We start from the raw sequence: 114,070 nt of genomic DNA on the forward strand, positions 1-114,070 counted from the left end.
CAGCACCCGGCGGAGGTTGATCACCGACCCAGTGCAAAGTGACGCCCGGTTCCCACACAACACCGTCGAGGCCGTCATCAAACAACGGCTGCACCCGCGCCACTTGCACGCTATCGCGCAGCAATAAATGCCCGTCCTGCACGCAAGCAACGGTGCCCGGCAGCACCGGCAAACAATACGGCGCCGGGTAGAGACCGCGCAGGTTCAGCCCAGCACTTTTCAGCAACTGACCAAAACGCAACAAGTGCTGTCGAGGCGCCCAAGCGATCTGCACCTGCCCTGCCTCGTCCCGCGAACTGTGCGCGATGTGCATCTCACTACTGTCGCCCAGCATCAACGCCTGCGCCGCACACTGCACCGCCGCGACAATCTTGTTCGCAGGCAACGGCGGTAAATCGAGACTCGCCAACAGGCTGTCAGCCGGGTGCAGAAAACACACCAGCGGCGGCAGTTTCGACTGCTGGCTCAACTGGCTCAGACTGAGGCGTTCTTCGCGCGTGACCTGGCCCTGTCGATCCAGCCAAGCACAGTGCAATTCACTGTGCAGATCCAGCTCCGCCAAGGGCGGCAACGCCACCTTCAACTGGCTCATACGCCCACCCGCGACCAGATCACCTGCGGCAAGCGGTCCTGGCTGCGATGCAACAATGCCTCAAGACTGACCCGCCGCTGATCGCGCCGCGCCTCACCGCGCAGGCGAAACCAGTCACTGGTGATGCCGACCTTGACGCTGGTCAGCTCCAGTTGCGGCATGCGCAAGCGGTTAACGAAGTCGCCACGGTTGATAAACCAGCGCCCGGCATCGCGCTCGGCGATCAGCGCATTCGCGCGCTCCAGAGACAGCCCCGGCACATACGCGGCCAAGACCGGCGCGGTGGCGGTGTTGCCATTGAGCCAGGTCGTCGCGGGGATCACCGTCAGGTACGGCGCCAGTTTGCCGATCAGCGCGTCATTGACGCCCTCGACACTGCGCAAATCATCGATGCTGCGCAGCATCGGCAACGTCGGGTTCTGCGGTTTGTGTGACGCATTTGGCGAGGTGGCGCGGCCACTGTCGAAACCACTTTTCGGCGCCTCGGCAATCTGCGCATTCAGCAGTCGCGGGTAGGACGCGATCACCCGCTGACTGATGCGCTGACTCAACCCGGCACTGACCCCGATCAACTCACACAAGCGCTGAAACGCCGCCACCTGCGCCTCATCAACCCGCTCGTTGGCCACCAGATTGCGCAGGTTGAATTTGCCCTGCTCATCCTCCAGTCGCCCCTCAAAACCTTGCGCGGAGAGACGCTGCGCCCACGGCTGATCGAGCCGGGTCAACGGGTCGCGCTGACGTGCATCCCAGAGCAATTGACGGCTGATCTCCAACCCGCCCTGCACCAGCCAACGGCCCTGCACACGCTGCTGATCCGCCTCCAGCGCCCGGGTCGCCACGCTCTGACGCGTCAACATGCCCGCCGCAATCACCGCCACCACGGCCGCAATCAGCAACGCGCTGATAATCGCCATGCCCTGTTGCTTCGCCCCCTCAGGCGAGCGGCTGTTCATGGCCGGCCTTACAACTGCCAGGAACCGATATCGGCATTCACGCCGTCGCCGTCAGGCTGACCGTCGGCACCGAGGGAAAAGATGTCGATCTCGCCATTCGCGCCAGGGTTGAGGTACTGATAAGGACGCCCCCACGGATCGTTCGGCAAACGCTCCAGGTACGAGCGCCAATTGCTGTTCTTCGCATCCGCCGGCCGCTCCACCAGCACTTTCAGGCCCTGGTTCATGCTCGGGTAAGTGCCGTGATCGAGGCGATACAACTTCAACGCCTGCATCAACCCACCAATATCCTGCTTCGCCGCCGTCGCCCGCGCCTGATCCGGCCGGTCGAGCACTTTCGGCACCACCATCGCCGCCAAAATCCCCAGAATCACCACGACCACCATGATCTCGATCAGGGTAAAACCCTGCTGACCACGCGGCGTGCGCAACGGTTGCTGAAGCGATTTGAAAGGTGCGATATCCATCTCGACATACCCTGGCTTGATTCGATTCGACGCGCAGTGTTGCAAGAAGATATGTCAGTGATGTTGAAAATCCTCGGGTGTTTTCGTCGTCAAGCCGTCAAGGACGGGGGTTAGCGTCGAGGGCTGGGTTTTGGTTTTGGGCCACTTATGCGTGCGCGTTCGCGGGAAGAGGGTTTCACGTTGATTGAGGTGCTGGTGGCGCTGGCGATTATTGCCGTGGCGATGTCGGCGGCTGTGCGGGTGGCGGGGTTGATGACGCAGAGTAGCGGGGTTTTAAGGGATCGGTCGGTGGCGATGATTGCGGCGCAGAGTCGGATGGCGGAGTTGCGGTTGGAAGGGAAGTTGCCGATGGGGATGAAGTCGCAGGAATGTGATCAGGGGCGGTTGTTGCTGCGGTGTGAACAGTTGATCAGCGCAGCCGAAAATGGCCGCTTACTCAAGATTGGTATTCAGGTATTCGACCGCAACCAGGATGCGCCGCCGTTGGCCAGGCTTGAGACCTTGTTGTCACGAACGGAAAGCCCCTCACCCTAGCCCTCTCCCCGAGGTAGAGGGAACCGATTCGGGGATATTCGAGAGCTACACCGACTTGAACGTCTTTCACTGAATCCAAATTCGCCAAAGCTCACCAAAGCTCACCAAAGCCATAATCGCTAAGGTCCTTCAGGTCGATGTACCCCGCAAGACACCTCGGTCGGCCCCCTCTCCCTCCGGGAGAGGGCTGGGGTGAGGGCCGCTTCGACTCGCAACCCCCAGAATCAACAAAGCCATAACCCCCAAGGCCCTTCACCAAAACCATAATCACCAAAATCTTCCAGGTCGACGTACCCCGCAAGACACCTCGGTCGGCCCCCTCTCCCTCCGGGAGAGGGCTGGGGTGAGGGCCGCTTCTACTCGCCCCCCCCCAGAATCACCAAAACCATAACCCCCAAGGCCCTTCACCAAAACCATAATCGCCAAAATCTTCCAGGTCGACGTACCTCGCAAGACAACTCGGTCGGCCCCCTCTCCCTCCGGGAGAGGGCTGGGGTGAGGGCCGCTTCGACTCGCAACCCCCAGAATCAACAAAGCCATAACCCCCAAGGCCCTTCACCAAAACCATAATCACCAAAATCTTCCAGGTCGACGTACCCCGCAAGACACCTCGGTCGGCCCCCTCTCCCTCCGGGAGAGGGCTGGGGTGAGGGTAGCTTCTAATCGAGAAGCCCAGAATCACCAAAACCATAATCGCCAAAATCTTTCAGGTCGGCGTACCCCGCAAGACACCTCGGTCGGCCCCCTCTCCCTCCGGGAGAGGGCTGGGGTGAGGGCCGCTTCTACTCGCAAGCCCCCCAAAACCGGCAACAGACTGGCAACGTACCAGGCAATGGCCTGAACCAAAGCGACCATTCAATCGGCCCCATCCAAATCAATCAGCCCCACCACCGGAACCTGCCAAGCAGGTTTTTTCCCGCTCTGACCATCAAACACCCGGCGCGCCTCGCGAAAATCATCGACGTGCTCCACAACCCAAGTCCAAATCGGCGACATGCGAACCAACAACTCCATCCCCAACGCCGTCAGCTCATACTCAACATGGGGCGGCACTTGATCCAACTCCCGCCGTATCAGCAAACCATCGCGCTCCAGCGCACGCAGCGTCTTGGTCAACATGCGCTGAGTCACGCCGGTCATTTGCCGTTTGATCTCGGCATGACGCATCGTGCCGTACACACCCAGGGCATGCAGGATACCCAGTGACCAGCGGCTACCAGCGTGAGCCAGGACTTCGCGCCGCACGCCATCCTCGTCTCGTCTTAGCGTCTGGCAGATCGCTTCTGCCTGGCTAAGGATTTCCTCATCGGTCATGTGTCCTCCTGGTATCACGCGTGTGCCTTCTTCTGAGCGCTGCGCAATCGTGCCAGCATCGACAAATCATACAGACGACGAATCTCAGGAAACATCATGACCGCCGCGACCCACCCTTCCCCGCAATCCATTCTCGTACTCGGCGCCGGCGAACTTGGCCTGCCGGTGCTGCGCAATCTTGCGCGGGTAGCAAAACGCTCGCCCGGCAGCACCATCAGCGTCCTGCTCAGGGATTCGACCATCAACACGCAAGCCCCCGAGAAAAAACTGGAAATCGATGAACTGCGCAGTCTGGGCATCCAACTGGTCGCTGCAGATCTGGTTAACGACTCCATCGATCAACTGGCCGAAGTGTTCGCAGCATTCGACACCGTCATAGGCTGCGCCGGCATGGTCGCGGGCCGTGAAACGCCGATGAAACTGGCGACAGCCGCGCTCAGGTCCGGCGTGAAGCGCTATATCCCGTGGCAGTTTGGCGTCGATTTCGAAGTAATTGGCCGGGGCAGCCCGCAGGATTTGTTCGATGCACAACTCGACGTGCGCGAGTTGCTCCGCGCCCAGGATCAAACCGAATGGGTGATCATCTCGACCGGCATGTTCACCAGTTTTCTGTTCGAGCCGGTCTTTGAGGTCGTCGATTTTGAGAGCGATACCGTCAACGCCTTGGGCAGCCTGGAAACCAGCGTGACGCTCACAACACCCGAGGACATCGGCAAGCTGACAGCGGACATTGTTTTCTTCGAACCGCGATTTCGCAATGAGATCGTGTACCTGTCTGGCGACACGGTGACGTATGGGCAGGTGGCGAGCCTGCTTGAACGTGTGCTGGGGCGGCCCTTCAAGCGTAACGTCTGGACGGTTCCGTACCTGATGCAGGAACTGGAAAAAGACCCCACTCACCACATCAAAAAATACCGCGCCGTATTTGCTCAAGGCAGAGGCGTGTCGTGGCCGAAAGCGGGGACTTTCAACGAACAGCAGTCGATTCAGGTCACTACGGCTGAACAGTGGGCTCGAGACAACCTGGCAGTCGATTGACGCAAAGAAAGCCCCCCCAATCGCAGGTACAGAAACGCGTAGGTCTCTCGATATTTATCGCGGCTAAAGAGCCAGCCCGCTCCCACCTTGGAACACACTCAAAGGTGGGAGCGAGCCTGCTCGCGAAGGCGCGAGAGTTCACACCTGATCAATCACCAAGTGCCCCCGACACCCGTATCACTCCGGCAATTGCAAATTATCCAGCGCCCGATTCACCGCCAATTCCCCGAGCATGATCAACTGCGCAATCCCCGCCAGCGCATGGCGCTGCGATGCCGGCAACAGGCTGGAGACGTTCTGGGCGATGGTTTTGGCCGAAGCGAGTGTTGCACTGGCATCGACCAGCAGTTCTTCGGTTTTGTTGTCCGCCGTCACGGCATACATCCCACGGTTTTTACGTGGGGGCGGCGTGGAACCGGGTGGACAGAGGTAATGGTCGAGCGCGCGGTCGGCGGCTTCGTGGAGTTTTTTGGAATCGATGGATTCGTAGGGGGAAACCGAGGCGGTTTCGGGCGGGTTGGGTGTTGGTTTGATCATGAGTGAAGCTCCAAATTTATACCTGGTGGAACCACCAACACCTGTCGCTAAACAAGTAAGGGTGGCAGCTGTACGCGGGTTAGCGAACCGAGAGGTATAAGACCCGGCAGACCCGAAGGTCTCCCACGCACAGCCACCATATCGTCGTCGCAAACGTCTGCGACAAACTGGAGCGTCGTTGTACTTATACCTGGTCAGGTCGCTAAACCCGGTCGCTGGGTTGCCAGCGACACGTAGACGATAAAGACCAGGTACAAAGCGCACAAGCCGGCGGATTCTGGCGTAGCTGTAGGCAAAGGCGCAAGGGTGTGTAGCCTGAGAGAGTGTCTGGAGATGTCTTTTTAAACGTTGGTGTTTATCGAGACCGAATTCCGTCACGCCGCCCTGAATAGATCCGTCCTCTTAACCCGAGTCCCCCACTCCCAGCAAACGAAAAAATGGCCGAGGTTGCCAGCCGTAACTGGCAACCTCAGTAAGTAAAAATAGCTGTTGCTTCCAGCACATATCGACTTCAGCCTAGGTCTTCAGGACTGTATCGATGCCCAACCAGTACTTGTGAAAGGAGACGGACTTATTTAATAAAAACAAATCATTCCCTATTCAGTCCCTATTTGCCTGCTTCTTTCTCAACTAATTTCCAGACCAGAAACCCAACGAACAAAAAACTTCGATTCACAAATCCTACTGAAGAACGTTTTTTAGCAGTCGTTGGTTCACCTCTCGCGAGAGTTATCGCTCCAAAATGACTATTATTGAATCCAGTCATCAATAGTTCGCCGTTTGGTTTTTTTCCCCGTTAAAAGTACAGGTTTACCCCAGTCAAAAATAGAGACAGATATCCTATATTTCTGCCCCTTCAAAACTGTGCGCAACATACCTTTGATATTTTCCAATAGAGGAGGCTCAAGATCAGCATATAAAGGGTAACCTTCAGGGTATTTCTTACGCTCGACCCAATACATGATGCGTGAAAACACGAACATTGCAGTGATCATTGCGCCCATAGAAAACGGCATCATAAGATAGACTGGTATGGTATCAGGATTATGGAGCAGTACACTTACCCCATAGTCATGGAAGATGTAGCCACCAGCTATCAGTAGACCAGGAAGTGTATTCATAAATATTAGGAGCAGTACGAGCACCGAAAGGCGCTCGAGAAACGGTGCTCTTACCTCTGCTGCCGTATGATCAACTGGATTCTCCTGCCCGATTATTCTTCCTGTGACTTTTACCTCGGTCATCGGATTACCAGTGCAAAAAATCGGAATCACCAGATACTCATTTTGATTTATGCAATCGAAATTTATTTGCAATGTTTTTGCATCTACAACTGTCACAGAACAATCAGTTTGTTCTTCAACAGGAACAATCTTGGCACTCACAAGCGCCGCATCATCACCCAGTACAACCTGTAGCTTTGACGAAGGCAGAATGTCGGCTTGAGTTATTGGTTGATCCCCCTTATTCCAGACAACTAGCCCAATAACGTAAACACCTCTGTGTCGGCTTCCTTCTTCATTACATAGATAAAAAGGAAGCTCTTCTGGTATCTCCGCTACAATACCTCGGAGTAACAGGCTAGCCTCAAGACGCTTTTTAGGTTCCTCTCTTCGTCTACCCAAAAAGGTGGCGATCAATCGAAAAAAAGCGACGACTGGCGAAAGTAGCTCTCCAAAAGTCATAATAGCGCCCCCATTCAAAATAAAAAAACATACACCACTCGAAGCGCACTTATTAATGCTAAAAAATCACTCCCCTCTAATCACAACCTGGTCAAAATCCCAGTAACGAAATTAGGGACGAATTTATTTTTCACAGCCACACCGACCAAAAAAGACCTTCACCCAAGAAAAAAGCTGGGAATATCTTTATCGTTTCTAAAAGGCAGCAACTTTAGTTGACTGCCTATTTGAAACGACCTTCAATATCAATGAAACAGGCCATTAATAGAGAGCAGCTTTTTCCCCTCAGCTAAAATGGTCGAGGAGTTTTCTCTCGTATAACAATGCTCACCAACAAAGGAAATTGATTTCTGACGAGGTATGCGCACCCTCAGAACAGACAGTCCCTTATATTCGACAAAATCTATCTGGGAGAGAACCTGAGACTTTAAAGGCTCGGACAGCTCTGATTTTCGGATGTATCCTAAAAACTTCTCCAAATATTGTTCTGTATTGTAATTCATTATCTCCATTTCACGTTCCAGCCCTACAACGTAACGCGCCCCTACGACTACTGCTTTAACACCATCTAGCGTGAAGATTTTTTCGGAGTCAGCTTTTTTATCCGCAACACCAATGAAGATATAGCCATCAGCATCAGGCCCCACATTAGCAATACCACAAATCGTTTCAATGATCTTTGGTGGTAGTTTCTCGTCGAAATATCGCTTGGGTGATAAATTTATTAAACCTTGCTTACACTCATATCTTGACGTTTCAATTCTAGATCTTCTAAGGGAGTTCTCCATGTCGAGTGCTAAACCAGCCCCATGCCTAAACATGGGTGGATCTTTTTTGACAAAGAAGCGTTGAATGAGCCCGGTAGTCTTATCTACGTTTGTTATCCGATCCGCAGTGGTAGAGTAATTAGCACTTTGAATCATAGACCGTTGCAAGCCTTTCAAGGCAAGCATTATTTTTGAGTAATCATCAGCTGTCATTTCATTAACTATAACTAATTGATGAAATGCCATAAATATTGAAAAGAAAGAACCTTTGATGGGGTTGCTCGACGAAGGATTCACTACTGATCGCAGTGCATAGGGGCTCGTGCTATAGCCATCAATAACTTCGGTCAGAACCGACATTGTCACTTTAACTTCTTCTTTTAATCGCTCACTACCATAGCTATGGAATTCCCTGCGAACCTTTGAGTACTCAGATTCCGCTTCATCATATATCTTATCAAAGAGCTCCTTACTTCTCGCAATTGGCTCCCCCCTTATAATAGAGACACATATATCAGTGATCATCTCTTCATCTTCGCTATCGCGAAGTTGTTGGGATTTTAATATTCCTTGCCGACACCAAAAAATTTCTTCTGCCTTTAAGGCGTAACCCATACCGGACCGATATGAGTCAATACTTATCTCTGGCATGCTAGAAAGCGGAAGCTTCTCTCTTGATGAGTCTCCTCTTATCTCAGATGAAAGTTCCCTGATCAAAAGTGAGAATTCATCTACTCGACCTGCTTGGCGCTTTTCTTGAGCACTTAACTGACGACCTCCGGAGTTTATTCTACCGAACACATCCGTTATCTGCTCTTCGCTTTCGATAGGAAAAATAGTTACCGCTAACTGATAGTCCAATATATTTGCGCAAATATTTGACGGAAGAAAATTTGTCTCTTCACGCGGAGCAGGTATGAATGATCCTGCGTCGGCTGCTAATTTGGCTCGAGAAAACTCCTTGATATCAAAGAAGGCATCATTAACCGCAAAAGAGTTTTCAATAAAAGAAAAAACTGCATTGAGACGTTGCATTCCGTCCATTATCTCATATATCACTCCCTCCCCATTTGAAGCGTCTGCGAGCATAATTAGAGGGATTGGATAGTCGGAAATCAAACTATCTATTAACTTCTGCTTTTCCGCCAAAGTCCAAACAAGTTTCCTCTGATATTTCCTGTTAACTATTAGTCGATCTTCACGATAAAGGCGATAAGCCTCTTGAACACTCATGCCGCGCGGGGTAATACTCATGACTTATATTCCTTTAAACAATCATATGGCCAGCTTTACGAGGTCTTCGAGGTCATGCTAGTAAATCTCAAAGGCTGATAAGGCTCATGCCATAATGCCATTATCGACGTATTTACAGAACCCTAAAATTCTCTGCTCTCTATTTCTAGGAAATTTTCTTCTCGACGTACCGATTTGAGGCGGCGGCGTACAGAGTTTTTTATCACTCAATGCAGCGCTGGCTGCGAGTTTGGCCCCTTTGCCGAAAACTATAACCGTCCGCTCTTGGCGCGGATCTTTTCGACGAAGTTTTTGGACGCTGGCGATTTCTCGCGAATGGATGCTATGGACTGAACACCGACCAAGAAAATTTTTTTGCGCCCCCCACGACATTCTCCATTTCTTCGTTCGTTGCTCGTCAAGGCACTTGAACCGGCTGTTCAGAAAACGTAATACCTCGACTGAAACAGCAGGATGATCGACTTCAACCCTAAAATCACGGCCTCACCAACCCAGGCAAAACCACCCCCTCCGCCAACCTCTCCACCCCCAACCTTACCCTCTCCCCACCCTGCTCAATCACCACCCCATCCCCCTCCACCGCCACCAACTTCACCCCAGGCCCCACCTTCTCCCCCTGCAAAAAACTCCTCGGCGGCCCATCGTTCAGGCTCAATATCGCCACCGCCCCCCGACTCCCCGCCATCACCCCGCTCACCTTGATGTCCATCGGCGCCGTTTGATTGGAAAACCACTGCAATGCCGGGCTATCACTGCGCGCCGCCAGCAATTGCGGGGCCGCTGCCGAGGTGTGTGATTCGGCGGAGGTCAGCAGCAGCGACGACCATGTCGCCACGCCGACCAGCGCGGCGAGCAGCGCGAAGGCCTGGACCATTTGGGGTGGCGAAAAGCGTGCGGTGAAGGTCATGGGTTGAATCTCCTTTTTATCCCTGCTGTCAGCCTACGCGGCAATTCTCTCCGTTTTATTTCACACGCCTTACATGTTGGCCGTGCACGATGGCGCAGGACGCAAAGGAGCGCGCGCGCGATGAACAGGCAAGAGGGTTTTACGCTGATCGAGTTGATGGTGGTGCTGGTGATCATCGGCATCGCCAGTGCGGCGATCAGCCTGAGTATCAAGCCGGATCCGTTGCAGTTGCTGCGCAAGGATGCCGAGCGTGTGGCGCAGTTGCTGCAGGTCGCGCAGGCGGAGGCGCGCGCGGATGGCCGGCCGATTGTGTGGGTGAGTGATGCCAAGGGGTTTCGCTTTAGTCGGCGCAGTGACAGTGGCAAGGGGTTTGATCATTTCGCGCAGGATCCGCAGTTGCGGCCGCGTGCCTGGCAGAGTCCGAAGATGGAGGTGCGGGTGGAGCCGAAACAGAGGGTTGTGCTGAATGCTGAGTGGATTAATCCGCCGCTGCAGTTGACGTTGTCGGATGGGTTGAATCGCTTGAGTGTGCTGCGTGATGGCAGCGGAAGGATCAGCCTGCAATGAAGCGCCAGCAAGGGTTTACATTGATTGAGGTGATGGTCGCGATTTTGTTGATGGCAGTGGTGAGTCTGATTGCCTGGCGGGGGCTGGACAGTGTGACGCGGGCGGACAGTCATTTGCAGGCGAGCAGTGAGCAGAGTGACGGTTTGTTGCGGGCGCTGAATCAGTTGCAGCGGGATGTGGAGATGCGGGCGGGGATTGAGTTGACCGAGCCGAAGAAGGTTGGGGTGGATGATGAGCCGCCGAGCGCCCCGCCCGCTCTGACTGTGCGCAGTAGCGACACTAAGGGTTTTCGGCTGGACATTATTCGTACGGCGGCGGATCAGCCGGGGGCGTTGCAGCGGGTGCGGTGGTGGGTCAAGGGCGACACGTTGTATCGGGCGGTGGCTGAGGCGCGGAGTCGGTATCCATTGCCGGCGCCTGGGAATGGGGTTGCTGTTTTGAGTGATGTCAGTGATGTGCAGGTGCGGGTTTGGGAGGTGGATAAGGGCTGGCGGCAGTTGAGCGGGAATCGGCGGGAGGATCCGTTGGGGTTGGAGATTCGGTTGAGTCGGGGGACGGCGCAGGGGGTGGAGAAGTATCGGCAGGTGATTGGGCCGTTGGATTGATGCGTATCCCTGCAAAGCTCCTACATTGGGATTGGTTGAAATCAGTTGGAAATTGGTCGGCTTTTAGGCCGCCATCGCTGGCAAGCCAGACTCCCACAGGGATTGAGTACAACCGGTAGATATTGGTTGGCTGGCAGGCCGTCATCGCTGGCAAGCCAGCTCCCACAGGAATTGGGTGAGGTCAGTGGGGATTGGTTGGCTGTGAGGCCGCCATCGCGAGCAGGCTCACTCCTACAGTTGGATCGGGTACATCAGCAAGAGAGTGGTCGGCTGGCAGGCCGCCTTCGCGAGCAGGCTCGCTCCCACAGTTCTTAATTTGCGTACAACCCAAGCGGCAAAGCCGCCCCACTCAACAAGATGAGCGTTAGCTCGGCTGCAGCTCTTGATCTTGATTTTGATCCACGGGCGACGTCGGAAGGCTGAGTGGAGGGATTCATCCGGGCGTGGGAGCGCAGCGACCGTTTGGCGCAGCCAAATACATCGAGAGGAGGTGCAGCGAAGCAAACCGTAGGCGATGCGCCCGGATGGATCCCGCAGCGAAGGTACCCCGAGCTTTAGCGAGCGGGCCGTACGTAGGAGCAAGCGTTTTTTTTGCTTACTTTTTTTAGGCGTTTGTAAAAAAAGTGAGTCGCCGTAAGGGCGAAACCCTAAGCCGCCGTTACCGCAGCAACGGATATGTACCCAATCAAACCCACTAGCTCAAAACGACAACGCCACCCGGCAGCTCAGTGCATTTGACGCCATAGGCATCCCGAATCAGCAATGCAACGCCGGCGAGCTGATCAAGGCTAAAGCGCGCCTGGACGCGGCGTTGGCCGAGTTCGCGGTTGAGCAGCAGCAACATCCCGGGGCGGTAGCGGTTGATTTCGTCGATCATTTGGCTGAGGGTTGCGCCGTTGAACACCAACACTTGCTGACGCCAATTCATCACCGCCGCCGTGTCGACACTCTGCACACTGCCAACCTGCCGCGCGTCATAGGTCACCTGCTGGCCCGGTTCGAGGCGCAGGCTGCGGCCTTCTACGTCGACTTCAACCGCACCATCAAGACAAGTCACGCAAACTTGCTGATCAGTGTTACGCAAATTGAACCGCCCCTGACTCGCGCGCAACCACCCTCCCCCAGCCTGCATCGCCAACGGCAACCGCGCGGTCTGCACCTCAACTTCACCACTGACCAGTTCAAACCCCTGCACACCGTCAGACACCGCACGCTGATTGATCCGCGTCTGCGTGTTCAGCTCCAGACTCACACCCTGCACAGGTTCAAAACGCCGCTGCTGACCAACTTCAGTAATGTAGTCCGCACCCAGCCCTTCAAAACCACCGGGAATCGTCCCGCGCACCAGCAAAAACGCCGCCGACGCAGCAATCGCCCCACCGAGAAAAACACGTCGACCAAACCCACGCGGCGCCTGCATCTGCTCCACGGCCGGTTGCAGTTGCTGCCACAACCGCTTGGCCTCTTCGAACGCGCGGGCATGCTCGGCGCTCTGCGCGCACCATTCGCGCAAGGCGCGGGCGTCGGCCACGGTGGCGCGGCCGGAGGTCAGCAGGACCAGCCAGTCGCGGGCTTCGCTGTGCAGATTGTCGGCCGCCGATGGCTCGGCAGATGTCAGTCGAAAGATGTTCAAACGCGCAGATTCTCAACGAATTGATCGGGCACTATTCAGAAGACGGTTTTCCGGCCCCGCGACCGAACCGCTGAAACACTTTTCTTTCCAGTTTCGCGGCGCAGAAGCCCAACGCGGCTTTGATTTCCTTCTCGACCATGCGCGTGGAAATACCGAAGCGCTGCGAGATTTCCAGATGCGGCGCCTCTTCCAAACGCGCGGCGATGAAGATCTTCCGGCGCCGTGCCGGCAGCTCGTACAACGCACTGAGCAGCGACTGGATTTCCTTCTGCCCGCCCACCACCCGCGCCGGATCAAGGGCTTCGTCGCCGATTTGCAGCAGCTCTTCGACTTCCTCGCCGGTAAGCAGGCGCGCGTCGGCCTGGCGGCGGTCGGCTGCGATGTTCAGGGCCATGCGATAGAGGTAGGCGTTGGGCCGCAGAACGTTCGGCGGCGTCTCCATGCGGTCGACCCGCAGGTAGGTTTCGTGCAGCACGTCGTTGGCCAGATCTTCCGAACCGAGACGCCTGCGCAGGCGCACCCGAAAGTCCTCGTAGGACGTCAGGAACAGTTGGACCATCGAACCTTGTCCGGTGTCTTTCATCCCCCGGAAACTCCTTCCCATTTGGTGCATTCCATGCGTTTCCCTGACGACTCCGGTAACAACAGCAACGTGACCGGCTGACGCAAGGCGCTGGGCGTCGGCCGGTCGATTTTGAGATTGCGAAAACTTTCCACCAGCGCGTTGTCGCGCCGTACATCACCGGTCGAAGTGACCAACCGGTTGTGCTGCACCAAGCCGTCGCGGCCAACCCAGACCTGTAACACCGCGCGATAACTGCCCGGTCGGGTCAGCGGCGAACGGCACAGGTTGCGCTCGATCGCCGCTTGCACCGCCGTGGCGTAGTTGCGGTTGACCGCGACACTTTCCGGCGTCTGTTTTTGTGCCGGCGCCGGCACGTCTTCGACCTGCGCCACTTGCAAGGTAAACGCATCGTCGCGGGCATAACGCGCCATCAAACCACTGCCGCCGAGCAATCGACGCAGGGCATCGGCGGCGGTGTATTCACCGTCCACCGCGAGCGAGCGACGACCGCGACTCAACTGACTGTCGACCAGCACCGCAACGCCAGTGGCGTGGCTGTACTGATCCAGCGCGTGCGCCAGATCCTGTGCCGGAATGTGCAGCGTCATGCGCAGGTCCGCCGGCACCGCGTCGGCCATGGCGTGGCCCGCCGCACAGCCAAGCAGCCACCCCAGACACATCCGGCGCACAAGCCTCGTTGAACGCTGAAAACCGTCCGTGGAATTGCCTCGCTGCACGGCTGACGAATCCTTGGAAATCGTCATCCTGAGGGCTGTTTATGAATCTGGTGTGACGGGCGGTGCAAAAAAACCATCACGGGAATTGCGCAAGGCTTGCACTAGACTCAAGCCATAGCGCGGCCCCGTCGGGCCGGCCAGGAGGCGAGCATGAACACACTGTGGCGATTGAGCCTTGGCGGGCTGTGGTTGATGGCGCTGTCGAGCGCTTATGCCGAGCAGCCGTTGGGCTGTGTGGAAGTGACGGTTGGCGGTTACAAGGCGCCGAATTACGACTGTTTGAGCCAGCAGATGGGCAACAACCCGGAAGGCGCGGCGGCGGCGGAGAAGAATCAGGAGGCGCTGAATGTGCCGGTGAACAAGCGGCCGCCGAATCAGGTTGGGCTGGCGACGCCGGCGGCGACCAGCACGCGGATGGGCAATACCTTTGGCACGTCGGTAAAACCGCAACGCCCACCGCAATGATTTTGATCGTTCCCACGCTCCGCGTGGGAATGCAGCCCGGGACGCTCCGCGTCCCATCCAGAGCCGAACGCAGAGCGTCCGTTGAGGCATTCCCACGCAGAGCGTGGGAACGATCATGGGGGGCTCAGTCGCTGACCGCTCGTTCCCGTGCTCCGCGTGGGAATGCAGCCCGGGACGCTCTGCGTCCCATCCGGAGCCGAACGCAGAGCGTCCGTTGAGGCATTCCCACGCGGAGCGTGGGAATGATCAGGGCGGGCTCATTCGCTTGGGGTTTGGCGGAAGCTCACCGCGAGGCGATTCCAGCTGTTGATGGTGGTCACGGCCATGGTCAGGTCAACCAGTTCGCCTTCGTTGAATTGCTCGCGCGCCTGCTGATACACCTCATCAGGCACACGGCTCTCCGCCAATAACGTCACCGCCTCGGCCCAGGCCAGCGCCGCACGCTCGCGCGGGTTGAAGAAGTTGCTGTCGCGCCACACCGCGATCGCATACAGCCGCCGATCACTCTCCCCGGCCCGCCGCGCGTCCACCGAATGCATGTCGGTGCAGAACGCGCAGCCATTGAGCTGTGAAGCACGGATGCGGATCAGTTGCAGCAGCGGCTGCTCGATACTGAGGTTGGCGGTCAGCGCCTCCATGGCAATCATCGCTTTCATCGCCTTGGGCGAAGCGTTGTAGTAATCCAGGCGCGGGGACATGGCGGTTCTCGGTGGACGGAATAATGAGTTCACCGTAAACGCCGGCAGCGATGCATTACAGTCCCAATTGCACGGAAAATCGCTACACCACTGAATCCGGACACACACTGACCCTGTGGGAGCTGGCTTGCCAGCGATGGCGGTATATCTGCTGACACTATTGCTGGATCCGAAGGCCTCATCGCTGGCAAGCCAGCTCCCACAAGGTACGTGACCAATTCGAGTTTTTTACTCCACGCAACTACTGCCCCGCAAACAAACGGGAGTAATCTGGCCGGCACACTCAACTGCCCTGGGAGCCTCGTCGGTATGGAACTTCACGTCGTGATCAACGGCCGCAAGGATCTTGCCGGTCAGTTGTATCAGCAGTTGCGCGGGGCCATCGAGTCCGGGCGTCTGGCTGCTGGCACGCAATTGCCGCCCAGCCGTCTGCTCGCCGAGCAATTGGGCATCTCGCGCAAGACCATTTCCGACACCTACGCGCAACTGACTTATGAAAACTTCCTCACCGGGGTGATCGGCAAAGGCACCTACGTCAACGCGCGCCCGGCGCAGGTTCAGCGCAAACAGAGTCACACCGAACTGGCCAGTGCCGAGGTGATCGAGAGCTGGCGCAATCTGCCGGTGTTTCTCCGTCACCCGACGCTGGAAGGCTCGCTGCGCTACGACTTCATCGGGGGCGCGACCAGCAAGGGCCAGTTTCCGCAGGATGACTGGCGCCGATGCGTCGCCCATGCGATGCGCCAGATGAGCCAGTCCAAGGGTTTCTACAGTGTCGCCGAAGGCCTGCCGGCGCTGCGCAATGCGATTGCCCGGCACATCGCGTTTTCTCGCGGGATCAACTGCCAGGATGAAGACATCGTCGTGTGCAATGGCGCGCAACAGGCGCTGGATCTGATCACCCGTGTGTTGATTCGCCCGGGCAGTCTGGTGGCGATGGAAGATCCCGGTTATCCGCCGGCGCGCCTGTTATTCGGCACCCATGGCGCCGAGGTGGTCGGGATTCCAGTGGATGCCGAGGGCATTCAGGTCGAGCTCATTCCCGATGGCACGCGCCTAATCTATGTCACGCCGTCGCACCAGTTCCCGTTGGGCATGCCGATGAGTCAGGCGCGCCGTGAAGCCTTGCTGGCTCGCGCTCATGAGTTGGGTGCGATCATCATCGAGGACGATTACGACAGCGAGTTTCGCTATGAAGGCCGGCCCACTGATTCGCTGTTCAATCTCGACCAGCGCGGCATCGTCGCCTACGTCGGGACATTCTCGAAAACCCTGCTGCCGGAGCTGCGCCTGGGCTATGCGATCCTGCCGCCGGCGATCCTTGAGGCGGTGATCCGCGCCAAGCAGCTCACTGACCTGCACGCTTCGACCCTGCCGCAATGGGCGCTGGCCAAGTTCATCGCCGAGGGTTGCCTGCTCAAGCATATACGCCGCTGTCATGCGATTTATGCGCAGCGCCGCGAGCGGATTCTGGCGCGCATGGCCACCGATCTGGCGCCATGGCTGGAGGCGGTGCCGGCCAGCGCCGGGTTTCATATGGCGGTGTTCTGCAAGGTGCCGATCGACTTGCCGCTGGTGATCGAACTGGCGAAAAAGGTCGAAGTCGGGCTGTACTCGATCAATGGTTTTTATCATCAGCAACCGGCGAAAAACGGTTTGTACTTCGGCTTCGGCGCCATCGAAACCCTGGACATCGATATCGCTCTGGATCGCCTGCGCGACATCCTCCAGCAGGTCGCCTGAGCGATTGGCCTAAAGATTTAACCGCCGATTGGTTATTGGTGTTCCGGGGGTGCAGGCCTATCCTGCACAGGCGTTATCCCTCAATGAGCAGGATTCGTCCGGCCTGATTCAGGAGTGTGAGCAATGTCCAACGAAGTGATCAATACGGTGCAGGTACAGGCTGCGGCCGGCCGCTCGGAGGAGCTGGGCAAGCAACTGCAGAAGATCGTCGAAACCTTGCGCGAAACGCCGGGCTGCGATTCCTACCTGGTCGACCGCTGCCCCGAGGACAGCCACCGCTGGACGGTCAGTGCCCGCTGGCAATCGGAAGCGGCGATGCAGGCGCATTTCAACCGGCCCGAGGCGCAGGGGTTTATTGACCTGATCGATAGCCGGTTGGCCAATAGTGTGGATTTCAACAGCTTTCCTATCGTCTGATCTGACGCTATCGCTGGCAAGCCAGCTCCCACAGGGTTCAGCGTCGTTCGATAATTTAATGAACGACACAAAACCTGTGGGAGCTGGCTTGCCAGCGATGGCTTATTTGGAAGCGATGAAAATCCACAGATTGGTCACCCAATCTTCCCGAATATTGGCCGTTTGAATGCACCGCCCTGCGGACTACTGTGATCAGCAACACCCCGATTATCACAGGTAACCCGCCATGAAAGCCCTGCCCTTCTTCGCTGCCGCCCTCGCCCTGAGCCTTTGCACCTCGGCAGCCTTTGCCCACGACCCGTCGGAAAAAGTCACCGTCCTGCAAGACCAGATGCTGAAAAACGCCCCGGGCAAAAAAGCCATGATGATCGAAGTGGACTACAAACCCGGCCAGTCCTCTATCGCCCATAAACACGACGGCACCGCCATGGCTTACGTGCTCGAAGGTGAAGTGATTTCCCAGGTCAAAGGTGAACAACCGATCACCTACAAGAAGGGCCAGTTCTGGTACGAACCCGCTGGCTCGGAACATCTGGTGTCGAAAAATGCCAGCCAAAGCAAACCGGCCAAGTTGCTGGTGTTCATGGTCCTGGCCCCGGATGAACAAGTGTTGATCCCGCTGAAAAACTGATGGCTGTTTAACCAGCCATAAATAAACGGGCGCAAATCGATGATTGGCGCCTTTTTATTTCCCGGCGCAATTAGTGATTAAGGGTTAAAGCGAATCAGACTATTGCTCAGCTTTTATTACAGCAAATTGTCAGGTTGGCGGGTTTAGTCTGAATTAACTGTCGTCATAAACGACTTTTAAACTTTCCGACTGATGTTGTTTCACGGGAGAAACACCATGAAACTTGCGCTCACCAGTGTACTGGCGATATCGGTTTTAGCTCTGTCAGCCTGTTCGGTACCCACCGCGCCTCAAGCCGTTTCCTCACTGGACACCCTGCTCCCCCATCCCACCGGCCGCAGCAGCGCCACCCAGGTAAAAAGCGGTCCCGGCGTGTCGCTCGGCGTGGTCTACAGCCCAAGCACCCAGACCAACCGTGAATACCTGCGTGACTACCAAGCCAACGCCGGCACCGGTTTCGGCCAGAGCCTGCTGGTGCAGCCGATCCACGACGCCTACGTCGCCAGCTCGAAACCGGACATGGCGGTGGAGTGGGTCAACGCGTCCTTGCAACGTCAGTTCGGCTCGGTGACGGTGTATCCGGACATGCAGAGCCTGCGGGCGGCCAGACCGGATGTGGTGGCGATCGTCGACACCCACAGCCAGTTGATCACTTCGCGCAGTTCCGACATCAAGGCGGATGTCAGTGCCGATTTTTATGATGCGCGGTTGAACTATATCGGTACGGCGAAAGGTTCAGATGCGCGGGAATTGACGCCAGTGTGGGCGGACTTCAAACGGTCGGAAGAGATAGTGGCGGATATTAATCAGCAGCAGGATGTGCAAGTTCGGGCGCTGCAGAAGTTTGACCGGTCGCTCAACAATTTAGTGGCCAGACCGGCGGACAAAGTGTCGATGCTGGATAGTAAACAAGGTCAGAAGTTGTATTGAATGTAAGGGCCTGCTCGCGAAGGGGTCAGACCTAACACTACAAAACCCTCAGACATAAAAAAGCCCCGGCATCTCACGACACCGGGGCTTTTTCATTCAACCACTACTTACGCCAATTCAAGCTCGGCATTCGCAGCAGCCGCAGGCACTACCGCTTGCCCACTCAACGCCAGATCCAGCAGCTCACGGTTGGCCACTGCATACATGGCGTAGTCCGTGCCGCTTGCCGCGCGGATTTCCACCAGCATGGCGCGCCAGCGCGAGATCATGCTTTCGTGCTGTTCCATCCACAGCGCCAGACGTGCTTCCACATCCAGTGTGCCGTCGCCCTGTTGCAGGACGGAGATGGTGATCGCACGTTGCTGCCAGTCGACATCATCACGGAACGCTTCACGGGCCAGGGCCTGCCAGTTGTTTTCAACCGGCAGCGCGCTGATCTGTTGCAGGTACCAGGTGATGTCCAGCGCACTGCCCACGGCGAAGTAGGCCTTGGCCACTTCGGCAGGGTTCTGGCCAGTCACGTCGGACGCTTCGATGATCGGCAGCAGCGTGTACAGGTGCGAGGTGCCCGCAACCATGCGCGCCAGCAATTCCGGTACTCCGGCTTCAACGTACGCCTGATAACGCGCCTGCCAGTTTTCACGGATTTCGCCGCTCAGCAGTTCGTCGAGCTTCAGACCCAGCTCTTTCAGGTGCGGACCGAAGTGCGCGACGTCACGGGCAGCGTTCTGCTCGTTGCGGCGGGCACGCAGGAACCAGCGAGTAGCGCGACGGCCCAGACGCATCAGCTCGTCCATCAGCTCCAGCTGAACGTCAGCGCTGACTTGGTAGTCCAGCGCTTCGATCTGACGGAACCAGTGCGGGAGGTGGAAGATGTCGCGCACGATCACATAAGCGCCGGCCACGTTCGCCGGGCTCATGCCGGTCGACTCTTTGAGTCGTTGAACGAAGGTGATGCCCATGTGGTTGACCAGGTCGTTGGCGATCTGGGTGCTGACGATCTCGCGCTTCAGACGGTGACGACGCATGGCTTCGGAGAACTTGCTGACCAGAGACGGCGGGAACGCCGTTTCCATGTCGCGGGTCAGGTAATCGTCGTCCGGCACCAAGGAGCCCAACAGCTGCTCTTTGAGGTCGATCTTGCTGTACGAAATCAGCACCGACAGCTCAGGACGGGTCAGGCCGTGGCCCTCAGCAATACGCTCGGCCAGTTGCTCTTCGGTCGGCAGGAACTCGATGGCACGGTCCAGCTTGCCACGGCCTTCCAGATCGCCCATCAGACGCTTGTACTCAGCGATGCGCGCATACGCACGACGCGCCGCCAGGGACAGGGCCTGAGTCTGCTTGTAGTTGTTGCCCAGCACCAGATTGCCGACTTCGTCGGTCATGCTCGCCAGCAACTGGTTGCGTTGCTTGTCGGTCATGTCACCGGCCTGAACCACTTCGTTCAGCAGGATCTTGATGTTCACTTCGTGGTCGGAGCAGTCCACGCCACCGGCGTTGTCGATGAAGTCGGTGTTGGAACCGCCGCCATTCAGACCGAATTCGACACGACCCAGTTGGGTCATGCCGAGGTTACCGCCCTCGCCCACCACTTTGCAGCGCAGCTCGTTACCGTTCACGCGCAGTGCATCGTTGGCCTTGTCGCCGACATCGGCGTGGCTCTCGGTGCTCGCTTTCACGTAAGTACCGATACCGCCGTTCCACAGCAGATCCACCGGCGCCTTGAGCAAGGCGTTCAGCAGTTCGGTCGGGGTCAGCTTGTCGGCCTTGATGTCGAAGCGTTCCTGCATCTGCGGGGAGATTGCGATGCTCTTCGCGCTGCGCGAGAAGATACCGCCACCTTCGGACATGATGCTGGTGTCGTAGTCGGTCCAGGCCGAACGCGGCAGGTCGAACATGCGCTGACGCTCGACGAAGCTGGTCGCCGGATTCGGGTTCGGGTCGATGAAGATGTGCATGTGGTTGAAGGCAGCGACCAGTTGCAGCTTGTCGGACATCAACAGGCCGTTACCGAACACGTCACCGGCCATGTCGCCGACGCCGACAACAGTGATGCTGTCTTCCTGAACATTGATGCCGCGCTCGCGGAAGTGACGTTGTACGCCCACCCACGCGCCTTTGGCGGTAATGCCCATTTTCTTGTGGTCATAACCGGCCGAACCACCGGACGCAAACGCGTCACCCAGCCAGAAGCCGTAGTCGATGGCGATGCCGTTGGCGATGTCGGAGAAGGTCGCAGTGCCCTTGTCCGCAGCCACTACCAGGTACGGGTCGTCATCGTCGTGGCGAACCACGTTCAATGGTGGCACCAGTGCGCCGTCTTTCAGGTTGTCGGTGATGTCCAGCAAGCCCGAAATGAAGATGCGGTAGCAGGCGATGCCCTCGGCCGCGATCTCGTCACGGCTGCCGCCCAGTGGCAGGCGACGCGGCAGGAAGCCGCCCTTCGCACCCACTGGCACGATGACCGAGTTCTTCACTTGCTGGGCCTTTACCAGACCGAGGACTTCGGTACGGAAGTCTTCTTCACGGTCGGACCAGCGCAGACCACCACGAGCGACGTTACCGAAGCGCAGGTGCACGCCTTCAACGCGTGGCGAGTAAACGAAGATTTCGAACTTCGGCACTGGCTTCGGCAGTTCAGGGATCGCGTGCGGGTTGAACTTGAAGCTGAAGTACGACTTGTTCTGGCCGTTGGCGTCAGTCTGATAGAAGTTGGTCCGCAGGGTGGCTTTGATCAGGTCGAGGTAACGACGCAGGATACGGTCTTCGTTGAGCACCTGGACGTCGTCCAGTGCGGTCAGAATCGCTTGTTCCAGACGCAGTTGCTTGTCTTCCAGATCGTCGTCGCTGAGTTTGCGCGCCAGATAGAAGCGGGTCTTGAACAACCGGGTCAGCTCGCGAGCGATGTCGGTGTGGTTGTTCAGGGTGCTGGCGATGTAGCCCAGATCGAAGCCCAGACGAATCTGCTTCAGGTAACGCGCGTAAGCACGCAGCAGCGCCACGTCGCGCCAAGGCAGGCCGGCGGTCAGTACCAGACGGTTGAACGCATCGTTTTCGGCGTCGCCGCGAACGATGTGGACGAAGGCGTCCTGCAGGGTGTCGTTGAGTTGCTGGATGTCGAGGTCGAGGCCTTCAGCGGCAGTGAACGCGAAGTCGTGAATCCAGAACTCGCGGCCATTGGTGTGACGCAGACGGTAAGGGAATTCACCCAGCACGCGCAGGCCGAGGTTTTCCAGAATCGGCAACACGTCGGACAGCGCCAGCGGCGTGTCGGCGTGATACAGCTTGCAATGCAGCTCGCGCTGGCCGGAAACCTGACCGAGCGGCTGGTAGAAGCTCATCACCAGCGGATTTTTTTCGTTCAGGCTCAACAAGTGCTGCATGTCGACCACGGCCGAATGCGCGGCAAAACGCTCGCGGTAGCCGGCAGGGAAGCCTTTCGGGAAGTCCGCCAGCACGTTGGTGCCGTGGGCTTCGCCGAAGCTTTCGACGGTCAGTGCAGCGTAGTCGTCCTGCCAGCTGCGGCAGGCTTGCACGACTTCTTTTTCCAGCAGCACCGGGTCGATGTCGAGACGGTTTTTCGGGTCGACACGCAGGATCAACTGCACGCGGGCCAGCACCGATTCGGAGAAGAACGTCCAGAATTCGCAATCGGAAGCCTTCAGGCGCTCCATCAGCACTTGCTGGATCTTCTGGCGAACTTCGGTGGAATAGATGTCGCGCGGCACGTAGGCCAGGCAGTAGCAGAAACGACCGTACGGGTCTTTGCGCAGGAACACGCGGATCTTGTTGCGTTCCTGGATCTGCACGATCGACATCACGGTGGTGAACAGTTCGTCGACCGGGGTCTGGAACAGGTCATCACGCGGCAGGACTTCAAGCACCTGCGCCAGTTCCTTGCCCAGGTGAGCCTTGGACTGGAAGCCGGAGCGCGTTTCGATTTCTTCGACCTTGCGGCGGATGAACGGGATGACCCGCACGCTCTCGCCATACACCGAGGAGGTGTACAGGCCCATGAAGCGGTGTTCTTTGATGACTTTGCCGTCAGCGTCGATTTCACGGATCGACACGTAGTCCGGGTAGGCCGGACGGTGAACACGGCTTGGATGCGCAGCCTTGGCGAACGACAGCAGGGTCGGTTCGCGCAGGTAGTTCACCGCATAGTCTTCGATGCGCAGGTCATCGTAGGTCAGGCCGGTGCGCAGCAGTTTGGTCAGGCCGAGGAAGGAGTTCTGGTCGTATTCGATGTGGCCGCCGTCGGCCTGATCGGTGACCACGAATTCTTCGTAGCCGAGGAAGGTGAAGTGGTTGCCCACCAGCCATTCCAGGAAGCTTTTGATTTCGTTCTTTTCGTCTGCATCGACGGCGAACGCGCTGTTGTCGAGCTGGGTGAGGATGTCCTGCACTTTGGCTTTCATCGGCTCGAAATCGGCGACCGCGACGCGGACTTCACCGAGAACCTGTTCCAGCTCTTTGCTCAGCACATTCAGTTCGGCCGCGTTGGCGCAGCGGTCGATTTCCAGGTACATCAGCGATTCGTGCAGAACGCCTTCGCCGGTGCTGCCCTTCGGCAGGATTTCCAGCAATTCGCCCTTGCTGCCACGACGCACGCTGAGCACGGTGGTTTGCAGGGTATGGATGCTGTAGCCGCGACGGTTCAGCTCGGTACGAACCGAGTCGACCAGGAATGGCAGGTCATGGTGCAGGACTTCGACCGCGGTGTGGGTCGACTGCCAGCCATGACGCTCGTAATCAGGGTTGTAGACGCGCACTTGCGGTTGCGCGTGATCGAAGCGCTCAAGCAGGCGCCACGCGGAAAGAGTACAGCCAGCGAGGTCGGAGAGGCGACGTTGAGTCAGCTCGTCCAGGGAAATGATGCCGAAGAATTGTTCAGCGAACAGCGCCACTTGTGGCAGTGCCTGTTCACTGATGTGCTGCGCCAGTGCCGCTTGCAGTTGGTGCTGGAAGTCGGCTTTGCTGGCTGCGGTGAAGAACGCCATCTGTGGTACTCCGCTTAAGCTTGTTATTGATGGAAAGCGTCGCGTGCAACACCCCTTTCGGGGCTTGTGTCGCCCTGTTCCTGATTCTCGGGCAGAGGAAACAGGGGACAGGTGGGTGAAGCTGGACGGGACACTCAGGTCACATTCACCTTCCATAGAATGAGCATCTGCAAAAGCGACTGCCAGCGGTGCCAACAATGCCTTTACGGGTGCTCATCCGTTGCGCAGCTTAAAGGGTGCGACAATGTGTCTGCTTGCGGTGCTGCGACATATTCGGTCATTGGCACGTAAAACAAGGCTTTGGCAACGATAAACACTAGCACTCGTGGCGCAAAACGGTGGTCTGAATGCCCGTTTTTACGGGACATCCGTCCCAAGTCCAGACCTTTCCCTCTACATATCCAGAAACGAAAACGCCCAAGGCCGTTCTATCGACCTTGAGCGTGGCATCGTGTTCAGCGCGAGCGATTGACGCGCATCAGCCCCGCCACGTAAAAAATCCTACCTTCGCGTCAGCAATTTCATCTCCAACAATAAGAAAATATCGCAGGATATTTCTACCGCAGCTCTTTTTAAATCAAAAAAACACCAAAAATAACGACCATCAAAAAGCTTTTATAAAAACTTACAACCCGACAAGAATTGTCTCACAAAACTAAAAGACCGGACCCTACAGAATATTTCTGCCAGCAGCGCTATTAATATGTGACCGAACCACGGAACAGGTTCTTTATCAGGAAAAGGAGTCAGCGCATGCGACAACTGGAACTTCCGACAACCGTATTTTATGGCGACGGCACATGGGAAATAATCAATCTGAACCCAGGCTCCATTCGCGGTGACATTCTAAAGAATTATCCGCTTGGCAATCCGATGCATGGTTTTACACTGGCCATCGAAAGCGATTATCTAGCGCAAAAACAAAACCTTGAGCATAACTTGCAAATAGAGCTCAACCTGGCAGAAAGCCGACAGCCACCGCTGGCTGACTCAACACCACAAGCATGGCTTGACAGAGCAACCAATACCGTCAACGAATTACTCTTTCAGAAAAATACAACTTTGCAACAAAAGCTGAGAGACGTGCAGACCTCTCGACAGCATGCAAAGTTGCAAGCGACTTATGATGCGATGCTGTTGAATGAGCAAATTTCCAGCCTTCAATCAAGACAAGCACAACTGTATGCCGAGATAGCCCGTCGACAAGCCGAGGCACTTGCACAACAACAGGCCGCCGAAGCGGCGCGACGTGCTGAAGAAGCTCAGAGACACGCGGCAGAACAAGCTCATTTGGCCGCTCTGGCGGAAGCTAAACGCCAGGAGGACGAAAGAAACCGGATAGCGGCCGAAGCAGAAGCCAAACGCATTGATGACTACAAACGCGCGGTGGCTTTCGTCGCCGACGCGAACAAATACATCCTTGAGAAATATGGCGCCAATCTGCACCAGGTAGTCATGGATCTGCAAAAGGATATTTCGGGGAAGAAGATCAGAAGCTATGCGGAGGCGATGCAGACTTTCGAGGCAGTGCGGACCAATCCCAATGCGCGGCTCAGTCCGCAAGATACACGCGCGGTTGTGGACGCGCTCAATGCGCTGGATAAAGCGACCTACATGGACAGTGTCAATAAGCTTGCCAAGGGGTTTGGCGTGACCGGAAAATCGTTCAGGCCCATTCGGTGATCGAAAAGACGGTCATTGGCTTCCGGGACGGTAACTGGAAGCCCTTGATTCTGGAGCTTGAGAGTATCGCGCTCGGCGCGGGTGCTGGCGCGGCGGTGGCGACATTGCTCGCAGTGTTCAGTCCGGGTTTCGCCGCTAGCGCAATAGGTATCGTTGCTGTTGGCGTAGCGATTGCCACAATCGCATCTCTTTTAAATGCCGATAATGTAGAAAAAATAAACGTTTTCATCTCTGACCACTTAGAAACTGCACTGAAAGAGCAGCGCTAAAGTCACTGTCGGGGTCGAGCACGCCTAGCCAGACCCCGATTACCAAAGCGGCATAAACCTCGATTCCAAAGAGTGCAGTTCATGACGAGTAAAAAACCAGATCAACCTTTACCTTTGATTGCATTCGGACTTTTCGCTACGCCCATTTTTCTAATTAACCTGATCCTTCCCGCCCACCCTCAGTCCAGCTTTGACATGGCGATTGATCACTTTCTGGACAATCAGCTATTCGGACTGATTGGTTTCTGGTCATCCTTGTTTCCCTTCAGCTCAAAAGCGACTGCAAATTATATTGCGCTTTTTGCCCCCCTGCTCGCTGCTGTCTCAACCTTTTATGCCTTCACGGAAAAGTTCGACTCAACGCAGTTCGATCAAATCACACTTAGACGATATCTGACCTTGCTTTTCGCAGGAGTAGCTCTCTCAGCACTCTTTATCTGGTGTTTTTATTTGACATCAACAGACCTCGGAACAACCAAAGGCAAATATGGAAATTTGTTCGGACTTAATATCTTTTTCTTTTCCGCCCACAACGTGGCCATGTCTTTATTTCCATTTCTCGTCGTACCATTTATGGTGCAACGCTGCTTGTATTGCATCCCACGTCGCATTCTAAAAAGGTGGTGGAACTCTAGAGAAAAAGCGTGAAGCAATAGCAGCAAAAACTTTTTTGGGGTGGCAAAATTACATTTTGTCCGCGCCGACCAGGAATCCCCCCATGCAAATGACCACCGCCCTACTCATCGTCAACCCGTGCGATGACGAAGAAGACAACATGGCCATGCTCTGCTGCCACAGCGACAAGGGCGATATGTTCCTGATGAGTCGTTATCCGGATGAGGATGAGCTGGAGATCACCCTGGATGGCGAGCCTTCGACGCTGGACGGGGTGAAAGTCACGCTGACCTCGACTCTGCTGAAGATCGAGATTGCGGCGGCGGATGCCGATGCGTTGAATGGGGATGATGTGCTGGAGATCAGCTTTAACCCGGACATGGTGGATATGGATGAGGTGGTCGAGACCTTGACGAATATCCTCGACGGGACTGGCACGTTCATCAACGAAGCTTAATGGTGTCCGTTCTGGCCCCATCGCTGGCAAGCCAGCTCCCACAGGTATCGGCGGTGTGCATGCGATTTGTGCAACACATCAATCACTGTGGGAGCTGGCTTGCCAGCGATGAGGCCGGCACAGGCAACCAATCACTCCCCCACTACAAAAATCCAACAACTTCCACGATCATTTCCCGCACTTTGCGCAAAATGCCGTTAGTCGCCACCCCCCGCGATGGATTAAAGTAACGCCCCCAGCCCCGGCGTTATCCGAACGCTTGTGGCCACCCCTTTCCAGGAACAGTCACCGATGGAACATCGTGAAGCGCTGCTGGCGCTGCGAACCTTTCTTTCAACGCAGATTCTCGGCCAGGAAAAACTCATCGAGCGTTTGCTCATCGCCCTGCTCGCCGACGGCCACATGCTGGTCGAGGGCGCTCCGGGTCTGGCCAAGACCAAAGCGATCAAAGAACTCGCCGAGGGCATCGAAGCCCAGTTCCATCGCATCCAGTTCACTCCTGACCTGCTGCCGGCCGACATCACCGGCACCGAGATCTATCGCCCGGAAACCGGCAGTTTCGTGTTCCAGCAAGGGCCGATCTTCCATAACCTGGTGCTGGCGGACGAAATCAACCGCGCCCCGGCCAAGGTGCAATCGGCGCTGCTCGAAGCCATGGCCGAGCGTCAGGTCAGTGTCGGTCGCAGCACGTATGAGCTGTCGCCGCTGTTTCTGGTGATGGCCACCCAGAACCCGATCGAGCAGGAAGGCACTTACCCGCTGCCGGAAGCGCAGCTCGACCGTTTCCTCATGCACGTGAAAATCGGTTTCCCGGATGCCGCCGTCGAGCGCCGCATCCTCCAGCAGGCCCGTGGCGAAGCGTTGAACGGTGAAACCAAGCCTGAACGCCGCGTCAGCCAGCAGGCGATCTTCGCCGCGCGCAAGGAAATCCTCGGTCTGTACATGGCCGACGCCGTGGAGGAATACCTCGTGCAACTGGTCATGGCCACGCGCAACCCGGCCAAGTTCGACCCGGAAATGGCCGAGTGGATCGCCTACGGCGCCAGCCCGCGTGGCTCGATTGCCCTCGACCGCTGTGCCCGCGCTCACGCCTGGCTGGCCGGTCGCGACTTCGTCAGCCCGGAAGACATCCAAGCGGTGCTGTTCGATGTGTTGCGTCACCGCATCATTTTGTCGTTTGAAGCCGAAGCCGCCGGCATTGATCAGGATCGGGTGGTGCAGCGGATTCTCGACGTCGTAGCCGTCGCTTGACCCCCATGAACGCCCCCCTGCCGTCCGAACCGGGTATCCGCGTCAGTCTCGCCGAGCTGATCGAGATGCGTCACCGCGTGCGTGAAGTGCAGCTGTTTTCCACGCCGAGTCAGCGCAGCCCGCTGATCGGCCTGCATCACTCGAAATTCCGTGGTCGTGGTGTCGACTTCGATCAGGTGCGGGTCTATCAGGCCGGCGACGACGTGCGCACCATCGACTGGCGCGTGACGGCGCGCACGCAAGAGCCGCACACCAAGCTGTTCCATGAAGAACGCGAGCGGCCGATCTTCATCATGGTCGAGCAAAGCACGCGGTTGTTTTTCGGTTCCGGGCTGATGTTCAAATCGGTGCTGGCTGCGCAAGTAGCGGCGCTGATCGGTTGGGCCGCGCTGGGTCATAACGACCGCGTCGGCGGGCTGGTGTTCGGCGACAACGAGCACTACGAAATCAAACCACGGCGCAGCAAGCAGAGCCTGCTGCAATTGCTCAACCGTCTGGTCAAGGTCAATCAGTCGCTGCACAGCGAGCGTGAGCCGGATCGCGATGCGTTCGGCGTGGCCCTGCGCCGTGCCCGTGAAGTGTTGCGCCCCGGCAGCCTGGCCATCGTGATCTGCGACGAACGTGCGCTGTCCGACAGCGCCGAACAACAGCTCAGCCTCTTATCGCGTCATTGCGACCTGTTGATGTTGCCGATTTCCGATCCGCTGGATCACGCCCTCCCCGCTGCCGGCCTGCTCAGATTCGCGCAGCGCGGTGCGCAACTGGAACTCGACACGTTGAACTTTGAGCTGCGCCAGACCTATCGCGCCCAGGCCGAAGCACGCATCGCCCGCTGGGAATTGCTCGCGCAAAAGCTGCGGGTACTGCTGATGCCGCTGAGCACACAGAGTGAAATGGTCGAGCAGATGCGCGAATTCCTCAATCCGCAGCGTCCGGGGAAAGGTCGATGAACGGCCTCGAACAACTGCAACCGCTGATCTCGCCGCCACCGATTGCCTTCTGGCCGCCGGCACCGGGTTGGTGGCTGCTGCTTCTGTTGTTGCCGCTGCTGGGATTCGCCGTGTGGCGCCTGCGCCGTTTTATTCCACTGAAGAAACGCCCGATCGTGCGTGCTGAACAGCCGCTCGATCCGGTGCGCATCGCCGCCCTCGCTGAACTGGCACAAATGCCCAAACCTTACGACGGTGCCCCGGCCGGCGCCTGGTTGCAGCAACTCAACGGCCTGCTCAAACGCCTGTGCCGCAACCACTATCCCTACAGTCAGAGCCACACCCTCAACGGGCGTAAATGGCTGGCCTTTCTCGATAACCGCTGCCCGGCCGCCGGCTTGACGCGCTGGATGGTGTTGGTCGAGGGCGCGTACAAACCAGAATGCAAACTCGACGACAAAGCCATCGCCGGCCTGACCCAGGCTGTCGACACGTGGATTCGAAAACATGTTTGAGTTCGCCTGGCCGTGGATCTTCGTGCTGTTGCCGCTGCCGTGGCTGATGCGCCTCGTGCTGCCAGTGGCGGACAGCGGCGAGCCAGCCTTGAAAGTCAGCTTCCTCGCCGATCTCGAAGGCCTGGCCCGCCGTCGCGCTCGCGCCAACCTGCCCGCGTGGCGTCAACAAGCGCCGTTCATGCTCTTGTGGCTGTTGCTGCTGACCGCCGCCGCCCGCCCGCAATGGCTCGGCGAACCACTGCCAATTGCTGCCAGTGGGCGTGATCTGCTGGTGGCGGTGGATGTGTCCGGCTCGATGGATTTCCCCGATATGCAGTGGCAGGACGAAGAAGTCAGTCGTCTGACGCTGGTGCAGCATCTGCTCGGTGATTTCCTCGAAAGCCGCGATGGCGATCGTGTCGGCCTGATCCTGTTTGGCAGTCAGGCATACCTGCAAGCACCACTGACTTTTGACCGCCACACGGTGCGCGTCTGGCTCGACGAAGCGCGTATCGGCATCGCCGGTAAAAACACTGCGATCGGCGATGCCATCGGTCTGGCGCTGAAACGCCTGCGCATGCGCCCGGCGCAAAGTCGCGTGCTGATTCTGGTCACTGACGGTGCCAACAACGGCGGCGAAATCGATCCGCTGACGGCAGCAAAACTGGCCGCCAGCGAAGGCGTAAAAATCTATCCGATCGGGATTGGCGCCAATCCCGAGGACAGCGGTTCGACTGGCCTGCTCGGCGTCAATCCAAGCCTGGATCTCGACGAACCGGCGCTCAAAGCCATCGCCGAAGTCACCGGCGGCCAGTATTTCCGCGCCCACGACGGCAAAGAACTGCAAGCGATCAAAGACACCCTCGACCAGCTCGAACCAGTGACCCAACAACCAACCCAGGCCCGCCCGGCCCAAGCCTTGTATCACTGGCCGCTGGCGCTGGCGTTGTGGTTGAGCCTGTTGCTGGTCGCGCGCGAATTGTGGCCGGACAACCCGCTGCAACGCCTGTTCACCAAGGAGCTGTATCTGCAAAGTCCGCTGCCTGACTGGCGCGAGCGCCTCAAGCGCCTGCGTCTGCGGAGGCGCCGATGATCGCGCTCTGGCCGCACTGGTTCCGTCCGTGGTGGTTGCTGTTGCTGCCGCTGCTGGGCTGGCTGATCTGGCAACTCTGGCACCGGCAGAAACGCGCGGGGCGCTGGCAGATGATTTTGCCGCCGGCGTTTCATGCCACCCTGCTCAGCGGCGGCAATGGTCGCGACAGCAAACTGCCGTGGATCGCCCTTGGCGTGGCGTGGTTGCTGACCATCCTGGCGCTGCTCGGGCCGAGCTGGGAGCGCGTTGAACAGACCAGCCAGAAACCTGCCGATCCCTTGGTGGTGGTGCTGGAACTGACCCCGGAAATGCTCGCCAGCGACTCGCCGCCGACGCGACTGGAACAGGCGCGGCGCAAGCTGTTCGACCTGTTGCAGGCGCGCAGCGATGCGCAGACCGCCATCGTCGTCTACGCCGGCAGCGCGCACACGCTGGTGCCGCTGTCGGATGACCTGGCGACCAGTCGCAATCTGCTCGATGCGCTCAAACCGTCGTTGATGCCGGAAAGCGGCCATCGTGCCGATCTGGCCGTGAGCAAAGCGCTGGCACTGTTGAAACAGGGTGCGCTCGGTCAAGGCCGAATTCTGTTGATCGGCTCGTCATTGAACGAAGAAGAGCGCCAGGGTATTCGGCGTGCCCTCAACGGTGAGTCGGCACAACTGTTGATGCTCGGCGTCGGCACCGCCGAAGGTGCGCCAATCGCCCAAGAGGACGGCAGTTTCCTCAAGGACGAGCAAGGCGCGATTCGCGTGCCGCAACTCGACAGTCCGGGCCTGAGTGCATTCCTCAACAGTGTTGGTGGCGAATACCACCCTGCCCGCCTCGACGAAGCGGATCTTGGCGCGCTCGGCCTGCTCAACGGTCCACGCAGTCTGCGCGACGACGGCCAGACCGTGCGCCTCGATACCTGGGCCGATCAGGGTTACTGGCTGCTGTTGCCGCTGTTGCTGCTCGCGGCCTGTGCCGGGCGTCGCGGCTGGTTGTTCTGCCTGCCGTTGCTGTTTTGCTTGCCACAGCCCAGCTACGCTTTCGACTTTGAAGATTTGTGGCTGCGCCCCGATCAACAGGGCCTGCACCTGCTCAAACAGAAGCGCCCGGCCGAAGCCGCACAACATTTTGACGATCACCAATGGCAAGGGGTGGCGTTGTACGAGGCCGGCGACTACAGTGGCGCCGCTCAGCGCTTCGCCGAAGGCAGCGACGCCCGCGCCCACTACAATCGTGGCAACGCGCTGGCGAAAAGCGGTGAGCTGGAAGCGGCGATCGACGCCTATGAACAGGCACTGGAACTGCAACCGGATTTGCGCCCGGCGCAGACCAACAAGGCCCTGGTGGAAAACCTGCTCAAGCAGAAAAACCCACCGCCGCCCGCCGAGCCGGACACCAAACCGAGCGAACAGCAAAGTCTGCCGGGCGACGAACCAGCGCCCGCGACCACGCCGCCACCGGCGGTAAAAAGTGAAACCCAGAGCGAAGCGCAACCGAGCGAATCGGCCAGCGAACCGCCACCGACCACGCCGCCGCAGCCAGGCCCCAACGAAGTGCCAGGCAGCACCGAGGAAGAACAAACGGACACCGTGCCGACGCTACGCCCGAGCGAGGACAACCTCGAAGGCGAGCAACGTCAGGCACTGGAACAATGGCTGGGCAAGATCCCGGACGACCCGGGCGAACTGCTGCGCCGCAAATTCTGGTACGAACAGCAACAACATCAGGATCAGGAAAACACTCGATGACCCGCTTCACCGCTCTCTTGCTGCCCCTGCTGCTCTGCACGGCCACCGCCCAGGCGGCCGAGCTGACGGCCGAGCTGACGGCCAGCGTGGATCGCAGTCGCCTGAACTCCGGCGAGACGGTCGAACTCACCCTTGAAACCAGCGACGTCACCCAGTTCGGCAAACCCGATCTGACCGCGCTCGAAGCGTTGTTCGAAGTGCGCGGCACGCGGCAGGTCAACCAGCTCAACACCCTCAACGGTGACAACCGCGCGACCACGCGCTGGATCATCACCCTGCTGCCGAAAGAGAACGGCAGCGTGGTGATCCCGCCGCTGCAACTGGGCGACGCACAGAGCCAGCCGATCACCGTGCAAGTGGTCGAAAGCGACACCCGCGAGAATCAGAACAGCCTTGATCCGGTGTTCATCGAGGCCAGCCTCGATCAGTCCAGCGTCTATGTGCAGGCGCAGGCGATCCTGACGTTACGCATCTACCACTCGGTGTCGCTGTACGACGACAGCAGCCTGACGCCGTTGCAAATTGCCGATGCGCGCATCGAGCAACTGGGCGACACGCGCACCTACGAAAAAGACCTCAACGGTGTGCGCCATGGCGTGATCGAAATGCGCTATGCGATCTACCCGCAGCACAGCGGTTTGCTGACCATTGCGCCGCAGACCTTCAGCGCCACACTGGTCGATACGCAGCCGTCACAGGATGCCAATGCGCAGGGGCCGAAGCCGGGAAAACTGATGCGCGTCAGTTCCGCCGAAATCCCTCTGACGGTCAAACCCAAACCGCTGACCTATCCGGTCGACGCGCCATGGCTACCCGCGCGCAGCCTGAGCCTGAGCGAAAGCTGGAACCCGGAACCGGAACACACGCAGGTCGGCGATTCCCTGACCCGCAGCCTGACGTTGAAAGTCGAAGGCCAGGCTGCCTCGCAACTGCCAGCGCTGCCCGCCACCGACGTCAACGGCCTGCGCCGCTACCCCGATCAACCGGTGCTGAGCAACCAGAGCACCGACCGCGGCATTGTCGGCAGCCGCGAAGAACGCGAAGCCCTGGTGCCGAGCCGCAGCGGCACCATCGACTTGCCAACCGTGGACGTGGTCTGGTGGAACACCTTCGAAGATCACCTGGAGCACAGCAGCCTGCCGGCGCGCACCCTGCAAGTGGCCAACAACCCGAGCCTGCAAGTCGACACCCCGACCGGCAACCTGCAACCGAGCGTCGCCGATAACGACGTGTTGTGGTGGTGGAAACTCAGCACGCTAGTCCTCGCCTGCACCACCCTGCTCGGCTTCGGCCTGTGGTGGCGCGCACGCTGGCAACCGGCGGTGCACCGCGCCGCCCAAACCGGCCCGAGCCCGCGCACGTTGCTGGACGACATCAAGCGTGCGAGCCAGGCGAATGATCCGCAGGCGACGCGGCAGGCGCTGGATGCGTGGGCGCGGCAGCAGCCGGAAACGCTGGCGGACATGGCGGCGCGGTTTGTGCCGTTGTCGGATGCGCTGGATGGGTTGAATGGTGCGCTGTACAGCGAGACGGGGCAGCATTGGCAGGGTGAGGATTTGTGGCGGGCGATCCGCACGATTCCGGCGGCGGAACGGGTGCAGGATCCGGTGGGTGATAGTGGATTGCCGCCGCTTTATCCGAAGTAATGTCTGTAGGATTTTGAATTGTATGGCGTACGCCTTTTCCTGAGTGAGCGCGTCCTACGCCAATTATCGAATCATCTGACTGCAGCAAATTGTGGACACACGCAGAGTTCCCTGTCTCAAACAGACACGGGATATGCAAATGTCCAAGATCCACCCCGCCAACCTCGCTGCTGCCGCGGCGTCCAAAACCCCCATCGGTTCTCCGGGCGCTTGCCCATTGCGGCAAACCCATGTGCAACTGTTGCCCTTGGCTTATGGCCTGGTGGAACGACTTCACGACCCGGTTGCCGAATTGAAGTTGCCATATGCCCTGACCGCGCGGCCAATGGGCATTCGCCGATTGCGCGACGGCTGGCTGTACATCATCGACAGCCTCAGTGGCGAGTTGTACGAATACCGCGTGCTCGACGGGATTATCACGGCGTTGCTGCACCAAGGTAAAAACGTCACAGAAGATCAGCGTGCAGCGATCGAAGAACATCCGGCGTTGATCTTTTCGCGCAAGAGCACGCTGTATGTGACGTTTGCCGAGGTGCAGTTGACGGCTGCCAAATGCCGACAAGTGCTGGACAGCACGGAAGAGCGCGAGCACTTCATGCAGGCGGTCGATCTGGGGCCGGTCAATTGCCTGGTTGGCGGCGAGCATTTGTTGACCGTCGAGCAGACCCGGCGATGGCTGGCGGAGGTGGCGACTGGCGCTGAACCCGTTGCCGAAACCGATGCGACGCGGATGCCGGCGGTGCAGGTCAGCGATGCGCCGGAGCACGAGCGCGAGCCGTATCTGTGGGAGCAGCCGCGACGCTTTCGCGAGGCGCACATCGGCGAATTTCTCGGTCGCGTGCGCGGGCCGTATCAGGACGACACGCTGTTTCTGCTGGTCAATGATGACTTGGGCGTGATGCGTGATCTGGCCGAGTATCAGGATGTCGTGGTCGGCTGGGTCGAAGAGTGGAGCAACAGCGGCAACAACGAGCGCGATTACCTGCTGGCCAGTTACATCGAGTCTTTGAGCCAGCTCGGCAGCGTAGATTTCGACAGTCTGGCCAAGGCCAGTGACGATCCGCGAGCCAAGGCGTTTTATGCCGAACTGGAGCAACTGTCCGAACCGGATCGGGAAAATACGCGCAAGGCGGTGCTTGAGTATTTGAACAAGGGCGGCAAGGTTGAGCCCGCTTCTGCAGAGGCAACGCCAGAGCTTTCGCAACTTCGCGAAAAGGCCCTTGATGATGCGTTGGCGTTAAATCGATTCGATGGTTTAGCGCCGGACGCCAAGGCTTATGGTCGCGCTACCGCCGAGGCGGATCGACGTTTCTATACGCGCGAGTATTTTGCTGAAGTCGCCCCGCGAGACTTTGTCGACCGGCACCTTTCGACACTGGTCGACCTCGGCAAGAATCAGGACCGGCGCATGCGCGACGTGCTCGACGGCCCGTTCCTCAGCGGTAAACGCGGGGTCAACGACCTGATCGACCGCCCGGCGATGGACGACGTCCTCAACCGTCACCGCGACAACCTCGGCCGCTGGAACCGCTTGCTCGAACGCATCACCGCCGACCGCACGCAGTTGCTGATCGCCGGGCGCTTCCATCGTTCGGCCTGGTACTTCGACGCACAAGTCGCGACGCAAATCGGCCAGGCCCTCAGCACCGAATACGCCTGCCTCAAGGACCTGTGCCGCAGCGACACGGCCAGCGAAGAGATGCTCGGTTATCTGGAGGAGCACCCGGAACTGACCCGAACCCTGTTCTACACCTTGCCGCTGCGCCTGCAAATCCAGCAGGCCGGGCAGTATTCAACGCTGTTCAACGCCGGCATGGCCACGTTCAACAATCTGCCGGACTGGCTGGCCAAACTGAAAAAGATCGAACAACCGCAACTGCCGGCCCTCGACGATCTGCCCGAACACACCCGCACCGTCGCGGCCGCCGTGCAGGACACCTACAGCCCCGCACTGAATCTGGGGCTGAACCGCGTACTGGAAGGTTTCGACCTCTCAGGCGAAAAAATTCCCGAGCTGGATGAACTGTTCCAGCGGCTGCCCAAAGCCTTGCGCCTGCGTCTCTTCGACGCGGCAAAAACCAGCGGCGTGACCTTCACCGTCGCCAGCCCCGCCGAACAGACCGCGCTGCAAGGCGCGATCAAGGAAATGCTGCGCGAACGCGAATACCTGAAAACCCTCAACCGCGAACGCAACCAGCTCACCCACAACAAGAATCGTCAGGGCCATAAAACGGCGCGGGCGGTGGAATTGCAGGAAGAGATTGTGCGGGTGCGAGCGCAATTGACGCTGTTCGAAGGACGGTTGGCGGCGGCGTTGAGCCCTATCGAAGAACTGCCGGATCGCTCGGCGCGGCTGTACGGCGCGACACCGGCTCGCGCAGGGGTGACAGTGGTGTTTCCACCGGCGCAGCAGGGAGAGTTAAGGAGTTTGTTGGGGAATATTCGGTTGGGAGTGAGTGGGGTGTCGGCGGGGAGTTTGGTGAAGACAGAGGGGATGGGGTTGGTGGTGGTTTTGGTGCAGGTGGTGAATTTGTTGGGGGCAGCAAAGGAGCTGAAAAAGCAGTCCAGGAACGAACGGATTTGGGGGCCGGTTCTGAATGCCTTGATGACCACCGGTGCTGCTGGCTTCACGGCGGCACAGAGCTTGGCTGATACGGCATTAAAAGCCCGGAGTTCGACGCTTGTTGCTGGGCTTCAACTCCATGTCTTGCAGCATGTGCATGTACAGATGGGGAAGTTGCATATTGGACTTGGTGCGCCGACCTATCTTTTGGGCTTAATTTCATCGCTTACGAGTTTAAATACTCAACAAAAGCATTGGCAGGAGGCGACGCGCAGCGGGAATCTCGCAGCTCAAAACAGCGCGGCACTCGCAACCTCAGGTGCTGGAGGCATGGTGGCTGTCAACACCTATGGCTTGAGCAATACTGTCCACGCCACTTTCCAGGTGTTAACAGCTCCGAATAGTGCGGCACGAACTACCGCTTGGGCTGCCGCTGGTACTCGTCTTTCCACAGTATTCTTCCGTTTCAATCTGGCGGGTGCTCTGTTCACGGTGTTGGAACTTAGCGGAACGTGGTTGTTTGGTCGCTACAACATCAGCGCCCATGACAAATGGCTGAAAATCACGCCTTGGAGCCGAGATGCTGAGATGCGCGGTGACCATTCACTGGACGACTATCAAAAGTATTTGGCTTTTCTGATACACGCTCCTTACGCACAACTTGGTCCAAGTCCGTACGATTCCTGGCTGAAAAACCTGTTGCTCAAAGCCAAGCCAAGCGATATCCATCTTGTCCTGCCAAGATTGACATTGAGTGATCTTCTGCCTCCTCTAGGCGGTAAGGCGACGTGGCGGCTTGGCATTGGAGCGCACCGTATTTCCATTCCCCTGCACAGTCGAGGAGTACTACGAGAGCGCAAAGACGTCATCAGCGATGAAGTTTTAAGCAGCCTGCGTATTGTCAAATCTTCGCCCGAAGGACTAATGCTTTGTCTTCAGTACCCGGTGGATTCCGATTCTGAAATCACTCCAGCAAAAGAAACACTGGAGCTGGCAGTTTGTATTCAAAACTTGAACGATAAAGGCGAGTGGGCGTCGCGGACCCGCGTGATCCATCTCGATCCTCGCGGAGAAGGCCACTTCGCTGTAGTCGTTCCCCAGTTGGTAAAAGAAAATCCACCGGTGTTGCTTGTTGAAACCCAGTTTTTAGAGCGAGCCGATCATGCCGAATAATCTCGATAAGCCAATAGCTACTCCGATGCTTGAGCAACCACGAAAAGCAGGCGATATCGAGTTGTTTCCGGGTGGAAAAATCACATATCTCTCTCCGCTGCCCTTACCAACTCCGATGCCTGCTTATGGCCCACATATTGGCGAACTGAATGATGGGTATATGGACTTCGGGATGGGTTCTCCTCAAATATTTTCATGGCAAGTTATCTTGGGCGGGCCATTCAGCGTTGCATGCATGATTGCCTTTCTGTTTCCCCTCATCGGTGGTTTTCTGTTCTTTGTGTTCGGGATGGGATGGGAGGACATTACCCACGCCATACGAGGGATTTTTCATGAGGCTTATGGGAAGGCCTTTCTTGCTCTTTTTTTAGGTTTTGTCATTGGCCTCGCCGTCTGGCACCACAACCACAAAAAACGCGCCTCAATCATCCCAACCCGCTTCAACCGCCAACGCCGCGAAGTCTGCTTCATGCCCGCAGGCGAAACCGAACCCGTCTTCGTCCCATGGGAATCGCTCTCCGCCTGGGTCATCGAAGCCCAAGGCGCGACCCAGTACGGCATCCACCGCCAATACGGCATGGGCATCGGTTTCTACCAAGGCGAAACCCTCACCAGCCTCGAATTCCAATGCGCCGGCCTGCCACTCGCCATCAGCCACTGGGAGGCCATCCGCGGCTACATGGAATACGAGGTCAATGACCTCAAATCCATCCAGGACCTGCAAGACCTGCAAGGCCCCGACGACCCACCCCACGAAGGCCTGCACACTTTCCGCAATGCCCGAGCGCGCATGCATCAGCAGATCCGCGAGGGCTCCCGCACACGTGTTTCGGGCTTTTTCTGGTACCTCTACCACGTCATGACCTTGTGGACGATTCCCAACCACCTCGTCGAATGGGAAGTGCGTCGCCTCGAAAGAATCGGCAAGCAAGCACTGCCTGAAGTCATGCGCGAATGGTCAGAACCGCTGCCGCAAGACCAATGGGCCAAACCCAGTGAGGAGCTGCTGCAAATGAGTGAGCAAGTGCGGCAGATGCAAAAGCGTCAGCCACATCGACCGATCACGGAAATCTTCGCCGAGGTGCACGCGACTGGTCACGCGACAAAGCAAGGGGCGTGATTTGCCAGTAAACTCCCCTTCTTTTCGCCGCCTTATTCGTCCTTGCGGCCCTTTGATCAAAATGCGGAGTCCACCTTGCGTCTGTTCCACACCTCCGACTGGCACCTTGGGCAAAACCTGCACGGCCAGGAGCGCGATTTCGAGCACGCCTGTTTTCTCGAATGGCTGCTGCGCCAGCTGCAACTGGCGCAGCCGGATGTGCTGCTGATTGCCGGGGACATCTTCGACACGGTCAATCCGCCGGTCAAAGCCCAGGAACGCCTTTACGATTTCATCGTCAGCGCCCACGAGCAGCAGCCGTTGCTGACCATCGTGATGATTGCCGGCAACCACGATTCCGGCTCACGAATCGAACTGCCGGCGCCGCTGATGCGCCGTTTGCGCACCCATGCGTTGGGTCGGGTGTTGTGGCTGGATGACGGCCAACTGGATGCCGAACGCCTGCTGCTGCCGTTGCCGGATAAAACCGGCGAAGTCGCCGCGTGGTGCCTGGCGCTGCCGTTCCTGCGCCCGGCGGAGGTGACTGGCGCGCATCTGGGCGACAACTATTTGCGCGGCATCGGTCAGGTGCATGAATGGCTGATCGAGGCGGCCAACGCCAAGCGCAAACCCGGTCAGGCGCTGATCGCGATCAGCCACGCGCACATGGCCGGCGGCTCGGTGTCGGAAGACTCCGAGCGCAGCCTGATCATCGGCAACGCTGAAGCCCTGCCCGCCAGCCTGTTCGGGCCGAGCATCAGTTACGTCGCCCTCGGCCACTTGCACAAGCCGCAGAAGGTCAACGGTGAAGAACGCATTCGCTACAGCGGCTCGCCGATTCCGTTGTCGTTCTCCGAGATCGGCTATCAGCACCAGATTCTCGACGTCACCCTCGACGGCGAAACCCTGGTCAGCGTCGAGCCGAAACTGATCCCGCGCTCGGTTAACCTGCAACGCATCGGCCCGGCACCGCTGGCCGAGATTCTGCTGCAACTGGCCGATCTGCCGAACATTGATCTGCTCGCCGAAACCCAGCGGCAACCGTGGCTGGAAGTGCGGGTAACCCTCGATGAACCGCAGCCGGATCTGCGCCATCAAGTCGAAAGCGCCCTGCAAGGCAAAGCCGTACGCCTGGTGCGCATCGCCGCCGAATACGCCGGCAACCGTGGCGCTGACGGTGTCGAAGATGGCACTGCGCTGGTCGAACTCGACCAACTCACCCCGCAAGAACTGTTCAGCCGCGCCTGGCTCGATAACTACGGCAACGAGGTCGATGAGCAGACGCTGAAGGACTTCGCCGAACTGCTGCAAGACGTGCAACTGGAGGGCGAGCAGCCATGAAAATTCTCGCCATTCGCTTGAAAAATCTCGCCTCGCTGGCGGGGCCGTTCGAGATCGATTTCACCGCCGAGCCATTGGCCAGCGCCGGTTTGTTCGCGATCACCGGCCCAACCGGCGCCGGTAAAAGCACCCTGCTCGACGCCTTGTGCCTGGCGCTGTTCGGCGCCGTGCCGCGCCTGAACAACACCGGCCGTGATGCGAAAGTCCCGGATGCCGACGGCGAAATCGCCACTGGCGACCCGCGCACCCTGCTGCGTCGCGGCACCGGCGAAGGCTATGCCGAGGTAGATTTCGTCGGCGTTGATGGCCGTCGTTATCGGGCGCGCTGGGAAGCCAATCGCGCCCGCGAAAAGGCCGGCGGAAAGCTGCAGGCCAGCCGGCAGAGCCTGCGCGACATCGATCAGGATCAACTGCTCGCTAGCCAGAAAGGCGAATACAAAACCCAACTGGAAGCCGCGCTCGGCCTGAACTTTGAGCAGTTCACCCGCGCCGTACTGCTGGCGCAGAGCGAGTTCAGTGCGTTCTTGAAAGCAGACGACAACGACCGCAGCGAACTGCTGGAAAAACTCACCGACACCGCGCTGTACACCCGCCTCGGCCGCCGCGCCTTCGACAAGACCAAAGAGGCCCGCGAAGCGCACAAGCTGTTGCAGGATCAGGCCACCGGTGTGACCCCGTTGGCACCTGAAGCCCGGGCCGAGTTGGATGAGCGCTTCAACGCTGCGCAACAGCAATTGAAGTTGCAGCAGGCGCAGCTCAAGCAACTTGAGCAACAGCACGGCTGGCTCAAGGATTTGCGTGTGTTGCAGGACGCGCAGCAGGCCGCCACCGAGCAGCTGCACAGTGCCCAGCAGACCTCGGAAGGTCTGGCCGGCGAACGCATGAAACTGACACGACTGGAGCAACTCGGTCCGCAGCGACATCAGTTCGCACGCAAAACCGAACTTGATGCGCTGCTGATACCGCTGGCCGCACAAATTGCCGCACACACTCAGCAGCACGGCGAACTGACTGAGCGCCAAACGCAACTGGAGCAAACTCTGGAAGCGGCGAAAGTTGCCCTGAGCGAAGCGCAGCAGCGGCAAAGCGAAAACACGCCGCTGTTGCGTCAGGCCTTTGACGAGCAAAGCACCCTCGCACGTCTGGCCAAGGATGTCGCGCAAAGTGCCGAAGCCAAGCGCACCGCGCAGCAGGCTTGCACCGAGGGCCAGAATGCCATTCAAGCCTTGCAGGAAAAACAGACTCACGTCGCCGAGCGCCTGCAACGCATCGCCATCGAACTGGAACAAAGCGCTCATCTGGCGCCGTTGAGCGATGCGTGGAATGCCTACCGCGATCGCCTGCAACAGCTGATGCTGATCGGCAATCGTCTGAACAAGGGGCAGGCGGAACTGGCGAGCCTCGAAGAAAACGCCACGCGCAGCGCCGAAGCTCTGACCACGCAGAAGCAGCAACTGGAAGTACTGTTCAAAGAGGCCGGCGCCGAACCCGATGCCGTCGCCGAGCAAATCGGCATCCTCGGCACGCTGCTGCAGGACAACCGCAAACAGCTGCGCGCCTTCGAAGACCTGTCACGCCTGTGGGCCACGCAACAGGATCTCGACAAGCGCAGTGGCGAGCTGCAACAACGTCAGCTCAGCGCCCAGCAGGAGCGCGAACGACTGACTCAGGACGGGGTGAAAAGCAAAGCCGAACTGACCGTCGCCGAACAAACCCTCAACGTCACCCGCGAGCTGCTTGAACGCCAGCGGCTGGCGCGCAGTGCCAGTGTCGAAGAGTTGCGCGCGCAGTTGCAAGACGATCAGCCGTGCCCGGTCTGCGGCAGCAACGAGCATCCGTATCATCAGCCCGAAGCGCTGCTGCAAAGTCTTGGGCGGCATGATGAAAGCGAGCAGGCCAATGCCCAGAAAGTCGTCGATCAGCTCAAGGAAAAACTCATCGAGCTGCGCGCCGAAGTCGGTGGCGTGATTGCTCAGCAGAAAGAATTGCTGCAACAGCAGGAACAACTGGCCAGCCAGCAGCAAGCGTTGACGCCTAGCCTCGATGCGCATCCGCTGGCCGCACAGTTGTTCAATCAGGACGCCGACAAGCGCGATGCCTGGCTCGCCCGGCAAAACGAGCAACTGAACCAGAGCATCACTCAGGACGAACAACGCCAGAGCGCCCTGCTCACCCTGCAACAGGACGCCGCGCGTCTGACCCAGCAATTGCGTCAGGCCGAAACCGCGCACCAGCAGGCCGCGCAGCATTTGAGCAATCAGCAGCGCGAATTGAGCAGCGACCGTCAGCGCCTCGACGAAGAACTCAACGCGTTCGGCAATTTGCTGCCGGCCGATACCCTTGAAGCCTTGCGCCAGGAACCGGCGGCAACGTTCATGCAGCTTGACCGGCAGATCGCCGAACGTCTGGCGCAGGTCGAACAGCACAAGGAAGAACAGGCCGAGCAACAGCAGCGGCAACAGACGCTGGAGAAAGAGCAGGATCGCCAGCAGACCCGCGCACAGCAGTTGCTCAGCGCCGAACAGCAATTCACTGCGCTCACCGAGCAACAGCAAGCCTGCCAGCAAAAACTCGCACAGTTGCTTGGCGAGCACAGCAGCGCGGAGCACTGGCAGCAGCAGCTCGAGCAAGCGGTCGAACAGGCGCGCAACGCCGAAACCGCTACCGCGCAGGAACTGCAGAACGTGCGCACGCAACTCGTGCAGATCGCGGCCGAGTTCAAAGCGCAGCAGGAACGTTTGCAGGCGCTGCAAAGCGAAGATCAGGAACTGGCCGGCAAGATTGCCGACTGGCGCGCCCGCCATCCTGAGCTGGATGACGGTGGCCTCGAAGATCTGTTGCGGGTCGATGACGGGCAAGTCGCCGAGCTGCGCCAGCGCTTGCAGCACAACGAAAAAGCCATCGAACAGGCCAGGGTGTTGTTGCAGGAGCGTGATCGCTTGTTGCTCGATCATCAGGCGCAGCACAACGGCAACCTCGATGCCGAACAACTGGCCAGTGCCCTCGCTGAGCTGCAGAGCCAGTTCACCGTCAGCGAACAGCAATGCGCCGAACTGCGTGCCGAACAGGTCGAAGACCAGCGCCGGCAGAACGCCAATCAGGCGCTGGCGCAGCAGATCGCCTCGGCCTACGCCGAATATCAGCGCTGGGCGCGACTGAGTGCCTTGATCGGCTCGGCCACCGGCGACACCTTCCGCAAGATCGCCCAGGCCTACAACCTCGACCTGCTGGTGCACCACGCCAACGTGCAGTTGCGCCAACTGGTCAAACGCTATCGCCTCAAGCGCGGTGGCAGCATGCTTGGCCTGCTGGTGATGGACACCGAAATGGGCGACGAACTGCGCTCGGTACATTCGTTGTCCGGTGGCGAGACGTTCCTGGTGTCGCTGGCGTTGGCATTGGGACTAGCGTCGATGGCGTCGAGCACGCTGAAGATCGAATCGCTGTTTATCGACGAAGGCTTTGGCAGCCTTGATCCGGAGTCGCTGCAACTGGCCATGGATGCGCTCGATGGCTTGCAGGCGCAGGGCCGCAAGGTCGCGGTGATTTCCCACGTGCAGGAAATGCACGAGCGGATTCCGGTACAGATTCAGGTACAGCGTCAAGGCAACGGTTTGAGCACACTGGAGGTGAAATGAACACGCTGTACTCCTTCCGCCGCTGCCCGTACGCCATGCGCGCGCGGATGGCGTTGCGTTACTCGGGTGTACCGGTGGACATCGTTGAGGTCAGCCTCAAGGCCAAGCCTGCCGAGATGCTGGTGATCTCGCCCAAGGGTACGGTGCCGGTGCTGAATGCAGAGGGTCGGGTGATTGATGAGAGTCTGGAGATCATGCGCTGGGCCTTGGCGCTGAATGATCCGGATGATTGGCAACTTGACGGCGATTCACGGATTGCTGAACTGATTGAAGCGAATGATCAGGGGTTCAAGGTGCATTTGAATCGCTATAAATACGCCGAGCGCTATCCCGAGCAGCCGATGGAGGTTTATCGGGCCGAAGGCGCGGTGTTTTTGCAGCGTTTGGAGGGGTTGCTCAATGATCGTGATTACTTGCTGACTGATCATCCGAGCCTGGCGGATATCGCCCTGCTGCCATTCGTTCGGCAGTTCGCCCATGTGGATCGCGAGTGGTTTGCGCAGACGCCATATCCGCGATTACAGGCATGGTTGCAGCGCCTCCTCGAATCCGAGCTATTCACCTCGATCATGAAGAAATAACCCTTACCTTCCTGCTTGATGATCGTTCCCACGCTCTGCTTGGGAATGTCTCTCGGGACGCTCTGCTTTCCAATCGGACGCGGAGCGTCCGGGGCTGCATTCCCACGCGGAGCGTGGGAACGATCAGTCAAGCGCTTTACGCCAGCGCTTGGCACATGCCGAGCGCCATGCAATCCACTTCGAACGGCCCGAGAAAATCCGCCGAGACTTTCACCGGTGGATTGCCGGCCATCAGCCCCAACGCATTCGCCCGTTCGATGTTGTGCGCAATGTTGTGATTGGCCTCTATGGCCCGCGCCAGCCCACCAACCGAGCCCTGGCCGATACCTAATAATGAAGCGCCGTTGGTGAAAAACGCCAAACCGGCGACCACCCAGAGTCTGTAGCCTTTCATGCTCCGCCGACTCCCGCGAGTTCGGCCCGGTCGACCATCACGCTTTGCGAGCGGACTTCGAACTGGATGCCGGCGTGGGCAACTTGAATCGGGGCTTCGAAGGTATGTTCCATCTGCGAGGCGATGCTGACGACCAACACTACGGCCAGGTAAAGACCGATGGCCAGATAGGCGCCGCGTTTGGCTGAATGAAGGATTGCGCTGGCCATGGTGTTCTCCCGTGGGCATGTTTCGATGTCCACAGAATCGATCAAAAAAGCCGTGGCAACCACTCAGGGTTTTCCATAGTAAACATCAGCTTCGTTGATTATTTAGCCAGTCTATTTGCAAGTTTGAAGAAACCTATCGTGCTGCGAAAAACACACGCACACGTGTAGGAGTTGCCGAAGGCTGCGATCTGATCGTTCCCATGCTCAGCGTGGGAATGCCTCTTGGGACGCTCTGCGTCCAGTGACGCGGAGCGTCACGGGCTGCGTTCCCACGCGGTGCGTGGGAACGATCCCAAGGGCAAGATCAAGACTGCAGCCTTCGGCAGCTCCTGCAAGGGAGTTGTGTGCAGACTTTCAGTGTTGGGCTTTGTGATCCAGGGCGGCGTAGAAGTTGGCGCTCTGCTGCAGATATTTCTGGGTGTAACTCTGGGTGTGGGATTTTTTGCTGGTGATTTCAACGTTGGCACCGGCTGGCAGTACCACGGTGGCGGAGATGGCGGAAGCGGCAATCACGGAGAAGAGATTGAAGTTCATGGCGGTAACCCTCGTGTTCGGTTGGCTTGCTTGCCCGGTTGGGCCGTGGAGCAAACTTAACGCTCGAGGGTTGATCGCTTGAAATGCTTTGTAGCATTACCGGATATCAGCGCGATTAATACAAAGAGACAGGCCCCGTAAACCGGGGCCCGTGGCTTATTGTCGCACTAGAAACTTGAGGTCGCTCGGCGCATCCATCGGCAGTTTCTGCACGGTTTTGCCGAGCAGACCGGTCTTGCCATCGCGCTCGACGACGACAATTTCGTTGCTCTTCTGGTTGGCGATCAGCAGGAATTTGCCACTCGGATCGAGGCTGAACTCGCGTGGGTGATCGCCGTCCACCGAACGCTTTTGCAGCTCTTTGAGCTGGCCGCTCGCCGGATCAATCGCGAACACCACCAGTTGATTGGCGGTGCCACGGTTGCTGACATAGAGAAACTTGCCATCAGCCGAGGCATGCAGCGCCGCGCCGGCCTTGTCCGAGGTCGGCTGGCCGGCGGCCAGATCGACCAGTTGCGTCTGGGTCAGCACGCCGTCGTGGTAATCGAACACCGCGACCTGCGCGCTCATTTCCATGGTCAGCCAGGCGTGTTTGCCATCAGCGCTAAACAGCAGATGACGCGGGCCGCTGCCGGCCGGCAAGGGCACTGCGGCGGTCATCGCCGGCGTCAGCGGCAAGTCCGGGTTGGCCTTCGGATCGAACAGGTAGACAAAGATTTTGTCCGCACCCAGATCGTTGGAGAATACGTAGCGGCCGTCCGGCGAAGAAACCGTCGAGTGCACGTGGTTGGAGGCCTGGCGCTCAGGATTGATCCGACTCGCCGGGTGCGCGCTCATCTGCACCACTGGTTTGAGTTTGCCGTCGGCGCCAACTGGCAATACCGCCAGCGTTCCACCCGGATCTTCCATCACCGAATAGTTGCTGACGAACAAGTGGCTGGCATCACCGCTGAGGCTTGAATGGGTGGGTTCGTTGCCCAGGCTCTGCACTTGATTGATCAGGGTCAGGGCGTGGGTTTTCGGATCGATCGAATAGCTGCTGACGCGACCGACCGGGTCTTTCTGGCCCGGGCCGTTTTCATTGACCACGAACAGGCGTTTCTGATCCTTGGACAGGGTCAGCCACGACGGGTTTTCACTTTTCACCACTTGCAGCGGTTTGGCGGCGATCTGGCCGGTGGCGCTGTCGAAGTTCATTCGATAGAGGCCCTGGCTGGTGTTGGCGGTGTAGGAACCAACCAGCAACTGGAAGTTCTCGGCGGATGCGCTGGAAAGCCCCATGGCACCGACGCTGCCAGCCATCAGCAGCGGCCAGAATTTACGCATTTTCATCAGTGTCATCCTCATCGTCGCTGCTGCTGACTACGTCACCATGGCAGACCAGACGGTGTTCGCCGATCGCTTTGGTTTCATTGAAATAACCGACGATCAGCCAGCTTTGCAGTGAGTCATCAAACGTTGCCGCTGCAACCTGCGCCGGAGTGAACTCCCAATGCTTGGCCGCTCGGCCATCGATGCATTCGATGTGCAGGTTGTCGTCTTCATCGAGGGCGAATTCGAAGGCGTGCAAGCCGTCGATTTCGACCATACCGCAGTGTTCGAGGGCGTTGAGAAGGGTTTGGGCAGTCATGGCAAACAGTCTTTCTAGGGGGAAAGGGCCAATGATAGCTCATTGACGATGCAGAACCCCTGTGGGAGCTGGCTTGCCAGCGATAGCAATCTGTCAGTCACATCTATATTGGATGTGCCGCCGTCATCGCTGGCAAGCCAGCTTCCACAGTGATTTGCGGTGTGGATTAGAGAGCGTCGCGTGAGGGCTTGCCGTCAACCAGGCGCTGGATGCGCAGCGGGTTGGCGTTTTTCAGCGGCTCGGGCAACAAGCTGTCCGGGTAGTTCTGGAAGCATACCGGGCGCAGGAAGCGGTCGATGGCCAGCGTGCCCACCGACGTGCCACGGGCATCGGACGTCGCCGGATACGGCCCGCCGTGCACCATCGAATCGCACACCTCGACACCGGTCGGATAACCGTTAAGCAGAATTCGCCCGACCTTTTGCTCCAGCAACGGCGTCAGCTCGGGGAAACGTTCGAAGTCCGCCTGCTCGCCAATGATCGTCGCCGTCAGTTGCCCATGCAGGCCGTGTAACGCGGCGCTGAGTTGCGCTTTGTCTGCCACTTCGACAATTACCGTGGTCGGGCCGAACACTTCTTCCTGCAACACTTCATCGCCATCGATCAACAGGCTTGCATCGGCCTTGAACAATTGCGGTTGCGCCTGATTGCCCTGCTGTGGATTGCCGGCCAGATGCTCGATGCCGGAGTGTGCCAACAGTTTCTGCAAACCTTTACCGTAGCTGCCGAGGGTGCCGGCGTTGAGCATGGTTTGCGCCGGTTGATCGCCGATCAAACCGGCGACTTGCTGCACGAAAGCGGTGAATTGTGGCGAACGGATGCCGATGACCAGGCCCGGATTGGTGCAGAACTGACCGCAGCCTTGTACCACCGAGGCGGTGAGATCGCGAGCCACGGTGTCGGCGCGCTCGGACAAGGCCTGCGGCAGGACGATCACCGGGTTGATGCTCGACATCTCGGCGAACACCGGGATCGGTTGCGGGCGCGCAGCGGCCATGTCGCACAGTGCGCGGCCACCCTTGAGCGAGCCGGTGAAACCGACCGCTTGAATGGCCGGATGCTTGACCAGCCATTCGCCGACGCCACCGCCGTAGATCATGTTGAATACGCCGGCCGGCATCGCAGTTTTTTCTGCTGCACGAATCACCGCGTCAGCGACCAGCTCAGCCGTGGCCATGTGGCCGCTGTGAGCCTTGAACACCACCGGGCAACCGGCAGCCAGCGCCGAAGCGGTGTCGCCGCCCGCCGTGGAAAATGCCAGTGGAAAGTTGCTTGCGCCAAACACGGCGACGGGGCCGAGACCAATGCGGTATTGGCGCAGATCCGGACGTGGCAGCGGTTGGCGATCCGGCAGTGGCAGGTCAATGCGCGCACCGTAGAAATCACCGCGTCGCAAGACTTTGGCGAACAGGCGCATTTGCCCGCTGGTACGTCCGCGCTCACCCTGAATGCGCCCGGCCGGCAGCGCTGTTTCGCGGCAGACCACAGCGACGAAATCATCACCGAGCGCATCAAGCTCATCGGCAATCGCGTCGAGAAACTGCGCGCGGCGTTCGGCGCTGAGGCTGCGATAGGCCGGATAGGCTGCGGCGGCGGCTTTGGCTGCAGCGTCGACCTCTTCAACCGTGGCCTGAATGAAATCGTGCGGCAATTGTTCGCCCGTCGTGGCATCGACGGATTGCAGTTTGACGTCGCCAGCAGCACTGCGCTGACCGCCGATGTAGTTGTGACCGAGAATCTGAGTCATGGGATCTCCTTAAAGGGTGCCGATGCTGTCCGGCTCGAAAGCGGCCGCGATCGGCACGATGCCGTTGACCAGCGGTGCGCCGAATTCGGCCTGGCTGATTTCGAACAGGTCGCCCGGTTGCGTGCGGATACCATCGGCGAACGACAGGGTCGCGGTGCCGAAGAAGTGAATGTGCACGTCGCCCGGACGGAGGAACTGCCGGTATTTGAAATGGTGGTATTCGAGGTTGGCGAGGCTGTGGCACATGTTCGCCTCGCCGCTGAGAAACTCGTTTTGCCAGAGCACTTCGCCGTCACGCAGGATGCGACTGGTGCCTGCCAGATGTTGAGGCAATTCACCGCTGCGAAGTTCCGGGCCGTAACTGCAACTGCGCAGTTTCGAGTGCGCGAGGTACAGGTAATTCTTGCGCTCCATGACGTGGTCGGAGAACTCGTTGCCCACCGCAAAACCGAGGCGGTAAGGCTTGCCGTCGTGGCCGATCACGTAGAGGCCGGCCATCTCCGGTTCCTCGCCGGCGTCCTCGGCAAATGGCGGTACCGGGAAAGGTTGCCCCGGACGCACAACGATGCTGCCGTCGCCCTTGTAGAACCATTCTGGCTGCACACCGGCCTGCCCCGCTGCCGGTTTGCCGCCCTCCACGCCCCATTTGAAAATGCGCATGGTGTCGGTCATCGCCGCTTCGTCGCCAGCCTGCTGGTGCATTTTGTCCCGCGCCGAAGCGCTGCCCAAGTGGGTCAGACCGGTGCCGCTGATCAACATGTGCGCCGGGTCCGGATGGTCGAGGGGCGGCAGGATGCGCAGTTGCGCCAGTAGCTCGGCGTAATCGTGGCTGATGCCGAGGCCGAGGGTTTGCACTTGCTGCTCAAGGGAGTTGCCGGCCTCGATGGCGGCCAGCGCCAGATCGCGCACGCTGCGCGCGTCCTGCACTTCGCGCACCAGACCGTTGTCGACCACGCCGACGCGGCGCTCGCCGTTGCTTAATTCGAATTGAACCAGATGCATATGTCCTCTCCTGTCTACAAAACTTCGAAACACTGCAAAACCCTGTGGGAGCTGGCTTGCCAGCGATGGCAATCTGTATGACACATCAATGTTGAATGTGCCGCCGTCATCGCTGGCAAGCCAGCTCCCACAGGTTCCTTGGTGATTGATAGCGGGGCTCAGGTACGGGTGGCACCGCGTGCACTTGCTGCGAATTGGTCAACCGGGAGCACGTGTTTGCGCTCCAGCACGCGATAGACGATGCCGGTCAGAATCAAGCCGAACACCATCACCCCCGAGAGGAAATACAAGCCGGACGCCAAATTGCCGGTGTACTCCTTCAACGCCCCAATCACAAACGGCCCGATGTACCCGCCCAGATTCCCCACCGAATTGATCAACGCGATTCCCGCCGCCGCACTCGCGCCAGCAAAGAACCGCCCCGGCAACGTCCAGAACACCGCCGTGCAGGAAAACAGCGCAAACGCCACCAGACACAGCGCCGCCAGTTGCGCCACTGGCATCGACAGCCACGCACTCATGAACAAGCCAATCGCGCCCAGCACATACAGAACAGCCAGATGCCCGTAGCGATCATTCAAACGATCAGAACTGCGCGGCACGATCAGCAAGCCGCTGATCCCGAAGATGTACGGCACCGACGACACGAAACCGGTGACCAGATCGCTGCCGCCGAACTGTTTGATCAGCGTCGGCAACCATAGACCGAGGCCATAAATGCTCAACGTCACCGGCAGATAGAACAGCGCCAGCAGCAACACACGTTTGTCTTTCAGCGCATGCAGCGGATTGCCGTGGCGGGTCTGGCCGTATTCCTGCAGATCCTTTTTCAGCTCGCCGGTCAGCCAGTCTTTTTCCGCCTGATCCATCCATTTCACTTGCTGCGGGCCGTCCGGCAACCAGCGCAGCACCGGCCAGGTCAGCAGGATCGCCGGGGTGCCGATGACGATGAACAGCCACTGCCAGCCGTGCAGGCCGAGGACGCCATCCATGCCGAGCAAACCGCCGGATACCGGGCCGGTGATCATCATCGCGATCGGCTGGGAAAGAATGAACAGGCCGAGAATCTTGCCGCGATGGCGAACCGGGAACCATTGAGTGATGTAGTAGAGAACGCCAGGAAAGAACCCCGCCTCGGCCGCGCCGAGCAGAAAGCGCATCACGTAAAAACTGTGCGGGCCCTGGACGAAGGCCATGCCGATGGTGATCGCGCCCCAGGTGATCATGATCCGCGCGAACCAGCGTCGTGCGCCGAAGCGTTCGAGCATCAGGTTGCTGGGAATTTCAAGCAGGAAGTAACCAATGAAGAACAGCCCGGCGCCGAGGCCGTAAGCCGCATCGCCAATGCCGATATCGGCGCCCATGTGCAGCTTGGCGAAGCCGACGGCGGAGCGATCCACATAGGCGATCAGGTACAGCAGGATCAGGAAGGGAATCAGTTTCAGCGTAATGCGCCGGATTAGCCGCAGTTCCTGGCTCATGAGATCGGTCTCCGATTGTTGTTTTTATAGAACCTCGGGGGACGCCTCTCACGGTTAACCGTCAGGGCCATCCCTCCGTCGAAAACGACTATATAGTAATACTAATTTACCAACAACACTTCCAAACCTAGGATTTTGCGCTTAGATTAAGCCGTAGCTGGAACACTATAGTCATACAATAAGAGAATCGATCATGTCTGATAAGAAACCCACCCTGCGCTCCGCCCAATGGTTTGGCACGGCCGACAAGAACGGCTTCATGTACCGCAGCTGGATGAAGAATCAGGGCATCGCCGACCACCAGTTCCACGGCAAGCCGATCATCGGCATCTGCAACACCTGGTCGGAACTGACCCCATGCAACGCGCACTTCCGCCAGATCGCGGAGCACGTCAAACGCGGGGTGATCGAGGCTGGTGGCTTTCCAGTGGAATTTCCGGTGTTCTCCAACGGCGAATCGAACCTGCGCCCGACCGCCATGCTCACCCGCAACCTGGCGAGCATGGACGTCGAGGAAGCGATTCGCGGTAACCCGATCGACGGCGTGGTGCTGCTGACCGGTTGCGACAAAACCACCCCGGCGCTGCTGATGGGCGCGGCCAGTTGCGACGTGCCGGCCATCGTTGTCACTGGCGGGCCGATGCTCAACGGCAAGCACAAAGGCAAAGACATCGGTTCCGGCACCGTGGTCTGGCAGCTCAGCGAGCAGGTCAAGGCTGGCACCATCACCATCGATGACTTCCTTGCAGCCGAGGGCGGCATGTCGCGTTCGGCGGGCACCTGCAACACCATGGGCACCGCATCGACGATGGCGTGCATGGCTGAAGCGTTGGGCACTTCGCTGCCGCACAACGCGGCGATTCCGGCGGTGGATGCGCGGCGTTATGTGTTGGCGCACATGTCCGGCATGCGTGCGGTGGAGATGGTGCGCGAAGATCTGAAACTGTCGAAGATTCTGACCAAGGAAGCCTTCGAAAACGCTATCCGTGTGAACGCTGCCATCGGCGGTTCGACCAACGCGGTGATTCACTTGAAAGCCATTGCCGGGCGCATCGGCGTCGAGCTGGATCTGGACGACTGGACGCGCATCGGACGCGGCATGCCGACCATTGTCGATCTGCAACCGTCCGGGCGCTTCCTGATGGAAGAGTTCTATTACGCCGGTGGTTTGCCAGCGGTGCTGCGGCGTCTCGGTGAAGCCAATCTGATTCCCAATCCGAATGCACTGACCGTCAACGGCAAGTCGATCGGCGAGAACACCAAGGACGCGCCGATCTACGGCGAAGACGAGGTGATCCGCACCCTCGACAATCCGATTCGTGCTGACGGTGGCATCTGCGTATTGCGCGGCAATCTGGCGCCACTGGGTGCGGTGCTCAAACCCTCCGCCGCTACGCCGGAATTGATGCAGCATCGCGGCCGCGCGGTGGTGTTCGAGAACTTCGACATGTACAAGGCGCGGATCAACGATCCGGAGCTGGATGTCGATAAAGATTCGATTCTGGTGATGAAAAACTGCGGGCCGAAGGGTTATCCGGGCATGGCCGAAGTGGGCAACATGGGTTTGCCGGCCAAGTTGTTGGCCCAGGGTGTAACGGACATGGTGCGCATTTCCGATGCACGGATGAGCGGCACGGCGTACGGCACGGTGGTGTTGCACGTCGCGCCGGAAGCGGCAGCCGGCGGGCCTTTGGCGACGGTGCAGGAAGGCGACTGGATCGAGCTGGATTGCGCCACCGGGCGTTTGCATCTGGACATCCCGGATGCTGAACTGGCCGCGCGCATGGCGGATCTGCAGCCACCGCAGCAATTGTTGGTGGGCGGTTATCGTCAGTTGTACATCGACCATGTGCTGCAGGCGGATCAGGGCTGTGACTTTGACTTCCTCGTGGGTTGCCGAGGGGCTGAAGTACCGCGCCATTCCCACTAATACCGCCGCCCCCCTGTGGGAGCGAGCCTGCTCGCGAAGAGGGAGTGTCAGTCGACATCTATTTGACTGATATGCCGCCTTCGCGAGCAGGCTCTCTCCCACATTTGGTTTTGTGTACTCCCTCAAGATTGTGTCGTGCCTGCTATGATGCGCGGCATCTCCATCGCTCAGGATCGCCCCGCTCCCCATGGATTACCGCAAACCCTCCGACCGTAAAAGCATGCACTCGCGCATCGTCCAGGAACTGGGCATGCAGATCGTCTCCGGACGCTTTTTGCCCGACGACAAACTGCCCGCCGAAGCCTTGCTCTGCGAGGAGTACGCGGTCAGTCGGCCGGTATTGCGCGAAGCCACGCGGGTGCTGGTGGCCAAGGGGCTGGTGTACTCCAGACCGCGCGTCGGCACCGTGGTCAAAGCGCGCCGCGAATGGCACATGCTCGATCCCGATGTACTGCACTGGCTGATGCAAAGCAGCCCGCAGAATGAATTCTTCAATGTGCTGACCAGTGTGCGCAGCATTATCGAACCGGCCGCCGCAGCCCTCGCCGCTCAGCATGCGACCGAGGCTGATATCGCGGCGATTGGTGAGGCGTACCAGCGCATGGAAGCGGCGCCGACACCGGAAGCCTTGTTGCAACCGGATCTGGATTTTCACAGCCGGATTGCCGATGCGACGCACAATGATTTGCTGGCGAACCTGTGCAACATGTTGTCGGTGGCGATTGCCGAAGCGTTGAAGCATTCGAATCAGCGGCCGAATCTGCATGAATTGGCGTTGCCTCGGCATAAGGCGATTTTGACGGCGATCGAAAATCGGGATGCGCTGGGGGCTCGGCATGCGACGTTGGTGCAGCTGGATGATGCGCGTAGTGCACTAAGTGTCGTGCTCGGAACAGAACTGTCTTAACGCTTGAATCCTCTTGCCCTCACCCTAGCCCTCCCGAAACGTCGGACCGCCCAGAGGTAGAGGGGACCGACCGCGATGTCTTGCGTGGTACATCGACCTGAAAAACCGAGTCGATTATGGATTCACAGCTGGACGCTCAAGTCGGCGTAAATCTCCAATCTCCCCCAATCAGTCCCCTCTCCCTCTGGGCGGTCCGACGTTTCGGGAGGGCTAGGGTGAGGGGCTCTTGATCCTGAGCCACAAAAAAAGCCGCAACCCTAAGGTTGCGGCTTTGTCGTTTCAGGCTCGCAGATCAATGCGCAAACAGTGAATTGCCCTTCTGCCCCGCCAGTTTCTCCGGTTTGATCAGGAACTTCGCCAGTGCCGGCAGCAGCCACAGCGCACCGAACATGTTCCACAGCAGCATGAAGGTCAGCATCAGGCCCATGTCGGCCTGGAACTTGATCGCCGAGAAGATCCAGGTGCACACGCCGATCGCCAGGCACAGACCGGTGAACAGCACCGCTTTACCGGTGGATTTCAGCGTCTGGTAATAGGCTTCCTGCAACGGCAGCCCAGCACGCAGGAAACTCTCCAGACGGCTGTAGATGTAGATGCCGTAATCGACACCAATCCCCACACCCAGCGCCACCACCGGCAAGGTCGCAACCTTCACGCCGATGCCCATGAACGCCATCAGCGCGTTGCCGAGTACCGAGGTCAGCACCAGCGGCAGGACGATGCACAAGGTCGCTGCCCACGAACGGAAGGTGATCATGCACATCACCGCCACGCAGATGTACACCAGAATCAGGATGGTCAGTTCAGCCTGTTTGATGACTTCGTTGGTGGCCGCTTCGATCCCGGCATTACCGGCGGCGAGGATGAATTCCAGACCGTCCTTGTTATTCTCCTGGGCAAATTCCTGCACCGCATGCACCGCCCGATCCAGGGTTTCGGCCTTGTGGTCGTTGAGGAACACCAGCACCGGCGCCAGCGAGCAACTGTTGTTGTACAGACCGTCGGCGCGGGCAATCGAGTTGTTCAGTACGTCCGGGTTGCGCGACAGGGTTTCCCATTTCAGGTTGCCCTCGTTCATGCCCTTGATCATCTGCTTGGACACGGTCACCAGCGAGATCGCCGACTGCACGCCCTCGGTGTTCTGCATCTTCCACATCAACTCATCGATCGGCGCCATGGCTTCGTAGCGCGAGCAACCCTCAGCCTTGGTCTTGACCATCACCACCAATACGTCAGAGCTGGTGGAGTAATTGCTGATGATGAAGTTGTTGTCCTTGTTGTAACGCGAGTCCGGACGCAGTTCCGGCGCGCCCTGGTCGAGGTCGCCGATTTTCAGGTTCTGGCTGTACCAAAGGCCGCCGCCGAAAGCGATCAGCGCCAGCACCACCGAGATGCGGGCGACTTTCGGGTTGGCGAAATTCGACAGCAGGCGCCAGAACGGATGCTCGCGGTTCGCGTCTTTCTTGCTCCTGGCAATCGCGCGCTTGCTGATGCCGACATAGGAAATCGCCACCGGCAGCAGGATCAGGTTGGTGAACACGATCACCGCCACGCCGATCGATGCGCCGATGGCCAGTTCACGGATTACACCGATATCGATGATCAGCAGCGTGATGAAGCCCACCGCATCCGCCAGAATCGCGATCATCCCCGGCAGGAACAGTTGCCGGAAGGTGCGCCGCGCGGCGGTCAGGGCGTTGTCAGCCTCGCTGGATTGCAGGGCGATACCGTTGATCTTCTGCACCCCGTGGGAAATACCGATGGCGAAGATCAGGAACGGCACCAGCATCGAATACGGATCGAGCCCGAAGCCGAAGAAGTGCATCAAGCCGAGCTGCCAGACCACCGCCACCAACGTCGTACTCAGTACCGCAATGGTGCTGCGTACGCAGTTGGTGAACCACAGCAACAGGATCAGGGTGATGACGAAAGCAATGCCGAAGAACAGCACCACCATTACCAATCCATCGATCAGGTCGCCGACCTTTTTGGCGAAACCGACGATGTGGATTTTGACGTTGGGGTTCTGTGCTTCGAACTTGTTGCGGATCTTGTCTTCGAGTTCATGGGAGAACTTGCGGTAGTCCAGCGCGAGCAACTTGCCCTGGTCTTCCGGGTCCGGGTAGGACTCCAGCAGCGGGATGTCGACGATGCTCGACTTGAAGTCGTTGGCCACCAGACGCCCGACCTGGCCGGACTTGAGCACGTTGTTGCGCAGCAGATCGAGGCTGTCCTGCGAGCCGTTGTAGCTCTGCGGGATCACTTCACCGCCGGCAAAACCCTCTTCGGTCACTTCGGTCCAGCGTACGCTCGGGCTCCACAGCGACTTCAGGCCGGAGCGGTCAACGCCGGAGATGTAGAACACCTCGTCGTTGATCTGGCGCAGGGTCTCCATGTACTCCTTGGAGAAGATGTCGCCGTCCTTGGCTTCCACCGAAATGCGCACGGTGTTGCCCAGGTTGGCCAGATCGTTGCGGTGTTCCATCATCTTCTCGATGAACGGATGCTTGAGCGGGATCATTTTTTCGAAACTGGTCGACGGCCGGATCAACGTCGCCTGCCAGAACAGGAAAATGCTCACCACCAGGCAGATCAGGATCACTGCCGGGCGGTTGTTGAAGATCAGGCGCTCAAGAAACGTCGCCTTGTCCTGCTGAGGAGTGATCAAGGAAGTCATAGCCCCGCCTTCTTGTTATTGATCTCGGCACCGTTCGGCAGGGTGGTGTGAACGCCACCTTGCCCGCTCAGAATCAGATTGCCGTCGCCGGCAGCGGTGACGGACGACAGCGAGATGCGGTCCGGGCGGTTGAACACGCTGAACGTTTCGCCGTTGTCGCTGCTGCTGATCACCGAACCGCCGTTGCCGACAATGACGATCGAGCCATCCGGGAGCAAGGTTGCGCCGGACAGGCCGAACTCCAGCGATCCGCGCGCGGCTTTCAGCTCGACCTGCTCCCAGGTGCTGCCGAAATCCGTCGAGCGATAGAGATTGCCGCGCAAGCCATAAGCCAGCAGGGTCTGCGGTTGCGCGGTGCCGATCACGCCGAACAGCGAGCCTTCGTACGGGCCTTCGAGTTTTTCCCAGGTCTGACCGTCGTCGGCGGAGCGGAACATGCTGCCCGACTCGCCGACGATAAACAGCCCGGCATCCTTCACTGCCGCGATAGCGTTAAGGTGGAATTGATCTTCGTTGTCGAGGCGGTCGCTGACGTCTTCCCAGTTTTTACCGCCGTCAGTGGTTTCCAGCAGCGCACCGTACGCGCCCACGGCGAGGCCGCTGTTGACGTCCTTGAACCAGACGTCGAGCAGCGGCGATTCACGTTTGAGGTCTTCGAATTGCTTGGTCCAGGTCAGACCGCCGTCTGCGCTGGCGAGGATTTGCGCGTCGTGCCCGACCGCCCAGCCGTGCTTGTCGTCGACAAAGTACACCGCGGTCAGCAGTTGCCGGGTCGGCACCTTGGCCTGTTTCCAGGTTTTGCCCTGGTCATCGGAATAAAGGATGTGCCCGCGATCGCCGACCGCGACCAGGCGTGCGCCGGCGTGGACGACGTCGAGAATCAGGCTTTTCGCGGCTTTAGTAGATTCGGTGGCATAGACCACGTCAGCCGGGGCCTCGGCGGCAAGCACAGGTGCCGACAACGTGGCAAAGCCCAGCAGAGAGAGTGCTGTGGCCAGCAACGCGGTGTTGCGTAACGCCGGCGGGCGGCAACGACTCATAGACCTTCCCCTATTTATTATTGTTAGGCCATCTGGCCTTCAAGGGCGCCGCAAGTGTGCTCCGCTGATGGCTGCTCAGGAGCATAGTCCTGAAACCCGCAATCCAGAGCCACTTCGGAAGCTGGCTCATCCTATCGGGCTTTCGAAACGTCTGACAATCGGCGCCACGTTATCTTTTGTTAACCGAAAGCAGCTCTCTATAACAGATGAATTCCCTTGTAGGAGCGAGCCTGCTCGCGAATGCGGTGCACCAGTCACCCAGTTTATTGGCTGACCCACCGCTTTCGCGAGCAGGCTCGCTCCCACAGGGGTCAGAGGGGGTCTTGGAATTTGTGGTTGTCAGTGAATGCAGCGCCATTCGCCGGATGTATGACGCAATTCTTGCGAGGGGACTTGCACGATCGGTATTATGGTATACCATCATACGCACAGACACTCTCAATCCCCCTACGGAGCAGCTCATGAGTTTCGAAATTCGCAAGATCGTCAGCTATGTCGAAGAAACCTTCATCGAAGGCGGCAAAGCCACTGACAAACCAGTGACCATGGTCGGCCTCGCCGTGGTGATGAAAAACCCATGGGTGGGCAACGGTTTCGTTGAAGACCTCAAGCCGCAGATCCGCGCCAACTGCTCCGACCTCGGTGCACTGATGGTTGAGCGTCTGGTCGGCATCATCGGCGGTGCCGAGAAGATCGAGGCCTACGGCAAAGCCGCTGTGGTCGGTGCCGACGGCGAGATCGAACACGCCTCCGCCGTGATCCACACCCTGCGCTTCGGCAACCACTACCGCGAAGCCGTCAACGCCAAGAGCTACCTGAGCTTCACCAACAAGCGCGGCGGCCCGGGCACCTCGATTCAGATCCCGATGATGCACAAGGACGACGAAGGTCAGCGTTCGCACTACATCACTCTGGAAATGCAGATCGAAGACGCGCCGCGTGCCGACGAAATCGTCGTCGTGCTGGGTTGCGCCGACGGTGGTCGCCTGCACCCGCGCATCGGCAACCGCTACATCGATCTGGAAGAACTGGCCGCCGAAAAAGCCCAGTAATCACAATAAAAAGGCACTGCAGGAGCGCTCCATGATTCGGCTCACCGCTGAACTCACCCCGGCTGGCACCAGTTACCTGGCGACCGGCCAAGGCCAGCCCGTGGTTTTGATCCACGGCGTGGGCCTGAACAAAGAAATGTGGGGCGGGCAGATTGTCGGCCTGTCCAGCCAGTACCGGGTGATCGCCTACGACATGCTCGGCCATGGCGCCAGCCCGCGACCGGCCAGCGGCACCGCTTTGCTCGGTTACGCCGATCAGTTGCTGGAGCTGCTCGACCACCTCAATCTGCCGCAGGCAGCGGTGATCGGTTTCTCCATGGGTGGTCTGGTCGCGCGGGCCTTTGCCCTGCATTACCCGGAGCGCCTGCAAAGCCTGGTGGTCTTGAACAGCGTGTTCAATCGCAGCGAAGAACAGCGTGCCGGCGTCATCGCCCGTACCGCGCAAGCGGCCGAACATGGCCCGGACGCCAATGCCGAAGCGGCGTTGTCACGCTGGTTCAGCCGCGAATATCAGGCGGCCAATCCGGCGCAGATCGCCGCATTGCGCCAGACCCTCGCCAATAATGATCCGCAGGGTTACCTGACCACCTACGAATTGTTCGCCACTCAAGACATGTACCGCGCCGACGACCTGGGCAGTATTCAGGCGCCGACGCTGATCGCCACCGGTGAACTCGATCCGGGTTCGACCCCGGAAATGGCCGAGCAACTGGCCCGGCGCATCCCCGGTGCGAAGGTTGCCGTGCTGTCTGAGCAACGGCATATGATGCCCGTAGAGTCGCCGCGTCTGGTCAACCAGACGCTGCTGGAATTTCTGCAATTCGCACACTCCCGACAAAACCATATAAAGGGGATCGTTGCATGACACTCGCACGCTTCCAGATGTGCATCGGCGGAGAATGGGTCGATGCCCTCTCCGGCAAGACTTTCGAAAGCCTCAACCCGGCCACCGCACAAGCCTGGGCCGAACTGCCTGACGCTGATGAGGCCGACGTCGAACGCGCCGTGCAATCGGCGCAGACTGCATTCGACAGCCCGGCCTGGCGTGGCCTGACTGCGACCGCACGCGGCAAACTGCTGCGCCGTCTCGGTGATTTGATCGCGGAAAACAAGGAACAATTGGCGCAGCTGGAAAGCCGCGACAACGGCAAGCTGATCCGCGAAACCCGTGGGCAAGTCAGTTATCTGCCAGAATTCTTCCACTACACCGCAGGCCTGGCCGACAAGCTCGAAGGCGGCACGCTGCCGCTGGATAAGCCCGACCTGTTCGCCTACACCGTGCACGAAGCGATGGGCGTGGTCGCCGCGATCATTCCGTGGAACAGCCCGCTGTACCTGACCGCGATCAAACTCGCCCCGGCCCTCGCCGCTGGCAACACGATTGTGATCAAGCCGTCAGAGCACGCCTCGGCAACGATTCTTGAACTGGCGCGTCTGGCCCTCGAAGCCGGGATTCCGCCGGGCGTGGTCAACGTCGTCACCGGTTACGGCCCGAGCACCGGCGCCGCCCTCACCCGCCATCCGCTGATCCGCAAAATCGCCTTCACCGGCGGCGCAGCCACGGCGCGGCATGTGGTGCGCAGCAGCGCCGAGAACTTCGCCAAGCTGTCGCTGGAACTGGGCGGCAAGTCGCCGAACATCATCTTCGCCGACGCCGATCTGGACAGCGCGATCAACGGCGCGATTGCCGGGATTTACGCAGCGTCCGGACAAAGTTGCGTGTCCGGGTCGCGCCTGCTGGTGCAGGACGAAATCTACGACGAGTTCGTCAATCGGCTGGTGGAGCGCGCCCAGCGCATCCGCATCGGTAACCCGCAAGAAGACCACAGTGAGATGGGCCCAATGGCCACCGCGCAGCAACTGGCGGTGGTCGAAGGTCTGGTCGCCGATGCCATCGCCGAGGGCGCGCGCTTGCGTACCGGCGGCAAGCGCCCAACTGATCTCGGCGAGGGCTGGTTCTACGAGCCGACGCTGTTCGAATGCGACCGCAACTCGATGAAGATCATGCAGGAAGAAGTCTTTGGCCCGGTGGCTTCGGTGATTCGCTTCAAAGATGAAGCCGAGGCACTGGCGATCGCCAACGACTCACAGTTCGGCCTCGCCGCCGGCATCTGGACGCGCGATCTCGGCCGCGCTCATCGCCTCGCTCGCGACGTGCGTTCGGGGATCATCTGGGTCAACACTTACCGCGCGGTGTCGGCGATGGCGCCGATCGGCGGCTTCAAGAACAGTGGCTATGGACGCGAAAGCGGCATCGATTCGGTGCTGGCCTACACCGAACTGAAAACGGTGTGGATCAACCTCTCCCAGGCACCGATGCCTGATCCGTTTGTGATGCGCTAGGAGTCCTGCGAAATGATCGAACCCGGCATTTACAAAGACGTCATGAGCTCGTTTCCGTCCGGCGTCACGGTGGTCACCACCCTCGACCCGGATGGCGCGATAGTCGGCATCACCGCCAGCGCCTTCAGCGCGCTGTCGATTGACCCGGCGCTGGTGCTGTTCTGCCCTAACTACGCCTCCGACACCTACCCGGTGCTGCGTGACAGCAAGAAATTCGCAATCCATTTGCTGTCCGCCGACCAGACGGCTGAGGCCTATGCGTTTGCCGGTAAAGGCAAGGAAAAGGCCAGGAACATCGAGTGGCATTTGAGCGAATTGGGTAACCCGATTCTGGCCAAGGCCACGGCGATCATCGAATGCGAGTTGTGGCGGGAATACGACGGTGGGGATCACGCGATCATCGTCGGTGCGGTGAAGAACCTGATCCTGCCCGAGCAACCGGTGACACCGATGATTTACCACAAAGGCAAGCTCGGGCCGTTGCCGACCCTGGCCTGAAGCGACAATGCAAAACCCTGTGGGAGCTGGCTTGCCAGCGATGAGGGCTTAACATTCAACATTGATGTTGGCTGATAGTCCGCTATCGCTGGCAAGCCAGCTCCCACAGGGATTGAGGTGAGGCAAAGAATATGAGTAACGAAAAGTACGAAAAAGGCCTGAAAATCCGCACTCAGGTATTGGGCGAAGCCTACGTGCAGCGTTCAATCGACAACGCCGACGATTTCACCCGCCCGCTGCAGGAAATGGTCACCGAATACTGCTGGGGCCATGTCTGGGGTCGCGAAGGTCTGTCGCTCAAGGAGCGCAGCATGATCAACCTGGCGATGATCTCGGCGCTCAACCGTCCGCACGAACTCAAGCTGCATGTGCGTGGCGCCTTGCGTAACGGCCTGAGTCGTGAGCAAATACGCGAAATTCTGCTTCAGGTCGGCATTTATTGCGGCGTTCCGGCAGCCGTGGACAGTTTCCGGCTGGCCCGTGAAGCCTTTGCCGAAGCCGACGCCGAAGCCTCAGTCAACCCCTCGGCTGTTTAGATGCCCGTCTGGCATGGACAGCCAACCGAAAGAGCGGACCCCATGAAACGCCAGCCACTCGACGACAGCTTCAAGGTCAATCGCAACCCCGTTACCCTGCGCGAAATCGTGCTGGATAAACTGCGTAGCGCGATCATGAATTTCCAGCTCATGCCCGGCGATCGTCTGGTCGAGCGCGATCTGTGCGATCGCCTCGGCGTCAGCCGCACCTCCGTGCGCGAAGCCTTGCGTCACCTGGAATCCGAAGGCCTGGTCGAGTTCGCCGATGCCAAAGGCCCGCGCGTGGCGATCATCACCCTCGCCGATGCCGTCGATATCTACGAATTGCGCTGCGTGCTTGAGGGCCTGATCGTGCAGCTGTTCACCCTGCGCGCCAAGGCCAAGGACATCAAAGCCCTGGAAAAAGCCCTCGACGAGAACCGCAAGGCGCTCAAGGACGGCGAACTGCAACAGGTGATCGATTCGGTGCAGGGTTTCTACGACGTGCTGCTCGAAGGCTCGGGCAACCATGTCGCGGCCACTCAGTTGCGTCAACTGCAGGCACGCATCAGCTACCTGCGCGCGACCTCGGTGTCGCAGGAAAACCGTCGCGGCGCGAGTAATCAGGAAATGGAAAAAATGGTCGAGGCGATCAAAAGCGGCGATCCGCTGGTGGCGCATCAGGCCTGTGTCGATCACGTTCGCGCTGCCGCTGCGGTAGCGCTCGACTATCTCAAGCGCAAGCAGGAAGAAACCGGAGCAACACCGGCCATGACCCTGCCCATCGCGCTGAAAGAACCCCGTATAGGTCACTGATATGTTCAGCCCGAGCTATTGCCCGAAATGCGGTGGCCCTGACCTCGGTCAGCAGATACCGGCGGGCGATACGCACGAGCGCCTGATGTGCCGCGGCTGCGGCTACATCCACTACGTCAATCCGAAGATCATTGCCGGCTGCATCATCGAGCAGGACGGCAAATACCTCTTGTGCCAACGGGCGATCCCACCGCGCCCGGGCACCTGGACGCTGCCGGCCGGCTTCATGGAAAGCGGCGAGACCACCGAGCAAGCGGCCATCCGCGAAGTCTGGGAAGAAAGCGGCGTGCGCGCGGAAATCGTCTCGCCGTACTCGATTTTCAGCGTGCCGAAGATCAGCGAGGTGTACATCATTTTTCGCGCCATCGCGCTGGAGATCACCGGGCAATATGGCCCGGAAACCCTCGATTACAAGTTCTTCGCCCCGGAAGACATCCCGTGGGAGCAGATCTATTACCCGGCGATCCGGCAGATTCTCGAGCGCTATATCGAGGAGCGCCAGGCTGGGGTGTATGGGATCTACATGGGCAATGACGACAGCGGCAAGATCCACTTCATCCGCTGACAACGCTTCGCTTTTTGTCTGATCGTTCCCACGCTCCGCGTGGGAATGCCTCTTCGGACGCTCCGCGTTCGGCTTTGAAAGGGACGCGGAGCGCCCCGGGCTGCATTCCCACGCGGAGCGTGGGAACGATCACTACCGTGGGCTTCAGAGTGGGGCGATGCCTTCGACGATGATGATGTCTGCCTTCGCCCATTCTTCGCGATAACTTTTCGCTTCCTGGTACGCCGCAGAGTGGTAGCACGCCACAGCCTTCTCATAGCTCTCGAACTCGATCACCACGCTGCGCTGCGGCGTCTTGCGCCCTTCCATCGCCTCGCTGCGCCCGCCTCTGGCCAGAAACTTCGCGCCGAATTCGGCGAACGCCGCCGGCGCGCGCTGGGTGTATTGGCTGTAATGATCGGCATCGGCTATATCCACGTGAGCAATCCAGTACGCCTTCATAGTGACCTCTTTGTTGATTTTGTATTATGGTATACCAATATATTTCCAACGAACCCTGAGAGTCCAGCATGGCCTTCAACAGCATCGAAGAAATCATCGAAGATTATCGTCTCGGCAAAATGGTCTTGCTGGTCGATGACGAAGACCGTGAAAACGAAGGCGACCTGCTGCTGGCCGCCGACCGTTGCACGCCGGAGGCGATCAGCTTCATGGCCCGTGAAGCGCGCGGGCTGATCTGCCTGACCCTGACCGACGAACATTGCCAGCGTTTGGGCCTGGAGCAAATGGTCCCGGCCAATGGCAGCGTGTTCAGCACCGCGTTTACCGTGTCGATTGAAGCGGCGATTGGCGTGACCACCGGCATCTCGGCGGCGGATCGCGCCTGCACGGTGGCCGCCGCCGTCGCGCCGAATGCTCGCGCCGAAGACCTGGTGCAGCCGGGCCACATCTTCCCGCTGCGCGCCAAGGAAGGTGGCGTGCTGACGCGCGCCGGTCATACCGAAGCTGGTTGCGATCTGGCGCGTCTCGCCGGTTTCACCCCGGCCTCGGTGATCGTCGAGGTGATGAACGACGACGGCACCATGGCCCGTCGCCCGGATCTGGAAGTGTTTGCGCGCAAGCACGGGATCAAGATCGGCACCATCGCTGACCTGATCCACTATCGCTTGAGCACCGAACACACCATCGAGCGGATTGGCGAACGCGAACTGCCGACGGTACACGGCACCTTCCGCTTGATCACCTTTGAAGATCGCATCGAGGGCGGCGTGCACATGGCGATGGTCATGGGCGATCTGCGCCGCGAAGAGCCGACGCTGGTGCGCGTACACGTAATCGATCCGCTGCGTGATCTGGTCGGCGCCGAGTACAGCGGGCCGACCAACTGGACGCTGTGGGCGGCCCTGCAACGGGTCGCGGCAGAAGGTCATGGCGTTGTCGTGGTGCTGGCCAATCATGAGTCGTCGCAGGCGTTGCTGGAGCGCGTGCCGCAATTGACCCAGCCGCCACGGCAGTTCAGTCGCTCGCAATCGCGGATTTATTCGGAAGTCGGGACTGGGGCGCAGATTCTGCAAAACCTCGGGGTGGGCAAACTGCGGCATCTCGGCCCGCCGCTAAAATACGCCGGCCTGACCGGGTATGACCTGGAAGTGGTCGAAAGCATCCCGTTCAGCGAATGAAGCAACTCTCACCCCAGCCCTGCCTGTCCACCCAGTCTGCGGTACATACAGGGAGCGGGCTGGGGTAAGAGGGAAAACCTCACTGACATACGCAAAGCCGAAAGCCGCCGCCAACCGATATCGTCCATGGGTAAACGTCATCCAGTTATTGCGTTTAAAGTACACGAACCGTTACGCCATCCCCCCTACAACACCTTGCGTCGTTACCTACGCGTACGCCAGAATCCGCCGGCTTACACGGCTATGGGCCGGGCTATATCGTTTGCCTGTCACTGCAAAACAGTGATCGGGTTTGGTAGCCCGTCTGTAATAGCCGTGTGACAACACCCTGTGCTGTCTCTTTGTGGAGGCTCAGTTCAATGGTAGTCATGCGTGGGGCTCACTCGTGAGCGCCGGGTTCCTATTGCAGCCGGTCTACCAACCCGCGTATGGCCACCACCCACTCGTTTGGTAGCGAGAGTGATGGCTCCTTAAACTGCGATAGGAGTTTCATCCATGTTCAAAATCACACCCAATCCTCCAGACACCGGTCCAATCCCTCACGACCCCGCGCTTGACCCGCAAAAGGTCAAAGAAGCCACCGACCGCGCCCTCGACTATTACCTGCGACCCGAAGCACTGGGCGCTCCACCAAGCTCGCCCCCGTTTCGCCCGGTCTATCTGGTCGACCCCACGCTGGATGAAGAAACCCTCCTGGTCGAAGCCTGTGAGTCGCTTTCCTACGCCCACTCCATGGCCGGTAACATCGCCAACTCGATAGGCGGCCCGGAGCGCAAACCGCTGCTGGCGCTGCAACAGGTGATCATGCTCAACGAGCTGTTGGTCAACCGACTGCTGGACAAGCTGCGCGTACCGCAATAATCACCAGACCGAATAAGTGAGGGGTTACCCCCTCACTTTCGCGTTGCCCCCTCTGTCGATTAATGAGCAGCACTCATCAATCCATCCCGATTTACCCGTCTAGTCCCCGCCAGTCACCTCGCTTACTGTTCTCCCCACGCCCAACGGGAGATCGACATGCACAAGCGCACATTCGGCAACAGTTCACTCGAAGTAATGGCGCTCTGCCTGAGCGTTGGCGCGATGTTCAGCCTTACCACCCAAGCAGCCGAGGCACCGAAATCCATGACCACCCCGCAAACCACCGCACAAGCCCTTTCGAGCAAACAACAGACGATTCCACTGATTGCTGCGTTCATGGCGACCAGCGACATGCCCAACCTCAACACAACCCTCAATCAAGGTCTCGATGCTGGCCTGAGCATCAGCGAAACCCGGGAAATTCTCGTGCAGCTCTACGCTTACGTCGGCTTCCCGCGCAGCCTCAATGCCTTGAATGAACTCATGACCGTGGTGCAGGCGCGCAAACAACGCGGTATTGAAGATGCGCCGGGGCGTGAGCCAAGCCGGGCGATTCCAGTCGGTGATGAGCTGCTGGCTGCCGGCACCGCGAATCAAACGAAGATCTCGGGCGCTCCGGTCAAAGGCCCGGTGTTCGAGTTCGCCCCGGTGGCCAATCAGTTTCTGCAAACCCACCTGTTCGGCGATATCTTCGAGCGCGACAACCTCGACTGGCAAAGCCGCGAACTGGCCACCGTCGGGGCGCTGGCAGCGACGCCGGGCGTGGAATCGCAATTGCGCTCGCACATGGCCGCGAGCCTGCGCGTCGGGCTCAGCGAGACACAGTTGGGCGAGGTCACTGAGCTGCTGAAAAAGCACGGTGATGAGCAGACTGCCAAACGTGCAAATGCAGCGCTGAAAGAGGTTCTGGCGGCTTCGAAAAAATGACCGGAACAACGACCTGAGATCGATTTCTCAAAGAACAATAGCGGGGTCAGCTTTTTGAACTGCCGCCCCTTTTGATTGCTGAGGTTATCGGCGTGAGCATTCGTCGGTGTTCGGTGTTGGTGGATGCGCTGATCTACACGCCCTGGCGGCGCACGTGCGATCAGCGTCCATACTGTGGTTTTTCAATAATCGGGAAATTGTCATGCCCTCCCCCGAATCCACCCTTTTGCAGAGCTGGCACGACAACGCTGACGCCTGGATCGAGGTGATCCGCAGCGGTGCCATCGAAAGCCGTCAGCAGGTTACCGATCAGGCGATTGTGCTGGCGATCATGGGCCGTCAGCCGCAGCGCGTGCTTGATCTGGGTTGTGGTGAGGGCTGGTTGTTGCGAGCGCTGGCGGATCGCGGGATTGACGCCGTCGGTGTGGATGGCGATGCGCGGCTGGTTGAAGCGGCGCGTCTGGCGGGGGCGACGCAGCTACATGTCGCGAGCTATGAAGCACTGGTCGATGGCAAGGTCGACCTCGGTCGCGACTATGAGCTGATCTGCGCCAATTTCTCATTGCTGCATCAGGACATTATTCCGCTGCTGGCCGCGATGAATGCGCTGCTGGTGCCCGGTGGTGCTCTGCTCATCCAGACCTTGCATCCGTGGGCTGTCGCGGCGGGTGACTATCAGGATGGCTGGCGCGAAGAATCCTTCGCCGGGTTCAAAGGCCAGTGGCAGCCGATGCCGTGGTATTTCCGCACGTTGTCGAGTTGGCTGAATGCACTCGATATGGCCGGGTTTCAATTGCTTGGCTTGCAAGAACCACAACACCCGCAAAGTCCGCTGCCGCAGTCATTGCTGATGATTGCTGAACGCCGCTGAATCCTGAAAAAACCGCACACAGTGGTTTGGGGGGGGCCCGGAATTTGTGACCACCACAGAACCCTGTGGGAGCCAGCCTGCTGGCGATAGCGATATGTCTGGCGACATCAATGTCGAATGTCAGACCGCCATCGCTTGCAGGCAAGGAAGCTGTTCGACAAGACCTGCTACACCGGGCTCGGCAACTTCGGCACCGGTTTCTACGGCGAACCGCGCAGCCTGCAAGTGAGCGCGCGCTGGGATTTCTGACGCACCGCAACTTGTCGATCTACGGCACCTGCAATCGACCAAGGACTGACTACGCTGAATCCAGCGTGTCTAACCTGCCGAGGATGACTGCCATGCAACGCTTTCAAAAACTCACACCCTGCCTGTGGTTCGACGATCAGGCCGAAGCGGCCGCGAAGTTCTACTGTTCGATCTTCGATCACTCGAAAATCACCGGCCTGACCCACTACAGCAAGGTCGGCCAGGAATTTCACGGTAAGCCGGAAGGTGCGGTGATGACCGTCAGCTTCGAACTCGATGGCCAGACCTTCACCGGGCTCAACGGTGGGCCGATGTTCAAGTTCAGTGAGGCGATTTCGTTTCAGGTCAATTGCCAGAATCAGGAAGAAGTCGACCATTTCTGGGGCAACCTGTCCGAGGGTGGCCCCGTCGAAGCCCAGCAATGCGGCTGGCTCAAGGACAAATTCGGCGTGTCGTGGCAGATCGTGCCGGTGGCGTTCATGCACATGATGCTGGATGCCGACACCAGCAAATCGCAGCGCGCGATGCAGGCCATGTTCCAGATGAAAAAACTCGACATTGCCGAACTCGAACGGGCCTTTGCCGGCCAGAGCTAATACACTGGCGCCCTGGCCTGCCGGGAATAACAACGATGAAAAACGCTGCCGCCAAGCATCCTGAAAAAGCCCCGCGTTTCTGGCGCGACGCGGCCCTGCCCTTTATTGAAGCGCGGGCCATCGCCGATGGCCGCGAGGTCTGCTACGCCCGGCATTCCCACGCGCATTTTTCCATCGGCGCGATCACCGCCGGGCGCAGTACTTACGTGCATGAGCAAGCTCAGTTCGAAGTCGCGGCAGGCACGGTGGTGCTGATGAATCCCGGCGATGTGCACGCGTGCAATCCGATTGATGATCAACCGTGGTCGTACGTGATGTTGTACGTCGAGACGCCATGGCTGACGGATTTGCAGCATCAGTTGGGCTTTGCCAGTGATCTTGAGTTTCGCCGTTTTTCCACGACTCACCTCGATGATGCTGCGCTGTTCAACGAACTGAACGGGCTATATCAAACGTTGGTCGACCCGCAACAGGATGTGCTGCGCAAGCAAAGCGCTGCGGTGGAGTTTTTCAGCGATCTGCAACTGCGTTTGAACCCCTCCGGCCCCTCTCTGCGCGAGCCGAATTTCAAACTGGAACGCGCTGCCGACTTCATCCGCGAGCACTGTACCGAGGTGCTGAACCTCGACGACATCTGCGCTGCGGCACAGCTTTCACCGTCCTACCTGATCCGCGCCTTCAAACAGCATTACGGCATGACGCCCCACGCCTTTGTGGTCAACCAGCGCATCCAGTTCGCCCGCGAGCGCTTGCGCAGCGGTGAGTTGATTGCCGATGTCGCGCTGGAAGCCGGGTTTGCCGATCAGGCGCATTTTCAGCGCGCGTTCAAGCAGCATCTGGCGGTGACACCCGGCCAATATCGCGGCTGATGGCTTGCCCCGATTGATCGTTCCCACGCTCTGCGTGGGAACGATCAATCGCTGGCCATCACATTCAGATATTGACATATCGGTAAATTCCGATATCGTCGCGGCATGGAACTACTCGAAATCTTCAAAGCCCTCTCGAACCGCACACGCCTGGAAATCCTCAAAGGCTTGAAGGATCCCGAGAAACATTTTCCTCCCCAGGATGAAGGTGACGTGCACACCGTGGGCGTTTGCGTCAGCAGTATTCAGGAAGGCGTCGGGCTGTCGCAGTCGACGGTGTCCGATTATCTGGCGACGCTGCAACGCGCCGGCCTGGTCGAAGTCAGGCGCATCGGCCAGTGGACTTACTACAAACGCAACGAAGCAGCGATCAGCGCGCTGGCCGAGATCATCGGCAGCGAGCTGTAATTTTTTACCCCGCTATATCGAGAATTCCCGATATCCCTTTTTACCGAAACGAGGCAATGCAATGAAAGCGATGATCCTTACATCATTTGGCGGCGCGCAATCGTTCGAACTGTGCGACGTGCCCAAGCCAGTGCCACACGCGGGAGAAGTGCTGGTACGGGTTCACGCCACCTCCATCAATCCACTGGATTATCAGGTTCGCCGTGGCGACTATGCCGATCTGGTGCCCCTCCCCGCCATCACCGGTCACGACGTCTCTGGCGTTGTCGAAGCGGTCGGGCCCGGGGTGAAGGCGTTCGCACCGGGTGACGAAGTCTGGTACACCCCGCAAATATTCGACGGCCCCGGCAGTTATGCCGAGTATCACGTGGCAACCGAAAGCATTGTCGGCAAGAAGCCGCCCGCGCTGAGTCACCTTGAAGCAGCCAGCCTGAGTCTGGTTGGCGGCACGGCGTGGGAAGCGCTGGTCGTGCGGGCGGCGCTCAGAGTCGGTGAAAGCATTCTGATTCACGGCGGCGCGGGTGGCGTCGGTCATGTCGCAATTCAACTGGCCAAAGCCATCGGCGCGAAGGTGTTCACCACCGTGCGTGAAGGCAATTTCGAGTTCGCCAGGCAGATGGGCGCCGATGTGCTGATCGACTACGAAAAGGAAGATTACGTCGACGCGATCCTGCGGGAAACCGATGGCCGCGGCGTCGACGTCGTCTTCGACACTATCGGCGGCAACACCTTGGCACGCAGCCCCGACGCCCTCGCACAACTGGGCCGCGTGGTGTCGATTGTCGACCTTGCCCAACCACAAAACCTGATTCAGGCCTGGGGCAAGAACGCCAGTTATCACTTCGTTTTCACCCGGCAGAACCGCGGCAAGCTCGACGAGCTGAACACATTGATCGCCAACGGTCAGTTACGGCCACACGTTGGCGCGGTCTATGCGCTGGCCGACATCGGCCTCGCCCATGCCCGGCTGGAGACACCCAACAACGGCGTGCAAGGCAAAATCGCGATTGCTGTCGTGCCGTCGTCCGAACTCGCCAATCGCTGAACTCAGTGCAAGGAGAACACCATGATTTATGAGATCGCTTTACTGCCTGTTCACAAAGCCCAAACCGCAGCGTTTCGGCGTGCGTTTGCCGAGGTCGAGCCTTTGCTGGAGCGGGCAAAGGGTTACGGCGGCCACCTGCTCGCGCCAGGAATCGAAACGCCGGAGGTGTTCAATCTAATCGTGCGCTGGCAATCCCTTGAGGATCACACGCCGGGGTTTGAAGCGAGTGAGGACCATCGGTTGTTCATGCTGGGGCTGGAGGAATATTTTTCGGACGAGCCGAAGGTCTGGCACATTGAGGGGGGCGATTTTGCGCAGCCGTTCAACTAGTCTCTGGCAGTGACGCCGATCAATGTGGGAGCGAGCCTGCTCGCGAAAGCGGTGGTTCAGCCGGCATATCCAGTGACTGACACACAGCATTCGCGAGCAGGCTCGCTCCCACAGGGTCAAGTGAACAGCAGGTAAATTGCACTCAATGCCAATAGTCCCGCCATGCTCCGATTGAACCAGCGCATCCCCGCCGCATTGCTCAAATACCCGCGCAAAAACGTCCCCGCATACGCCCAGCAGCCAACCGACAAATAACAGATCACCAGATACACCGCCGCAAACTGCCACACCAGCCGCGCCTCGCCATCGGCGACAAACGCGCCCATGCCCGCGACACACGCCAGCCAGGCTTTCGGGTTAAGCCACTGCATCACCGCGCCATACAGCATCGATGGCGCCCGCCCGGAATCCTTGGCGTTCAACTGTCCATCATCCATGGCCAGCTTCCACGCCATGAACAACAAAAACGCCACACCGGCCAGTTGCACCACGCGGGTCATGAATGGCCAGAGTTTCAGCACCTCGTGCAGACCCAACCCCATCAGCACCAGCAGCAACACAAACCCCAACGTGGCCCCGGCGACATGCCGTTGACTGGCACGAAAGCCGAACTGCGCCCCGGAACTCAACGCCACAATGTTCACCGGCCCCGGCGTGATGGACGCCGCCAGCGCAAACGCCGCCATGGAAACAATCAGACTCATCGCACACCTGCTTCAAATCGGGGAACAAGGTGCTCACGGTATCGAGCGCCTGATCCCCGGTATTGAAGAAAATGCCCCTGACGACACAAATCCCCTGTGGGAGCGAGCCTGCTCCGGGCAGCGTTCCGACGAAAGCGGTGGATCATTCAATGCTGCATTGACAGAACAATCCCATTCGTCGGAACGCCGCCCGGAGCAGGCTCGCTCCCACATGAAAATCAACGCTCAGTCCAGGCGCGGCACGGTGAAGCGGAACTCGCTGCCCCGCCCCGGCTCGCTCTCGGCGAAGATCCGCCCGCCGTGGGCTTCGACGATGCCTTGAGTGATATACAAACCGAGACCGGTGCCGGTCGGGTTGCCCTCTTTCACCGTCCAGTATCGGTCGAACACATGCGGCAAATGCTCTTTGGGAATGCCTTCGCCGCTGTCACGCACGGTGAAGACGATGTCAGCGCCGACCGACGTGGCCTGCACGCCCACCGTGCCTAGGCGTGGGGTGAACTTGATCGCGTTACCGACCAGATTCGACAGCACCTGAAACAGCCGCTCCGGGTCAGCATGAATGCGCAAATCAGGATCGGCCGCGAAGGAGATGCTGATGTCCTTGTCCAGCGCCAGCGGCGCGAGCAACGCCTGTGCTTCCTCGAACATCTGCCCGACGTCGAGTTTCTGCGGGGTGATGGAGTAGCGCCCGGCATCGATTTTCGAGGTATCGAGCAAATCCTCCAGCAGCGTGTTCATGCGTCCGGCGGCTTGTTGCATGGTGTCGATCGCCGTGGAAATGCGCCGCGAAGTGTGCGGGCCGTCGGAGCTGAAGGCCTTCTGCATCATGCCGCAAAGCATCGAGATCACCGTCATCGGATTGCGCAGATCGTGGGAGACCACCGCCACCAGCTCATCGCGGGCGCGCACCGCTTCCTGCTCGCGGCGCACCTGGCGGGCCAGATCGTTTTCCAGCGCCGAACGGCGCAGATCGTTGGCGGCGAACAGATCACCGTGGCTCCACTTGGTGGAGATCCCGGCCATCTCGACTTTCCAGATTTCGAACGAGGTGCGCGGGCGCAAGCGCAGGCCGGCGTCGGAGTTTTCCAGGTCCAGCGGCTTGCGCGGATCGCCGCTCCAATTGATGTTTTCCTTGACCTCCGGACGGAACCAGAACACGCCGTTGTCCACCGGTTTCGGCAGGCTCATGGCAAGCACGCCGCTGGCCACCTGCTGATACTGCGCGGCCGGCGGATAGACGCTGGCCAAATGATGACTGGCAAACACCGCCTCACCACTTTCCTGCAACCACTTGTGCAAGGCGCGGATCTCTTCCGGTTCCGGGCAGTTGCCGTAGCGATGCAATTGTTTGTCTTCGATGATCGCGATGCCACCGGCATTGGTCAGCGCCATCAGCGTTTGCGGCTGATTGGCCAGACCATCAAAGACATTCTGCGGCGAGTCGATCATCGCTTGATTGAGCAACGCCAACGCTTCGACTTTCTCTTCACGCTGACGGCTGATCTCCAGTGCTTCCATGGCGCTGATCTGCAGCGACAGCACTTGGCCGATGGTCTGACACGCCGCGCGCAATTCGTGCGGCACGTGCAACGGCTGGCGATTGCCGCAACTGATCAAGCCCCAGAGTTTGTCGCCCTTGAGCAGGGAAATGCTCATCGACGACAACACGCCCATGTTCTTCATGTACTGACAATGGATCGGCGACACGCTGCGCAGCGTGGCGAAACTCAGGTCCAGCGGCGTGTTCGTGTCCGGACGCAACTTGGGCAGCAGCGGCACCGGTTGGTAGTCGGCATTGGGGATGATGCGCAGCCAATTGGTGCGATACAACTCGCGCGCCTGTTCGGGAATGTCCGACGCCGGGAAGAACAGGCCATTGAACACTTCCATCGACGGGTCGGAGGCCTCGGCGATGACCTGACCGTGGCCCTCCTCCTCGAAACGATAGATCAGCACCCGGTCGTAACCGGTCATGGCCTGGATTTCCTTGACGCTGATGTCGTACAGCGCCTGCAAGGTGGTGGCCGCTTGCAGACGCTGGAGCATGCGCCCCAGATGGGTCTGGTTGCCGGCAACATTGCGCGGCTGGAAATTCTCGACGTGGATTTCCAGCTCCAGAATCAGCACACCTTGATGGCGATGCAGCAAGCCCTCGAACGCGGTGCCGTTGAGCCTGAAGCGCAGCGGCTGCAAGTCGGACAGCGACGGTTGAAGCAAGGCTTCGCGCACTTGTGCCGCTTCGGCGTCGCCGATCAGACTTTGCAGTGGCTGGCCGATCAGGCTTTGCGGCGCGCGGGCCAGCAGGGTTTCGACGTTGGCGCTGACCTGAATGATCGCCAATGCAGGCTCACTCAGGGTCAGCAGCAAACCGTGGGGCTGGATCGCCCCGGGGAAACGGATCGGCTCGTCGGCACAGTTGGCCAGCAGCTCTTCAAAGGCTTCTTTGTCTTGCGGGTTCATGCCAGTACCTCCCGGCTTTCGAGCCAGCGCTCGAAACAGCTGAATGTGGTTTGGGCTGCCGCGACCACAGTCGCGCGCTCGTCGGCGCTCATCGGGCGACTGCTCAGGTATTCGAGGAAGTCACGCCAACGCCGGCCCGTAGCGGCGCCGTAGATATCGAGAAAAGCTGCGCCGTTATCGGCTTCCAAGCCTAATCGTGAGGAAATTTCGCGGCGCAGGATCTGCCCGCCGAGCGTCGCGCCCTCGAGCACGTAGAGCACGCCAAGGCAGGCAGCGCTTGAGTCGATGATCGGCAACTGCTGGCACTGCGGCAGGCCTTGCAGCGCTGCGGCGAATACGCCCAGCGCGTGCAGATCAGTGCACAAGGTTGGCGCCTTCAGACGAGGAGTCAGATCAAAATCAGCGGGAATCGCGTCGCTGCGGAGCAAGGCGTTTTCCAGCGGCAGATAGAAGCCGTAATAAGCCTGCATCAACCGCACAAAAGCCTGGGTATCGAGGGTATCGGAGAAAAAAGGAAGGCGTTTTTCCAGCGCGATGTGCAGTTCGGCAGTGCCGGCTCGCAGATCTTGCAGCACCGGTGGCACATAAACTTCACGGGCCTTTGCTTGCATGTAGATCGCTCTTGGTGGGGCCGCCTGGGGCCAAACGGGGTGAGTGCAACGTCGGCGAAATCTTACACGGCTATCGCGGTTTCTGACCGGATGGAAAGTTTTTTCTGCCGATTCCATCACCCTCTGATTCATTCAGAGTAAAGGCATCTGCAAAAAGTTCGACCGCGTTGCCCAACAGCGCCGGGCGCTGTACCGCGACAGCACTGCGTGACTGTATGGGTCTGGACGCCTGGGGGCTGTGATAAAAATATCGCTCTGGTTTCTGGAGTGCCGTCATGGATCTCGCCACGCTCATTCTGTTTCTCCCGGCCTGCTTCGCCCTGAACATGGCCCCCGGGCCGAACAACCTGCTGTCGGTCAGCAATGCTACGCGCTATGGCTTTCGCCGCGCCTGCACGGCGGGTATCGGGCGAATTCTCGCGTTTGCCGGAATGATCGCGCTGGCTGGAGCCGGGCTGTCGGTGGTGTTGCAGACCTCGGAATGGCTGTTCCATGCGATCAAGATCATTGGCGCGGCGTATCTGTTGTACCTGGCCTGGCAGTTGTGGCGGGCCAATCCCGAGGCCGAGCAGCAAGCAACAGGCGCGAGCGTTGGCTTCTTCGCGTTGGCGCGACAGGAATTTCTGGTAGCGGCGGGTAATCCGAAGGCGATCCTGCTGTTCACCGCGTTTCTGCCGCAGTTCGTCGACCCGGCGCGCCCGGTGCCGGCGCAATTTGCGGTGCTGGGCGTGCTATTTCTGCTGCTGGAATGGATCGCCATCAGCGCCTACGCCTGGATGGGCCTGCATATGCGCCGCTGGTTCGCCGAGCCGCGTGGCAAGCGGATCTTCAATCGTTGCTGCGCAGGCCTGCTGTCGGCGGCGGCCTCGGTGCTGCTGATGGCGAAACGTGCTTAAGCCTCCGACGGGCCTTTGAGTTCGACCTGATTGCCGTCCGGATCGAAGCAGTACAGCGACGGCCCTTTGCCCTCGGCGCCGAAGCGTGACTCGGCCTTTGCCACGTTCAGGCCGAACGTTTGCAGATGTGCAATCAGCGCCGCTTCATCGAACGGTTCGATGCGCAGGCAGAAGTGATCGACGTTACGCCGCTCGCTGCCGGCCGCCCCGCCGCCCTTGCGGCCGAGTTCGCCTTGCAGGTCGACGAGGTCGATCATCGAAGTGCCGGCGCGCAGGTGGATCAGGCCCAGCGGTTCATTGCGCTTGACCACTTCGGCGCCGAACACCTGGCCGTAGAAGTCGATGCTGCGTTGCAGATCGGCGACGCGCAGGACGATGTGATCGATATGTTGGATGGAAAACGGATGCATCGGGCACACCTCAACAAACGGTAGGAGCTGCCGATAGCGGCGATCTGGGATTTTGGGACGCGGAGCGTCCCGGGCTGCATTCCCACGCAGAGCGTGGGAACGATCAAGATCGCAGCCTGCGGCAGCTCCTACAAGGTAGTTCAGGGGATTTGAAAATTCACTGTCGATTTTTCGGTGGAGCCATCGAGAATCTGGTTTTACTCTCGGACCATGAACATACAAACCGCTGTCCTGCCGCCCCACGCCGAAATGGTTCGCGCCATGCTCGAACGCGACACTGCTTATGAAGGCGTGTTCTTCACGGCCGTGAAAACCACCGGGATCTTCTGCCGCCCCAGTTGCACGGCGCGCAAGCCGAAACCGGAAAACGTCGAGTTCTTCGCCCATGCCGATGACTGCCTGTCAGCGGGCTATCGCGCCTGCCTGCGCTGCAAACCGCTGGACGCCGCCGCCATTGCCCCGGACTGGGTGCAACGCCTGCTCAAAGCCGTGGAAGCCGATCCAGAGATGCGCTGGAGCGATGCGCAGCTGCTCGCCGAAGGCATCGAGCCGCTGAAGCTGCGGCGCTGGTTCAAGCAGCATTTCGGCATGACCTTTCATGCGTGGCTGCGCACGCGCCGGCTGGGCATGGCGCTGGGCGGGATCAAGCAAGGCACCTCGATTGATCATGCTGCGTTTGATTCAGGCTACGAATCGCTCAGCGGCTTTCGGGATGCGTTCCAGAAGTCCTTTCACATCACCCCGGGCCGCGCCGAACACAGCGAGCCGCTGCTGTTCACCCGGCTGACCACACCACTGGGGCCGATGATCGCCATGGCCGAACGCCGTGGACTGGTGTTGCTGGAGTTTCTCGATCGCCCGGCGCTGACCCGCGAAGTCGAAGAACTGCAAAACCGCTATGGCTACGCGGTTGCGCCTGGGCACAACGCGCATTTGCAGCAGATCGAGCAGCAACTGGCGCAGTATTTCGCCGGCCAACTGAATGCCTTTACCGTGCCTCTACATCTGCCCGGCAGCGAGTTCGCCCGGCAGGTCTGGTCGGCGCTGCTGCAAATCCCTTATGGCCACACCAGCACCTACGGCGCGATCGCCGCCGGTTTGGGCAAACCCGGTGCCAGTCGCGCAGTCGGCCTGGCCAACGGGCACAATCGACTGTCGATTGTGGTGCCCTGTCATCGGGTGATCGGCGCGGATGGCTCGTTGACCGGCTATGGTGGTGGGCAGCCGCGCAAAGCGTTTCTGCTGAGGCTGGAAAACGCCGCCGTGCAGCTCACCCAGGCACTGGCATTCTGACGAATCGAATCAACTGACAAGAAGGATTTTTGATGAACGCGCTCGCTACGCAGTTTCACCAGTTGCACCAGCAAGGCCTGTTGATTCTGACCAACGTCGCCGACGCCACCGGCGCGCGACTGGTCGAGCATCTGGGCGGTAAAGCGGCTGCCACCAGCAGCGCGGCGGTCGCCTGGGCTCACGGTTACCCGGACGGCAATACCCTGCCCCTTGAACGTCTGGTGTCGACCGTGGAATCGATCGCCCGGGTGATCAGCATTCCATTGACCGTGGATGTCGAGGCCGGCTATTCCGACGACCTCGGGCGCGTGGCCGAAGTGCTGGATGCGGTGATCGCGGCGGGTGCCGTGGGGATCAATATCGAGGACGGTTCTGCGGATCCGGAGTTGCTGGTGCGCAAGATCGAAATCGCACGTCAGGTGGCCAACAAGCGCGAGGTGCAGCTGTTCATCAATGCGCGCACTGATGTCTATCTGAAAAGCCTGGTGCCGGCCGAAGACCGCGTTGCCGAAACCCTGCATAGGGCGGCGCTGTATCAAGCGGCCGGCGCTGATGGTTTGTTCGCGGCGGGCGTTACGTCGGCCTATGAAATCGAGGCGATCTGCAAGGGCACTGCGCTGCCGGTCAATGTCTTGGGTTTCGCTTGCCTGCCTTCGCCTGAAGAACTGCAAGCGCTGGGCGTGCGCCGCTTGAGCGCGGGTTCCGGCATTGCCGAATTCCTCTATGGCGCGATGGGTGGGCTGGTGAAAAGCTTTCTGGCCAGCGGCAAACTCGACACCCATGACCTCAAGGCCTTCACCTATGGCGAAGTCAACGGCTTGCTGAAATAACATGCCTGATGCCTATCAAGCGGCCAGCGCGTTTCTGGCCGCGCTCGATCCCGATTGGCAGCGCCATGTCGCAACGGTGGGTCCGTGCCTGCATCAACCGCATCCGGCGCGTGATCCGTATGAATCGCTGGTGCGGGCGATTGCTTATCAGCAGCTGCATGCCAAGGCCGGCGATGCGATTGTCGGGCGCTTGGTGGGGTTGTTTCCTGGGCAGTCGTTTCCTCGACCGGAGCAGATTCTTGCGACGGGTTTCGAGCGCATGCGCAGTTGCGGGTTTTCCGCGGGCAAGATTGCGACGATCCAGGGGATTGCCCAGGCGACGCTGGATGGCGTGGTGCCGAATTACGCCACGGCGTTGGCGATGGACGATGAGGCATTGATCGAACGCCTTGTCAGCTTGCGCGGGGTCGGTCGCTGGACGGTGGAGATGTTGCTGATTTACAGCCTGGAGCGCATGGATGTTTTGCCGGCGGATGACTTTGGTGTGCGTGAGGGTTATCGGCGGTTGAAGGGGTTGGAGGTGCAGCCTACGCGCAGGCAGATGGTTGAGATTGGGGTGGCGTGGAGTCCGTATCGGACGGTGGCGGCGTGGTATTTGTGGCGGGTGCCTAAACCGTTGCCCTCACCCTAGCCCTCTCCCAGTGGGAGAGGGAACTGATTGGGGTAGATTGGAGATTTACGCCGACTTGAAATAGCGTCTTTGAATCCATGATCGCCAAGACTTCTCAATTCCATAATCGCCCTAACCCTCTCCCAGAGGGAGAGAGGACTGATTGGGGGAGATTGGAGATTTACGCCGACTTGAAATAGCGCCTGTGAATCCATGATCGCCAAGACTTCTCAATTCCATAATCGCCCTAGCCCTCCCGAAACGTCGGACCGCCCAGAGATAGAAGGGACTGATTGGGGGAGATTGGGGGTTTACGCCGACTTGGCATAGCGGCTTTGAATCCATGATCGCCAAGACTTAGATCCATAATCGACTCGGTTTTTCAGGTCGATGTTTAACGCAAGACACCTCGGTCGGCCCCCTCTCCCGAAGGGAGAGGGCTGGGGTGAGGGTCAGCTTTTCACAGCCCGGACTTCAACCGGCTAAACGCCCGCATCAGCGCCCGATTGAACGCCTTGCCATTATCATTTTTGCTGTACAGCGTGGCCCTGACGTCGGCCGAAGGATACGTCCCCGGATCATCGCGAATCGCTGCATCGACCAAGCCATCCGCAGCCGTAATCGCATTGGCGTAATGAATGGTGTCAGTAATAGGCGCAATCACCTCCGGCATCATCAAATAATCCATCAACGCCAACCCCGCCTGGGGATGCGGCGCATCCTTGGGCACGACCATGGCATCGAACCAGATCAACGTGCCCTCCTTCGGAATCCGGTAACTCAGCGTGAACGGTTTCTTCGCCGCCTCAGCCTGCCCCGCCGCGATCGCCACATTGCCATTCCACGACATCGCCACGCAGGTGTTGCCGTTGGCCAGGTCGCTGATGTTCAGGTCGTTATCGAAGTAACGAATGTACGGCCGGATCTTCGCCAGTTGCTGCTCGGCGAGTTTCAAGTCATCGAGGTTCTGCCGGTTGATGTCCAGCCCCATGTACTTCATGACAGCGGCAAATACCTCGTTGGGATCGTTGAGCAGACTCACCCCGCAGTCAGCGAATTTCGAAACCACTGCCGGATCGAACAACATCGCCCAACTGTCCGTCGGTGCATCGGGCAAACGCTGCTTGATCGCCTGTTCCTGATAGCCCACACCGGTGGTGCCCCAGGCGTAAATCCCCGCATAGCGATTGCCCGGATCGAACACCGCCATGTGCTGGCGAAACTCCTCGCCAACCCCGGCAAAGTGCGGCACCCGGGTCTTGTCCAGCGGCTGGATCGCGCCGCTTTCGATGGCCCGCGACAGATGCTGCCCGGCGGTCAACACGAGGTCGTATCCGCTGCGCCCGGTGAGCAATTTGGTCTCGACGGTTTCCAGCGAATCGAAGTGATCGGCGACCACATGAATACCGGTCTGCGCCTCGAAATTCTTCAGCGTATCCGACGCCAGGTACTCGCCCCAGATATACAGATTAACCACCGGTTTCGCCGTATCGGCAGCCTGCACACACAAGGGTGCAAGCACCAGCAATAACGCTTGAGTCAGTTTGTGCAGGCCCATGATTACACTCCTTTGCCGGCGTATTGCGGCATGGTGATGCACGCGACGTTGCCGCCACCAAGGAGGATTTCCCGGGAGTTTTCGATGCCGACGATCTTGTGCTGCGGGAACAGTTCGGCCAGCGTCGCCAACGCCACTTGATCGTTGCGATCACCAAACAGCGGCACCACGATCGAGCTGTTGCCGGCGTAGTAGTTGATGTACGACGCGCAGATTTTCGTGCCGGCCTGACGGGTGTGAGTGCTGTCTAGCTGATCGAGGCCTTCGGCTTCTTCGGCGGTCCACTCGAGCACATCCGGTTGCGGCAATTTGTGCACGATCAGCTCACGACCACGGCTGTCGCGGGTGCTGCGCAGGATGTCGTAGGCCTCCTGGTAGATTTCCCACTGCGGATCGTCGCGGTTATCGGTCCATTGCAGCACCACTTCGCCGGGACGGACGAAACAGGCGAGATCATCGACATGGCCATCGGTTTCGTCGAACTTGCAGCCGCGTGGCAGCCAGATCACTTGCTCGGCACCGAGGTAATCGGTCAGGCGTCGGGTGACTTCGTGCTTGCCCAGATGCTGGTTGCGATTGCGGTTGAGCAGGCATTGTTCGGTGGTGAGGATGCTGCCCTGGCCATCGCTCTGGATGCCGCCCAGCTCGGCAATCAATGGTGCGCGGTAGCGGTCGAAACGCTCGATCTCGAGGATTTTGCTGGCGATCTGATCGTCCTTGTCCCACGGGTAATAGAGACCACCGTCGAGGCCGCCATAGGCGTTGAATTCGAAGTCGACGCCGCGCACTTCACCGCTCTGGTCGTTGACCACAAAGCACGGGCCGCTGTCGCGAAACCAAGTGTCATTGCAGGTCATCTCGACCACGCGCACTTGTGGCGGCAACTGCCGACGTGCCGTGGCGAACTGCGCGGCAGAGGCGCACACAGTGACCGGCTCGCTGTGGGAGATGGCGGTGACGATTTGCACCCAGACTTTCTGCGCAGGCTTGGCACCGTTGCGCCAGACATCGGTGCGCTCCGGCCAGCCGAGCCAGCAGCCGGACTTCGCTTCGAATTCTCCGGGCAGACGGAAGCCGTCGTGTTTGGGGGTGGAGTCGAGCAAACGTGCCATGGTCAAACCTCGTCTTCGCGATAGGAATGGAATGACCACAGGCTAAGGGCGCAAGCCACGCGCTCGCCAACGATGATTATTGCGGAACAGTTGAATTCAACTCATCAATCGGCCAGTTGATCGTTGAACCATTCGAGCATCTGCGCCACCGCCGGACGCTCCAGCCGGAGCCGCTCACAGACCAGCGCGTATTGGCCGAGCGCGGTCATGCTGGAGGCAAAGGGCCGCACCAGCCGGCCACTTTGCAGATCTTCCTGCGCGGTGAGGTTGTCGCCCATGGCTACACCCTGCCCTTGCGCCGCCGCTTCCAGCGCCAACCCGGCGTGGGCGAAATACAACTGGCGCTGCGGGCGTAGATCGCCGGCGTGGCTGGTCAGCCAAGCGGTCCAGGTCTTGCCGTCCTGATCGTCGTGCAGCAGGCAGTGGCGAGCCAGATCCTTCGGGCTTTTCAAAGTGCCTTGGTTAAACAGGCCGGGGCTGCACACCGGGAAGAACTGCAAGGCTGGCAGAGGCCGAACGAAGTAAGCACTGCTGTCCACCGGGCCGGTGCCGTAGGTGATCGCCAGGTCGATGTCTTCGCCGGGCGCCGTGGCATCGATCGGTTGTTCGTAGAGGTGCAGGGTGATGTGCGGGTAACGCGCATAGAAATCGGTGAGGCGGCTCATCAGCCACTTTTGCGCGAGTTCGGCGGTGACGGCCAGTCTGAGCACAGCCAGCGAGGATGGATCGCGCAGTTCATCGCAGGCATCGCCGATCAGTTCGAAGGCTTGTTGCAGGCTTTGCATCAAGCGGCCGGCGGCGATGGTCGGGCGGATTTGTCGACCTTCGCGGATGAACAGCGAGACGCCGAGTTGTTCTTCGAGTTGACGGATTTGATGGCTGACGGCGCTGTCGGTGACGCACAGTTCGGCGGCTGCACGGCCGAAATGCGCGTGGCGGGCGGCGCATTCGAAGGTGCGCAGGGCGGCCAGTGAGGGGAGTCGTCGCATGGGGGGGTGGTCCGTTTTTTTGGTCATGCTGACTGGGCTTTGGGTGTGCGTCCAGCCCCGTTGCCCTCACCCCAGCCCTCTCCCAGAGGGAGAGGGTTAGGCGGGCGGCGTTCCGATGAGGGGCCTTTGACTGTATCGCACTGTATACCCCGAAGCCGCAGACACACCAAAAGCACAATCCCCCACCCCGCCGACACATCCCCGATACACCCCGACGCTGAAATGCCCCGGTCAATTTCACTCAACTCACCGGAGCTGCACCATGACCACAACCCTTTCAAGCGCCGTCAAAACCCTGCACCTGAACCTCGACCGCGCCGGCACCTGGCTTGCCCCTCTGACCCTGCGCCTGTTCATCGCCTGGGAATTCTTCGAATCCGGGCTGGAGAAATTCAACGGGCAGAATTGGTTCGAAGACATCCAGGACAAATTCCCCTTCCCGTTCGATCACCTGCCGGCAACACTGAACTGGGAACTGTCGATGTGGGCCGAACTGATCTGTGCGCTAGCGATTCTGGTGGGGTTCGGCACGCGCATCTCAGCGATTTCGCTGATAGTGGTTACCGTTGTTGCCACCGCCGCCGTGCACTGGCCCGCTGACTGGTCGTCGTTGAGCGAGCTGGCGCAGGGGTATGCGATCACTAACAAAGGCTTCGGCAACTTCAAGTTGCCGGCAATTTACCTGGCGGCGCTGCTGCCACTGGTGTTCGCCGGGGCGGGCAAGTTGAGTATTGATGCGTGGCTGGCGCGGGTGTTCTGGAACCGAAGCACCCGCTGAAGCTCAATGCGCGCGGTCAAGCCCGGCGAGCAAGGCGCTGTCACGGCTGTAGATGTCCGGCGAGTAACGCACGCGGCCGCTGCTGTCGACCTGCGCCGTCCAGTAGGTCATCAGGATCGGCACCGGCGCCGACAGGCGAAATTCGTGGGTGGTGCCGGTGGCCAGCAAGGTTTCGGTGCGGGCCTTTTCTGCCGGAGTCAGGAGCAGATCACGCAGTTGCATCGGATGCTCGACCCGCACACAACCGGAACTGAAGGCGCGCGGGCCTTTTTCGAACAGCGCCTTGCTCGGCGTGTCGTGCAGGTACACCGAGAACGGATTGGGGAAGCGGATGACCATTTGCCCCAACGGATTACGCGGCCCGGCGTCCTGACGCAGCATTATGTTGCCGGGGTTGTCCCAATCGATGTCCGCCGCCGCCAGCGGCTGACCGTTGGCGTCGAGCACTTGCAGATTCTGCCGGCTGAGGAAGGTCTGGTCCTTGCGGATTTCCGGCAGTTTGTCTTCTTTCCAGATGGTCGGCGGCACGGTCCAGGTCGGGTTCAGAGTCAGCCGCGTCACCCGGGATTTCAGCAGCGGCGTCTGGCGTTCGGCGCGGCCCACCTGAGTACGCGTCTGCCACACCGCCACACCGCCCTGATACAGCGTCAGTTCAGCGGCGGCGACGTTGACCAGCAAGCCACTGGGCTCCATGTCCTGAGCCATCCAGCGGAAACGTTCGAGGTTGACCCGCAACTGTTCGCGACGGGTCAGCGGACTGATGTTGAGTTCGGCAATCGTTCCCGGTCCGACCACACCGTCAGCCTGCAGCGAATGGTTGGCCTGAAAGCTCTTCACGGCGTCGACCAGCACGCCGTCATACGCATTGCCGGACGTACCGATGATCTGTGTCAGATAGCCTTCGCTGTACAGCCGCTGAGCCAGTTCCGGGACACGTTTGTCTTCCATCGCCGGGCGCAACAGCGGCCCGCTGCCCACTGACTGCCATTGCGGCAAGGCTTTGAGCCGTTGCGCCGCATAAAGCTGACGCAGGTCCTGATATTGCGCCAGACGCGGACGGGCCAGATCGAACGCGGCAGGAATGTCGTGCATGCCCGGAACAGCGATGGCCAACAATTCCGCCTGACGGTCACGCGGGGCGTCGTCGGCATGCCACAGCGGCTCAAAGTGCGATTGCAGCAGGCGACCGTAGTGCAAATCCTGCAGGGCCTGAAGGTAGTTGCGGCTGATGTCGATGTCGGCGCACAACTCGCCATCCTGCGGCACGGTGGTCGCGATCGGATAGCGTTTTGGATTAAGGCCATCGTCTGCCAACAGCTGCAATTGTGCGTGCAAGGCCGGCAATCGTGCCGATTCACTGGCCCACACCGGCATCCAGTCCTGCTGCGCGTAGAAAGCCTGCAACTGCGTCAGCGCCGGGCCGTTGAGATGCGCAGCAATCGCCGGGCACGACTGCGCCAGACTGATCATTACAGCCTGCAACGGACTTTGCGGCTCGACCGGCATTTCGGCCGGTGGCGTTGGCAATGTCTCCAGCGGCGGCAACGGCTCATCGGCACAAGCGACAAACGGCGCAGCGAGCAAACAAATGCTCAAGTAGCATGCGTACTTTTTGAACAACTGCTTTACTCCAATCCATGGCCGTCTAGATGATGGCCAACCTTACATCAGGTGCGCTGAACAGTCAGGCTCGATCTGCGGGCTTGCGGGTATTGACTGGGAGTCAGGAGCCAAAGTGCCGAATATGTAGCAAGTGAGGACACTTTATAAAATGTTGACGTTTTTGCGCCGACTTCTGTTGACCACCGCGACGCTGGTCGTGGTGTCCAGTCCCGTTTTTGCCGCCGGCAAACCATCGCCGGTTCTCTTCACCAGCCTCGCGCACGCCGCGCCAGAACTCAATCCCCAAGCGCTGAAAGGTGCGTTGAACGCCATGCAATGCGCGGTCAACAACGGTGCGAAACCGTCCCGCCACCTGGCGATCATCGACTATTCGCAACCGTCCACCGAACGCCGCCTGTGGATCTTCGATCTCGGCAAAAAGAAACTGGTGCTGCGCGATCTGGTCGCCCACGGCTCCAATTCTGGGGAAAACTTCGCTACGCAGTTTTCCAATGTCGAAGGTAGTTATCAATCCAGCCTCGGCCTGTTCCGTACGCAGGAAAGCTACGAAGGCACCCACGGTTATTCGCTGCGCATGGACGGTCTGGAGCCGGGCTTCAACGACATGGCCCGCGATCGCGCCATCGTCATTCACGCCGCCAGTTATGTGAATCCGTTGTGGAGCAAGAAACAGGGGCGCATCGGCCGCAGCCAGGGTTGCCCGGCGGTTCGGCCGCAGATTGCCAAGCAGGTGATCGACCGGTTGAAGAATGGCCAGTTCATGTTTTCCTGGTACCCGGATCAACGCTGGCTGAAGTCTTCGCCGTACCTCAACTGCCAGCCGCAGCAAGTGGCGAGCATCCTCAATACCCACGCGAGCTGACGGCACAACCTGTAACCCTGTGGGAGCTGGCTTGCCAGCGATAGCGGTGGATCAGTCAATGAAATTTTGACTGTGCCGGCCTCATCGCTGGCAAGCCAGCTCCCACAAGGATTTGAGTTGAGTCTGGAAAATCTTCACACACCGTTTCATTACAACTTTGTCATTCAGCTGTCGGTTTGCCGTGCGGATCGCTCGGTAGCCTGAAGTTGTCCCGGCGCCAATGCCGATCAACTTGACCACTGAGTGACTGACCATGAAAACCCTCCTGCTCGCCCTCACCGCCCTCCTCGCCACCGGCAGCGTGTTCGCCGCAAACATGCCCGACAGCGCCGTGATTCATGACAAATCCGGTTTCTACGTCAATCTGGATGTCGACAAAGTCCTGTCCAGCACCGATATTTCACAAGCGTGTGGCGTGGTCCCGGCGCAATTGAATTACCTCGACCATCAGGGCCGCGAGCATGTGCTGAACTATGACGTACAAGGCAGCGGCTGCATCAATGACCATTGAGACTGATCGATGAATATTCTGGTTGTCGAAGACGAACCCAAGGCCGGCAATTACCTGCTCAACGGTTTGCAGGAACTGGGTTACAGCGTCAGCCTCGCTCGCGATGGCGCTGACGGCTTGCACCTGGCGCTGGAACACGACTTCGATGTGATCGTGCTCGATGTGATGATGCCGAAAATGGATGGCTGGGAAGTCCTGCGCCGGCTGCGCAAGGAAGCCGACACGCCGGTGCTGTTCCTCACCGCCCGCGATGACATCGCCGACCGCGTCAAAGGCCTCGAACTGGGCGCCGATGATTACCTGATCAAGCCGTTTTCCTTCGCCGAACTGGTGGCGCGCCTGCGTACCCTGACCCGACGCGGGCCGATTCATGAAGACGAACAACTGCAAGTCGCCGACCTGCAGATCGACGTGCTCAAGCGCCGCGTAAGCCGCGCCGGGGTGCGCATCACCCTGACCAACAAGGAGTTCGCGTTGTTGCAATTGTTCGCCAGCCATACCGGACAAGTGCTGGCGCGTTCGCTGATCGCCTCGCGGGTCTGGGACATGAATTTCGACAGCGACACCAACGTCGTCGACGTCGCCGTGCGCCGCTTGCGGGCGAAAATCGATGATCCGTTCCAGCTCAAGCTGATCCACAGCGTGCGTGGCATCGGCTATCGCTTCGATACGCAGCCATGAGCAGCCCTCGGCCGTATTCGCTGACCTTGCGCCTGGCGCTGGTCTTCGCCCTGCTCGCCTTCGCTTCACTGGCCGGTCTCGGTGCAGCGCTGTATGGCGAACTTGAAGAACAACTGATTCGCCGCGACGACATCTCGCTGGTCAGCCGTGTCGATCAACTGCGCACCTTCCTCAACGACAGCAACACCCTGGAGTTGATCAAGAACAAACCGGCGCTGTTCCAGAACATGCTCGGCAACCGCGAAGCGCTGCTGACCATTGGCGCGCCGGGGCAACCGCCGTTGCTGGTGGTCAACCCGGGCAATCTGAAGCCGCCGACGTTGCCGGCGGTGCCCATCGACCAGGCGATGACGCTAAAAGACGTGCAGCACCTGCCAAGCGTCGACGGCGTGCCGTTTTCGGCGGTGGCGGCAAGCATCGATTCCGGCGAACTGGGCAATCTGCAAGTCACCACCGGGCGCCTGATGAGCGAGCGCACGGCGATGCTCGCCAATTACCGTTTGAGTGTTTATGGCCTCGCCTCATTGGCGGCGCTGCTGCTGGCGGTGGTCGGCTGTCTGTTGGTGTATCGCGGCTTGCTGCCGTTGCGGCGACTGGCGAAACACGCTCATGGCATTGGTGTCGGCAACCTTGGCGAACGTCTCGACAGTCACGGTTCCCCGCGAGAACTGCAGCCGATGATCGAGGCGTTCAATGCCATGCTTGATCGCCTCGCCAAGGGCTTTGCGCAGTTGAGCCAGGTGTCCACCGACATGGCCCACGAGTTGCGCACGCCGATCAACAATCTGCTCGGCGAAACCCAGGTCGCACTGCAACAGAACCGCAGCATCGAGGCCTATCAGCAATTGCTCGCCTCCAACGTCGAAGAGCTGGAACGGTTGACGCGAATGCTCGACAACATGCTGTTTCTGGCCCGCACCGATCCGGCCAGTGCCCTGAGCCAGCGGCAGGAGCTGGACGCTGCAGATGAAATGCAGCGCATTGCCGATTATTTTGAAGGGCTGGCAGCGGATGTCGGGGTGTGCATCGAGGCACGCGGCAGCGGTGTGATCTGGGCCGAACCGATGTTGTTGCGGCGGGCATTGGCCAACCTGTGCGCCAATGCGATCAAGTACGGCGCGGCGGATTCGACGCTGCAGGTGGAAGCGATTGCCGAGCCTGACGGCAGTTACCTGCGAGTGCGCAACCATGGCGCAACCATTGCCCCTGAACATTTGGCACGACTGTTCGAACGTTTTTACCGCGTCGATCAGTCACGCGAGCGCTCGGCGCAATCCAATGGCCTGGGCCTGTCGATCGTGGCGACCATCATGCAGTTGCATCAGGGCCGCTACAGCGCCAGCAGCGCGAATGGCATCACCTGCTTCGAACTGTTCTTCCCCGCCCGGCAATCACCTTCATCGACTTTTCCGCCGTCATCGCTGGCAAGCCAGCTCCCACAATGATTGGCGCTGAATCCAGATCTCCGGCCAACCCAAAACCCTGTGGGAGCTGGCTTGCCAGCGATGAGGTCAGCTTGATCAACATCAACTTTCCCTGACCCGCAGCTACCGCGAGCAGGTCGAATCGGCGCGCTGTCGCTCCAACAGTTTGATCTCGGCTCGGCTGATGATCAGGGCTGTCAGCATCAGTGCTGAGGCGACGCCGAAAGTAATGTGCAAGCCGCTGGCAATCGCCGTAGCCGGCGCCTGCGTCGGATCCCCCGCTGCCAGCGCAAACACCGCGCCCATCACCGCTGCCCCGGTGATCAAGCCGAGGTTGCGCGCCAGCCCGAGCATCGCCGAGACCACACCGCGTTGATCCTGACGAACTCCGGCCATCAACCCGGTGTTGTTCGCCGCCTGAAACAGCGCATAGCCGACGGCGACCACTGCAATCGGCAGCAAATAGGCGGGCAACCCTAGACTCATCGGCAACAGTGCCAACAAGCCACAACCGCAGGCCATTGCGAGCAACGCGCCCGGCACGATCCGCCGCGCGCCGAAGCGATCCACCAGACGCCCCGCCGGTACACCGCCAAACGCAGACAACAACGGCCCGACCGATAATGCCAAGCCGACCACGGCGCTGTTGAGGCCTAACCCACGGCTCAGGTAAAACGGTCCGACCACCAGCGTGGTCATCATCACCGTTGTCACCAGCAACGTAAGCGTCAGGCTGCTGCTCAGTCGCGCGTCGCTAAACAGCGACAAACGAATCAGCGGCGACTTGGCCTTCATCTCGACCACGATGAACAATCCTGCGCCGCACAGGCTGGCCAGCAGCAACGGCCACGTGAAACCTTCAAGCGTCATTGCCAGCGCATAGGCCGCCAGCGTCAACACCAGCACCGCACTGCCAGAATAATCGAACGCGACACGCGGCCCTGCGGCCCGATCCGCTGGCAAAAATCGGTACACCAGCCAAATATTGAGCAAACCCAACGGCACGTTGAGCAGAAAAATCGCCTGCCAGCCGACATGCGTCATCAACAGCCCGCCCAGTGACGGCCCAAGACTGGTGCCCGTCGCCGACATCGTCGCCAGCAAGCCCATCGCACTGCCCGCCCGCGATTTGGGCACCGCTTCTGACACCAGCGCCACCGTCAAGGCGAACATGATCGCCGCGCCAACACCTTGCACCGCCCGTGCGCCAATCAGCCAACCCAGTCCCGGCGCCAGTGCGCAGGCCAACGAAGCGCTGGTGAAAATGCCAATCCCGATCAACAGCAATCGACGCCGACCGAAGCCATCGCCCAGACGCCCGACGCTGACGATCAAAGTAGTGATCGCCAGCAGGTAAGCAAGCACGATCCATTGCACCTGTTGAAACGTCGCCTCGAACGCCGTCGCCAGAATTGGCAACCCGGCGTTGGCGATGCTGGTGTCCAGCGACGGCATCAACATCGACAAGGCCAGACTGGTCAGCGCCCAACGGGCGGGAGTGCTCAGGGGTTCTTGGGGCATGGCGGGCTCGCAGTGCAAAGGTGATCGGGCATAGCCTGAGCCTCGACAACACACGGCGCAAGACGCATGCTTTGCACTCAATACCTGCATGGAACGCCATGTCATGACTGCGCCGGACCTGAACCTGCTGATCACCCTCGACGTCTTGCTGCGCGAAGGCAGCGTCGCCCGTGCCGCCAAATGCCTGCAACTGAGCCCTTCGGCCATGAGCCGCGCCCTCGCCCGTCTGCGCGAAACCACTGGCGATCCGTTGCTGGTGCGCGCGGGTCGAGGCCTGGTGCCAACGCCGCGCGCACTCGAGTTGCGCGAACGGGTCAGTCATCTGGTGCAGGAAGCCGAGGCGGTTTTGCGTCCTGCCGAAGTGCTCGACCCGCGCCGCTTGCAACGCACCTTTACCCTGCGCAACACCGACGGCTTTGTTGAAACCTTCGCCGCCGCCCTGCTCGCGCGTATCGCCGAAGAGGCGCCCGACGTGCGCCTGCGGTTTGTGCAGAAAGCCGACAAGGACAGCACGCCGCTGCGCGAGGGTCGTGTCGATCTGGAAACCGGCGTGGTCGACGACAGCACCGACCCGACGCTGCACAGCCGCATCCTGTTTCAGGATCAATGGATCGGTGTAGTGCGTGAGGGGCATCCCTTGAGCACGGGAAAAATCACCAGCAAGCGCTTTGCCGGCGGCGAGCACATTCTGATCTCACGACGCGGGCGCAGCAGTGGGCCGGTCGACGAAGCGCTACTCACGCTCGGCCTGACGCGGGATATCGTCACCTCATTCGGCGGATTCTCGGCAGCCCTGACGCTGGTACGCGAATCCGACCTGATCGCCACTGTCCCACAACGTCACACCAGCAAACTGCGCACGGGCCTGCACAGTTTCGCCCTGCCCTTCGCGATGCCGGACATCAGCGTGTCGATGCTCTGGCACCCGCGCATGGATGCCGACCCGGCGCATCGCTGGTTGCGCGAGTGTGTGCGGCAGGTCTGCGCTTAACGCGCGTCGCCGCCGGCAGGTTTGTAGAAGAGAAATTTTTTCGTCTCGGCGGTCTTGCGGTATTCCTTGGCCCAGCTCGGATGCACGTTGCGGTCATGGAAATACAGCGCGCCGTTGGTGCGATCCTTGAGCTGGCGATTCAGCGCTTTGCGGGCGATATCCTTGGCCAGCGTGTATTCGGCATCTTCCTTGACCTGATCCGGACGCCCGTCGCACCACCAGGAAAACTGGCAGCTCTTGGTTTCCGAGCCTTGTTTGACGACAGCGCACACCGTGTCGGGGAAGCCTTCGTGGCCGAGGCGATTCATCACCACACTGGCCACCGCTTCCATTTCCGGCGTGTCTTTGCCTTTGGCTTCCCAATAGATACTGCGCGCCAGACAGGTAATCGGATCGTCCAGCGGCGCCGCGCCGGCCGGGTCGACCGCTTGCACTTCGGTCGGGGTGATGGCTTCGGCTTTGGGCGCCGGTGCAGCGCTGACTTTGTCCGCCGCTTTTTCTTCCAGCACTTGGGCTTTTTCTTCAGCCTTCGCTTTGATCGGAGCCTGATCGGTGGCCCATGCAGAGCCTGCCAACAGGGTGAATACGAGACAACCCGCCCAGCCTTTCAATCCCATGTCTGTTCTTCCGGCAGCGCCCGATGCGGGCAAGGTGTTACGTCGGGGAGACACCCGGTTTGCGGGGTCTTCGGTGAGTGTAGACGGCAAACCCAGAGGCAAAGTTGCGCAGAAAAACGGCTGAATGAAGAAAAAAGACATTGCACTCACCGGGGGCCTTTCGCGCATCATGGGCGCATTCAGCTCAAGGGAGATTTCCATGCGCTTCATGCCATCTGTTTTGCGTCTTGCCGCGTTGTCCGTGGGCGTTATGTTGGCCATCCCGGCGCTGGCCGGCGATGAGTCGCAATTGATCGAGTCGATCAACAGTTATCGCAGCCAGCCGCAGCGTTGCGGCAGTCAGGCGTCGAATGAACTGCCACCGCTGTCGGCGGATCCACGGCTGAGATTACGCGCCACCGGTGCTGTCGATCTGCAGCAAGCCATGGCCAGCGCCAGTTACCCGATGGTCAATGTGCAGGCGATCACGCTCAACGGCCCGCGTGATGCGGCGTCGGCGATGAAAGCGATTCAGGAAAGTTTCTGCCAGGTGGTGCTCGATCCGCAGTTCGTCGATGTCGGTGTCAGCCGCGACGACCGTGACTGGCGCATCGTATTGGCGCGGCCGCTGCTGTCGGCCAAGCTCGGTGATGCGCAAAGTGAGGGGCAGAAATTGCTCAGCGAACTCAACGTCGCCCGCAGTCAGGCGCGTCAGTGTGGCGGTCAGGCTTTCGCCGCTGCCGCACCGCTGGCCTGGAACGCGACACTGGGCACGATCTCTCAGGATCACAGCCGCGACATGGCCAACAACAATTACCTGGATCACAAGGACCGCGACGGCCGCACCCCCGGTGATCGCGCGGAACTGGCCGGTTACAGCGGCCAACAGGTCGGCGAAAACATCGCCGCCGGGCAAGACACCGTGCACAAAGTCGTCGAAGGCTGGCTCGCCAGTCCCGGCCACTGCGCCAACCTGATGAACCCGCAATACCAGGAACTCGGCGCCGCCTACGCGACCGACCCGAAAAGCAGCGCCGGGATCTACTGGACCGCGATGTTCGGCGCCCAGTAAACCCAATCTCAAACACACCGCCCCCACAGGGGCTTGAGTTGATCAGTAGATCTTCGGCCGAACCGAGATCAAATGTGGGAGCGAGCCTGCTCGCGAAGAGGCCCTTACATTCAACATCAACATTGTCTGACCTGACGCCTTCGCGAGCAGGCTCGCTCCCACAATGATCGGTGTAATCCTCATCATCCCTGAACAACACAAAACCCTGTGGGAGCTGGCTTGCCAGCGATGAGGCCCGCCCCTTCAACATTGATGTCGACTGACCCACCGCTATCGCTGGCAAGCCAGCTCCCACAGGGTCAGCAGTCGCTCGGAAGATTGAGGCAATAAAAAACCGCAGCCTGGCTGCGGTTTTTCAGGCTCAGTGGGTCCTCATCCCCGCTGCATACATCGCCAGTTTCAGCAGACTGGCGACAACCGCCAGCGACACCACGCTGCCCAGCCAGATCAGCAGCAACCAGCCCAGACGCTTGTACCAGCGGCTGTTCTTCACTTCTCGCGAATCAATGGTAGCCATCGCCAATCCTCACTTTGCCGCGGAATACGTAGTAGCTCCAGAAGGTGTACATCAGGATCACCGGCAGGATGAACAGTGCGCCGATCAGCGCGAACAACTGGCTCGACGGTGGTGACGCGGCGGCCCAGATGCTCACCGACGGCGGGATGATGTTCGGCCAGATGCTCAGCGCCAGGCCGATGTAACCGAGCAGCATCAGCACCAGCGTGAACACGAACGGCCAGTGCGTATGCCGCTGACGCAACGTGCGCAGCAGCCCGAACACCGCCAGCAAGGCCAACACCACCAACCCGGCAAACACCTGCAGATGCCCGTGCGTCGACCAACGTGTCGCCAGCTCTGGATGCAATTGCAGCGTCCACACGCCAATCACCAGCACCATCGCCATCAACAGCAAGGCCAGCGGTCGGGTGAACAGGCGCATCCGCGACTCAAGCATGCCTTCGGTCTTGACCAGCAACCACGTGCTGCCAAGCAACGCATAAGCCACCACCAGCCCCACGCCACACACCAGCGGAAACGGCGCCAACCAATCCAGACCGCCACCGGCAAATTGCCGATCGACCACCGGAATCCCGGACACATACGCACCAATCACCACGCCCTGGGAGAACGTCGCCAGCAGCGAACCACCGATAAACGCCTTGTCCCACCAATGGCGTTTTTGCGGCGAAGACTTGAAGCGAAACTCAAACGCCACGCCACGGAAAATCAAACCGCACAGCATCAGGATCAGCGGCAGGTACAGCGCTTCGAGAATCACCCCGTACGCCAGCGGAAACGCGCCATACAGCGCCGCGCCACCGAGCACCAGCCAGGTCTCGTTACCGTCCCACACCGGCGCGACGGTGTTCATCATCACATCGCGTTCCTGCTCATCCGGGATCAGCGGAAACAGGATCCCCAGGCCCAGATCGAAGCCGTCCATGATCACGTACATCATCACCCCGAAGGCAATGATCACTCCCCAGATCAACGAGAGATCGATACCTTGAATACCCATGACTCAATGCTCCTTCATAGGGGCGGTAGCCGCCGAAATCGGTCGACGCGGCGTCTGCAATTCATCGCCCGCAGGCGGATGTTCGTGATGCGGCTGCGGACCTTTTTTCACCAGTTTCATCATGTAGCCGATGCCCACGCTGAACACCGTGAAATAGATCACCACGAACAGCGCCAGCGACGTGCTCATCTGCGCCACCGAGTGATGCGATGCCGCGTCGTGAGTGCGCAACAAGCCATAAACCACCCACGGCTGACGCCCGACTTCCGTGGTAATCCAACCGGCCAGCAGCGCAATCAAGCCGCTCGGCCCCATCAACAACACCAGTCGCTGGAAGCCGCGATGCTGGTAAAGCTTGCCGCCCCGGCGCAACGCCAACCCCAGCAAACCAACGAGGATCATCAACATCCCCAACCCGGCCATGACGCGGAAGCTCCAGAAGATCACGGTCGAATTCGGCCGGTCCTCTTTCGGGAAGCTCTTCAGCGCCGGGATCTGCTTGTCGAGGCTGTGGGTGAGGATCAGGCTGCCGAGATAGGGAATTTCCAACGCATATTTGGTCTTCTCCGCGTCCATATCGGGGATGCCGAACAGCACCAGCGGCGTCGGGCCGTTGTCGGCGTTTTCCCAGTGGCCTTCGATGGCGGCGATCTTCGCCGGTTGATGTTCCAGCGTGTTCAAGCCATGGGCGTCACCGACCACCGCTTGAATCGGCGCAACGATCAGCGCCATCCATAAAGCCATGGAGAACATCTTGCGCACCGGCGCGGTGTTGTTGCCGCGCAGCAAATGCCAGGCAGCCGAGGCGCCGACGAAGAACGACGTCGCCACAAACGCGGCAATCGCCATGTGCGCCAGACGGAACGGGAACGACGGGTTGAACACAATCGCCAGCCAGTCCAGCGGCATCACCCGACCGTCGACAATTTCAAAGCCCTGCGGCGTCTGCATCCAGCTGTTGGACGCGAGAATCCAGAAGGTCGAAATCAACGTGCCGATTGCAACCATCACCGTAGCGAAGAAGTGCAAGCCACGGCCGACGCGGTTCCAGCCAAACAACATCACCCCAAGGAACCCGGCCTCAAGGAAGAATGCAGTCAGCACTTCATAGGTCAGCAACGGCCCGGTGATGCTCCCGGCAAAGTCCGAAAACCCGCTCCAGTTGGTGCCGAACTGGTACGCCATGACCAGTCCCGAAACCACGCCCATGCCAAAGTTGACCGCAAAGATCTTCGACCAGAAGTGGTAGAGATCGCGGTACGTGTCGTTATGGGTTTTCAGCCACAGGCCTTCGAGTACCGCGAGGAAACTCGCCAGGCCAATGGTGATCGCCGGGAAAATAATGTGGAACGAAACCGTGAACGCGAATTGAATTCGCGCCAGGTCCAGTGCCTCCGGATTGAACATGATGATGTCCTCATCAGGGCTGAAAAGCGGCAGCACGAACCCGGGCCACCGCCAGGCGCGAACGCCTGCAGCCAGTAAAATTGCCAGTGTTTTTATGAGTCGCGGGTTACGCCACCGACGACGGGATCAGGTTGCTGACCTTCGCGGCTTCGAGGCGGATCGCCACGAACTTGGAGGTCGGCGTATACGTCCGGTCGCCATAGCTTTCCAGCGGTACCAAAGGGTTAGTCTCCGGGTAATACGCCGCTGCCTGCCCTGCCGGAATGTCGTAGGCGATCAGGGTGAAACCGCTGACCCGACGCTCGCGCTCGTCATCCCACAGCGCCACCAGATCAACCTTCTGCCCCGGTTCGAAACCCAGGCGCTGGATGTCCTGCTCGTTGGCGAAGATCACATCACGCATGCCGTAAACCCCGCGATAACGGTCATCGAGGCCGTACAGCGTGGTGTTGTACTGATCGTGGGAACGCATGGTTTGCAGAATCAGGTGCGGTTTCACCGGCAAGTTGCGCACACCTTCGCTGATCAAGTGCTCGGGCAGCACGCACGGGGTGAACTGCGCCTTGCCGCTGACGGTGTTCCAGACCCGATCCGAGGCGTCGTTGCCGAGGTGAAAACCACCCGGAATCAGCAGTTTTTCATTAAAGTTTTCGAAGCCCGGAATCACGTCGGCAATCAGGTTGCGGATGCGCCCGTAGTCGCCCACCACCCATTCCCAATCGATCGGATGCTTGCCCAGGGTCGCGGCGGCGATCCCGGCAATGATCGCCGGCTCGGATTTCAACTGCGCCGACTTCGGTTTCAACTGACCGAACGACAAATGCACCATGCTGAACGTGTCTTCGACGGTCACGCCTTGCGGACCTTCAGCCTGGATGTCGATGTCGGTACGCCCGAGGCACGGCAGGATCAGCGCGTCGCGACCGGTGACCAGGTGGCTGCGGTTGAGCTTGGTGGCGATGTGCACGGTCAGGTCGAGTTTGCGAATCGCCGCGTGGGTGCGCGGGGTGTCCGGCGTGGCTTGGGCGAAGTTGCCGCCCAGACCGATAAACACCTTGGCTTCGCCACGCTCCATCGCACCGATCGCCATCACCGTGTTGTGCCCGTGCATGCGCGGCACGTCAAAGTTGAAGCGTTTTTCCAGCGCGTCCATCAGGTCTTTCGGCGCCAACTCGTTGATGCCCATGGTGCGGTCGCCCTGCACGTTACTGTGGCCACGAACCGGCGAGAGGCCGGCGCCCGGACGGCCGACGTTGCCGCGCAGCAGTTGCAGGTTGATGACTTCCTGCAAGGTCGCCACCGAGTGCACGTGTTGGGTCAGACCCATGGCCCAGCACATGATCACGCTTTTGGCACGGCCATACATGCGCGCGGCCAATTCGATGTCATGCAGCGGCACGCCGGACTGCTCGACGATGTGCTCCCAAGTGGTTGCATCGACTTCGGCCAGATAGCTGTCGAGGCCCGAGGTGTGCTCGGCAATGAAGGCATGATCGAACACCGGTTCGCCGCCAGTCGCCTGCGCTTCGCGCTCCCACTGCAGAAGAAATTTGACCATGCCGCGAATCATCGCCATGTCGCCACCCAGTGCCGGGCGGAAGTAGGCGGTGTTGGTCGCTTCCCAGCCGTTGCTGAGCATTTCCAGCGGGTTCTGCGGGTTCTGGAAACGCTCCAGGCCACGCTCTTTCAGCGGATTGATACACACCACTTGGGCGCCACGTTTCACCGCTTCACGCAGCGGTTCGAGCATGCGCGGGTGGTTGGTGCCAGGGTTCTGGCCGATGACGAAAATCGCGTCGGCGTGATGCAGGTCCTCGTAAACCACGGTGCCTTTGCCGACGCCGAGGGTCTCGTTCATGCTCACCGCACTGGCCTCGTGGCACATGTTCGAGCAGTCGGGGAAGTTGTTGGTGCCGAACGCGCGGACGAACAATTGATAGAGAAACGCCGCTTCATTGCTCGCGCGGCCCGAGGTGTAGAACTCGGCTTCGTGGGGCGATTTGAGGTTTTTCAGGTGATCAGCGATCAGCGCGAACGCGTCGTCCCAGCTGATTTCCACGTAGCGATCGACCCGCGCGTCGTAGCGCATCGGGTGGGTCAGGCGGCCCTGATATTCCAGCCAGTAGTCGCTCTGCTCGGCCAGACTCGACACCGTGTACTTGTTGAAGAATGCCGGGTCGACCAAACGCCCGGTCGCTTCCCAGTTCACCGCTTTCGCGCCGTTCTCGCAGAACTTCAACATACTCGCGCCGGGTGCTTCACCCCAGGCACAACCCGGGCAGTCAAAGCCGCCGTTCTGGTTGGTCTTGAGCATGGCGCGGATGTTTTTCAGGGCGTTTTCACTGCCCAGCCAGCTCTTGGTCAGGCTGATGACAGCGCCCCAACCGGCAGCGGCGCCTTTGTAGGGTTTGTAACGGTCGACTTGTGACATGGGACTCTCCATGACGATGCACACAGGCATGAACCTGATTCGGTTAAACAGCGACGGCCGACTTTCAAGGTTGAAAAGTGGTCGTTGGGTTTGCCGGGGCAAGGATATGAACCGTTACAAAACGTTGTCTAATCGCTATTAATGACCGCTTTATCGAAAGCCTCTATCACGGCTAAAAACCCTTTATTTACGGGGTCTTGCGAAACTAACGGAGCAACTTTCGGCGAAAAATAATTCATCATCGACGTGATCAATCACCCGTTCATTAACAGTGATTGGACGGCACTTAAAGTTAGCCATAACCTGCGCTGACCCAACCCCTTCAAGCGGGGTTTTCATTCCTGCGAGGCTGTCATGTCAGAGCGTGTCTTGATCGATGGTTACAACCGCCGCGTCGACTATCTGCGCATGTCGGTGACCGACCGCTGCGACTTCCGCTGCGTCTATTGCATGGCCGAAGACATGCAGTTTCTGCCACGGCAAAAAATCCTCACGCTGGAAGAGATCTATCAACTGGCGCAGAGCTTTGTGGCGCTCGGTACGCGCAAGATTCGCCTGACCGGTGGCGAGCCGCTGATCCGCCCGGGCGTGGTCAAGTTGTGCGAGCAGATCGCCGCCCTGCCCGGCCTGCGCGAGTTGTGCATGACCACCAACGGCTCGCAACTGGGCAAACTCGCCGCGCCGCTGTTCGACGCCGGGGTCAAACGCCTGAACATCAGCCTCGACAGCCTTGATCCGCAGCGCTTCAAACAGATGACCCGCACTGGCGATCTGGCGCAGGTGATCAACGGCATCGATGCTGCGCGCAAGGCCGGTTTTATCCGCACTAAACTCAATGTCGTGGTGATGCAGGGCCGCAACGATCAGGAGATCAACGATCTGGTCAGCTTCGCGATTGACCGGCAGCTTGACGTCTCTTTCATCGAAGAGATGCCGCTGGGGATCATCAGCGAGCACAGCCGTGCCGAGACGTTTTTCTCCAGTGCGCAGGTGCGCGAAAAGATTGCCGAGCGCTACACCCTGATCGACTCGGCGGAATCGACCCAAGGCCCGTCGCGCTACTGGCGGCTGGCCGAGGCGCCGGAGATTCGCCTGGGCTTTATCTCGCCGCACAGCCACAACTTTTGCGGCACCTGCAACCGCGTTCGCCTCACCGTTGAAGGCCGCCTGCTACTGTGTCTGGGTAACGAGCATTCGGTGGATCTGAAAGCGGTGCTGCGCGCCCACCCGGGGCAACCGCAGCGGCTGGAGAAAGCCATTGTCGAGGCGATGAAACTCAAGCCGTATCGGCACAATTTCGAAGTGAACGATGATGTTCAGGTCGTGCGCTTCATGAACATGACCGGCGGCTGATCCCGCCAGTTTCATCGGTTATCGGAACCGCACAGCATGATCATCAGACCCAAGGTCAACCAGTTCGCCATTCTCTTCACCCTCAAGGGTTCGATTGCCAAGCGCATCGCCCTGCGCACGTTGATGGTCACCCTGCTCGCTTCGGCTATCGTGCTGGTGGAAATCCTCCATCCGAGCAACTTCACCAAGGTCAACGCTACGCCGTTTACCTTGCTCGGTTTGTCGCTGTCGATCTTCATGAATTTTCGCAACAACGCCTGTTATGACCGCTGGTACGAGGCGCGCAAGGCCTGGGGCGAAGTGATCGTGCACATTCGCTCGGTGATTCGTGAAACCCATGTGATCCGTGAATCGGCTGAGCGCAAGCCGTTGCTGCTCAATCTGTGTGGTTTTGCTCATGCGCTGAATGCGCGGCTGCGCAAGGAAAGCGAAGCGGACGCCAGTAGCCAATGGATCATGCCGAAACCCGATCTGCAGACGCCGGATTACAGCGGGCGCATTTTGCAAACGGTCGGCCAGCAGTGTTCCGATCTGCATCAGAACGGTGAGCTGACTGAGTGGCGCTACATGCTATTGGCCAATCACCTGACCAGCCTGACCCAAGCGCAAGCGGTGTGCGAACGGATCAAAACCACGCCGCTGCCGTTTCCTTACACACTGTTGTTGCACCGCACGATCTACCTGTTTTGCATCCTGCTGCCGTTTGCCATGGCCGAGCCGCTGGGTTGGCTGACACCGTTGTTCACGGCGATTGTCAGCTATACGTTTTTTGGCCTGGATGCGATTGCCGATGAACTGGAAGACCCCTTCGGCCGCGACGAAAACGACCTGCCCACCGATGCACTGGTGCGCACCATCGAGCGCGACATCCTCGCCGAACTGGGCGCCGAAGTACCGCCGGCGCTGAAGCCGGTGGACTATGTGCTGAGCTGATCCTTATCTCCCCAGCTCCCACAGGTCCTGTGTACATCCTCAACATCAAGCATCACCACAAATCATTGTGGGAGCTGGCTTGCCAGCGATGAGGCCGTGTCAGCCAACGTCAATGTGACTGACATGTCGCCATCGCTGGCAAGCCAGCTCCCACAGGTCCTGTGTTCATCCTCAACATCAAGCATCACCACAAATCATTGTGGGAGCTGGCTTGCCGGCGATGAGGCCGTATCAGCCAACGTCAATGTGACTGACATGCCGCCATCGCTGGCAAGCCAGCTCCCACAGGTTCTGTTTACATCCTCAACATCAAGCATCACCACAAATCATTGTGGGAGCTGGCTTGCCAGCGATGAGGCCGTATCAGCCAACGTCAATGCCAACTGACCTGCCGCCATCGCTGGCAAGCCAGCTCCCACAGGTTCTGTTTACATCCTCAACATCAGCATCACCACAAATCATTGTGGGAGCTGGCTTGCCAGCGATGAGGCCGTATCAGCCAACGTCAATGCCAACTGACCTGCCGCCATCGCTGGCAAGCCAGCTCCCACAGGTTCTATTTACATCCTCAACATCAAGCATCACCACAAATCATTGTGGGAGCTGGCTTGCCAGCGATGAGGCCGTATCAGCCAACGTCAATGTGACTGACATGCCGCCATCGCTGGCAAGCCAGCTCCCACAGGTTCTGTTTACATCCTCAACATCAAGCATCACCACAAATCATTGTGGGAGCTGGCTTGCCAGCGATGAGGCCGTATCAGCCAACGTCAATGCCAACTGACCTGCCGCCATCGCTGGCAAGCCAGCTCCCACAGGTTCTGTTTACATCCTCAACATCAAGCATCACCACAAATCATTGTGGGAGCTGGCTTGCCGGCGATGAGGCCGTATCAGCCAACGTCAATGTGACTGACATGCCGCCATCGCTGGCAAGCCAGCTCCCACAGGTTCTGTTTACATCCTCAACATCAAGCATCACCACAAATCATTGTGGGAGCTGGCTTGCCAGCGATGAGGCCGTATCAGCCAACGTCAATGCCAACTGACCTGCCGCCATCGCTGGCAAGCCAGCTCCCACAGGTTCTGTTTACATCCTCAACATCAAGCATCACCACAAATCATTGTGGGAGCTGGCTTGCCAGCGATGAGGCCGTATCAGCCAACGTCAATGTGACTGACATGCCGCCATCGCTGGCAAGCCAGCTCCCACAGGTCCTGTGTACATCCTCAACATCAAGCATCACCACAAATCATTGTGGGAGCTGGCTTGCCAGCGATGAGGCCGTATCAGCCAACGTCAATGTGACTGACATGTCGCCATCGCTGGCAAGCCAGCTCCCACAGGTCCTGTGCACATCCTCAACATCAAACATCACCACAAATCATTGTGGGAGCTGGCTTGCCAGCGATGAGGCCGTATCAGCCAACGTCAATGCCAACTGACCTGCCGCCATCGCTGGCAAGCCAGCTCCCACAGGTTCTATTTACATCCTCAACATCAAGCATCACCACAAATCATTGTGGGAGCTGGCTTGCCAGCGATGAGGCCGTATCAGCCAACGTCAATGTGACTGACATGTCGCCATCGCTGGCAAGCCAGCTCCCACAGGTCCTGTGTACATCCTCAACATCAAGCATCACCTCCCACAGTTTGATTGGTGGTGAGGTCAGAACAGTTCGTTGAAGGGGATGAAGCGCAGCGGGTCGCCGAGGTTGTGCGTGCTGTTCTCGGGGATTTCCACCAGGCCGTCGGCCCAGGTTGCGCCGAGCAAGACGCCGGAGCTTTGATTCGGATAAAGCACCGCACGCCCCGCCTCCAGCTTCACCCGCAGGTATTCGCGACGGCTGCCAGCCTTGTGCCAATCGAAGCCCGCGCTGACCGTAAAACTCAGCGGCATGACATCTTCCACGCCTTGAATACGCAGCAGATACGGCCGCGCCAACAAGCCAAAGGTCACCAGCGCCGAGGTCGGATTACCCGGCAGGCCAATCACCGGCACCGTGCCGAAATGGCCCACGGTCAGCGGCTTGCCAGGCTTGATCGCCAGTTTCCACAACAGCGGTTTGCCGTTGTCGCGCAACACCTGTCCGAGGCAATCGGCATCGCCGGCAGACACCCCGCCCGTGGTCAGAATCAGATCAGCGCTCACTTGCAATTGCTCAAGCTTGAGCCGCGTCTGCGCCGGGCGATCCGGGAGGATGCCGGCGTCGATCACTTCGCAGCCCAGCTCACGCAACCAATGGCCGAGCAATACGCGGTTGCTGTTGTAGATGCTGCCGGGGCGCAACGGCTGGCCCGGCTCGACCAGTTCATCACCGGTCGACAGCAGCGCCACACGCGGGCGACGCACCACGTGCAGTTGCGCCAGCCCTTGCCCGGCAGCGACCGCCAGTTCGAACGGCCCAAGGCGCTTGCCAGCGCGCAGCAGGATGTCGCCGACGCGATTTTCCTGACCTTGCGCGCGGATGTTCTGCCCCGCTTTCAGCGGCTGCAAGAAACGCACGCGGCCGTCCTCCAGCACTTCGACGTTCTCCTGCATCTCGACACAGGTGGCGCCGGGCGGCAGTGGTGCGCCAGTAAAAATCCGTGCGCAGGTGCCGGGCAGCAACGTGTCCGGCGCCAGCCCGGCGTAAACCTTTTGCGAGACCCTCAACGGCTGACGGTGCAGATCGGCGAGATTGAGCGCGTAACCGTCCATGGCGCTGTTCGGCCACGGCGGCAGGTCGAGTGTCGCCACCAGATCACTGGCCAACACCCGCCCACGCGCATCGTCGAGCGCCAGCACTTCGCCGTCGGCCAGACGTTGCTCATTGGCCATGCCGAGCAATTGGTCGAGAGCGTCTTCGACCGGCATCAGCGGTGCTTTGCTCATCCGCGTGGCCCGCAGGCTTGCACGGCTTTCAGGTGCGGGACGAAGTTGCACGGGCGATGACGGTTATCCAATTGTTCGGCAAGAATGCCTTCCCACGCCGTGCGGCAGGCACCGGTCGAACCCGGCAGGCAGCACACCAGCGTGCCGTTGGACAGCCCGGCCAGCGCGCGGCTTTGCACGGTGGACGTGCCAATATCCAGAATCGAAATCGCCCGGAACAGTTCGCCGAAGCCGTCAATCTGCTTGTCAAACAAGCAGGCCACCGCTTCCGGCGTGCTGTCGCGACCGGTGAAACCAGTGCCGCCAGTGATCAGCACCACCTGAATGCCTTCGTCGGCGATCCAGTTCGCTACCTGAGCGCGGATTTTGTACAGATCATCCTTGAGCAGATTGCGCTCGCTCAACGTGTGCCCGGCCTCCAGCAAACGACTGACCAGCAACTGGCCGGACGTATCGCTGGCGTAATCGCGAGTATCGCTGACCGTCAATACGGCAATATTCAGGGGGACAAACAGGGCATCGGCTTTTGTGCTCATGGCAGTTCTCCGGCAGCAGTCAATCAACATTGCCGAGCAGCCTAAGTGCCACTTATGAGCACTGTCTAATCACTCTGGCCAACCACATTATCGACCGGCTCTATCGGTGCCTTTCACGTTGCTCAAGGCCAGTAAAACCGGGCCTGATAGAGCTGATCGATAGTCCCTTAAACACTTCCGATTGGACGAACAACCGTTCAGATGAGATCGTCGCACCCTGCGCTTTTCGTGCGTCTCGCGCATCCGCGTCAATACTCAATCAAAAAATTCCCATCGAGCAGGTGCCATCGTGGACATCAAACAACTCAAGTTCCTGATCGCGCTGGACGAAACCCGCCACTTCGGCCAGGCCGCCGCACGCTGCCACATCACCCAACCGACGTTGTCGATGCGCCTGCGTAATCTGGAGGACGAGCTGGATCTGGTGCTGGTCAACCGTGGTCAGCGCTTTGAAGGTTTCACCCAGGCCGGCGAACGCGTGCTGGCGTGGGCGCGCACCTTGCTCGCAGCGCATGACGGATTGTTCGCCGAAGCGGCGGCGTGTCGCGGACAACTGGTGGGCAGTTTGCGTCTGGGTCTGGTGCCGCTGAGCAGCTTCAACCCGGTCAATTACATTCAGGGTCTGTCCGGCACTTACCCGGAACTGAAATTCAGCCTGTCGTCGCTCAGTTCCGACGAGATCATCGCCGGGCTGGGCAACAATCAGCTTGATCTGGGCGTGTGCTATCTGGACCACGTCAACCCGAACTATTTCGAGTTTTTCGAGATCGGTGAAACCCGCGTCGGCCTGCTCTACGACAACCGGCATTTCCAGTTCGAAGGCTCGCAAATGAGCTGGGAAGACGCCGCCGAACTGCCGCTGGGGATGATCACCGCCGGCATGCATTACCGTAAATCCATCGATTTGAGCTTCCGCAGCCGTGGCCTCAGTCCGCAGCCGATCATGGAAAGCGATTCGACCTATCAGCTGTTGCAGGCGATTCACCAAGGCTTCTGCTGCGCAATCATGCCGCTGGACAGTGGCCTGGAAGAGCCGATCGAGCACCTGTCGTTCATGCAGTTGCCGGATGCCAGTGTGCTGGCGCCATTGGGCCTGGTGATGCGCAAGACCGAACCGCGTTCGGCGATTGCCGAGAAGTGTTTTGCCGAGGCGCGGAAGTTGTTTGGGGTTGAGGTTTCTGCCGAATAAGCGAGGGTGGATTTCCCGGCCCCATCGCTGGCAAGCCAGCTCCCACAGTTTCCGATGTGATCACAGTTTCTGTGCACGACACAGAAACCTGTGGGAGCTGGCTTGCCAGCGATGGGGCCTGATTGGCCAACACAAATTTCGGTTGATCGAGCAAAGCAATCACCACATCAGAACAAGCGATTGGACGCACTTTTAACGCCCCCGTAGCCTGAACACTCTTCAGCGCTTCGGGACTTTCAAGATGCTCTGCCACGTCGAAACCCTCACAGAATCCGCCACCGAGCCCAACGCCCCCGCCCCGCAACCGGCGCAGGTGGCGTTTCGCGAATACCTGCCCGACGCCACCATCACCCACGCCGCGCTAGCCTCGGAAATCGCCCTCGCCATCACCTACAACGGCCTCAGCCAAGCGGTGATGATGGTCTCGCCCGGCAACCTCGAAGACTTCATCCGTGGCTTCAGCCTGAGCAACGCCATCATCGACAGCGTCGACGAGATCTACGATATCCGCCTCACGCATTTCGATCAGGCCTGTCAGGCCGATGTGCAGATTTCCAGCCGGGCGTTCTGGGCCTTGAAGGATCACCGTCGGCAAATGACCGGCACCAGCGGTTGCGGCATCTGCGGCGTTGAAGCGCTGGAGCAGGCGCTGCCGCAACTGCAGATTCTGCAACCTTCACCGTTGCCGCCGGCAGAGCAATTCGACGGCATCCGCCAACGCATCGAAGCCGCGCAACAACTCGCCCGAAGCAGTGGCGCCCTGCACGCCGCGCTGTACTTTGACGCCAACGGTGAAGCGCTACTGTGCCGCGAAGACATCGGCCGCCACAACGCCCTCGACAAGCTGATCGGCGCGATGCAATTCGACGCCATCAATGCTGCTGAAGGCTTCGTCGTGGTGACCAGCCGTTGCAGTCTCGAACTGATCCACAAAGCCGTGCGCGCCCGCCTCGGCACCCTCGTCAGCCTGTCCGCGCCAACCGCTTTGACTGTGCGGTGGGCACTCAAGCACCGGCTTAATCTGATCCATGTGCCGCACCGCAACGCCCCGCGAATTTACAGCCCGATCCAGGAGCATTCCGCATGAGCCACACCCTCACCCACCTCGACGATCAGGGCCGCGCCAACATGGTCGACGTCAGCGACAAAGCTGCGACCCGCCGTGAAGCCACAGCACAAGCCTGGGTGCAGATGCGCCCGGAAACCTTGCAGATGATTCAGACCAACGGTCACCCGAAAGGCGATGTCTTCGCCGTGGCGCGGATCGCCGGGATTCAAGCGGCCAAGCGCACTCACGAACTGATCCCGCTGTGCCACGCGTTACTGCTCAGCTCGATTCACGTCGAGTTGAAGGCTTGCGAACCGGATCGCGTGCAGATCAACAGTACCTGCCGCCTGACCGGCCAGACCGGCGTCGAACTCGAAGCTCTGACCGCCGCCAGCGTCGCCGCGCTGACCATTTACGACATGTGCAAAGCGGTGGATCGGGCGATGGTTATCGGTGATATCCGCTTGCTGAGTAAACAGGGCGGACGCTCCGGCCACTTTCAATCGGAGGACGCGCGATGATCCTGATTAACTACTTCGCCAGCTACCGCGACCGGCTCAATCTGGGCGGTGAAAAAATCCCGCTGACCGAGGCTTTGGGCAGCGTTGAAGATGTCCGGCAAATGCTCATGCAGCGCGGCGGTCTGTGGCGCGAAGTGCTCGGTGCCGGGAATCTGATGTGCGCGGTGAATCAGGAACTGTGTCAGCCGAGCCAGGCGATTGAGGATTTCGATGAGATCGCGTTTTTTCCGCCAGTGACCGGGGGTTGATCGATGGCTATTCGAGTCCAGCACAAAAGCTTCGATGTCGGCCAGTTGACGGCTGATCTGCACGCGCGCAACCCACGAGTGGGTGCAGTGGTGAATTTCATTGGTTATGTGCGTGATCTGAACATTGGCCAGAGCGTGAATGAGCTGTTTCTTGAGCACTATCCGGGCATGACCGAAAAGGCTCTTGAGCAGATCGCCGCAGAGGCTCGCGAGCGCTGGCCGCTGTTGGGGGTGGAGATTGTGCATCGGGTTGGCGCGTTGTCGGTGAGTGAGCCGATCGTGTTTGTCGGGGTCAGCAGCAAGCACCGGCACATGGCGTTTGAAGCCTGCGCGTTCATCATGGACGTGCTCAAGACCCGTGCGCCGTTCTGGAAGCGTGAGACTACGCCTGTGGGTGCGTATTGGGTGGAGGCGCGGGAGAGTGACCGGAATGCGGCTCTGCGCTGGAGTCTGGCGCATGCCTGAAAAGCAAAAGCCCCTCACCCTAGCCCTCCCGAAACGTCGGACCGCCCCGAGGGAGAGGGGACTGATTGGGGGATATTGCAGAAGTACGCCGACGTGAAGGAGTTGTGGTGAATCCATGACCGACCAAACCTTTCAAGGTCGATGTGAAACGCAAATTACCTCGGTACGCTATCTCTCCCTGAGTAGCTGGCCGGCCGCTCGCCCTCAGGCGTCTGGCTGATGACCCAATCCATAATCGACTCGATCTTTCAGGTCGACGGATAGCACCAGACACCTCGGTCGGCCCCCTCTCCCTCTGGGAGAGGGCTGGGGTGAGGGTTGAAAGTCTGATTAGATAGCAACTCCGCCAGTATTCAACCCGGAGTCTCGCTTGAGCACAGCGCCGAACAACCTGCCCCGCCCCGACCCCGTCACCCTGCGCCAGGCCTGGCGCTTTTGGCTGAAACTCGGCTGCATCGGTTTCGGCGGGCCGGCCGGGCAGATCGCGATCATGCATCAGGAGTTGGTCGAACGTCGGCGCTGGATCTCCGAAAAGCGTTTTCTGCACGCGCTCAACTACTGCATGTTGCTGCCCGGCCCCGAGGCTCAGCAATTGGCGACGTACATCGGCTGGCTGCTGCATCGCACCTGGGGCGGAGTCATCGCCGGTGCGCTGTTTGTGCTGCCGTCGTTGTTCATTCTGATCGCGTTGTCCTGGCTGTACATAGCCTTCGGTGACGTGCCAGCGGTGGCCGGGGTGTTTTACGGGATCAAACCGGCGATCACCGCGATTGTCCTGCACGCCGCGCATCGCATCGGCTCGCGTGCATTGAAGAATGCCTGGCTGTGGGCGATTGCCGGGGCGTCGTTCGTGGCGATTTTCGCCTTCAACGTGCCCTTCCCCTTGATCGTCCTCGGGGCCGCGCTGATCGGCTATCTGGGCGGGCGATTCGCACCGCAACGGTTCAGCAACGCGGGTGCGCGCAACAGCGAGAAATCCTTCGGCCCGGCGTTGATCGACGACGACACGCCGGCGCCCGAACACGCCCGTTTCAGCCTGACGAAGTTGCTGCGGCTGGCGTCGGTTGGTGCGGTGCTCTGGTGTTTGCCCATGGCGTTATTAACCGCGCTGTTTGGCTGGGACGGCACGTTCACGCAAATGGCCTGGTTCTTCACCAAAGCCGCGCTGCTTACCTTCGGTGGCGCCTACGCGGTGCTGCCTTACGTCTATCAGGGCGCTGTCGGGCATTACGGCTGGTTGACGCCGACGCAGATGATCGACGGCCTCGCGCTCGGTGAAACCACCCCGGGACCGCTGATCATGGTGGTGGCGTTTGTCGGTTTCGTCGGTGCCTACGTGCAACCGGCGTTCGGCCCCGAACATGCCGTTGCCGCCGGGGCGCTGGCGGCAACGCTGGTGACCTGGTTCACCTTCCTGCCCTCGTTTCTGTTCATCCTCGCCGGCGGGCCGTTGGTGGAATCGACGCACAACGAACTGAAGTTCACCGCACCGCTGACGGCAATCACTGCAGCCGTCGTCGGGGTGATTGTGAATCTGGCGTGTTTCTTCGCCTATCACGTGTTGTGGCCGAACGGTTTTGCCGGGGCGCTGGATGTGTTTTCTCTGATGCTGGCAGTTGCGGCAGCATTGGCTTTGTTCGTTTTCAAGCGCGGCGTGATCAGTGTGTTGATCGTTTGCGCCCTCGCCGGGCTGGGCTTTCACCTGATGCGCTGAACCCTGGCTTGCGAATCTCCCGTTTACACGCCCGCGAATTCCCCCTTACTATCCGGGCACACCGGTCGGCGGGTCAGCCCGCCACCGACGTTTTCCGCCAACGGAAACACGCGTTATGAGTACGTCACCACAACAAGCAGAATCGTTGAACGTCTCTACCCTGCGCGCCCTCTCTAACAGGGGCGGCGTATGAATCGTATCGTCAATCTCCCCATGGCCCTGCGCCGTTCCAAGCTGCGTCACTCCGCACGCCCGCCGGATATCTCTCTGCCTGTCTGATCGCGTCCGTTGAAGAACCGCGACAGCCCCCCCTGCTTCTTGATATCCCTGCCAGGACAGCCACGCCTATTGCTGCGTCGTGTCCGGCCCGAATCTGCGCGCCTGTGCGGCGCCATCGTGAGTGATTGATTATGAAATTCGCAGCCATCGAAGACGCCCGCCTGTTCCTTGAACAGAACCCCGATATCGACATGATCGAGTTGTTCATCCTCGATGCCAACGGCGTGCCGCGCGGCAAGCTGTTGCACCGTGAAGAACTGCTCGCCGTATACGAAAGCGGCCGGCCGCTGCCGAGCACTATTCTCGGTCTGACCGTGCAGGGGGAAGACGTCGAGAACTCCGGACTGGTCTGGGACGTCGGCGATATCGACTGCCGCGCCTACCCGCTGGAAGGCAGTCTGGTGCGCCTGCCGTGGCGGCAAATTCCGACCGCCGCCGTGCAGGTCAGCATGCACCCGACCGAGGGCATGCCCGCCAGCATCGCCGACCCTCGCCACTTGCTGATCAAGGTGATCGACGGCCTCAAGGCCGAGGGTTATTACCCGGTGATGGCCTGCGAACTGGAGTTTTATCTGCTCGACGCCAAACGCGATCACAACGGCCGCCCGCAACCGGCACTGGACGCTGACGGTGGTCGACCGCGGCACACCCAGGTTTATGGTTTGCGTGAACTGGAGCAGATCGAACCGTTCCTCGCCGACCTCTACAGCGCCTGCAAACTACACGGTATTCCGGCACGCACGGCGATCTCCGAATACGCGCCGGGTCAGGTCGAAATCACCCTTGAACATGGCGATGCGCTGGAGGCGATGGATCAGGCCGTGCGCTACAAACGTCTGGTCAAAGCCATCGCCCACAAGCACGGCATGCAGGCGACGTTCATGGCCAAGCCGTTCGATGATTTGGCCGGCACCGGCATGCATATGCACGTGAGTCTGGCCGATGGCGAGGGACGTAACCTCTTTGCCTCGGAAGACCCGGCCGGCACCCCGCTGCTGCGCACGGCGATTGGCGGCATGCTCGCTTCCTTGCTCGATTCGTTGCTGCTGTTCTGCCCGAACGCCAACTCCTACCGGCGCTTTCAGGCCAACAGCTACGCACCGCTGGCGCCGACCTGGGGCGTCGACAACCGCACCGTGAGCCTGCGCGTTCCGGGCGGCCCGGCCAACACCCGGCACATCGAACACCGCATCTGCGGCGCCGATGCCAACCCGTATCTGGCCGCAGCGGCGATCCTTGCCGGAATTCATCGCGGCATTCGTGAAGACCTTGATCCGGGTGCCCCGGTTGAAGGCAATGGTTATGCGCAAGCGAAGGAGTTGCTGCCGACGGATTGGCTGACGTCGTTGCAGGCGCTGGAAAATTCGGTGTGGGCGCGGGATGCCTTGGGGCAGGAATTTCTCGGGGTGTATCTGGCGGTGAAACGTGCCGAGTACCGGCAGTTCATGGCCGAGGTGGGTGAGCAGGATTGGCGGTGGTATCTCACCGAGGCTTAACCATTGGACATAGATCCTGTGGGAGCTGGCTTGCCAGCGATGAGGCCAGCACATTCACCTTCTGTGGTGATTGACACTCCGCCATCGCTGGCAAGCCAGCTCCCACAGGGGATTGCATTCCGACACCCGAATTCTGTGTGGACTTTTAAAATGACCGAACGCTGCAATTCCTACTACACCGCCACCCTCAACCAGGACACCGACTACCCGACCCTGCAAGGCCGGCACACTGTCGACGTGGTAATCATCGGCGGCGGTTTCACTGGCGTCGCCACCGCTGTCGAACTGGCTGAAAAAGGCCTGAAAGTCGCCATCGTCGAAAGCCACAAGATCGGCTGGGGCGCTACCGGGCGCAATGGCGGCCAAGTCACCGGCAGCCTTTCCGGCGACGGCGCGATGCGCAAACAGATGCGTCCGAAACTCGGCGATGACGTCGATGATTTCATCTGGCATCTGCGCTGGCGCGGGCATGAAATCATCCAGCAACGCGTCGAGAAGTACGGCATTCAATGCGATCTCAAACACGGCCATTTGCACGCGGCGTACAAGCCCAGTCACATGACCGACCTGCGCAAGGATTATGAAGAAGCCGTACGGCGCGGATTAGGTGATGAAGTCAGCCTGCTCGACCGCAGCCAGGTGCGTGACCTGCTGCAAAGCGACCTCTACCACGGCGCAATCAAGAATACCCGCAATATGCATCTGCACCCGCTCAACCTGTGCATCGGTGAAGCGCGGGCGGCGGAAAGTCTTGGGGCGCTGATCTTTGAAAATAGCGAAGTGCTGGAGATCATTCACGGCGCTTCGCCGGGCGTACGCACGGCTCACGGCCAGATCGACGCCAAGCAGGTGATGCTCGCCGGCGACGTCTATCACAAGCTCGAACCGGGGCAGCTCAAGGGCAAGATTTTCCCGGCCATGGGCGGCATCGTTACCACCGCACCGCTGGGCGATCTGGCAAAACAGATCAACCCCGAAGACCTCGCGGTGTACGACTGCCGCTTCGTCCTCGACTACTACCGCCTCACCGCCGACGGCCGCTTGTTGTTCGGTGGTGGTGCCAACTACAGCGGCAAGGATTCACGCGACATCGCCGCCGAACTGCGGCCGTGCATCGAGCAAACCTTCCCGGCGCTCAAAGGTGTGCAGATCGATTACCAGTGGAGTTGCGCGATGGGCATCGTGATCAACCGCATCCCGCAACTTGGCAAGCTCTCGGACAACGTCTGGTATTGCCAGGGTTACTCGGGGCACGGAATCGCGACGACGCACATCATGGGTGAAATCATGAGCCGCGCGATCACCGGGCAGATGGAGCAGTTCGATACGTTTGCCGCGTGTCAGCACATTCGGGTGCCGATGGGGGATTTGTTGGGCAATCCGTTGTTGGCGGCGGGGATGTGGTATTACCAGATGCTCGAAAAGTTGCGGTGATTGCACTGGCCCTATCGCTGGCAAGCCAGCTCCCACAGGATTTAGTGGTGTACAGGGATTTCGTATACGCCACGGAAACTGTGGGAGCTGGCTTGCCAGCGATGAGGCCATCAGCTTCATCACAAAACCTCAATCCGGCAACTGCTCGACCACAATCCCCAACCGCCGGTAATCCTCGACACTCCCCGACGCCACATGCCGTTCGGTAATCAGCGTATGCAGGCGCGTACACGGCGCCACCACAAACGGCTCCACCGCCCCCAACTTGTCCGCCGTGGTCACCGCAATCACCCGCGCGGCGCCATCGAGCATCGCCTGCTTCACCGGCACTTCATCAAAATGCAGCGAAGTAATCCCCACCGCCGGATGAATCGCACACACGCCGGTAATCGCCAGATCTGCCCTGATCCCGGCCAGCAACCGCAGCGCCTCATGTCCACCCGCCGCCATCGTTCGCGGGTTCAACTGGCCGCCGGCGAGAATCACTTTCACAGCCTTGAATTCAGACAAGGCAATCGCCGTCATCGGCGAAGCGGTCACCGCCGTGATGCTGATATCGGCACGCAACGAGCGCGCCACCTGCAGCGTCGTCGAGCCGGAATCGAACAGCACAATCTGCCCGTCTTCAATCTCCTGCGCCGCCCGCTGCGCCAGGCGGATTTTCACCTCATCCGTCTCGTCCAGCCGCGTGAAGTAATCCTTGCCGGAGTCCTTTGGACGCGGCAGCGCCCCGCCGTGTACGCGTTGCACCAGCCCGGCGTTGTCCAGTTCAGCGAGGTCGCGGCGGATGGTGTCTTCGGAGACTGCGAAGTGCTGGCTCAACTCGGACGCCATGACTTTGCCGTCGCGTTCGAGGAGCAAAAGGATTTTCTGTCGACGCAGGGACGGCAGTTCAGCCGCGGAATGATCGTGCATGGTTATGCCTGTTTATGCTTGTAGTTGCAGGTTTTGCGAGAGTAGCGAAAGGCTCCAACAAACACAAACCGACGGGGTATCAATTGTTTCGATCATTGGAATCAACAAGGCGAATTTTTTCTTTGCTTTCAACCTGTTCAGAATGGCCGCACTTCTAAAAGGCTCAGGATGAACAGCTCATGAATCTCAATTTCGCGTTCGCGTGCATGATCGTCGTGTCGTTTGCAATTGCCCTGGGTCACGCCTAAGGCCTCAGACCGAAGCCAGCAATTGCTCGCGCAGCCATTTGTGCGCCGGATCGCGGTGCGAACGTTCGCCCCAGAACATCGCCATCTCGTAACCCGGCACCTCCAGCGGCGCGTCGACCACTTGCAACGCCGGGTTGCCGCGCACCAGACGTGACGGCAGCATCGCCACCAGATCGGTGCTGGCCAGCACCGAC

The 114,070-nt window shown here is 59.6% G+C and carries 105 protein-coding genes and 1 pseudogene (2 of these 106 cut by a window edge); 64 read left to right on the forward strand and 42 right to left on the reverse strand.

The window, feature by feature from the left end:
* The 3 genes in view from gspL to gspG are tightly spaced (at most 8 nt apart) and all read right to left on the reverse strand, a layout consistent with a single transcriptional unit that may run on beyond the window.
* Window positions 1-592, reverse strand: the 5' portion of a protein-coding gene (gspL, locus tag RMV17_RS17090; protein ID WP_311881360.1) for a type II secretion system protein GspL. The gene continues 587 nt to the left of window position 1, outside the view; only the first 592 of its 1,179 coding nucleotides appear in the window; its start codon is at window positions 590-592; its stop codon lies beyond the left edge, outside the window.
* On the reverse strand, window positions 589-1,548 hold the full coding sequence (gspK, locus tag RMV17_RS17095) for a type II secretion system minor pseudopilin GspK (protein ID WP_311881362.1): 960 nt from the start codon (window positions 1,546-1,548) through the stop codon (window positions 589-591). Before gspK ends, gspL begins: the two co-directional genes overlap by 4 nt.
* Window positions 1,549-1,556: 8 nt before the next feature.
* Window positions 1,557-2,015, reverse strand: a complete 459-nt coding sequence (gene gspG, locus RMV17_RS17100; RefSeq protein ID WP_007918211.1) for a type II secretion system major pseudopilin GspG — start codon at window positions 2,013-2,015, stop codon at window positions 1,557-1,559.
* A 147-nt stretch (window positions 2,016-2,162) separates the two neighbouring features.
* On the opposite strand from gspG, the gene gspI reads away from it, so the two are divergent.
* The gene (gspI, locus tag RMV17_RS17105; RefSeq protein ID WP_311881363.1) at window positions 2,163-2,549 is read left to right on the forward strand and encodes a type II secretion system minor pseudopilin GspI; all 387 of its coding nucleotides are present in this window, start codon (window positions 2,163-2,165) and stop codon (window positions 2,547-2,549) included.
* 855 nt (window positions 2,550-3,404) lie between these two features.
* On the opposite strand, the gene RMV17_RS17110 is transcribed toward gspI, so the two are convergent.
* On the reverse strand, window positions 3,405-3,863 hold the full coding sequence (locus tag RMV17_RS17110) for a helix-turn-helix domain-containing protein (RefSeq protein WP_311881364.1): 459 nt from the start codon (window positions 3,861-3,863) through the stop codon (window positions 3,405-3,407).
* A 96-nt stretch (window positions 3,864-3,959) separates the two neighbouring features.
* On the opposite strand from RMV17_RS17110, the gene RMV17_RS17115 reads away from it, so the two are divergent.
* Window positions 3,960-4,901, forward strand: coding sequence for an aromatic alcohol reductase (locus RMV17_RS17115; RefSeq protein WP_311881365.1), 942 nt, complete (start codon window positions 3,960-3,962; stop codon window positions 4,899-4,901).
* A 177-nt stretch (window positions 4,902-5,078) separates the two neighbouring features.
* On the opposite strand, the gene RMV17_RS17120 is transcribed toward RMV17_RS17115, so the two are convergent.
* From RMV17_RS17120 to RMV17_RS17135, 4 genes are all read right to left on the reverse strand, one after another.
* Window positions 5,079-5,438 (reverse strand): DUF6124 family protein, encoded by a 360-nt coding sequence (locus RMV17_RS17120; protein WP_008087957.1) that lies wholly within the window; start codon window positions 5,436-5,438, stop codon window positions 5,079-5,081.
* Between the two features lie 749 nt (window positions 5,439-6,187).
* Window positions 6,188-7,123, reverse strand: coding sequence for a hypothetical protein (locus RMV17_RS17125; RefSeq protein ID WP_311881367.1), 936 nt, complete (start codon window positions 7,121-7,123; stop codon window positions 6,188-6,190).
* A 245-nt stretch (window positions 7,124-7,368) separates the two neighbouring features.
* Window positions 7,369-9,144 carry a DUF262 domain-containing protein gene (locus RMV17_RS17130; RefSeq protein ID WP_311881368.1) on the reverse strand — a complete coding sequence of 592 codons (1,776 nt, stop codon included), beginning with the start codon at window positions 9,142-9,144 and terminating at the stop codon, window positions 7,369-7,371.
* Window positions 9,145-9,619: 475 nt separating this feature from the next.
* The gene (locus tag RMV17_RS17135) at window positions 9,620-10,051 is read right to left on the reverse strand and encodes a type II secretion system protein N (protein WP_311881370.1); all 432 of its coding nucleotides are present in this window, start codon (window positions 10,049-10,051) and stop codon (window positions 9,620-9,622) included.
* Between the two features lie 120 nt (window positions 10,052-10,171).
* Here RMV17_RS17135 and gspH point away from each other — a divergent pair, with 120 nt between their 5' ends.
* Window positions 10,172-10,618, forward strand: coding sequence for a type II secretion system minor pseudopilin GspH (gspH, locus tag RMV17_RS17140; RefSeq protein ID WP_064392940.1), 447 nt, complete (start codon window positions 10,172-10,174; stop codon window positions 10,616-10,618).
* The gene (locus tag RMV17_RS17145) at window positions 10,615-11,223 is read left to right on the forward strand and encodes a prepilin-type N-terminal cleavage/methylation domain-containing protein (protein WP_311881373.1); all 609 of its coding nucleotides are present in this window, start codon (window positions 10,615-10,617) and stop codon (window positions 11,221-11,223) included. Before gspH ends, RMV17_RS17145 begins: the two co-directional genes overlap by 4 nt.
* A gap of 694 nt (window positions 11,224-11,917) precedes the next feature.
* On the opposite strand, the gene RMV17_RS17150 is transcribed toward RMV17_RS17145, so the two are convergent.
* The 3 genes from RMV17_RS17150 to RMV17_RS17160 are packed head-to-tail and all read right to left on the reverse strand — an operon-like array spanning window position 11,918 to window position 14,101.
* Entirely contained in the window at window positions 11,918-12,856 is a 939-nt protein-coding gene (locus tag RMV17_RS17150; RefSeq protein ID WP_311881375.1) for a DUF4880 domain-containing protein, read from the reverse strand.
* 31 nt (window positions 12,857-12,887) lie between these two features.
* Window positions 12,888-13,439 (reverse strand): RNA polymerase sigma factor, encoded by a 552-nt coding sequence (locus RMV17_RS17155; protein WP_007913935.1) that lies wholly within the window; start codon window positions 13,437-13,439, stop codon window positions 12,888-12,890.
* Window positions 13,436-14,101 (reverse strand): secretin and TonB N-terminal domain-containing protein, encoded by a 666-nt coding sequence (locus RMV17_RS17160; protein WP_311887064.1) that lies wholly within the window; start codon window positions 14,099-14,101, stop codon window positions 13,436-13,438. Before RMV17_RS17160 ends, RMV17_RS17155 begins: the two co-directional genes overlap by 4 nt.
* Window positions 14,102-14,308: 207 nt before the next feature.
* Between RMV17_RS17160 and RMV17_RS17165 the strand changes: the two genes are divergently transcribed.
* Window positions 14,309-14,623 (forward strand): hypothetical protein, encoded by a 315-nt coding sequence (locus RMV17_RS17165; protein ID WP_122854160.1) that lies wholly within the window; start codon window positions 14,309-14,311, stop codon window positions 14,621-14,623.
* A 257-nt stretch (window positions 14,624-14,880) separates the two neighbouring features.
* Here the strand turns inward: RMV17_RS17165 and RMV17_RS17170 are convergent, their stop codons facing one another.
* Window positions 14,881-15,321 (reverse strand): carboxymuconolactone decarboxylase family protein, encoded by a 441-nt coding sequence (locus RMV17_RS17170; RefSeq protein WP_311881376.1) that lies wholly within the window; start codon window positions 15,319-15,321, stop codon window positions 14,881-14,883.
* A 309-nt stretch (window positions 15,322-15,630) separates the two neighbouring features.
* Here RMV17_RS17170 and RMV17_RS17175 point away from each other — a divergent pair, with 309 nt between their 5' ends.
* The 4 genes from RMV17_RS17175 (at window position 15,631) to RMV17_RS17190 (ending at window position 19,042) form a co-directional block, all read left to right on the forward strand.
* Window positions 15,631-17,064: a PLP-dependent aminotransferase family protein gene (locus RMV17_RS17175; protein WP_311881378.1), complete on the forward strand. Its 1,434-nt coding sequence runs from the start codon at window positions 15,631-15,633 to the stop codon at window positions 17,062-17,064.
* A 123-nt stretch (window positions 17,065-17,187) separates the two neighbouring features.
* Window positions 17,188-17,481 (forward strand): putative quinol monooxygenase, encoded by a 294-nt coding sequence (locus tag RMV17_RS17180; protein ID WP_085698335.1) that lies wholly within the window; start codon window positions 17,188-17,190, stop codon window positions 17,479-17,481.
* A gap of 226 nt (window positions 17,482-17,707) precedes the next feature.
* A complete protein-coding gene (locus tag RMV17_RS17185) occupies window positions 17,708-18,112 on the forward strand; it encodes a cupin domain-containing protein (protein ID WP_116029092.1) in 405 nt (134 codons plus the stop codon).
* Window positions 18,113-18,328: 216 nt separating this feature from the next.
* Entirely contained in the window at window positions 18,329-19,042 is a 714-nt protein-coding gene (locus RMV17_RS17190) for an ATPase (protein ID WP_311881381.1), read from the forward strand.
* Between the two features lie 107 nt (window positions 19,043-19,149).
* Here the strand turns inward: RMV17_RS17190 and RMV17_RS17195 are convergent, their stop codons facing one another.
* The gene (locus RMV17_RS17195) at window positions 19,150-24,045 is read right to left on the reverse strand and encodes an NAD-glutamate dehydrogenase (RefSeq protein WP_311881383.1); all 4,896 of its coding nucleotides are present in this window, start codon (window positions 24,043-24,045) and stop codon (window positions 19,150-19,152) included.
* A 1,131-nt stretch (window positions 24,046-25,176) separates the two neighbouring features.
* Between RMV17_RS17195 and RMV17_RS17200 the strand changes: the two are divergent.
* From RMV17_RS17200 to RMV17_RS17265, 14 genes and pseudogenes are all read left to right on the forward strand, one after another.
* A pseudogene (locus RMV17_RS17200) lies at window positions 25,177-25,997 on the forward strand (colicin-like pore-forming protein).
* A gap of 81 nt (window positions 25,998-26,078) precedes the next feature.
* On the forward strand, window positions 26,079-26,645 hold the full coding sequence (locus RMV17_RS17205) for a hypothetical protein (protein WP_311881385.1): 567 nt from the start codon (window positions 26,079-26,081) through the stop codon (window positions 26,643-26,645).
* Window positions 26,646-26,715: 70 nt separating this feature from the next.
* Complete coding sequence (locus tag RMV17_RS17210; protein ID WP_108226813.1) at window positions 26,716-27,069, forward strand: hypothetical protein; 354 nt, start codon at window positions 26,716-26,718, stop codon at window positions 27,067-27,069.
* A gap of 291 nt (window positions 27,070-27,360) precedes the next feature.
* The gene (locus RMV17_RS17215) at window positions 27,361-28,320 is read left to right on the forward strand and encodes an AAA family ATPase (protein WP_007913915.1); all 960 of its coding nucleotides are present in this window, start codon (window positions 27,361-27,363) and stop codon (window positions 28,318-28,320) included.
* A 5-nt stretch (window positions 28,321-28,325) separates the two neighbouring features.
* The gene (locus RMV17_RS17220; RefSeq protein ID WP_108226756.1) at window positions 28,326-29,270 is read left to right on the forward strand and encodes a DUF58 domain-containing protein; all 945 of its coding nucleotides are present in this window, start codon (window positions 28,326-28,328) and stop codon (window positions 29,268-29,270) included.
* Complete coding sequence (locus tag RMV17_RS17225; protein WP_034155614.1) at window positions 29,267-29,764, forward strand: DUF4381 domain-containing protein; 498 nt, start codon at window positions 29,267-29,269, stop codon at window positions 29,762-29,764. Before RMV17_RS17220 ends, RMV17_RS17225 begins: the two co-directional genes overlap by 4 nt.
* Window positions 29,757-30,836: a vWA domain-containing protein gene (locus RMV17_RS17230; protein ID WP_223026051.1), complete on the forward strand. Its 1,080-nt coding sequence runs from the start codon at window positions 29,757-29,759 to the stop codon at window positions 30,834-30,836. The genes RMV17_RS17225 and RMV17_RS17230 overlap by 8 nt, the downstream gene beginning before the upstream one ends.
* The gene (locus tag RMV17_RS17235) at window positions 30,833-32,572 is read left to right on the forward strand and encodes a tetratricopeptide repeat protein (protein ID WP_311881389.1); all 1,740 of its coding nucleotides are present in this window, start codon (window positions 30,833-30,835) and stop codon (window positions 32,570-32,572) included. The genes RMV17_RS17230 and RMV17_RS17235 overlap by 4 nt, the downstream gene beginning before the upstream one ends.
* Window positions 32,569-34,218: a BatD family protein gene (locus RMV17_RS17240; RefSeq protein ID WP_311881391.1), complete on the forward strand. Its 1,650-nt coding sequence runs from the start codon at window positions 32,569-32,571 to the stop codon at window positions 34,216-34,218. Before RMV17_RS17235 ends, RMV17_RS17240 begins: the two co-directional genes overlap by 4 nt.
* Before the next feature lie 139 nt (window positions 34,219-34,357).
* Window positions 34,358-37,954: a toxin VasX gene (locus tag RMV17_RS17245; RefSeq protein ID WP_311881392.1), complete on the forward strand. Its 3,597-nt coding sequence runs from the start codon at window positions 34,358-34,360 to the stop codon at window positions 37,952-37,954.
* The gene (locus RMV17_RS17250; RefSeq protein WP_311881393.1) at window positions 37,944-39,074 is read left to right on the forward strand and encodes a SoxR reducing system RseC family protein; all 1,131 of its coding nucleotides are present in this window, start codon (window positions 37,944-37,946) and stop codon (window positions 39,072-39,074) included. Before RMV17_RS17245 ends, RMV17_RS17250 begins: the two co-directional genes overlap by 11 nt.
* Before the next feature lie 75 nt (window positions 39,075-39,149).
* On the forward strand, window positions 39,150-40,394 hold the full coding sequence (locus RMV17_RS17255; protein ID WP_034155609.1) for an exonuclease SbcCD subunit D C-terminal domain-containing protein: 1,245 nt from the start codon (window positions 39,150-39,152) through the stop codon (window positions 40,392-40,394).
* Complete coding sequence (locus tag RMV17_RS17260; protein WP_311881394.1) at window positions 40,391-44,032, forward strand: SbcC/MukB-like Walker B domain-containing protein; 3,642 nt, start codon at window positions 40,391-40,393, stop codon at window positions 44,030-44,032. Before RMV17_RS17255 ends, RMV17_RS17260 begins: the two co-directional genes overlap by 4 nt.
* Window positions 44,029-44,613 carry a glutathione S-transferase gene (locus RMV17_RS17265; RefSeq protein WP_311881395.1) on the forward strand — a complete coding sequence of 195 codons (585 nt, stop codon included), beginning with the start codon at window positions 44,029-44,031 and terminating at the stop codon, window positions 44,611-44,613. Before RMV17_RS17260 ends, RMV17_RS17265 begins: the two co-directional genes overlap by 4 nt.
* A 136-nt stretch (window positions 44,614-44,749) precedes the next feature.
* On the opposite strand, the gene RMV17_RS17270 is transcribed toward RMV17_RS17265, so the two are convergent.
* The 8 genes from RMV17_RS17270 to RMV17_RS17305 form a co-directional block, all read right to left on the reverse strand.
* Window positions 44,750-45,007 (reverse strand): hypothetical protein, encoded by a 258-nt coding sequence (locus RMV17_RS17270; protein WP_311881396.1) that lies wholly within the window; start codon window positions 45,005-45,007, stop codon window positions 44,750-44,752.
* Window positions 45,004-45,216, reverse strand: a complete 213-nt coding sequence (locus RMV17_RS17275) for a hypothetical protein (RefSeq protein WP_311881397.1) — start codon at window positions 45,214-45,216, stop codon at window positions 45,004-45,006. The genes RMV17_RS17270 and RMV17_RS17275 overlap by 4 nt, the downstream gene beginning before the upstream one ends.
* A gap of 354 nt (window positions 45,217-45,570) precedes the next feature.
* Window positions 45,571-45,750 carry a hypothetical protein gene (locus tag RMV17_RS17280; protein WP_034155605.1) on the reverse strand — a complete coding sequence of 60 codons (180 nt, stop codon included), beginning with the start codon at window positions 45,748-45,750 and terminating at the stop codon, window positions 45,571-45,573.
* Between the two features lie 156 nt (window positions 45,751-45,906).
* Window positions 45,907-47,082 (reverse strand): lactonase family protein, encoded by a 1,176-nt coding sequence (locus tag RMV17_RS17285; RefSeq protein WP_034155604.1) that lies wholly within the window; start codon window positions 47,080-47,082, stop codon window positions 45,907-45,909.
* A complete protein-coding gene (locus RMV17_RS17290; RefSeq protein ID WP_008088034.1) occupies window positions 47,069-47,380 on the reverse strand; it encodes a DUF5629 family protein in 312 nt (103 codons plus the stop codon). Before RMV17_RS17290 ends, RMV17_RS17285 begins: the two co-directional genes overlap by 14 nt.
* 166 nt (window positions 47,381-47,546) lie before the next feature.
* Window positions 47,547-49,127 carry an aldehyde dehydrogenase (NADP(+)) gene (locus tag RMV17_RS17295; RefSeq protein WP_034155603.1) on the reverse strand — a complete coding sequence of 527 codons (1,581 nt, stop codon included), beginning with the start codon at window positions 49,125-49,127 and terminating at the stop codon, window positions 47,547-47,549.
* A gap of 9 nt (window positions 49,128-49,136) precedes the next feature.
* Window positions 49,137-50,129 (reverse strand): AraD1 family protein, encoded by a 993-nt coding sequence (gene araD1 / locus RMV17_RS17300; RefSeq protein WP_311881401.1) that lies wholly within the window; start codon window positions 50,127-50,129, stop codon window positions 49,137-49,139.
* 158 nt (window positions 50,130-50,287) lie between these two features.
* Entirely contained in the window at window positions 50,288-51,610 is a 1,323-nt protein-coding gene (locus RMV17_RS17305) for an MFS transporter (RefSeq protein WP_311881403.1), read from the reverse strand.
* A 193-nt stretch (window positions 51,611-51,803) separates the two neighbouring features.
* Between RMV17_RS17305 and RMV17_RS17310 the strand changes: the two genes are divergently transcribed.
* Together RMV17_RS17310 and RMV17_RS17315 are read left to right on the forward strand one after the other, a co-directional pair.
* Window positions 51,804-53,540 carry an IlvD/Edd family dehydratase gene (locus RMV17_RS17310; RefSeq protein WP_108226767.1) on the forward strand — a complete coding sequence of 579 codons (1,737 nt, stop codon included), beginning with the start codon at window positions 51,804-51,806 and terminating at the stop codon, window positions 53,538-53,540.
* 187 nt (window positions 53,541-53,727) lie between these two features.
* A complete protein-coding gene (locus RMV17_RS17315; protein WP_047598391.1) occupies window positions 53,728-54,447 on the forward strand; it encodes a FadR/GntR family transcriptional regulator in 720 nt (239 codons plus the stop codon).
* A 292-nt stretch (window positions 54,448-54,739) separates the two neighbouring features.
* Here the strand turns inward: RMV17_RS17315 and RMV17_RS17320 are convergent, their stop codons facing one another.
* Both RMV17_RS17320 and RMV17_RS17325 read right to left on the reverse strand, forming a co-directional pair.
* The gene (locus tag RMV17_RS17320) at window positions 54,740-57,124 is read right to left on the reverse strand and encodes an efflux RND transporter permease subunit (protein WP_034155599.1); all 2,385 of its coding nucleotides are present in this window, start codon (window positions 57,122-57,124) and stop codon (window positions 54,740-54,742) included.
* Entirely contained in the window at window positions 57,121-58,164 is a 1,044-nt protein-coding gene (locus RMV17_RS17325) for a YCF48-related protein (RefSeq protein ID WP_311881405.1), read from the reverse strand. The genes RMV17_RS17320 and RMV17_RS17325 overlap by 4 nt, the downstream gene beginning before the upstream one ends.
* 461 nt (window positions 58,165-58,625) lie before the next feature.
* On the opposite strand from RMV17_RS17325, the gene RMV17_RS17330 reads away from it, so the two are divergent.
* The 7 genes from RMV17_RS17330 to RMV17_RS17360 all read left to right on the forward strand — a co-directional run bounded on the left by RMV17_RS17330 (window position 58,626) and on the right by RMV17_RS17360 (window position 63,953).
* Window positions 58,626-59,216, forward strand: coding sequence for an amino acid synthesis family protein (locus RMV17_RS17330; protein WP_007917992.1), 591 nt, complete (start codon window positions 58,626-58,628; stop codon window positions 59,214-59,216).
* A 31-nt stretch (window positions 59,217-59,247) separates the two neighbouring features.
* Complete coding sequence (locus tag RMV17_RS17335) at window positions 59,248-60,081, forward strand: alpha/beta fold hydrolase (protein WP_311881407.1); 834 nt, start codon at window positions 59,248-59,250, stop codon at window positions 60,079-60,081.
* The gene (locus tag RMV17_RS17340) at window positions 60,078-61,559 is read left to right on the forward strand and encodes an aldehyde dehydrogenase (RefSeq protein ID WP_122607264.1); all 1,482 of its coding nucleotides are present in this window, start codon (window positions 60,078-60,080) and stop codon (window positions 61,557-61,559) included. The genes RMV17_RS17335 and RMV17_RS17340 overlap by 4 nt, the downstream gene beginning before the upstream one ends.
* A 12-nt stretch (window positions 61,560-61,571) precedes the next feature.
* Window positions 61,572-62,057: a flavin reductase family protein gene (locus RMV17_RS17345; protein WP_311881409.1), complete on the forward strand. Its 486-nt coding sequence runs from the start codon at window positions 61,572-61,574 to the stop codon at window positions 62,055-62,057.
* A gap of 131 nt (window positions 62,058-62,188) precedes the next feature.
* On the forward strand, window positions 62,189-62,593 hold the full coding sequence (locus RMV17_RS17350; RefSeq protein WP_016984498.1) for a carboxymuconolactone decarboxylase family protein: 405 nt from the start codon (window positions 62,189-62,191) through the stop codon (window positions 62,591-62,593).
* A 42-nt stretch (window positions 62,594-62,635) separates the two neighbouring features.
* Window positions 62,636-63,388 carry a GntR family transcriptional regulator gene (locus tag RMV17_RS17355; RefSeq protein WP_007918001.1) on the forward strand — a complete coding sequence of 251 codons (753 nt, stop codon included), beginning with the start codon at window positions 62,636-62,638 and terminating at the stop codon, window positions 63,386-63,388.
* 1 nt (window position 63,389) lies between these two features.
* A complete protein-coding gene (locus RMV17_RS17360) occupies window positions 63,390-63,953 on the forward strand; it encodes an NUDIX hydrolase (protein WP_034155593.1) in 564 nt (187 codons plus the stop codon).
* Window positions 63,954-64,097: 144 nt separating this feature from the next.
* On the opposite strand, the gene RMV17_RS17365 is transcribed toward RMV17_RS17360, so the two are convergent.
* Window positions 64,098-64,394 carry a DUF1330 domain-containing protein gene (locus tag RMV17_RS17365; RefSeq protein ID WP_311881411.1) on the reverse strand — a complete coding sequence of 99 codons (297 nt, stop codon included), beginning with the start codon at window positions 64,392-64,394 and terminating at the stop codon, window positions 64,098-64,100.
* Window positions 64,395-64,462: 68 nt separating this feature from the next.
* Between RMV17_RS17365 and ribBA the strand changes: the two genes are divergently transcribed.
* The 10 genes from ribBA to RMV17_RS17415 all read left to right on the forward strand — a co-directional run bounded on the left by ribBA (window position 64,463) and on the right by RMV17_RS17415 (window position 71,728).
* Window positions 64,463-65,572, forward strand: a complete 1,110-nt coding sequence (ribBA, locus tag RMV17_RS17370; protein ID WP_311881412.1) for a bifunctional 3,4-dihydroxy-2-butanone-4-phosphate synthase/GTP cyclohydrolase II — start codon at window positions 64,463-64,465, stop codon at window positions 65,570-65,572.
* 495 nt (window positions 65,573-66,067) lie between these two features.
* Window positions 66,068-66,433 carry a DUF6124 family protein gene (locus tag RMV17_RS17375; RefSeq protein ID WP_034155590.1) on the forward strand — a complete coding sequence of 122 codons (366 nt, stop codon included), beginning with the start codon at window positions 66,068-66,070 and terminating at the stop codon, window positions 66,431-66,433.
* Between the two features lie 156 nt (window positions 66,434-66,589).
* Window positions 66,590-67,360: a carboxymuconolactone decarboxylase family protein gene (locus RMV17_RS17380; protein ID WP_311881413.1), complete on the forward strand. Its 771-nt coding sequence runs from the start codon at window positions 66,590-66,592 to the stop codon at window positions 67,358-67,360.
* 202 nt (window positions 67,361-67,562) lie between these two features.
* Window positions 67,563-68,231, forward strand: coding sequence for a class I SAM-dependent methyltransferase (locus RMV17_RS17385; protein ID WP_311881414.1), 669 nt, complete (start codon window positions 67,563-67,565; stop codon window positions 68,229-68,231).
* Between the two features lie 117 nt (window positions 68,232-68,348).
* Window positions 68,349-68,480: a hypothetical protein gene (locus RMV17_RS17390; protein WP_311881415.1), complete on the forward strand. Its 132-nt coding sequence runs from the start codon at window positions 68,349-68,351 to the stop codon at window positions 68,478-68,480.
* Between the two features lie 92 nt (window positions 68,481-68,572).
* Window positions 68,573-69,076, forward strand: a complete 504-nt coding sequence (locus RMV17_RS17395; RefSeq protein WP_034155587.1) for a VOC family protein — start codon at window positions 68,573-68,575, stop codon at window positions 69,074-69,076.
* Between the two features lie 35 nt (window positions 69,077-69,111).
* Entirely contained in the window at window positions 69,112-69,945 is an 834-nt protein-coding gene (locus RMV17_RS17400; protein WP_311881416.1) for an AraC family transcriptional regulator, read from the forward strand.
* A gap of 105 nt (window positions 69,946-70,050) precedes the next feature.
* A complete protein-coding gene (locus RMV17_RS17405) occupies window positions 70,051-70,353 on the forward strand; it encodes an ArsR/SmtB family transcription factor (protein ID WP_077572353.1) in 303 nt (100 codons plus the stop codon).
* A gap of 61 nt (window positions 70,354-70,414) precedes the next feature.
* The gene (locus tag RMV17_RS17410) at window positions 70,415-71,398 is read left to right on the forward strand and encodes a zinc-dependent alcohol dehydrogenase family protein (protein WP_311881418.1); all 984 of its coding nucleotides are present in this window, start codon (window positions 70,415-70,417) and stop codon (window positions 71,396-71,398) included.
* A 21-nt stretch (window positions 71,399-71,419) separates the two neighbouring features.
* Window positions 71,420-71,728 (forward strand): antibiotic biosynthesis monooxygenase, encoded by a 309-nt coding sequence (locus RMV17_RS17415; RefSeq protein WP_311881419.1) that lies wholly within the window; start codon window positions 71,420-71,422, stop codon window positions 71,726-71,728.
* Between the two features lie 116 nt (window positions 71,729-71,844).
* Here RMV17_RS17415 and RMV17_RS17420 read toward each other — a convergent pair whose 3' ends face one another.
* From RMV17_RS17420 to RMV17_RS17430, 3 genes are all read right to left on the reverse strand, one after another.
* Window positions 71,845-72,432 carry a LysE family translocator gene (locus RMV17_RS17420; protein ID WP_311881420.1) on the reverse strand — a complete coding sequence of 196 codons (588 nt, stop codon included), beginning with the start codon at window positions 72,430-72,432 and terminating at the stop codon, window positions 71,845-71,847.
* Window positions 72,433-72,657: 225 nt separating this feature from the next.
* A complete protein-coding gene (locus tag RMV17_RS17425; RefSeq protein WP_311881421.1) occupies window positions 72,658-74,895 on the reverse strand; it encodes an ATP-binding protein in 2,238 nt (745 codons plus the stop codon).
* Window positions 74,892-75,506 carry a biliverdin-producing heme oxygenase gene (locus RMV17_RS17430; RefSeq protein ID WP_311881422.1) on the reverse strand — a complete coding sequence of 205 codons (615 nt, stop codon included), beginning with the start codon at window positions 75,504-75,506 and terminating at the stop codon, window positions 74,892-74,894. The genes RMV17_RS17425 and RMV17_RS17430 overlap by 4 nt, the downstream gene beginning before the upstream one ends.
* A 275-nt stretch (window positions 75,507-75,781) precedes the next feature.
* Between RMV17_RS17430 and RMV17_RS17435 the strand changes: the two genes are divergently transcribed.
* Window positions 75,782-76,402 (forward strand): LysE family translocator, encoded by a 621-nt coding sequence (locus tag RMV17_RS17435; protein ID WP_108226784.1) that lies wholly within the window; start codon window positions 75,782-75,784, stop codon window positions 76,400-76,402.
* Here the strand turns inward: RMV17_RS17435 and RMV17_RS17440 are convergent.
* Complete coding sequence (locus RMV17_RS17440) at window positions 76,399-76,812, reverse strand: VOC family protein (RefSeq protein ID WP_108226785.1); 414 nt, start codon at window positions 76,810-76,812, stop codon at window positions 76,399-76,401. The two genes, RMV17_RS17435 and RMV17_RS17440, sit on opposite strands and share 4 nt — an antisense overlap.
* Before the next feature lie 210 nt (window positions 76,813-77,022).
* Here RMV17_RS17440 and RMV17_RS17445 point away from each other — a divergent pair, with 210 nt between their 5' ends.
* Genes RMV17_RS17445 through RMV17_RS17455 form a run of 3 tightly spaced genes read left to right on the forward strand, consistent with a single transcriptional unit; the run spans window position 77,023 to window position 79,566 of the window.
* Window positions 77,023-78,105 carry a bifunctional transcriptional activator/DNA repair enzyme AdaA gene (locus RMV17_RS17445; RefSeq protein WP_034155577.1) on the forward strand — a complete coding sequence of 361 codons (1,083 nt, stop codon included), beginning with the start codon at window positions 77,023-77,025 and terminating at the stop codon, window positions 78,103-78,105.
* A gap of 32 nt (window positions 78,106-78,137) precedes the next feature.
* Window positions 78,138-78,935 carry an isocitrate lyase/phosphoenolpyruvate mutase family protein gene (locus tag RMV17_RS17450; protein ID WP_311881423.1) on the forward strand — a complete coding sequence of 266 codons (798 nt, stop codon included), beginning with the start codon at window positions 78,138-78,140 and terminating at the stop codon, window positions 78,933-78,935.
* A 1-nt stretch (window position 78,936) separates the two neighbouring features.
* On the forward strand, window positions 78,937-79,566 hold the full coding sequence (locus RMV17_RS17455) for a DNA-3-methyladenine glycosylase (RefSeq protein ID WP_311881424.1): 630 nt from the start codon (window positions 78,937-78,939) through the stop codon (window positions 79,564-79,566).
* 439 nt (window positions 79,567-80,005) lie between these two features.
* Here the strand turns inward: RMV17_RS17455 and RMV17_RS17460 are convergent, their stop codons facing one another.
* From RMV17_RS17460 to RMV17_RS17470, 3 genes are all read right to left on the reverse strand, one after another.
* Entirely contained in the window at window positions 80,006-81,103 is a 1,098-nt protein-coding gene (locus RMV17_RS17460) for an extracellular solute-binding protein (RefSeq protein ID WP_311881425.1), read from the reverse strand.
* A 2-nt stretch (window positions 81,104-81,105) separates the two neighbouring features.
* Window positions 81,106-82,215 carry an agmatine deiminase gene (aguA, locus tag RMV17_RS17465; RefSeq protein ID WP_311881426.1) on the reverse strand — a complete coding sequence of 370 codons (1,110 nt, stop codon included), beginning with the start codon at window positions 82,213-82,215 and terminating at the stop codon, window positions 81,106-81,108.
* Between the two features lie 104 nt (window positions 82,216-82,319).
* The gene (locus tag RMV17_RS17470) at window positions 82,320-83,204 is read right to left on the reverse strand and encodes a LysR substrate-binding domain-containing protein (RefSeq protein ID WP_311881427.1); all 885 of its coding nucleotides are present in this window, start codon (window positions 83,202-83,204) and stop codon (window positions 82,320-82,322) included.
* A gap of 262 nt (window positions 83,205-83,466) precedes the next feature.
* Between RMV17_RS17470 and RMV17_RS17475 the strand changes: the two genes are divergently transcribed.
* A complete protein-coding gene (locus RMV17_RS17475; RefSeq protein WP_311881428.1) occupies window positions 83,467-83,982 on the forward strand; it encodes a DoxX family protein in 516 nt (171 codons plus the stop codon).
* Window positions 83,983-83,985: 3 nt separating this feature from the next.
* Here RMV17_RS17475 and RMV17_RS17480 read toward each other — a convergent pair whose 3' ends face one another.
* Window positions 83,986-85,602, reverse strand: coding sequence for a L,D-transpeptidase family protein (locus tag RMV17_RS17480; protein ID WP_311881430.1), 1,617 nt, complete (start codon window positions 85,600-85,602; stop codon window positions 83,986-83,988).
* A 151-nt stretch (window positions 85,603-85,753) separates the two neighbouring features.
* On the opposite strand from RMV17_RS17480, the gene RMV17_RS17485 reads away from it, so the two are divergent.
* The 4 genes from RMV17_RS17485 (at window position 85,754) to RMV17_RS17500 (ending at window position 89,104) form a co-directional block, all read left to right on the forward strand.
* A complete protein-coding gene (locus RMV17_RS17485) occupies window positions 85,754-86,467 on the forward strand; it encodes a murein L,D-transpeptidase catalytic domain family protein (protein ID WP_108226792.1) in 714 nt (237 codons plus the stop codon).
* A gap of 253 nt (window positions 86,468-86,720) precedes the next feature.
* On the forward strand, window positions 86,721-86,978 hold the full coding sequence (locus tag RMV17_RS17490) for a DUF2790 domain-containing protein (RefSeq protein ID WP_311881431.1): 258 nt from the start codon (window positions 86,721-86,723) through the stop codon (window positions 86,976-86,978).
* A gap of 9 nt (window positions 86,979-86,987) precedes the next feature.
* A complete protein-coding gene (locus RMV17_RS17495) occupies window positions 86,988-87,659 on the forward strand; it encodes a heavy metal response regulator transcription factor (protein WP_034155567.1) in 672 nt (223 codons plus the stop codon).
* Window positions 87,656-89,104: a heavy metal sensor histidine kinase gene (locus RMV17_RS17500; RefSeq protein WP_311881432.1), complete on the forward strand. Its 1,449-nt coding sequence runs from the start codon at window positions 87,656-87,658 to the stop codon at window positions 89,102-89,104. The genes RMV17_RS17495 and RMV17_RS17500 overlap by 4 nt, the downstream gene beginning before the upstream one ends.
* A gap of 102 nt (window positions 89,105-89,206) precedes the next feature.
* On the opposite strand, the gene RMV17_RS17505 is transcribed toward RMV17_RS17500, so the two are convergent.
* On the reverse strand, window positions 89,207-90,604 hold the full coding sequence (locus RMV17_RS17505; RefSeq protein ID WP_311881433.1) for an MFS transporter: 1,398 nt from the start codon (window positions 90,602-90,604) through the stop codon (window positions 89,207-89,209).
* A gap of 103 nt (window positions 90,605-90,707) precedes the next feature.
* Between RMV17_RS17505 and RMV17_RS17510 the strand changes: the two genes are divergently transcribed.
* Window positions 90,708-91,595 (forward strand): LysR family transcriptional regulator, encoded by an 888-nt coding sequence (locus RMV17_RS17510; protein ID WP_311881434.1) that lies wholly within the window; start codon window positions 90,708-90,710, stop codon window positions 91,593-91,595.
* Here RMV17_RS17510 and RMV17_RS17515 read toward each other — a convergent pair.
* Window positions 91,592-92,212, reverse strand: coding sequence for a cell wall hydrolase (locus tag RMV17_RS17515; RefSeq protein WP_034155563.1), 621 nt, complete (start codon window positions 92,210-92,212; stop codon window positions 91,592-91,594). The two genes, RMV17_RS17510 and RMV17_RS17515, sit on opposite strands and share 4 nt — an antisense overlap.
* Before the next feature lie 199 nt (window positions 92,213-92,411).
* On the opposite strand from RMV17_RS17515, the gene RMV17_RS17520 reads away from it, so the two are divergent.
* Entirely contained in the window at window positions 92,412-93,263 is an 852-nt protein-coding gene (locus RMV17_RS17520; RefSeq protein ID WP_311881435.1) for a CAP domain-containing protein, read from the forward strand.
* A 361-nt stretch (window positions 93,264-93,624) separates the two neighbouring features.
* On the opposite strand, the gene RMV17_RS17525 is transcribed toward RMV17_RS17520, so the two are convergent.
* The 4 genes from RMV17_RS17525 to RMV17_RS17540 all read right to left on the reverse strand — a co-directional run bounded on the left by RMV17_RS17525 (window position 93,625) and on the right by RMV17_RS17540 (window position 98,621).
* Window positions 93,625-93,780 (reverse strand): DUF2474 domain-containing protein, encoded by a 156-nt coding sequence (locus RMV17_RS17525; protein WP_080762077.1) that lies wholly within the window; start codon window positions 93,778-93,780, stop codon window positions 93,625-93,627.
* The gene (gene cydB / locus RMV17_RS17530) at window positions 93,767-94,783 is read right to left on the reverse strand and encodes a cytochrome d ubiquinol oxidase subunit II (RefSeq protein ID WP_034155561.1); all 1,017 of its coding nucleotides are present in this window, start codon (window positions 94,781-94,783) and stop codon (window positions 93,767-93,769) included. The genes RMV17_RS17525 and cydB overlap by 14 nt, the downstream gene beginning before the upstream one ends.
* Window positions 94,784-94,786: 3 nt before the next feature.
* Window positions 94,787-96,190, reverse strand: coding sequence for a cytochrome ubiquinol oxidase subunit I (locus RMV17_RS17535; RefSeq protein ID WP_311881436.1), 1,404 nt, complete (start codon window positions 96,188-96,190; stop codon window positions 94,787-94,789).
* Between the two features lie 106 nt (window positions 96,191-96,296).
* Window positions 96,297-98,621 (reverse strand): FdhF/YdeP family oxidoreductase, encoded by a 2,325-nt coding sequence (locus RMV17_RS17540; RefSeq protein WP_311881437.1) that lies wholly within the window; start codon window positions 98,619-98,621, stop codon window positions 96,297-96,299.
* A 354-nt stretch (window positions 98,622-98,975) separates the two neighbouring features.
* On the opposite strand from RMV17_RS17540, the gene moaA reads away from it, so the two are divergent.
* The 3 genes from moaA (at window position 98,976) to RMV17_RS17555 (ending at window position 101,294) form a co-directional block, all read left to right on the forward strand.
* Window positions 98,976-99,974: a GTP 3',8-cyclase MoaA gene (moaA, locus tag RMV17_RS17545; RefSeq protein ID WP_311881438.1), complete on the forward strand. Its 999-nt coding sequence runs from the start codon at window positions 98,976-98,978 to the stop codon at window positions 99,972-99,974.
* A 36-nt stretch (window positions 99,975-100,010) separates the two neighbouring features.
* Complete coding sequence (locus RMV17_RS17550; RefSeq protein ID WP_311881439.1) at window positions 100,011-100,907, forward strand: bestrophin family protein; 897 nt, start codon at window positions 100,011-100,013, stop codon at window positions 100,905-100,907.
* A gap of 96 nt (window positions 100,908-101,003) precedes the next feature.
* Complete coding sequence (locus RMV17_RS17555; RefSeq protein ID WP_146177963.1) at window positions 101,004-101,294, forward strand: hypothetical protein; 291 nt, start codon at window positions 101,004-101,006, stop codon at window positions 101,292-101,294.
* 1,283 nt (window positions 101,295-102,577) lie between these two features.
* On the opposite strand, the gene glp is transcribed toward RMV17_RS17555, so the two are convergent.
* On the reverse strand, window positions 102,578-103,783 hold the full coding sequence (gene glp, locus RMV17_RS17560; RefSeq protein ID WP_311881441.1) for a gephyrin-like molybdotransferase Glp: 1,206 nt from the start codon (window positions 103,781-103,783) through the stop codon (window positions 102,578-102,580).
* The gene (gene moaB, locus RMV17_RS17565) at window positions 103,780-104,319 is read right to left on the reverse strand and encodes a molybdenum cofactor biosynthesis protein B (RefSeq protein ID WP_311881443.1); all 540 of its coding nucleotides are present in this window, start codon (window positions 104,317-104,319) and stop codon (window positions 103,780-103,782) included. The genes glp and moaB overlap by 4 nt, the downstream gene beginning before the upstream one ends.
* A 289-nt stretch (window positions 104,320-104,608) precedes the next feature.
* Between moaB and RMV17_RS17570 the strand changes: the two genes are divergently transcribed.
* From RMV17_RS17570 to RMV17_RS17605, 8 genes are all read left to right on the forward strand, one after another.
* On the forward strand, window positions 104,609-105,508 hold the full coding sequence (locus tag RMV17_RS17570) for a LysR family transcriptional regulator (protein WP_034155555.1): 900 nt from the start codon (window positions 104,609-104,611) through the stop codon (window positions 105,506-105,508).
* Window positions 105,509-105,749: 241 nt separating this feature from the next.
* Window positions 105,750-106,595: a formate dehydrogenase accessory sulfurtransferase FdhD gene (gene fdhD, locus RMV17_RS17575; protein WP_311881444.1), complete on the forward strand. Its 846-nt coding sequence runs from the start codon at window positions 105,750-105,752 to the stop codon at window positions 106,593-106,595.
* Window positions 106,592-107,077 (forward strand): cyclic pyranopterin monophosphate synthase MoaC, encoded by a 486-nt coding sequence (gene moaC / locus RMV17_RS17580; protein WP_311881445.1) that lies wholly within the window; start codon window positions 106,592-106,594, stop codon window positions 107,075-107,077. The genes fdhD and moaC overlap by 4 nt, the downstream gene beginning before the upstream one ends.
* A complete protein-coding gene (locus tag RMV17_RS17585; protein ID WP_311881446.1) occupies window positions 107,074-107,325 on the forward strand; it encodes a MoaD/ThiS family protein in 252 nt (83 codons plus the stop codon). The genes moaC and RMV17_RS17585 overlap by 4 nt, the downstream gene beginning before the upstream one ends.
* A gap of 3 nt (window positions 107,326-107,328) precedes the next feature.
* Window positions 107,329-107,790, forward strand: a complete 462-nt coding sequence (gene moaE / locus RMV17_RS17590; protein WP_311881447.1) for a molybdopterin synthase catalytic subunit MoaE — start codon at window positions 107,329-107,331, stop codon at window positions 107,788-107,790.
* Between the two features lie 370 nt (window positions 107,791-108,160).
* Complete coding sequence (gene chrA / locus RMV17_RS17595; protein ID WP_311881448.1) at window positions 108,161-109,504, forward strand: chromate efflux transporter; 1,344 nt, start codon at window positions 108,161-108,163, stop codon at window positions 109,502-109,504.
* Between the two features lie 410 nt (window positions 109,505-109,914).
* Entirely contained in the window at window positions 109,915-111,279 is a 1,365-nt protein-coding gene (locus RMV17_RS17600; protein WP_311881449.1) for a glutamine synthetase family protein, read from the forward strand.
* A 150-nt stretch (window positions 111,280-111,429) separates the two neighbouring features.
* The gene (locus tag RMV17_RS17605; protein ID WP_311881451.1) at window positions 111,430-112,713 is read left to right on the forward strand and encodes an FAD-binding oxidoreductase; all 1,284 of its coding nucleotides are present in this window, start codon (window positions 111,430-111,432) and stop codon (window positions 112,711-112,713) included.
* Window positions 112,714-112,842: 129 nt separating this feature from the next.
* Here the strand turns inward: RMV17_RS17605 and RMV17_RS17610 are convergent, their stop codons facing one another.
* Together RMV17_RS17610 and RMV17_RS17615 are read right to left on the reverse strand one after the other, a co-directional pair.
* Window positions 112,843-113,628 (reverse strand): DeoR/GlpR family DNA-binding transcription regulator, encoded by a 786-nt coding sequence (locus tag RMV17_RS17610; protein WP_311881453.1) that lies wholly within the window; start codon window positions 113,626-113,628, stop codon window positions 112,843-112,845.
* 252 nt (window positions 113,629-113,880) lie between these two features.
* A protein-coding gene (locus RMV17_RS17615; protein ID WP_311881454.1) for a LysR family transcriptional regulator crosses the window boundary here: on the reverse strand, window positions 113,881-114,070 show its final stretch. Its footprint extends 704 nt past the window's final position; 190 of the gene's 894 nt are visible here — the last part of the coding sequence; the start codon falls outside the window, past its right edge; its stop codon occupies window positions 113,881-113,883.

Source organism: Pseudomonas sp. VD-NE ins, from assembly GCF_031882575.1.
Lineage (GTDB): Bacteria > Pseudomonadota > Gammaproteobacteria > Pseudomonadales > Pseudomonadaceae > Aquipseudomonas > Aquipseudomonas fluorescens_BZ.

Bases quoted from the DNA above. Each gene is read 5' to 3' on its own strand.
- RMV17_RS17405 (WP_077572353.1), top strand. From the start codon at position 70,051: ATGGAACTACTCGAAATCTTCAAAGCCCTCTCGAACCGCACACGCCTG.
- fdhD (WP_311881444.1), top strand. From the start codon at position 105,750: ATGCTCTGCCACGTCGAAACCCTCACAGAATCCGCCACCGAGCCCAAC.
- RMV17_RS17540 (WP_311881437.1), bottom strand. From the start codon at position 98,621: ATGTCACAAGTCGACCGTTACAAACCCTACAAAGGCGCCGCTGCCGGT.
- RMV17_RS17520 (WP_311881435.1), top strand. From the start codon at position 92,412: ATGCGCTTCATGCCATCTGTTTTGCGTCTTGCCGCGTTGTCCGTGGGC.
- RMV17_RS17505 (WP_311881433.1), bottom strand. From the start codon at position 90,604: ATGCCCCAAGAACCCCTGAGCACTCCCGCCCGTTGGGCGCTGACCAGT.
- RMV17_RS17320 (WP_034155599.1), bottom strand. From the start codon at position 57,124: ATGACTTCCTTGATCACTCCTCAGCAGGACAAGGCGACGTTTCTTGAG.
- RMV17_RS17220 (WP_108226756.1), top strand. From the start codon at position 28,326: ATGAACGCCCCCCTGCCGTCCGAACCGGGTATCCGCGTCAGTCTCGCC.
- RMV17_RS17395 (WP_034155587.1), top strand. From the start codon at position 68,573: ATGCAACGCTTTCAAAAACTCACACCCTGCCTGTGGTTCGACGATCAG.
- RMV17_RS17375 (WP_034155590.1), top strand. From the start codon at position 66,068: ATGTTCAAAATCACACCCAATCCTCCAGACACCGGTCCAATCCCTCAC.
- RMV17_RS17190 (WP_311881381.1), top strand. From the start codon at position 18,329: ATGAAACTTGCGCTCACCAGTGTACTGGCGATATCGGTTTTAGCTCTG.
- RMV17_RS17120 (WP_008087957.1), bottom strand. From the start codon at position 5,438: ATGATCAAACCAACACCCAACCCGCCCGAAACCGCCTCGGTTTCCCCC.
- gspH (WP_064392940.1), top strand. From the start codon at position 10,172: ATGAACAGGCAAGAGGGTTTTACGCTGATCGAGTTGATGGTGGTGCTG.
- RMV17_RS17385 (WP_311881414.1), top strand. From the start codon at position 67,563: ATGCCCTCCCCCGAATCCACCCTTTTGCAGAGCTGGCACGACAACGCT.
- RMV17_RS17550 (WP_311881439.1), top strand. From the start codon at position 100,011: ATGATCATCAGACCCAAGGTCAACCAGTTCGCCATTCTCTTCACCCTC.
- RMV17_RS17330 (WP_007917992.1), top strand. From the start codon at position 58,626: ATGAGTTTCGAAATTCGCAAGATCGTCAGCTATGTCGAAGAAACCTTC.
- RMV17_RS17515 (WP_034155563.1), bottom strand. From the start codon at position 92,212: ATGGGATTGAAAGGCTGGGCGGGTTGTCTCGTATTCACCCTGTTGGCA.
- RMV17_RS17335 (WP_311881407.1), top strand. From the start codon at position 59,248: ATGATTCGGCTCACCGCTGAACTCACCCCGGCTGGCACCAGTTACCTG.
- RMV17_RS17225 (WP_034155614.1), top strand. From the start codon at position 29,267: ATGAACGGCCTCGAACAACTGCAACCGCTGATCTCGCCGCCACCGATT.
- RMV17_RS17440 (WP_108226785.1), bottom strand. From the start codon at position 76,812: ATGCATCCGTTTTCCATCCAACATATCGATCACATCGTCCTGCGCGTC.
- moaE (WP_311881447.1), top strand. From the start codon at position 107,329: ATGGCTATTCGAGTCCAGCACAAAAGCTTCGATGTCGGCCAGTTGACG.
- gspG (WP_007918211.1), bottom strand. From the start codon at position 2,015: ATGGATATCGCACCTTTCAAATCGCTTCAGCAACCGTTGCGCACGCCG.
- RMV17_RS17185 (WP_116029092.1), top strand. From the start codon at position 17,708: ATGAAAGCCCTGCCCTTCTTCGCTGCCGCCCTCGCCCTGAGCCTTTGC.
- RMV17_RS17175 (WP_311881378.1), top strand. From the start codon at position 15,631: ATGGAACTTCACGTCGTGATCAACGGCCGCAAGGATCTTGCCGGTCAG.
- moaC (WP_311881445.1), top strand. From the start codon at position 106,592: ATGAGCCACACCCTCACCCACCTCGACGATCAGGGCCGCGCCAACATG.
- RMV17_RS17305 (WP_311881403.1), bottom strand. From the start codon at position 51,610: ATGAGCCAGGAACTGCGGCTAATCCGGCGCATTACGCTGAAACTGATT.
- moaB (WP_311881443.1), bottom strand. From the start codon at position 104,319: ATGAGCACAAAAGCCGATGCCCTGTTTGTCCCCCTGAATATTGCCGTA.
- RMV17_RS17425 (WP_311881421.1), bottom strand. From the start codon at position 74,895: ATGAACCCGCAAGACAAAGAAGCCTTTGAAGAGCTGCTGGCCAACTGT.
- glp (WP_311881441.1), bottom strand. From the start codon at position 103,783: ATGAGCAAAGCACCGCTGATGCCGGTCGAAGACGCTCTCGACCAATTG.
- RMV17_RS17435 (WP_108226784.1), top strand. From the start codon at position 75,782: ATGGATCTCGCCACGCTCATTCTGTTTCTCCCGGCCTGCTTCGCCCTG.
- RMV17_RS17455 (WP_311881424.1), top strand. From the start codon at position 78,937: ATGCCTGATGCCTATCAAGCGGCCAGCGCGTTTCTGGCCGCGCTCGAT.
- RMV17_RS17230 (WP_223026051.1), top strand. From the start codon at position 29,757: ATGTTTGAGTTCGCCTGGCCGTGGATCTTCGTGCTGTTGCCGCTGCCG.
- aguA (WP_311881426.1), bottom strand. From the start codon at position 82,215: ATGGCACGTTTGCTCGACTCCACCCCCAAACACGACGGCTTCCGTCTG.
- RMV17_RS17380 (WP_311881413.1), top strand. From the start codon at position 66,590: ATGCACAAGCGCACATTCGGCAACAGTTCACTCGAAGTAATGGCGCTC.
- RMV17_RS17210 (WP_108226813.1), top strand. From the start codon at position 26,716: ATGCAAATGACCACCGCCCTACTCATCGTCAACCCGTGCGATGACGAA.
- RMV17_RS17495 (WP_034155567.1), top strand. From the start codon at position 86,988: ATGAATATTCTGGTTGTCGAAGACGAACCCAAGGCCGGCAATTACCTG.
- RMV17_RS17510 (WP_311881434.1), top strand. From the start codon at position 90,708: ATGACTGCGCCGGACCTGAACCTGCTGATCACCCTCGACGTCTTGCTG.
- RMV17_RS17265 (WP_311881395.1), top strand. From the start codon at position 44,029: ATGAACACGCTGTACTCCTTCCGCCGCTGCCCGTACGCCATGCGCGCG.
- RMV17_RS17125 (WP_311881367.1), bottom strand. From the start codon at position 7,123: ATGACTTTTGGAGAGCTACTTTCGCCAGTCGTCGCTTTTTTTCGATTG.
- RMV17_RS17475 (WP_311881428.1), top strand. From the start codon at position 83,467: ATGACCACAACCCTTTCAAGCGCCGTCAAAACCCTGCACCTGAACCTC.
- RMV17_RS17290 (WP_008088034.1), bottom strand. From the start codon at position 47,380: ATGACTGCCCAAACCCTTCTCAACGCCCTCGAACACTGCGGTATGGTC.
- RMV17_RS17155 (WP_007913935.1), bottom strand. From the start codon at position 13,439: ATGAAAGACACCGGACAAGGTTCGATGGTCCAACTGTTCCTGACGTCC.
- RMV17_RS17240 (WP_311881391.1), top strand. From the start codon at position 32,569: ATGACCCGCTTCACCGCTCTCTTGCTGCCCCTGCTGCTCTGCACGGCC.
- gspK (WP_311881362.1), bottom strand. From the start codon at position 1,548: ATGAACAGCCGCTCGCCTGAGGGGGCGAAGCAACAGGGCATGGCGATT.
- ribBA (WP_311881412.1), top strand. From the start codon at position 64,463: ATGGCCTTCAACAGCATCGAAGAAATCATCGAAGATTATCGTCTCGGC.
- RMV17_RS17445 (WP_034155577.1), top strand. From the start codon at position 77,023: ATGAACATACAAACCGCTGTCCTGCCGCCCCACGCCGAAATGGTTCGC.
- moaA (WP_311881438.1), top strand. From the start codon at position 98,976: ATGTCAGAGCGTGTCTTGATCGATGGTTACAACCGCCGCGTCGACTAT.
- RMV17_RS17130 (WP_311881368.1), bottom strand. From the start codon at position 9,144: ATGAGTATTACCCCGCGCGGCATGAGTGTTCAAGAGGCTTATCGCCTT.
- RMV17_RS17600 (WP_311881449.1), top strand. From the start codon at position 109,915: ATGAAATTCGCAGCCATCGAAGACGCCCGCCTGTTCCTTGAACAGAAC.
- RMV17_RS17310 (WP_108226767.1), top strand. From the start codon at position 51,804: ATGTCTGATAAGAAACCCACCCTGCGCTCCGCCCAATGGTTTGGCACG.
- RMV17_RS17270 (WP_311881396.1), bottom strand. From the start codon at position 45,007: ATGAAAGGCTACAGACTCTGGGTGGTCGCCGGTTTGGCGTTTTTCACC.
- RMV17_RS17415 (WP_311881419.1), top strand. From the start codon at position 71,420: ATGATTTATGAGATCGCTTTACTGCCTGTTCACAAAGCCCAAACCGCA.
- RMV17_RS17355 (WP_007918001.1), top strand. From the start codon at position 62,636: ATGAAACGCCAGCCACTCGACGACAGCTTCAAGGTCAATCGCAACCCC.
- RMV17_RS17195 (WP_311881383.1), bottom strand. From the start codon at position 24,045: ATGGCGTTCTTCACCGCAGCCAGCAAAGCCGACTTCCAGCACCAACTG.
- RMV17_RS17450 (WP_311881423.1), top strand. From the start codon at position 78,138: ATGAACGCGCTCGCTACGCAGTTTCACCAGTTGCACCAGCAAGGCCTG.
- RMV17_RS17325 (WP_311881405.1), bottom strand. From the start codon at position 58,164: ATGAGTCGTTGCCGCCCGCCGGCGTTACGCAACACCGCGTTGCTGGCC.
- RMV17_RS17115 (WP_311881365.1), top strand. From the start codon at position 3,960: ATGACCGCCGCGACCCACCCTTCCCCGCAATCCATTCTCGTACTCGGC.
- RMV17_RS17350 (WP_016984498.1), top strand. From the start codon at position 62,189: ATGAGTAACGAAAAGTACGAAAAAGGCCTGAAAATCCGCACTCAGGTA.
- RMV17_RS17285 (WP_034155604.1), bottom strand. From the start codon at position 47,082: ATGAAAATGCGTAAATTCTGGCCGCTGCTGATGGCTGGCAGCGTCGGT.
- RMV17_RS17490 (WP_311881431.1), top strand. From the start codon at position 86,721: ATGAAAACCCTCCTGCTCGCCCTCACCGCCCTCCTCGCCACCGGCAGC.
- RMV17_RS17360 (WP_034155593.1), top strand. From the start codon at position 63,390: ATGTTCAGCCCGAGCTATTGCCCGAAATGCGGTGGCCCTGACCTCGGT.
- RMV17_RS17460 (WP_311881425.1), bottom strand. From the start codon at position 81,103: ATGGGCCTGCACAAACTGACTCAAGCGTTATTGCTGGTGCTTGCACCC.
- RMV17_RS17145 (WP_311881373.1), top strand. From the start codon at position 10,615: ATGAAGCGCCAGCAAGGGTTTACATTGATTGAGGTGATGGTCGCGATT.
- RMV17_RS17165 (WP_122854160.1), top strand. From the start codon at position 14,309: ATGAACACACTGTGGCGATTGAGCCTTGGCGGGCTGTGGTTGATGGCG.
- RMV17_RS17420 (WP_311881420.1), bottom strand. From the start codon at position 72,432: ATGAGTCTGATTGTTTCCATGGCGGCGTTTGCGCTGGCGGCGTCCATC.
- RMV17_RS17535 (WP_311881436.1), bottom strand. From the start codon at position 96,190: ATGTTCAATCCGGAGGCACTGGACCTGGCGCGAATTCAATTCGCGTTC.
- RMV17_RS17215 (WP_007913915.1), top strand. From the start codon at position 27,361: ATGGAACATCGTGAAGCGCTGCTGGCGCTGCGAACCTTTCTTTCAACG.
- RMV17_RS17500 (WP_311881432.1), top strand. From the start codon at position 87,656: ATGAGCAGCCCTCGGCCGTATTCGCTGACCTTGCGCCTGGCGCTGGTC.
- RMV17_RS17315 (WP_047598391.1), top strand. From the start codon at position 53,728: ATGGATTACCGCAAACCCTCCGACCGTAAAAGCATGCACTCGCGCATC.
- RMV17_RS17585 (WP_311881446.1), top strand. From the start codon at position 107,074: ATGATCCTGATTAACTACTTCGCCAGCTACCGCGACCGGCTCAATCTG.
- RMV17_RS17250 (WP_311881393.1), top strand. From the start codon at position 37,944: ATGCCGAATAATCTCGATAAGCCAATAGCTACTCCGATGCTTGAGCAA.
- gspI (WP_311881363.1), top strand. From the start codon at position 2,163: ATGCGTGCGCGTTCGCGGGAAGAGGGTTTCACGTTGATTGAGGTGCTG.
- araD1 (WP_311881401.1), bottom strand. From the start codon at position 50,129: ATGCATCTGGTTCAATTCGAATTAAGCAACGGCGAGCGCCGCGTCGGC.
- RMV17_RS17470 (WP_311881427.1), bottom strand. From the start codon at position 83,204: ATGCGACGACTCCCCTCACTGGCCGCCCTGCGCACCTTCGAATGCGCC.
- RMV17_RS17275 (WP_311881397.1), bottom strand. From the start codon at position 45,216: ATGGCCAGCGCAATCCTTCATTCAGCCAAACGCGGCGCCTATCTGGCC.
- RMV17_RS17235 (WP_311881389.1), top strand. From the start codon at position 30,833: ATGATCGCGCTCTGGCCGCACTGGTTCCGTCCGTGGTGGTTGCTGTTG.
- RMV17_RS17245 (WP_311881392.1), top strand. From the start codon at position 34,358: ATGTCCAAGATCCACCCCGCCAACCTCGCTGCTGCCGCGGCGTCCAAA.
- RMV17_RS17110 (WP_311881364.1), bottom strand. From the start codon at position 3,863: ATGACCGATGAGGAAATCCTTAGCCAGGCAGAAGCGATCTGCCAGACG.
- RMV17_RS17295 (WP_034155603.1), bottom strand. From the start codon at position 49,127: ATGACTCAGATTCTCGGTCACAACTACATCGGCGGTCAGCGCAGTGCT.
- RMV17_RS17180 (WP_085698335.1), top strand. From the start codon at position 17,188: ATGTCCAACGAAGTGATCAATACGGTGCAGGTACAGGCTGCGGCCGGC.
- RMV17_RS17135 (WP_311881370.1), bottom strand. From the start codon at position 10,051: ATGACCTTCACCGCACGCTTTTCGCCACCCCAAATGGTCCAGGCCTTC.
- RMV17_RS17280 (WP_034155605.1), bottom strand. From the start codon at position 45,750: ATGAACTTCAATCTCTTCTCCGTGATTGCCGCTTCCGCCATCTCCGCC.
- RMV17_RS17345 (WP_311881409.1), top strand. From the start codon at position 61,572: ATGATCGAACCCGGCATTTACAAAGACGTCATGAGCTCGTTTCCGTCC.
- RMV17_RS17400 (WP_311881416.1), top strand. From the start codon at position 69,112: ATGAAAAACGCTGCCGCCAAGCATCCTGAAAAAGCCCCGCGTTTCTGG.
- RMV17_RS17170 (WP_311881376.1), bottom strand. From the start codon at position 15,321: ATGTCCCCGCGCCTGGATTACTACAACGCTTCGCCCAAGGCGATGAAA.
- cydB (WP_034155561.1), bottom strand. From the start codon at position 94,783: ATGGGTATTCAAGGTATCGATCTCTCGTTGATCTGGGGAGTGATCATT.
- RMV17_RS17205 (WP_311881385.1), top strand. From the start codon at position 26,079: ATGACGAGTAAAAAACCAGATCAACCTTTACCTTTGATTGCATTCGGA.
- RMV17_RS17430 (WP_311881422.1), bottom strand. From the start codon at position 75,506: ATGCAAGCAAAGGCCCGTGAAGTTTATGTGCCACCGGTGCTGCAAGAT.
- RMV17_RS17260 (WP_311881394.1), top strand. From the start codon at position 40,391: ATGAAAATTCTCGCCATTCGCTTGAAAAATCTCGCCTCGCTGGCGGGG.
- RMV17_RS17610 (WP_311881453.1), bottom strand. From the start codon at position 113,628: ATGCACGATCATTCCGCGGCTGAACTGCCGTCCCTGCGTCGACAGAAA.
- RMV17_RS17160 (WP_311887064.1), bottom strand. From the start codon at position 14,101: ATGTGTCTGGGGTGGCTGCTTGGCTGTGCGGCGGGCCACGCCATGGCC.
- RMV17_RS17605 (WP_311881451.1), top strand. From the start codon at position 111,430: ATGACCGAACGCTGCAATTCCTACTACACCGCCACCCTCAACCAGGAC.
- RMV17_RS17410 (WP_311881418.1), top strand. From the start codon at position 70,415: ATGAAAGCGATGATCCTTACATCATTTGGCGGCGCGCAATCGTTCGAA.
- RMV17_RS17340 (WP_122607264.1), top strand. From the start codon at position 60,078: ATGACACTCGCACGCTTCCAGATGTGCATCGGCGGAGAATGGGTCGAT.
- RMV17_RS17485 (WP_108226792.1), top strand. From the start codon at position 85,754: ATGTTGACGTTTTTGCGCCGACTTCTGTTGACCACCGCGACGCTGGTC.
- RMV17_RS17525 (WP_080762077.1), bottom strand. From the start codon at position 93,780: ATGGCTACCATTGATTCGCGAGAAGTGAAGAACAGCCGCTGGTACAAG.
- RMV17_RS17365 (WP_311881411.1), bottom strand. From the start codon at position 64,394: ATGAAGGCGTACTGGATTGCTCACGTGGATATAGCCGATGCCGATCAT.
- RMV17_RS17390 (WP_311881415.1), top strand. From the start codon at position 68,349: ATGTCAGACCGCCATCGCTTGCAGGCAAGGAAGCTGTTCGACAAGACC.